The sequence below is a fragment of the Amycolatopsis sp. genome, assembly GCF_025464955.1.
Classification (GTDB): Bacteria; Actinomycetota; Actinomycetes; order Mycobacteriales; family Pseudonocardiaceae; genus Amycolatopsis.
Map to the genome: position 1 here is coordinate 1 of NZ_JAODNM010000118.1, position 83,220 is coordinate 83,220.

Sequence of the window (83,220 nt, forward strand, 5' to 3'; positions counted from 1 at the left end):
CCGGTTCCAACCGGCCGCAACACTCACGAGCCACCCCCGCAGCCGGAGTTACGGACGATAGCCAGGCATCGGGAACCCGGTCAGGAGTTCCCGGATCTCGGCCGCGATCGTCTCGATGGCGGGCTCGTCGCCGGCAGCGGACGCCGTGACGCTCCGGTCGATCCACTCCGCGATCTGTGGCTGGTGCTCAGGCTTCAGGCCACGGGTCGTGATGGCCGACGTCCCGAGCCGGATGCCGGACGGGTCGAACGGCTTACGCGGGTCGAACGGCACGGTGTTGTAGTTGAGCTCGATCCCGGCCCGGTCCAGCGCCTGCGCGGCGGGCTTGCCCGCGACGTGCTTGTTCGTCAGGTCGACGAGCAGCAGGTGGTTGTCCGTGCCGCCGGAGACCAGGTCGAAGCCGCGCTCGGTGAGCGCCTCCGCCAGCGCCTTCGCGTTGGCGACGATCGCGTGCGCGTAGTCGCGGAACTCCGGCTTCGCCGCCTCACCCAGCGCCACCGCGATCGCCGCGGTCGTGTGGTTGTGCGGGCCGCCCTGCAAACCGGGGAACACCGCCTTGTCGATCGCCTTCGCGTGGTCGGCGTCGGTCATGATCATCGCGCCGCGCGGGCCCCGCAACGTCTTGTGCGTGGTCGTGGTGATGACCTGCGCGTGCCCCACCGGCGACGGGTGCGCCCCGCCGGCGACGAGCCCGGCGATGTGCGCGATGTCGGCTACGAGCACGGCGTCGACCTCGCGGGCGATCTCGGCGAACGCCGGGAAGTCGATGGTCCGCGGGATCGCGGTGCCACCGGCGAAGATCAGCTTCGGGCGGTGCTCCAGCGCGAGCTCACGTACCTGGTCGAGGTCGACCCGGCCGGTGTCCTTGCGGACGCCGTAGCGGACGGGCGTGAACCACTTGCCGGTGGCGGACACGCTCCAGCCGTGCGTCAGGTGCCCGCCGTCCGGCAGCGCCATGCCGAGGATGGTGTCACCGGGCTTGGCGAACGCGAGGTACACCGCGAGGTTCGCCGGGGACCCGGAGTACGGCTGGACGTTGGCGTGGTCGACGCCGAACACGGCTTTCGCGCGCTCGATCGCGAGGGTCTCGATCTGGTCGATGAGCTGCTGGCCCTCGTAGTACCGCTTGCCGGCGTAGCCCTCGGAGTACTTGTTGGTCAGCACCGTGCCGGTGGCTTCCAAAACGGCCTGCGACACGTAGTTCTCCGACGCGATGAGCCGGATCTTGTCGTGCTGGCGCTGGGCTTCGGCCTCGACGAGCCCGGCGATCTCCGGGTCCGCGCCGGTGAGGGCGGAGAGGGCTGGCTGATGCGTCATGGGCGTGCTCCTGCTCACGAGTGGCCATCACCCAGGCGCGCGGTGCGGACCTCGTCGTCGCTTCCCGGTGGTGCTCCACCTCGATGGCGCCAGTCGCTGCTGCGCCGTCGATGTTAGTGGACGCGCGTCACTCCGCGATCAACTCGACGCCGTCCGCGTGCCGACGCGCGAGCCGGCGGTACACCTCCGCGTTGTGGTCGACCCACAGCCGCGCCGTATCCGTGAGCGGCACGTGCTTCTTGGCGGGGCTGCCCATCGCGGTCATCTCCGGCGGCACGACCGAACCCGGCGTCACCGTCGCGCCGGCCGCGACGAGCGCACGGGCGCCGATCTGCGCCTTGTCGAGCACGATGGCCCCGTTGCCGATGAGGGCCTGCTCACCGATCGTGCAGTCGTGCACCAGGCACAGGTGCCCGACGGTGACGTTCTTGCCGATCTCGCACACGCCGTCGTTGACGTGGATCACGCTGTTGTCCTGGATGTTGGCGCCTTCGCCGATGACGATCCGGCCGAAGTCGGCGCGAATGACCACCCCGTACCAGATCGAGGCGTCCTTCTCGACGACGACGTCGCCGATCAGGGTCGCGGTGGGGGCGATCCAGGCGTCCGGGTGCACGGTCGGGCTGACGCCCTCGAACGAAAACATCGGCATGCCTGCACTCTAAGCGGGCGCTTGGCAGGTCGCCTCGCTACCCGTAGTTGGCGAAACAGAGAGCTTCCATGTCGGCCTGCAGCGCAATGAACGGCCGCGGCCGGACGCGCTGCTGGATGATCGAGCCGAGCAGGTACGAAACGAGCGCCCTGGCCCTGGCGCGCGGGTCGTCGACGTCGAGCGGCGCGAGCAGTTCGGTGAGCAGCTCGGTCATCGAGCTCAACATCGCGTCGATGGCCTGCGGATGCTGGGCGCGGCCCGCCGCGATCCAGTACTCGAACCACATGAACGCCGCGTTGGGCCGGTCGCCGAACGCGCTGAACGTGTCGAGGTAGGACTCGAGGACGGCGAACAGCTTGTCGCCATGGTCCTCGTGGCCGGCCGCGACGTCCCGGAGGTTGGCCACGAACGAGTTGACGTGGGCCGCCATGGCCCGATCGATGAGGACATCGATGTCGGCGAAGTAGTAATGAATAGCACTCTTTGTCAGCGGCCCGGCGTCGGCGATCGCCCGAACGGTGCAGCCCGCCAGACCGTCGCGGGCGAGCACGATTCGCGCCGCGTCGACGATTTGCTCCTGTTTTTGCAGCTGGTTGGGCGAAAGCTGCTCACTACGACCTGGTGCGACACCCACGGCGACAACACTCCTCGTTGACTGGGACGCTCACCCTACAGATTGGGCCGGTAGTCCCAAGTGCTGGGTCGTAAAAATCGAAGTAGCAGCGAGAGGCCGTACAGCGGACAATGCCGGAATGGTGACGACGTCGAAGAACGGGCTGGGACCTGAAGCCCGCCGTCAGCTCGAAGCAGAGCTGGCCAAACTCAAGCAACGCCGCGAGGAGGCCAACCCGCGCCCCGGCGAGTCCGGCCGCGGTGGCGACGCCGCCGACCAGGCAGACCTCCTGGAGCGGGCCGAGACGGCGTCCTGGCTGGATCGCCGCATCGCCGAGGTCGTGGCGATGCTCGAACACGGTGTGCCGTCCAACTCCTCCGTGCTACCGGACGGGACGACCGTCACGATCCGCTTCGCCGACGGCGACGAGGACACCCTGCACGTGGTCGCCGTCCCCGGTGACGACGCGGACAACTCGGTGCTGACGTCCGACAGCCCGCTCGGGCTCGCGCTGGTGGGCGCGAAGGCGGGCGACGAGATCAGCTACCGCACGCCTGGTGGCAAGACCACCGCGACCGTCGTAGCGCTCTCTCCGCCAAGTTAAGAGGCCGAGTCACGCCGGCCGAAGGCTCCTGGGCCGGCGTGGAAGAGCCCGATGAGGAGCAGTCCGAACGCGAGGGAAACGAAGAAGGGGACGGGATGGGTGGCGTCGTGCCCCCAGCGCAGCAACAGCGCCGCGAGCACGAGACCCACCCACCCGGAGACAAGGTTCGTCAGCGGGCCGTTGCCGAGCGCGTTGGGATACCGCTGTTTGGTGATCCCCCGCAGGAAATGCGGCAGCGCGTTGCCACCGACGACCCCGCCGAGGAAACCGAGCACGATTGCCTGCCACATAGCGGAAACTCCCTACGCCTGGTAGCCGAGAAGCGGCAGTAGCACCGCGTCGACCAGGTGCTGTGCGAAGGCGTCGTCAAGGGACTCACCGGTGACGAGCAACCGGGAAAACAACATCGCCGAGCTGATCTCGGCGATGAGCGCCGCGTCGGGGTTCGCCGGCCGCTCGCCGCGGTCCGCGGCCCTCGCGAGCACAGTCCCGAAGGCGCCGCGCTTGTCCTGGATCATGTGGCCGCGCACGGTGCCGGCGAGTTCGGCGTCGTCGCGCATGGCGATCATCAACCCGAGCAGGAGCGCCGCATCCTGCCCGGCCAGGGTCGCCCGCATCGTGGACAGGACTCCGAGCAGGTCGCCGCGCAGGCTCCCGGTGTCAGCCGGGTCCACCAGGGGCTCCCGGAGTGCCGCTTGACGGCCGTGACGACGAGTTCGGCCTTGCCCGGCCACCGGCGGTAGATGGTCGCCTTGCTGGCGTGGGCTCGGGCGGCGACGCCGTCCATGGTCATCTGGTCGTAGCCGACCTCGGCCAGCAGTTCGAGCACGGCGAGGAGGATGGCGTCTTCCCGCTGCTCGCCTCGTGTGACCACCGGCGCCCCCATTCTGAACGGTACGGTTTCGTACACTAGCGCCGCGAAGTCTGCCGCCGCAAGAGGCTTACGAAGTCAGCAGGCGACGGCGGCGGGCAGGCGTCCCGCGGCGTATGCACCGGGCGTGACGTGCATCATCGATCGGAACTCGGCGGTCATGTGCGACTGGTCGTAGTAACCGGCGTCCCCCGCCAGCTGCGCCAGCGTCCCGGTGCCGGAAAGCACGGTCCGCACCCTGGTGATGCGCGCGAACTGCTTCGGCGAGACGCCGACACTGGTCGTGAAGACATCGCGAAGGTGCCGCTCACTGACACCCAGACGCCGAGCCACATCCCGCACTCGCTCGGCCGGCTGTCCGACGCCGGCAGCGAGTCCGCTGACGGCGTGCCGCGTGAGGGCCGTATCACGCGGCTGATGTGCCGAAAGCCGTTGCAGCAGCGCGGTTTCCAGCCGCTGAACGACTTCGGCCGGGTCATTGTCCGCGAGTTCGGCGTCGAGTCGGCCACCACTGCGGCCCCACAACTCGCGGAGCGAAACAGGCCTATCGCTCAGGAGGTCCGCGTCCACGCCCAGTACCGGCCGCGCGCAGCCCGGCCGAACCCGGAACCGGACGCAGACCGGCAGGTCCTTGCCCTCGAAGTACGCGGCCTGAGTACGCGGGCCCAGCACCTGCACCTCGCCGTACCCACGCCACACGAGCGTCACCGCCGGCTCCGGCAGGTGCACCAGGATCCGACTCTGCTCAACGGCGTCGACACGGACGTCGCTGATCCAGGGGCGCAGGGCGGCCGGCACGGTGTACACCACTCCACAATAACCCGCTGGATAACCCGTCGGACGTGCCGTTTTTTCCTATCAGCCGGACGTTCCCGGTGGCAGTGTGCCAACCATGATCTTGGTGAGCGGTGCCACGGGCACCATCGGCAGCGAAGTGACCCGGCTGCTTTCCGGCCGCGCGGAAGCCGTGCGGGTGATGACACGAAACCCTTACACCGCAACGTTTCCCGACGGAATCGAGATTGTGCGCGGCGACTTCGACGAGTCGGATTCGCTGCGTGCGTCAGCGGAAGGCGTCACGACCGTCTTCCTTCTCACCGCACCCGGCGACTGGGTTCCGAGGCACGACAAGGCAATGCTCGACGCGGCGGTCGCGGCGGGAGTGACCAAAGTGGTCAAGCTGTCGGCGATCGGGGCGGACACGACCAAAGGCAGTTGGCACCTACCCGGCGAAGAAGCACTACAGGCCGGCGGTTTGGCGTGGACGATCCTGCGGCCGGCCGGGTTCATGTCGAACGCACTGGGCTGGGCGCAGGCGATCCGGGCGGGGCAACCGGTCGCGAACCGGACCGGCACTGGGGCGCAGAGCCCGATCGACCCTCGCGATGTCGCGGAAGTCGCCGTCAAAGCGCTGCTCTCAGCCGAGCACGACGGCCGGATCTACACGCTGACCGGCCCGGAGTGCCTCAGCGTGCCGGACCAGGTCGCCCAACTCGCTGACGCACTCGGACACGCCGTCGAGACCATCGATATCGACATCGAAGAAGCCCGGCACCAGATGCTCGACGCCGGCATCCATCCGTCCGTGGTCGCCGTCGCCGTCGCCGGACAGGAGTACGTCCGAGCCGGTCACGCAGCCGTTCTCACCGGCGATGCCGAACGCGTCCTGAACCGTCCACCGCGCACGTTCCGTGACTGGGCCCACGACCATTTCGCCGCGTTCCGGAGTTGAAACCCTTACTCAGCAACAGGTCCAGCTGATTCCGTTCAGTAGCACAAGGCGCGGTTGCGGCTACTTGGACGGCTGCCCCTATCCTTTGCTCATGGATGGTGCGAGCTGGGCTGCATGGGCGGCCGCGGCCGTCGCCTCCGGTGCTGCCGTGGTGGCGGTGATCCACGCGAGGTCGTCGGCACGTCAAGCCACGGCGGCCGAACAGCAGGTGTCCATCATGCGAAGTCAGTACGCAACCGAGCGCCGCGACCGCGCCGAAGACCTCCGACGCACCGAAGAATCCCTTGCCGTCGAACGAAAAGAACGCCGCGCGGAGGATTCCCGGAACGCCGCGACCATGCTGATGGAACCGGTGGCACGCCTCGACGAGATCGTGAAGTGGCTGCCCCGGTACGGCGGCGGCACGTTCGTCGACGCGTCGGGCAACGTGTCCGAGGTCGGCAAGGCGCGCGTCCGCGAATGCCAGGAGGCGCTGAGTTTCGCGCACCGCAGCATGAACACGACCCTGCTCGGCGTGAAGGACAGGGAACTGACGTCGAGATACCGCAAGCTCGTCCTGCTCGCGGACCAGGCACTGAACGCCCCGCTCGAACCCGCCGCGTCCAGCCGCGCCACGACGGACGTGACGAACTACCTGCGCTACGTCAGGCTGTCTCTGCGGCGGTTCATCGACGGCGAACCCCTGCCGCCCGAGGAGAAGCCGCCCCAGCTCACCCGCAAGGGCCGGTCGGCCTGGTCGCCGACCCACACCCCGATGGCCGAACTGGACGTCTAGCCGCTCACTCGTTCCACGTCCGACTCCCGCCCGAGCATCCGGAACACCTCGGCGTCCTCCCGCGCGAAACAGCCCGCGCACGTTCGCGGACCTCGGTGCTCGGTCCACAATCCTGGTCTCTCCCACGTCAGGACGAAGCGGATGCCGGTGCGGGACCACTTGCTGAACCGGATTCCGGTTCGGGACCACCCGGTGAACCGGTCAGCCTCCGTCCCTGCCCAAGTTCGGCCGCGACAATGAACGAGGCATGGCGAGTTTTGCCATCCAAGACCAGGTCTCCAATGGTTACTATGTGAAGCAACCCACTAGATGAACCGGGATACGAACCTCGACCCCTGATCGTGGCCGCTAATTTATACAATTGCCGACTATACAAGCCCGCAATTCGCCGCCGCCGATGCAGCGCAACCAGAACCATCGTGACTATCGACAACAAGATGATCACCGAGGCAGCGCTGCCGAATACCCAAATCATCGGATCAAGAGCCGTCACATTTCCCACCTCTTCGCTTTCGATCTCTCGTTACCTGGCCCGGACCTCCTGATGATGGACAGCGCAACCGCATACTCCTCAGCCAGTCTGCGCAGACCAGTCAAGATGAATCCACCCCAAACCAAGAGCAACAGCACAAGCGCGGCCGCAAGATAAACAATCAGCGGCGAGGTCTTGACCTCGCCTTTCACAGTAGACGCAATAAGCGCGGCCAACACTGTCACGGCAGCCGTGGCTGCACCCTTTGCGAGCGCAAGAAGACGCTCGCGCTCCCAGCCGAATAGCTTCTCGACGGCACCTTCAGGGTTCACGGAACCGATCGTATCCAGGATCGCTCCGAGCGAAACAGAAGGAATCAGAAGCGAACGAAGACGAGCGAGTAGCCGATCGAGCTTATGTTGCGAAGGTACTCCCATTCGCATCCGCCTCGTTCCGACAACAGTTGTGACGTCACCGGAGCGTCGACGTCTGCGCGCAGAACGCTACAAGGCGAGAGAGCCCCGCGAAGCCGGACAGCAGATCGATGCAGAACCGTCGTCGGCCGGTTACCTCGAACATCTCAGTATTCGAAATAGCCAGTCCCGAACTGGCCCATAAAACGGATAGGAGACATAGTTTGTCAATTGCTTGCGACTCGCCCCGGCAAATTCCGCAAGTTCGCGGGCTACCCAGCTTGTCAGCCGTGGCACGAGTCCGGGGTGCTCGCCGGGCGTCGACCTCCGCGAGTAGCTCCTCGGCTGCCTTGGCCGCGTCCGGCCCGGCGGGCACGCCTGGTCGACGTGCTACCACTTCTCCGCCGCCAGCCGACACCCGCGTAGACCTTCACCCGAAGGGACCCACTTGGACGCGGGACGACCCCGGATTGGCTACACGCGTAGCTACGAAAAAAGGTCAGGGCCCATCCGCGACGTGCGGATGGGCCCTGACCTGGGAGCCGCCTAGGGGAATCGAACCCCTGACCTATTCATTACGAGTGAATCGCTCTAGCCGTCTGAGCTAAGGCGGCGTGAGCAGGGCGCTACCGGGGTAGCTCCGTTTGCTCGGCTCCAAGTGTAGGGCATGCCCTCCGCGTCACCTTCCCGGCCCACCGTCGTTAGGCTGCTATGACGTCGGTCTCAGTGGTTGACCGGCACTTTCTTCCTTGGAGGACTCGGCACATGCGCGGAAGCCTGTCCCGCACCATGGCCGTCCCGGTGACGGCGGCCATTCTGCTGCTGTCGGCTGGGCCGGCTCTGGCTCAGACGACGATCCCGACCACGCCGATCCCCCAGCCTGCCAACCCGGGGCAGGCGCCGATCTCCTCGCCGTCGCAGCCTCAGCCGCTCGGGCACGCCGTGGGCGACGCCGGTTCCGCGCTCGGTGTCGTGCGGCTGCTGCCGCAGGCGGTGCCGACCAGCGCGATCCTGCCGGGCGTCAGCGACACGATTCCCAAGCAGTCGGTGCTGGAGGCCGGCATGGGGCTGTCGAGCGCCCAGGCCAACTCCGAGGCGTACCTGGCGTACGAGAAGTCGATCGCGCAGTCCTCGCCGTTCGGCCTGTCGATCGCGGGCAACGCGCCGCAGACGCCCGGCAGCCTGGTGCAGACGGCGTTGCCGGACAACCCGCAGCCGATCACCGGCGGCCTCAACTTCCCGTCGAACCCGCTGCTGAACGTCGGCCTGCTCAACGGCAGCGCCCACGCGCGCTGGAGCGAAACGCTCGGCCCCTGCGTCGGCACGATCGCGGACTCCAGCACCTCCGTGGCGAGCCTTTCGCTGCTGAACGTGATCCCGTCGCTCGGCAGCCTCCCGCTGAACGGCCTCAACCTGCCCACCGGCACCTCGCTGGAGAAGGGCATGAGCCCGACGGACCCGCTGAGCGCACTCGGCGGGCTGCTCTCCGGTGGTGGACAGGCCAACGCCAACGGCATGGGGTCGCTGGTCAGCCTGCCGAACACGCTGTCCTCCCGCTCGGTCGTCAAGCTCGTCGACATCCCCGGCTCGAAGAACAAGGCCGTCGAGTCCACCTCGACGCTGCAGGCCGCCGGCATCAACATCCTCAAGGACACCCCGCTCGGCCTGACGATCAACGTCGCCAGCCAGCCGACGCTGAAGGTCACCTCCACCGGCGACAAGGCGACGTCGAAGGTCGAGTACACCGCGCCGGTGCTGCAGATCATGCGCGGCAGCGACATCCTCTACACCCTCGATGCCAGTAATCCGACCAAGGACATCCCGATCGGCCTGCCGCTGCAGGGCCTGCTCGGCGCGCTCGGCAAGGGCGGCGACGCGCTCAAGAACGTGCCGGTCGTCGGCGGCCTGGCCGAACTCGCGAGCGGCGCTTTGGCTCCGGTCACGGACGCGGCCAAGGGCTTCGTGCTGGACCTCGGTGTGCTGCGGCTGAGCATCGCCGGGCTCGACCAGAACGCGACGGCGATGACCACGCCGTTCAAGGGTTACCAACTCGGCGCGTCGGCCCGTCTGTTCGATCTGCAGCTCCTGCCGACCGTGGGTCTCAAGAACATCCTGCCTGCCGAGGTCGCTAAGAACCTGCCGTCGTCGCTGGCGCAGATCTCGCTCGGCGAGCAGATCGCCCGTGCGTACGCCCCAGCCGGCGGTGTCCAGTGCGGCACCACCGCGGTCACCCCGCCGGTGAACGCGCCGCCCCCGGGCGCGCCGAAGAACCTGGCGTACACCAGCGGCGCCTACGACGCCGTGCCGATGTTCTGGACCGGCACCGGCCTGCTGCTGGTGGGTGTGGTCCTCGTCGCCGCGATGCCGGGACGTCGTCGCAAGACGGCGAAGGCCGCGGCTCCCTTGAAGCCATCTCCCCGCCCCCGGAACTAGCGCCCCCGGCGGTCTCCTCAGGGCCACCCTTGTGGCGTTAGAAGCCACAAGGGTGGCCCTGAGGGGTCTCTGGGCGTGCGGCTCAGCCTTGGCGGAGCGTGGTCACCATGGCTTCGACAGCGATCCTGGGCTTGACGTTGACGTCGATGGACTGACGGCACGCGAGGACGGCCTCAAGCCGGCGCAGCGTCGAATCCGCGGTCCATTCGGTTGCGGCCTGCGCGCTCTCCGCCGCGTGGTCGGGATGGGTCAGCGAGGCACCGGAACGGCTCGCGGTGACCAGCACGTCCCGATAGAAGCCGGCCAGGTCGATCAGGGCGAGGTCGAGCGTGTCGCGCTGGGTTCGGGTCGCGCGTGACTTCTGACGCTTCTCCAGCGCCTTCACCGCGGCTTCCGCGGACCGTTTGGCACCGGCGACGCCCTTGCCGACGCCGTCGCCGCCCATCGCTGTCCGCAGCTCGCTGCGCTCGTCCTCGTCGCGTGACTTGCTTTCCGTGCTGGCATCGGCTTCGGAGTTGCTGATCAGCTGATCGGCACAGGTGAAGACGTCCGAAGCGCGCCGGAGCCCGAGCGGGATCCTCAACACCGTTTCGCGGCGCTGCCGTGCGCCCTCGTCGGTCGCCAGGCGCCGAGCGCGGCCGATGTGCCCGCCGCAGACCGACGCGGCCCAGTGGGCCAGATCAGGAGCGACGCCGTCCCGGTCGGCGAGGACACGGGCGATGGCCTCCGCGGGCGGGGTCCTCAGGGTGACCAGCCGGCAGCGCGACCGGATCGTCACGGACACGTCCTCCGGATGGTCCGAAGGCGCGCACAGCATGAAAACCGTGCGCTCCGGCGGCTCCTCGACAGCCTTGAGCAGCGCGTTGGACGCGCCCTCGGTCAGCCTGTCGGCGTCCTCGATGATCACGACCTGCCAGTGCCCGCTGGTCGGGCGGCGCGCGGCGGCCTGCACCAGCGCGCGCATCTCGGCCACCGAGATCGACAATCCTTCCGGGACAACAAGTTTGACGTCGGCGTGCGTACCCGCCATCACCGTGTGGCACCCGGGGCAGCCCCCGCAGCCAGTGCCGGTGCTGCACTGCAGCGCCGCGGCGAACGTCCGCGCGGCCACCGAACGACCCGAACCCGGCGGGCCGGTGAGCAGCCACGCGTGGGTCATCGCACCGGCGGCGACGGGCTTCCCCTCCACGATGCTCCCCGCCGCGGCCGCGGCCGCCTGCAGGATCGCGAGGGCGGGCTCCTGGCCCACCAGTTGAGTCCAGACTCCGATCGGCGGGGCCTGGGTCGCCTGGGTCACTATGCCTCCAGAGTCGCTTCGACGGGCACGAGACCACGCCGCCTACCGACGAGCACCGCGCGCAACGCGGTCTGCACCCGATCGCCGATCTCTTCCTCGCTGCCGTCGGCGTCGACCACGACGTAGCGGTCCGGGTCCGCCGCGGCCATCTCGGCGAGCAGGTGCTGCACCCGCCACTGGTCGTGCGAATCAGCGCTCTTCTCGGGACGCGGGGACCCGGGATCGGAGTCGAGTAGGACGGTGATGTCCGGGCGCAGCCGCCCGGTGGCCCAGTCCGCGAGCCCCTCGAACTCGTCCGCGTCCAGTCCGGCGACCGCCGACAGGTGAGCGAGCGGCGAGTCGACAAAGCGTTCCATCACCACGACAGACCCGGCATCGAGCGCCGGCTGTACGTCGCGCTCGACGATGTCCGCCCGCACCGCGGCGGCGACCAGCGCTTGCGCTCTGGCGCCGGTCAACGACGCGCCGACCAACAGCGACTGCAGCCGTTTCTCGTCGAGCGCGGGATCCGCGGCGAGGACGACCGGCCTCGGCCCGGTCTGGAGCCACTCCGCGAGACGGGCCGCCTGGCTCGCCGTGTTGATCGCCGTGGTGCCCTCGACCGCGATGAGCAGCCCGTTCACCCGGCGCGGACGGCGGCTGATCGCGTTGCGCAGGTCGGACAGGATCGGCTCGGTCCGGCGCGAGTCCATCTGCCGGTAGGCGAGCAGGCCGACGAGCAGCGCGAGCACCCCGCCGCCGAGCATGACCGGACGGGTGCCGTCGATGGTCAGCGCGTTGCCCCAGACGCTGACGGTCCGCTTCTGCACCAGGCCGATCAACAGCGGCACGACCGCCAGCGAACCGCCGAGGATCACCTTGAGCAGGGACTGGTAGATCGCGTTGATCCGGCCGCGGATCGAATCCTCGACCTGCGAACCGATGATCGTGACCCCGGTCAGGAACGCCACCCCGGCACTGGCGCCGACGACGGCGACCGCGATGAGCGACACGGCGAGATGGGGCGACAGCGCGACGATGATCAGAGCCAACCCGGCGAGCACGATCGCGACACCGAACAGGCGGTCGTGCGGCAGGCGGCGGGCGAGCCTCGGCGCGCCGATCATGCCCGAGGCCAGCCCGAGGAAGACGGCGACGAGCAACAGGCCGAACGCCGAGTCACCGGCAAGCAGGCTCGACGAATACGGCTTGGCCGAACCGATGACCGCGCCACCTGCGGCGAACGCGCCCGCCATCCCGATCAGCAGCCCCCGGATGAGCGGCGTACTTCGGATGTACTTCGCCGCGTCGCGCGTCATCGCGACGAAACCGGTGGCGTCGACGTCGGCGCGCTTCGGCGTGTCCTTCTTCTTCTCGTTCGGTTTCTCGATCGCGTGCACTTCGCGGTGCGACAGCTCGGGAATCCGGGTCGCGATCAGCAGCGCGCTGGTCAGATACAGCAGGCCGTTGATGATGACGATGATCTTCGCGAGCTGCAGCGGGTCGAACGGGGACCCCGCGGACAGGCGCAACGTCGAGTCGATGCCGGTGATGAGCGAATACCCGCCGGCCCCGGTGATCACCGCGAGGCCGTAGGTCATCACCAGGCCGAGCTGGTTGGCCGTCTCCACCTGGTCCGGGCGGCGCAGCAGGTTCGGGACCGCGGCGTCCTTGGACGGGATCCACATCGTCGACGCGACACCGACCAGGAAGTTTCCGACGAACAACCACAGCGGGGTGCCGACGAACGCGATCGACAGCAGGAAGCCGCACCGCAGCAGGTCGCAGACGACCATCACCTTGCGCCGGTCGAAACGGTCGGCCAGCAGGCCACCGAGCGGCGCGAACAGCAACCCGGGCAGCAGGTTGGTCAGCACCACGGCACTGAACGCGAAGTTCTGGGCGGTGTAGTTCTGGGTCAGCTTGGTGACCAGGCCGGTCACGCCGAGCAGTGCCAGCCAGTCCGCCGTGCTGCACAGGTAGGTGACGCCCCAGAGCCGGCGGAACGGCTTGATCGCCAGCACCCGACGGGCCCGGTAGATCGTGGACGTCTCGGAACGCGACGGCTTCTTGCTGTCGGCATCAGGGACCGACTGCACGTCCTCGCTGATACGCCCACCTCACTAGGTTCACCGCGGCGCCGGAGGAACCCCGCCCAGTGCGCACGCGAGTCCCCCGACCGTGCGCCCAGCGTATCCCCAGAGAACTCGCGGCCGTCCCACCGGCCCGTTCGTCCGCGGTTCGGCGTTCGACCCGGTGCTCGAGCGGGTGTTCAGCTCAGTGGAACAGCCCTGCGATCCCGCCGAAGAGACTGATGAGCATCTCGATCGCCACCACGGCGAAAACGAGCATGAGCACCACCGCGAGGATCACGCCGATGGAGGACTGCGACGGCCTGCGGCCGCGGACCGTGCCCGGCATCCGCCGGGGCATCACTTCTTCCTCGGCCTCATGAACGTCTTCTACATCCTCGTACTCCGCCTCGGCCGGCGGCGCGAAGCGCGGCTTCGACCGACGCAGCAGCTGAGGCGGCCTGCTCGGCCAGTTCCGCTGCTGCGGCAGCATGCCGAGCGGCTGCTCGCTCGTAGTCAGGCTGCCCGACGCGCTCAGCGGCGCGACGGGCTGGATGGGCACGGCAGGCCGGAAGTCACGACCGTCCTCGAGCAGCGCGGCGTTCACCATCTTCCGCACCGCATCGGCGTCCGGCTGGACCGGACCGGCGATGTGGGCATGATCGAAGCCCTGGTTCGTCCCGTACAACGGCCGTGGCTCCGCGGCCGCGATCAGGCCGGACATCGGGTCCGAGAACGAATCCCGCGACTGCGGAGCGAACGTTCCGTCACCGTCGAAAAAAGGAGTCTCACCGGTCGCGCCCATCGTGACCACCTCACTACGGATTGGATTCGCCTTCTCCAGGGTAGTGGCGGAACGAAAATGCGCATCCACCCATCGGGCACACGTGCCTGTCATCACAGTTTCTTAACGGTGACTCAGCGTTGGCGGTGTGCGGGCCGAGATGACCGGGTGGGTCGGTGGTGACAACGCTGTGGATGAAGCCTGCTGCACCGCCTACCTGCGTTAACCGGGCTGCCGGTGAGGGTCTTGAGGACTATGACATCCGGCTCCGGCAACGCGACCGACGCCTCGCGATCGGTGCCCAGGGGCGCCGGGGAAAGCTTGGGCGGCTTCACGCTGGCGGGTGACGTCAGCGGGGGTTCGTGAGTGTTCCGGCCGCTTACTGTGCCCTGCGGGACACCCGCACCCGGGCGTGCGGGAACACTCACGAGACGTGTGGCTCGGCAGGCGGGTCAGGCGTGGTTTTTTACCGCTCGGACGATCCATTGCTCGGCGGTGCGGCGGGTGGCGGGGCCCCAGCCGATCATCCACCGGCCGTCTTCGTCGAGGGAGGCGCTGAACTGGTAGCGGCCGAGGTCGTTGTCCACCAGCCCGAACGCGCCGTGCGGGTACTCAGTGAGGATCGAGTCGCGGACGGTCAGGTCGACCAGGACGGTGCCCAGGCGCGGGCGCGCGGCGAGTTCGCGGATGGTGGCCAGGTCGGCGGCGGAGGATTCCGGGATGAGGCCGGACTCGTCGGCGTGGATCTCCAAGAACTCGCCGGGGCCGGGTTTGCGCTCCGGCAGCCCGTCGAACACCCAGCCGGGCAGCGAGCTGAGGAAACCGGACCGCAGCCGTGCCTGGGTATCGAGCGTGTTGAGGACGGTCGTGTACTCCTCGTCGCCGAAGAACCGGACCTCCCACGGCTTCGGCCGGGTGGGGAACACACCGGTGACCGCGCCGCGGATGAACCCGCCGCGCAGCGCCCGGTAGAGCCCGACAGCCTCCGGGGTGACAGCGCCCTCGGACACCAGGCCGATGGCCGCCATACCGCTGACGAACTTGACGTACTGCTCGGCCTCGTCGGCGACGGACAGTCCGACGGACCCTCCCTCGGACTCACCGCCCCCGGCAGGCTCGTTCTCCAGTACCGCCGGCAGCTTGAACTCGGGATCGAAGAACTCCATTACCGAAGGGCGATCGCGCACCACTGCCGTGATGGGCGCGATCACCTCGTCGATGACATCGAAGACGGCTGCTGAGTTGCTCACGTACCTATTGAACACCCTGGGACCGACATTTTCTCGAACACCCGTTCGATCGGGTTACCCCGTGTCGCGGTATCGTTACTTGGCCTTGCTCGCGGTAACCTTGCCGACCCCGGTCTTCGCCGGGGTCTTCTTGGCCGCTGTCGCCTTGGCGGCCGTGGTCTTGGCGGTCACGGTCTTGGTGGTCGTCTTGGCCGGGGCCTTGCGCCTGGCGGGCGCCTTCTTCGGCGCCGGCCCCTTGGCCCGCTTCTCCGCGATCAGTTCGGCGGCGCGTTCGGTCGTCAGCTCTTCGATGCTGTCGTCCTTGCGCAAGGTCGCGTTGAACTCGCCATCGGTGACGTACGCGCCGAAGCGGCCGTCCTTGACCACCATCGGCTTGCCCGACACCGGGTCCGGACCGAGCTCCTTGAGCGGCGGCTTCGCCGAGGCCTGACGGCCACGCTGCTTCGGCTCCGAGTAGATCTTCAGCGACTCTTCGAGGGTGATCTCGAACAGCTGGTCCTCGGTCGTCAGCGAACGCGAATCGGTGCCCTTCTTCAGGTACGGCCCGTAGCGGCCGTTCTGCGCGGTGATCTCGTCACCGGACTCCGGGTCCTTGCCGACCACGCGCGGCAGCGAAAGCAGCTTCAGCGCGTCGTCCAGGTTCATCGTCTCGATCGCCATGGACTTGAACAGCGAACCCGTGCGCGGCTTCGGCTGCTTGGCCTTCGCGGCCTTCTTCTGCGCGGCCGTCGCGTTCTCCGGCAGCGGCTCGCCCTCGGGCAGCAGCTCGGTGACGTACGGCCCGAAGCGGCCTTCCTTGGCGACGATCTCGTGCCCGCTGACCGGGTCCGTGCCCAGGACACGACCCTCCTGCGGCGTCGCGAACAGCTTCTCGGCGAGCTCGAGGCTCAGCTCGTCCGGCGGCAGGTCCTCGGGCAGGTTGGCACGCTGCGAAGCCCCGTCGACCTCACGCTCGAGGTACGGCCCGTAACGCCCGACCCGCACGACCACCTTGTGGCCTTCGGAGTCGTTGAACAGCGGCAGCGAGTTGATCTCGCGGGCGTCGATGTCCTCGACACTGCCCTCGACGAGCTTCTTCAGGCCGCCGAGCCGGCCGATCGAGCCGTCTACGCCCATCTCGCCGCCGAAGTAGAACTTCCCCAGCCAAGCCGTGCGCTGCTCGTCGCCGTTGGCGATCCGGTCCAGCTCGTCTTCCATCCCGGCGGTGAACCCGTAGTCCACCAGCCGCTCGAAATGCCGTTCGAGCAGGCCGATCACGGAGAACGCGACCCAGGACGGGACCAGCGCGGAGCCCTTCTTCCACACGTAGCCGCGGTCCTGGATGGTGTTGATGATCGAGGCGTACGTCGACGGGCGGCCGATGCCCAGCTCTTCGAGCTTGCTGACCAGGCTCGGCTCGGTGTAGCGCGCCGGCGGGGACGTGGTGTGGCCGTCCGGGCTCAGCTCGGTCGCGGTCAGGTCCTGGCCCTTGACCAGCACCGGGAGGCGGCTCTGCTTGTCATCCGCCTCGCCGCCGGCCTCGGTGTCCACGGCCTCGACGTACGCCTTGAGGAACCCGGCGAAGGTGATCGTGCGGCCGGACGAAGCGAACGTGCACTCCTCGCCGCTGGTGGCGCTGCCGGTGATGCGCACCGACATCGTGGTGCCCTTGGCGTCGTTCATCTGGGACGCGATCGTGCGCTGCCAGATCATCTCGTAGAGGCGGAAGTCGTCGGTGGACAGCTCCGAGGCCACCTGGCCCGGCGTGCGGAAGACCTCGCCGGCGGGCCGGATCGCCTCATGGGCTTCCTGCGCGTTCTTGACCTTCCGGGTGTACTGCCTCGGCTTCTCGGAGACGTACTCCTTGCCGTACAGCTGCGTCGCCTGGCTGCGTGCCGCCGAGATCGCCGTATCCGACAGGGTCGTCGAGTCGGTACGCATATAGGTGATGTAACCGTTTTCGTAGAGCTTCTGCGCGATCCGCATCGTGCGCTCGGAGGTGAACCGCATCTTGCGGCCCGCTTCCTGCTGCAGGGTCGAGGTCATGAACGGCGCGTACGGCTTACGGGTGTACGGCTTCTCCTCGACGCTGGTGACCTTGAAGTCACGCTGGTTGAGACCCTGGACCAGGCGGTTCGCGTCGGCCTCGGCGAGGATGCGGACCTCGGCGGACGCGGCCTTGAGCTGCCCGTCCGGCCCGAAGTCGCGGCCACTGGCCAGCCGGGCGCCGTCGACGGTGACCAGCCGGGCGGGGAATGTCGGCGGAGCGGCCTCGGAACCGGCATCCATCGTCGCTGAGATGTCCCAGTACGAGGCGGAGGTGAAGCGCATGCGCTCCCGCTCCCGCTCGACGACGATGCGTGTCGCGACCGACTGGACCCGGCCTGCCGACAGCTTCGGCATGACCTTCTTCCACAGGACCGGCGAGACCTCGTAGCCGTACAGCCGGTCGAGGATGCGCCTGGTCTCCTGGGCGTCGACCAGGTCGACGTCGAGCTCGCGGGTGTCCGCGGCGGCGGCCAGGATGGCCTGCTCGGTGACCTCGTGGAAGACCATCCGGCGGACCGGGATCTTCGGCTTGAGCGTCTCCAGCAGATGCCACGCGATGGCTTCGCCCTCGCGGTCGGGGTCCGTCGCGAGGTAGAGCTCGTCGACGTCCTTCATCAGCGCTTTCAGCTCCGCGACCTTGGACTTCTTGTCCGGGGTCACGATGTAGAGCGCCTTGAAGCCGTTGTCGACGTCCACGCCGAGCCTGGCCCAGGCCTCGCCCTTGTACTGCGCCGGCACGTCGGCCGCGCCGCGCGGGAGGTCGCGGATATGCCCCACCGATGACTCGACGACATAGTTACTGCCGAGATAGGGCGCGATCTTACGGGCCTTGGTGGGCGACTCGACGATCACCAGACGCCGGATGTTGGCCCCGTTTGATCCGGTGTCGCTCTTCTTCGTCCGTGCCGATCCAGCCACGCTGTCCCGCTCTCCGCTCATTCCTTCGCCGCCTCGCGGCACCTCTTCGACCAGTCAGTGTGCACTCCGAGAGCGGCAGACCGACGCATAGGTGGCGCAACACGCCCTATCCCGTGTGTGAAGCGCATCGCCGCTGACCTCGAAGATGTTTCCTTTCCAGAGCTAGCACGTGATGTCCGACACGTACCAGCCAGGGGGTGGAGGGTAGTCGAGCGCTTACCCTCCGTTCGACGGTGGTGGGGGTCACAGGTGACCGGTTGACTGTTCGGACCTTCATCTCGAAAGGACCCCACCATGACGAGACGCCTGCTCGGCACCCTCTTCGCCGGTCTGACGGTGACGCTGGCCCTCGGGACCGCACCGACCGCCTTCGCGGCGACTGCGGCACCCACAGTAACCAGCTTCGCCGGCACAGTAGCCCTTTCCGACTGCTCCGGGTCGGTGGTGAAGCTCGCGGGCGGCGCCGACACCGACCCCGCGCTCGTCCTGTCCAACGGCCACTGCCTCGAGTCGGGCTTCCCCGCCGCGGGCCAGGTCATCGTGAACAAGCCGTCGACCCGCACGTTCAGCCTTCTCTCCCCGAACGGCAAGTCGTCGCTGGGCACGCTGAGGGCGAACAAAATCGCTTACGCCACGATGACCAACACCGACGTCTCGCTCTATCAGCTGACCACGACCTACGCGAAGATCAAGCAGACCTACGGGATCTCGCCACTGGAGATCTCGCCGGACCACCCGGCTGCCGGGCACCACATCGACGTCGTGTCCGGGTACTGGAGGAAGGTGTACTCGTGCTCGATCGACGGGTTCGTCTACCAGCTACACGAGGGTGACTGGACCTGGAAGGACTCGATCCGCTACACGCCGGAGTGCCAGACCATCGGGGGCACGTCCGGCTCGCCGATCGTGGACACCGCCAGCGGCAAGCTCGTCGGCATCAACAACACCGGCAACGAGGACGGCGCGAGCTGCACCCTCAACAACCCGTGTGAGGTCGCGCAGGACGGCACCGTGACCGTGCACCAGGGAACGAACTACGGCGAAGAGACCTATCTCTTCTACGGCTGCCTCAAGCCCGGCAACGTAGTCGACCTGACCAACCCGGCGTGCGCACTGCCCAAGCCCGCCGCCTGACCGGCTCGGGGGACCTTTCGGCGCGCCGGAAGGTTCCCCGGGTCAGGGCACCTCGGCGAGCTGGCCGCAGGTCGGGGCCAGCCTGCTCGCGGCGCTCAGCTCGGGCACGGAGTCGAGGCCGGACAGGAACTTGATCTTCGAGATGCGGTCGAGCTGAGCGCCGGCGCCGGCCAGCGCCTGCTTGATCTTGGCGGGATCCGACGACGGCTCGTCGACCTGCTTCTTGGCTGCCGCCGCGCTGTCGCGGATGCCGGTGAACTCCGCGACGGCGTCGCTACGCACCTTGTCCCCGCCGGCCAGCGGGGACGGGCCCAGCCCACGGAGGCCGGCGAGGGTGTTGTCCAGCCCGCTGATCACCGCGGCGAGCAGCGCACCCGACGTCCGGGTGGCGCGCTGCGGGGTACTCGGATCGATCGCCGGCATCGTCGACAGCGATCTGACCAGCTCGGAGACCGAGCCGCAGTAGCCTTCGACCCAGCTCACGGCCTGGTTTTCCGGCGCGACGCCAGCGGCTTCCGGCTGCTGGCCGCCCGTGGGCACCGCGCTGGGCTGTCCACAGCCGGCCAGGGTCAGTGACAGGCAGAGCCCGGTCACTGTCGCGGCTAGAACGGTCGCCGGCCGCACACGCGTACACCTCCCGAAAAAATGTCACCTTCGTTACTCACTGACGGTACGCATCCTGTTGCAATTTGCAAGTCGCCTAGCGGAGGCGGGATTCCGGCCCGGAGCTCAGCCGGCGAGCTGCTTGCAGTTCGCGGCCTGCCCGGCGGCGGAGGCCAGCTCAGGGGACGCCGGCAGGTCGTTCGTGGAGCTGCCCAGCGCGTTCACCCCGGCGAGGACGGCGTCCATGTTCTTGCCGCCCTCGAGCAACGTCTGCTGGGTGGCGGCCGGCGCCACGTCAAGCTTCCGACGTGCGTCCGCGATGCGGTCCCGGACCGGCGCCAGCGAATCCACCAGGTCCTTTTTGGCCGTTTCACCGGCCGGGATCGGGGAGGGCGCGAGCTTGGTCAAGTTCGTGTACGCGGAGTTCACAAAGTTCGCGAGCTGCGCGAAGTTGTCGTCGAGGACCTTCTTCGTCGCGGGCAGATCGCCGGCTGTCACCGGCGGGTCGCTCAGCGCCGGCGGCTTGGTGAGCCCGGTCACCGCACCGCAGAAACCGTTCATCCAGGCCACCGCGTCGGCTCCGACCGGCACGGGTTTCGCCGCGGAGGAGGTCGACGGCGAAGACGGCGGCGCGGCGGCCGCGGGCTTGCTGTCGCCACAGCCGGCGAGAACGACCACCAGGCCGATTCCCGCGGCGGCGGTGATACCGCGCTTCAAGAACACTCCCCGAACATACGTGACGTCGATCAGGCGGGCAGTTTCTTGCAGTTCGGCGCCGCCTTGTAGGCCGCTTCCAGTTCGGGTGACGTGGTGAGCGAGTTCATCGGCGCGGACATGCTGTCCATGCTGGTGCCGAGCCCCTCCATCGCCTTCACCGCGTCCAGCAGCGCCTGCGGGTCGTTGCTCGAGGAAGCGAGCTTCGCGTTGGCGTCCTTCATCGTTTGAAGGGCGGGGGTGAAGGCCGTCACCAAGGCCTTCTTCGCCGTGTCCCCGTCGGGGGTCGGCGCGGGCGGCAGGCTGTTCAGCGTGTCGACGGCGTTCTGGAAGGCGCCCACGGCCTTGGTCAGGTAGTTGATGAGAGCCTTCTTGGTGCTCGCGACGTCGGTACCGGACATGGTCGGCACCGCCGTGCTCAGTGAGACGAGCGGGACGAACGCGCCACAGAACTGGTCCATCCACCCTTCCGCGGACGACGTCGAGCCACTCGAGCCGCTCGAAGACGGAGCTCCCGCCGACGAAACCGGCGCACCGGCGGCACCAGGGGCGGGCGAGGCCGTACCGGCCACCTTGTCGCCGCATCCAGCCAAAAGCAGCGCCACACCGACGCCCGCCGCGACGAGACTGAGACCGCGTTTCATGGTGACTCCCCAAAGTGCACTGTCCGAAAGAAGAGAAGCCGAACAATACTCGGCTACTGCCAGAACCGGGCCCGTTACGCGAAATACGCGACAGGCCCGATTCCGGCCGTACAGATGGGTCAGGCCGGCGGCAGTTTCTTGCAGTTGGGCGCGGTCGTGACCGACGGCGCCAGCTCGGGCGCGGCCTTGACCTCGGCCAGCGGGTCGGAAAGCTTGTCCAGCGCTGAGCCGATGTTCTGGAAGTCGGTCCCGGCGGTCTGCAGCGACGCTGCGCTGGCCGGAGTTGCATCGAGCTTGGCGATGGTCGACTTGAGCCCGGCGTCGGCCGGGGTCAACGCCGCAAGCAGGTCGGTCTTGGCCTTGTCACCAGCTGCGACGGGTGCCGCGGGCAGCTTGCCGAGCTTGTCGATCGAGTCGGCGAAGGCGGCCTCGAACTTCGTGTAGTAGGCGTCGATCTCCTTCTTCGCACCTTCGAAGTCACCCGGGTTGGCGGCCGAGGGCTGGGGAGTCTGCTGCAGGGCCGCGATCCCGACGAGCGAACCGCAATACTGGTCCACCCAACCGGCGGCACCGGACGGCTCCGACGCCGCGGCCGAGGTGGCCGGAGCGGCCGGCGAACCCGACGGAGCGGCCGGAGTGGTCTTGCTGCCGCCACAGCCGGTCAAGACGACTGCCAGGCCGAGTCCCGCCGCGATGAAGCTGAGGCTGCGCCTCATAGTGACTCCTATTTTCTGCTTCCCAAAGAAACCCCAGTGTGAAAAAAGCGTCAAGCGAGACGAAGGGTACTTCAGCGCGAAAACGACCTCGGGCCCACCACGCGAATGCGCGACGGGCCCGAGGCCTTGCTAGTCAGACGTTGTTTGTTGAGCCGTTGCCTAGACGCTGGCGACTTCCGAAGGAGTGTCCGTCAGGACCGTGCCTCGCCGCTTCGAGATCACGACGGCCGCGACGATGATCGCGAGCGCCACGAGCGAGATGATGATCCGGATCGGAGCCGAAGCGTCGGCACCGATCGAGAACTGCACGACGGCCGGGGCGATCAGCACCGAGACCAGGTTCATCACCTTGATCAGCGGGTTGATCGACGGGCCCGCGGTGTCCTTGAACGGGTCACCGACGGTGTCACCGATGATGGTGGCCTCGTGCGCCGACGAGCCCTTGCCACCGTGGTTGCCGTCCTCGACGATCTTCTTCGCGTTGTCCCACGCACCACCGGAGTTGGCGAGGAAGACCGCCATCAGGGTGCCGGTCGCGATGGCGCCTGCCAGGTAGCCGGCGAGCGCGCCGGTGCCCAGGCCGAAACCGACGGCGATCGGGGCGAACACCGCGAGCAGACCGGGGGTGGTCAGCTCCCGGAGGGAGTCACGCGTGACGATGTCGACAACCTTGCCGTACTCCGGCCGCGTGGTGCCTTCCATGATGCCCGGGATGTCCCGGAACTGACGGCGAACCTCGCGGACGACGGCGCCCGCTGCCCGGGACACGGCGTTGACCGCGAGACCGGAGAACATGAACACCACGGCCGCGCCGACGATGACGCCGACCAGGGTGTTCGGGCTGACGACGGTGTTGACGAACGACTTGACGCCGTCCACGGTCGAGCCGACGCCGGCCACGGCCTTGCTGATCGCGTCCGAGTAGGAGCCGAACAGCGCCGTCGCGGCGAGCACGGCGGTCGCGATCGCGATGCCCTTGGTGATGGCCTTGGTGGTGTTGCCCACCGCGTCCAGCTCGGTCAGGATCTGCGCGGCGGCCTCGTCGACGTCACCGGACATCTCGGCGATGCCCTGCGCGTTGTCGGAGACCGGGCCGAACGTGTCCATCGCGACGATGACGCCGACGGTGGTCAGCAGGCCGGTACCGGCCATGGCCACCGCGAACAGCGCCACGCCGCCACCGAGCAGGTACGCGCCGAACACGGCCGCGGCGATGACCAGCGCGGTGTACACAGCGGACTCGAAACCGACCGAGATACCGGCCAGGATGACTGTCGCGCCACCGGTTTCCGAGGTCGCGGCGACATCCTTGACCGGCTTGTTCTCGGTGCCGGTGTAGTAACCGGTGAGCTTCAGGATGAGGCCGGCCAGCACGATGCCGATGATCACCGAGATCGTCGCGATGAGCGCCGGGTTGCCGCTCTGCGACTGCTCGGCGGTGCCGAGGTCGGCGAAGCCGTCGAACGACTTCGGCAGGTACACGAACGCGGCGATCGTGGAGAGCACCGCGGAGATGACCGCCGAGATGTAGAACGATCGGTTGATCGTGACCAGGCCGCTTTCGCCGACCTTCGCCTTGGTGATGTAGACCCCGATCACCGCGGTGATCACGCCGATGGCCGGCACGATCAGCGGGAAGATCAGGCCGTGCACACCGAAGGCCGTGCTGCCCAGGATCAGGGCCGCGACGAGCATGACGGCGTAGGACTCGAAGAGGTCCGCCGCCATCCCTGCGCAGTCACCGACGTTGTCGCCGACGTTGTCGGCGATGGTCGCGGCGTTGCGCGGGTCGTCCTCGGGAATGCCCTGCTCGACCTTGCCGACCAGGTCGGCGCCGACGTCGGCGGCCTTGGTGAAGATACCGCCGCCGACACGCATGAACATCGCGATCAGGGCGGCACCGAAGCCGAAGCCTTCCAGCACCTTCGGGGCGTGTCCCGTGTAGACCAGGACGACGATCGCGGCACCGAACAGGCCGAGGCCGACGGTGAACATGCCGACCGCGCCACCGGTGCGGAACGCGATCCGCATGGCCGTTTCCCGGCCGCCGGGCTGGGTGGACGCGGCCGCGACCCGAAGGTTCGCCCGCGTGGCCAGCCACATGCCGGTGTAGCCGATCAGGAAGGAGAACCCGGCGCCGACCAGGAAGAACAGGGAGCGCCCGATGCGCTCACTCCAGTCGTCGGCGGGTAGGGCGAACAGCAACACGAACACGATTCCGCCGAATACGACGAGGGTGTTGCGCTGCCGGATGAGGTAGGCAGCCGCACCTTCCTGCACTGCTTTGGCGATGTCCTGCATCTTGGACGTGCCCTGGCCCGCGGCCAGCACTTCCTTGAGCAGGACATAGCCAACAACCAGTGCGGCAAGGGCGACCACGGCGATCACACCCACGATGGTGTAATCACCTCCGGAGAGCTCGAGGCCCTCCGCGAGGAACTGCCGGGACATTCGTCCTCCAGGAGACGTCGCCTTTAGCCACGCGCAAGCAGGCCGAGGATCCGGCTCGCCGACGCTGGCATGGGATCTACACCACAGGTGGTGTGTGTTTGCCGGAGTGTATTGGTACTGCTCCGGAGGCTGGCAAGGCGTCCCGATAGAGATACGTTCGGTGATGTTGTGACCCTGCTCACTGAACCGATTTTTCCAGGCCTGACACGGTCTTCACGCACCTCGGCGCGGCTGGCGCGCGGGACTGTCGGTGCCCTGTGCTTAAGTCGGGTGGTGGACGGCGCCGCGGACGGGACCAGGGGGCAGCGCCTCTTGCGACGGGTCACCGCGGGCATCCCCGCCGAGGACAGTCCGATCACCCATGTAGCCCAGTTGCCGGCGCGGTCCGCCGAGTTCGGCGAGTGGCCACGATGGGCGGAGCCTTCGGTCGTGCGGGCCCTGCAAGCCGGTGGCGCGCCGCGTCCGTGGGCCCATCAGGTCGAGGCCGCGTCACTCGCGTTCGAGGGCAAGCACGTGGTGCTCTCGACCGGTACCGCGTCCGGGAAGTCTCTCGCCTACCAGCTGCCGATCCTGACGAACCTGATGACCGACGAGCGCGCGTGCGCGCTGTACCTGTCCCCCACGAAGGCACTCGGGGCGGACCAGTTGCGGTCCGTGTCCTCTTTGGAGCTGCCCGGCACCCGCCCGGCCTCGTTCGACGGTGATACGCCGATGGCCGAGCGCGACTGGGTCCGGGCGCACGCGCGCTGGGTTTTCACCAATCCGGACATGCTCCATCGCGGCATCCTGGCCGGGCACGCCCGGTGGTCCAGGTTCTTCCGCCGGTTGTCCTATGTGGTCGTCGACGAGTGCCACAGCTACCGCGGGGTGTTCGGCTCCCACGTGGCGCTACTCCTCCGCCGGTTGCGCCGGATGGCGGAGCACTACGGTTCGTCACCGGTGTTCGTGCTGGCGTCGGCGACAACGTCGAACCCCGCCGAGTTCGCGACGGTCCTGTCCGGCGTGGACTGCACGGCCGTCACCGAAGACGCCTCGCCCCGTGGCGCGCGCACGGTCGCTCTGTGGGAACCGCCGCTGCTCAAGGAACTGGCCGGGGAGAACGGCGCGCCCGTTCGCCGGTCCGCGGGCGCCGAGGCTTCGCGGATCCTCGCCGAGCTGGTCGTCGAGGGCGCGCGGACGCTGGTGTTCGTCCGCTCCCGGCGGGGTGCCGAGCTGACCGCGCTCGCTGCCGGCCGCCTCTTGTCCGAAGTGGACAGTTCGCTGCCCCGGCTGGTCGCCGCCTACCGGTCCGGATACTTGCCAGAAGAGCGCCGGGCGCTGGAATCGGCTCTCCTGGAAGGCCGTTTGCTGGGCGTGGCAACAACAAACGCGCTCGAGCTCGGCGTCGACATCGCGGGGCTGGATGCGGTCGTGGTCGCCGGTTACCCCGGCACGCTGGCGTCGTTCTGGCAGCAGGCCGGTCGGGCAGGCCGAGCCGGTGACGCGGCGCTCGTGGTGTTCGTCGCCCGCGACGATCCACTGGACACCTATCTGGTGCACCACCCGGCGGCGATCCTGGACAAACCGGTCGAAGCCGCGGTGCTCGATCCGGCCAATCCTTATGTGCTCGGGCCGCAGCTCGCGTGCGCCGCCGCCGAGCTACCGCTGAGGAACGACGAGCTGCCCACTTTCGGCGGGGAGGCGGCACGTGCCGTGCTGGACTCACTGGTGGCGGACAACGTGCTGCGCCGACGGCCGAGCGGGTGGTACTGGACGGCCAGGGATCGCCCGCAGCACGACGTCGACATCCGAGGCTCGGGCGGCGAGCAGATCGCCGTGGTCGAAGCCGATTCCGGGCGAATGCTGGGCACGGTGGACCCGGGCTCGGCGAGCTTCGCGGTCCATCCCGGCGCGGTCTACCTCCACCGCGGCGAGTCCTATGTGGTCGACGCGCTGGACTTCGAGGCCGGGCTCGCACTGGTGCACGCGGAAGACCCCGACTGGAACACCATGCCCCGCGAAGTCGTGGACATCACCGTGCTGAACACGTTACAGCGCAACGACTACGGCGGAGTGAGCGTCTGTCTCGGTGAAGTGGCCGTCACCTCGCAGGTGGTGGGCTACCTGCGCCGCCGCCACTCGGGGCAGGTGCTCGACCACGTGGCGCTCGACCTGCCGGAACAGGCCCTGCGCACCAGGGCTGTCTGGTACACGATCAGTGCTGACCTGCTGGGGACCGGGGAAGGTGTTGGCAGGGCACCGGGGAGCGCCGGATTGATTCCGGCGCGTGTCCCCGGTGCCCTGCATGCCGCCGAGCACGCGGCGATCGGCCTGCTACCGCTTTTTGCCACGTGCGACCGATGGGATATCGGCGGCGTGTCCACCGCGTGGCACGAAGACACCGGGGAGGCGACGGTGTTCGTGCACGATGGCCATCCCGGGGGTGCGGGATTTGCCGACCGCGGGTTCGCCGCGGTATTCCCATGGTTGCGCGCAACGCGGGAGGCGATCGTCTCCTGCGAGTGCCCGACGGGTTGCCCGTCCTGCGTCCAGTCGCCGAAATGCGGGAACGGCAACGATCCGCTGGACAAGGCGGGGGCAGTGGCCGTGTTGGAAACCGTGCTCGGGGCTTTGCGTCAGCACGGAGTCCACCATGGCCACCTTGATGATTGAGGACTAAGCAGCCGAGGATTCGACCAGCAGCGAGGCCCGCTCTCCGGCGAGTGCGCGGACGAGCACCTCGTGGACAGCGGCGGCCTCGGGCAGCTGCCAGCCCCAGACCTCCGGCTTGACCCGCCAGTGCACGACCCCGTGCTGGAACGGGGTGGGCGGCAAGGGGATCCAGCTGTCGGTGCCGTGCCACTGGATCGAGGCGTCGGCGGCGAGCTCCGCGGGGATCCGGTCGCCGACCGTGGTGAGGAACAGCCAGCGGCCGTTGGGCAGCGCCACGATCGGCGCCGGGTGGCCGGTGGCCCGCAGCAGCTTGGCCGCGCGGCGGCCCAGGTCGTCGTCGACCTCGATGGCATCGAGCACGGTGCCGGTGGCGACGAGCAGGCTGCGGGTCTTGCCGGTGAACCAGGTCGCGACCTCGTGCGGGTTTGTCCCGATCAGCTCACGCCAGTTCTCCTGGGTGGGCACCGGGCTGCGCCAGGACAGCTCGTCGTCCTCGCCGCGCACCGGGGCCGGGTAGGTACCCGGCAGCACCGGCCAGCCGCGCCAGGCGAGACCGATGGCCTCTGCCCGCAGCTCGATGCGGAAGGCGCCTCGCCAGCTATCCGGCCAATTCGCGTCCAACATGGTTTTCCTTGCCTCCTGCACAACGACCACGACCGCCAGCTGCTGCTGGCCACCACTGCTTGTTCAACTGCTGTTGTGTGTCAGCCACCAACTGCTTCCCGTGGCGTACATCTCAATAAACGGCAAGTTGCACTCTGCCGATAGACCTAGGTCGACAACCGGTAGTTAAAGACCGGTGAACGCGCAGTAGCGCACCCGCGCGACCGAACCCGGCCAACCGATCGTCCGGCGAGAGCGACCAATTCCTGGCCGCTCGTCGCTGACCGGGCCTTACCCCACACTTTCGTCAGTGCGCGCAGGGTTAATGACGTATCTTGGCCTGCACCAGGGCAAAGACCGGCTACCGTTCGGCGCTCGTGAGCGACCGTTGCTCGTGGATCTTGGTTCTGACCGGGCGTCGAGCAGGTCACGATGAACGGTCGAGACGATCACTGGCGCGGATGAACAGCGGGGCCGGCCCTCGCCCGAGCACCCACCGAGCCGAAGTTCAGCGGTACGCCCGGGGCCGACGCACTCACCTCGACCAGGGCATCGTCGGCGTCCAGCCGGCAGCCGACCAGCCGCGTCGCCATTCGTTCGGCGACCAGCCGGGCAAGATCGCAAGCCGGCCCGGAGCCGCGGTGGGCGACTCCGGCCGCCGCCAGTGCGGCCAGATCGGCGGCTCCCTCTGCCCGGTGGCGGGCGATCGCGGCCGAGCCGAGCCAGAACGCGAACGCCACGACGCAGAGCAGTGCCGTAACAGCGATCGCGGTCCAGATGGTCGCCGCGCCGCGCTCCTGGTCCGCCCGTGTCTCGGCCGGTGTCTCGGCCGGTGTCTCAGCCCGTGTCATGACCGGCTCCCACTCCCGGTTCGAGGACTGCGAAGGCCTCGCCCCGCAGGTGCACCCCCGGCAACAGACCACCCGCCGGCTCGGCGAGTACCTCGACCTCAAGGGTGTCGCCGACGGCGTGCACCGCGAGCCTGGCGCCGCCCGGCGCGAGATTGTGCACGGCGTCCTCCGCAAGCTGCCGTTGGCCGCGAGAAAGCAGCCGGGCGGCTTCACGAGCGGCGTCGGTGCAGCCCAGCTGGCCGAACAGCGCGGCCACCCCGGCCAGCAGGACGGCGAACACCGCGACCAGCGCGCAGAGCGAGATGGCGGCCTCGACCGTCACCGCTCCGCGCTCACCGGCCGGCCCGGACATCAGGACTTCACCGAGAGCGCGTGCTCGACCAGGCCGGTCAACGTGCTGACCACCGAGTCACCGGTCAGGACGGTGTAGAGCACAAAAGCGAAGGCCGCGGCCGCGATGGTGCCGATGGCGTACTCGACCGTACTCATTCCTGCGTCGCTCATTCCTGCGTCGCCCGTCCAGTCGTCCGGTCTTCGAGGTGTGGTTGTCTGCATTTCGGGTCCTTTCGGTGGAGATCTGAGTTGTCAGGTCAAGATCGAGAGGCGGCCGGCGAACCCGAGGACCACCGGAACGACCCCCAGACAGAAAAATGCGGGCAGGAAACACAGGCCCAGTGGCGCGGTGATCAGGACGCCTGCCCGTTGCGCCTTCGCCTCGGCCTGGTCGTCCACCGTCGCGCGCAGCCGTGCCGACAGGTCGGCGGCCACCGCGGCCAGCGCGGTGCCCGAGCGGGCCGTCCTGGTCGCGGCCCTGGCGAGTTCGCCGACCTCGGCACAGGCACGGACCGGAGCCCACGCGTCGGCGGGTTCGGCGCCGAAAGCGAGCAGGTCGGCCGTCGAGCGCAGCGCCGCGCCAACTCGGGCAGGGGCACCACCGGCCACCGCACGGACAGCGGCCTGAACGGGTAGCCCCGCTCGCAGGCAGGACGCCAGGAGATCAAGGCTCGCGGCAAGCCTCAGTGCGGCCGTTGCCGGGTTTTCACGATCAGGCTTCCGAGCTGCCTTTCGCGGCCTTCGGGCGACCGCCCGCGGGCGAAGCCGGTCGAGACGTGAAGCGGACCCGATGGGGACGATCAGCAAGGCCAGCGCCAGCACGGCTATCCCGGCGGCGGTCACCATGGCGTCACCTGCGCGGTCAATCTCGCGCTCCACGCCATGCCGGCGCAGATCAGCCCGGATCCCGCCAGGAGAAGTACGTTCCCGGGCGACGTGGTGACCAGGATCCGCAGCGGACCCGCTCCCATGGCCTCGCCGAGCGCGATCCCGACGAACGGCAGCAGGACAAGGATCGACGCGCTGGCCCTCGGTCCCGCCATGCCCGCGCGGGTTCGGTTCACGAAGCGGGCGGCGGCGTCGAGATCGCGGCGGACCGCGTCGAGTACGTCCGCCATCGGCAGACCGTGCTGGCCGGCGAGTGTCCACGCCGTCGTGAGCCGAGCGAGTGCGCCGGAACCGGTCACCACACCGAGCCCTGCTGAGGCGGCTGCGGCGCGTAGGGCTTTCGCAGCCTTCGGCGCAGCCTCGGCAGCTGCGGCGTCCGCTGCCGCCGAGGGGTGCGCTCCGGCCCGCAATTCGGCGACCATCGTCCGGAGAGCCTCAGCCATCGCCTCGGCTTCGGACACCCGCAGCGCGGCGCGGCGGCGGTCGCGCCACCGGCGCCAAGCCGGCCAAACCACTAAAGCGGCAGCGAGAGTGGAAACGGGTTCGAACACGAGTCCAGCGACCACGACAGCTACCACAGCCGAACCGACAAACAGCCGACGTGCTCGCGGCGTGAGGCGGCGCGCCGGAGCGGAACGATCACCGCGCAGTTCCGCCAGCCTGACTCCCGGCCGACGCACCGGCAGACAGCACAGGCCCGAACCGCAGAGCAGCAAGACCTGGGTCACCACGGCGCCGGCTCCTCGAACGCATCGACGAACAGCTCGACACCCCGGGCTTTGAACAACGACGTCAGCAAGGCCTTCCGCGACGTCCAATGCCCGGCGCGCCACACCGTCGCCACCGCAGTGCCCGCGGTACCGCGATGGACGACTCCGATCTCATCGAGCCGCCGCAGCCCGCCCGGCCCCCGGCGCATGTGGAGCACGATCTGCACGGCCGCAGCGAACTGGCTCTGCAGGGCACCGCGCGGCAGGCCGCCGAGCGACGCTAGCGCTTCCAATCTCGCCGGCACCTCCGCCGGTGAATTGGCATGCAGCGTGCAAGCGCCGCCGTCGTGACCGGTGTTGAGCGCGTTCAACAGTTCGCAGACTTCCCGTCCCCTGACTTCGCCGACGACGAGTCTGTCCGGGCGCATCCGCAATGCCTGCCGCACCAACTCGCGCAAAGTGACCTCGCCGGCACCCTCCACATTGGGCGGACGCGCGATCAGCCGGACGAACTGCGGGTGCGAAGGCTGCAGCTCGCCCGCGTCCTCGACGCACACGATCCGCTCGGCGGGCGAGACCTCGCCCAGCATCGCCGCCAACAGCGTGCTTTTACCCGCACCCGTCGAGCCGGTGATCAAGAACGCCAGCCTGGCCGTGATCACGGCGCGCAGCAACGCTTCCCCTTCGGCATCGAAGGTGCCGAGCCGGCGCAGCGCGGACAAATCATGCGTGGCCGGGCGCAATATCCGCAGCGAAAGGCAGGTTCCGTCCGCGGCAACCGGTGGGAGTACGGCGTGCAGCCGAATCCGCGCGTGCGGACCGGAGCCCGGCAACCACCCGTCGACATAGGGCTGAGCGTCGTCAAGCCTTCGCCCGGCCACTTGGGCGAGCCGTTGGGCAAGACGCCGCACGGCTTCCTCGTCGGTGAAGGCGAGCTCGGTCCGGCGCAGCCCGTCCCGGCCGTCGACCCAGACCTCGCCGGGGCCGGTGACGAGTACATCCGTGGTCGCCGGATCGGCGAGCAGCGGTTCGAGCAGGCCCACTCCGACGAACTCGTCGCGCAAGGTACGCAGGATCTCGAGCATGTCGTCGTGGCTGATCGCACTGCCCGCCTCGGCTCGCACGGCAGCCGCCACGGCGGCGGTGTCCGGGGTGCTTCCGGAGCCTGCCAGGCGCAAGCGCACCCGGTCGACCAGTTCCGTGTTCATATCAGCGCCCCCGGGGTGCGGGCGGCGGCGAGCACCGCGGTGGCCGCGCGCCCCAGCGGGCCGTGTGGCCGCGGCTGGAACGCACCACGCTCCACCGCCCGGTCCAGCCCGCGTTCGGCAGTCATCTGTGCTATCAGTGCCGCGCCGACGGCCTCGGCCACCTGCTCGGGTTCCAGCCCGTCGGGCGCGGGGCCGCGAGCGACCAAAGCCACCCGCCGCGCCCGGTCCCGGACACGCTCGAGGACACGTTTCGCCGCGGCACACGCACGGATCTCCGTCGGCACCACGAGCACGACCAGATCGGCACGCTCGATCGCGACCCCGGCGCCGTCACCGAGATGGCGGGACAGATCGCAGACGACGGTCCCGCCCGCGCGACGGCCGGCCTCGATCACCGCGGCGACTGCGTCACCGGTGGGGCCGGGACCCTCGCGATCGCAGGAAATGAACGACAGGCGCCCGCTGCCATGGCGCCGCTGCGGCAACGCCTCGTGCAAGGCGGACAAGGAAACCCGGCCGGAGTTGACCTTCAGCGCCGGCCATCTGACCCCGCTGTCGAGCTCGGCACCGAGCAGCAGGTCGATCCCGCCGCCGAGCGGGTCGCAGTCGACCAGCAGGCCGTTTCCGCCCTCACGGGAAACGGCCAGCCCGATCGCCGCGGCAAGCACCGAAGCTCCGGCACCGCCCCGGCCGCCGAGGACGGACACCACGCGCCCGCCTGGAGAACTCGGCCCCTCAGCGACATCGGCCAGCGCCGCGATGAGCGCGGCTTCCTCATCCGGCAGGGAAACCAGCCGCTCGACCCCGGCGGTGAACGCGTGCCGCCAGACTTCGGGGGCAGGAGTTCCCTTGCATACCAACAAAACTCCTGGCCTTCGCGGGAATGGGTACTCGCCGCGCGCCGCTTCCTCGTCGAGGATCACCAAGGGCGCCGCGGCCCATTTCGGCCTGGCCGCGAGCAGATCCGGCGCCCTTTCGGTGGCACAACCGACGGCGGCGGCCAGCCGAAGCACCTCGTCGAGCACGGCTTCGTCATTGACGACGACGAGCAGACGTTCGGCCGGCGCGGCGTCTACCGGCAATCGATTTCCGGTCAAGCGATGGTCAAGCAAGGTATGCCCCCGATTCTCCAACCGGGTGCCGACCCGGTTTCCGACGTGATTCCACAATCACGCCCGCCAACCGACCGCACAACACCCAGTTCGCCGAACTGTGGATAACCGGGGTCCTGTGGACAACCACCGCGAATGAAACGTTCGAACCACGGAACTGTCGTACCCCTCAGGCACAATCCGCGCGCGCGAGTCGGCAGGCGAATATCGGGGCGTATCGGAAAGAATGCGAAAAACGCCAGGTGGGAAAAGGGACGACCCCCGCCAGGGGGGAGGGGCGGGGGTCGTCAGGTGTTCAGTCCCGGGGGGTCGGACTGAACATGTCCGGTGAATCACCGGACCGGTTCACTCTAACTCTGACTCCCCGCCCTGACGCCATGCCGCCGTACCCACAATTCGATAACGACACCAGCAGTCGGAAGGCCGTGGCTGTGATGGATTTTCCGCCGGACGACGCCCTTTGTGGCGGTTCAACGGCACGGCGGACCTACCGCTACCGCCAGGTCTCCTATTCTGGACAGGTGGCCCAACCGAACAACACGCCTTCGCCCGCACCCGCCAGCCCCGCCGACTCCGACGGCGGACGCGGTGTCGCGGCCTTTTTCGACCTGGACAAGACGATCATCGCCTCCTCGAGCGCGCTCGCGTTCAGCAGGCCGCTCCTGCGCGAGGGGCTGATAAACCGGCGCGCGGCACTGAGAAGTGCCTACGCGCAGTTGGTGTTCTCCCTGGCCGGGGCCGACGCCGACAAGACCGAACGGATGCGTGCGGAGGTTTCCGCGCTGTGCGCCGGCTGGGACGTCGCCCAGGTTTCGGCGATCGTGGCCGAGACCCTGCACGACGTGGTCGACCCGCTGGTCTACGTCGAGGCCACCGAACTCATCGCGCGACACCGGGCCGACGGGCACGACGTGATCGTGCTGTCGGCGACCGGCGCGGAGGTGGTGGCGCCGGTCGCGGAGATGCTCGGCGCCACGCGCAGCGTGGCGACCAGGATGGAGATCATCGACGGCCGATACTCCGGCCAGGTGGACTTCTACTGCTACGGCGAGAACAAGGCCGTGGCCGCGAAGCAGCTCGCCGCGACCTACGGATACGACCTCGACGCCTGCCACGCCTACACCGATTCGAGCACCGACATCCCCCTGCTGGAGGTCGTCGGGCACCCCCACGCGGTCAACCCGGACAAGGCCCTGCGCCGCCACGCGGCCGAGCACGGCTGGCCGGTGCTGAAGTTCGACAACCCCGTCTCGCTCCGCAACCGCCTCCCGACGCCGTCGGCGGGCATCATGGCGATGGGCTTCGGGGTCGGCGCGGTCGCCGCCGCCGGGGCGACCTGGTACGGCCTTTCCCGACGAAAGCGGGATCAGGGCTGAAATCCCGAAGTTCGTTGACAGGGTTAGAAATTTTACGTCGCTGAGCGTGTCCGCGTCACTAGATCGAGCCTCTGTACCGGTGCACCCGTCCGCGCTCTTGCTGTGACCGCCATCACGGCGTAGAAAGGGGTTGCGGACATTCGGTCGGCCAGGGAGAAGGTAGAAGAGAAGCCTTCTCCACCCCGCCAAGTCTCCGTGCGCGGACTCCGGGCACCCACGCGCAGCGCGCCGCGGGAGGCTCGTCGTCTAGGGACTGCGTCGCGGGACGCCGCACGCCGAGTCCATGAAGGTACGACCAGAGTTGCACGCTTGGTCACCCGAGATGTTCGCGCTTGCAGGTGGCGCCCGTAAGCTTCGGCCGGCGGGCGCCACCAGCATGTCCGGGGCTTTCCGGTGAAAAATTCCCAGCCCCCAGTAGACCGAACGGTCGTTGACCAGCCCAGGTTCGGTGAGTAGCTTCCCGATACCGGCTCTTTCGGGTGAGAAGATTTCCGAACTGCCGGTGGTGCTGCGGTGTGGTTTTCTCACCGCGCAAGAAACTGGGAGGCTGGGGATGTCAATCCGTGCTGGGTCCACATACAGAACCGCGATCGCCGTGTCACTGGCCGGCCTGCTCGCCGTCACCGGTGCCGGGTCGGCGTCCGCGGTGAACACCCCGAAGCCCCTCGACGCCGCCGCCCAGGCCACCAGCGAGGCGATGGGCGTCCTCCATGGTCTCAGCCTCTCCGAAAAGGTCGGCCAACTGTTCGTCACCTGGGTCAACGGCAAGTCCGCCGACGAAGTGAACCCCAAGAACCAGAGCGACTTCGGCGTCGACACCCCCGCGCAGGTGATCGCGAAATACCACCTCGGCGGGGTCATCTACTTCAACAACGACTCGCGCGACAACTTTGACGATCCAGTACAGGTAGCCAAGCTGTCCAACGGGTTACAGACCGCAGCCGTGTCCAGCGGCGCGCACATCCCGCTGCAGATCGGTACCGACCAGGAGGGTGGCACGGTCACCCGGATGGGTGCACCCGCCACGGAGTTCCCGAACTCGATGGCCATCGCCGCCGGCCGGGATACGACCGCCGCGAACGCCGCCGCCACGATCCTCGGCCACGAGATCCGCGCGGTCGGCATCAACCAGGACTTCGCGCCCGACTCCGACGTCAACTCGAACCCGGCCAACCCGGTCATCGGGGTCCGCTCGTTTGCCGGGCAGCCCGGCCTCGCGAGCCAGTTCGTGACCGCGGAAGTCAAGGGCTACCAGGATTCCGGCCGGCCGGCGCAGACCGTGTCGGCCACCGCGAAGCACTTCCCCGGCCACGGTGACGCCGCCACCGACAGCCACACCGGGCTCCCCCGCATCGACCGCACCGAGGCCCAGTGGCGGGCCATCGACGTCCCGCCGTTCAAGGCCGCGATCGCCGCCGGGATCGACTCGATCATGAGCGCGCACATCCAGTTCCCGAGCCTCGACCCCTCACTCGAGCCGGCGACGCTGTCGAAGCCGATCATCACCGGCAAGCTGCGCGGTGAGCTCGGCTACCAGGGCGTGGTCATCACGGACTCCCTCGAGATGCAGGGCGTCCGGGAGCTGCACCCCGACGCCGACATCCCGGTGCTCGCGCTGCTGGCGGGCGTCGACCAGCTGCTCATGCCGGTCCACCTCGACGTCGCGATCGACTCGGTCATCGCCGCGGTGAACTCGGGGAAACTGACCGAGCAGCGCATCGACCAGAGCGTGCTGCGGATCCTCAAGCTGAAACTCAAACGAGGCATCCTCACGCATCCGTTCGTCGACACGAACGCCGTCGCGAAGACCGTGGGCATCCCCGCTCACCTCGCCCGGTCGCAGGCGATCGCGGACAGGTCCATCACCGCGCTACGCAACGACGGCGGTGTCCTGCCGCTCAAGCAGAAGCCGGTGACGGCGCTCGTCACGGGCTGGGGCGTGAGTACGACGGCAACGTTGGCGGACGATCTCACCGCTCATGGCACGAAGGCGACGGCCCTGCAGACCGGTCAGACACCGACGGCCACGCAGATCCAGCAGGCCGTTTCGGCGGCGAAGAACGCGGACGTCGTCGTCGTGCTGACGAACAACGTCGGCGCGTTCCCGCTGCAGCTGAACCTGCTCAAGGCGTTGAACGACACCGGAAAACCGGTGATCGCGGTGGCCGCGCAGATCCCCTACGACGCCGGTTACGACAACCCCGTGCAGACCTGGCTCGCGACCTACGGCTACATCAGGCCGACGCTCCAAGCGCTCACGAAGGTCATCCTCGGCGAGGCGAAACCCCAGGGAAAGTTGCCCGTTGACGTCCCCTCGGGCACCGACGTCACCACCGCCAAGTACCCCTTCGGATACGGGCTGAGCTGGTAAGGGCCGGAAAATGCCACTCAACAGACGCCGGTTCATCACGGCGAGCGCGCTGGCGACTCCCATCCTCGCGGCAGGTTCCTCGATCGCCGCCGAAGCGGCCCCAGAGCAGCGCGGGCCGGTCGTCACCGGCGCCGACACCCTCGCCGCGCAAGGCTGGCGCGCGCTCGCCGGACGCAAGGTCGGCGTCCTGTCCAACCCGACGGGCGTCCTCGCGAACCTCGACCACATCGTCGACTCGATGGTCGCCGCCGGGGTCCGCCCGGTCGCGGCCTTCGGCCCCGAGCATGGCTTCCGCGGCAGCGCGCAGGCCGGCGGTTCCGAGGGCGACTACACCGACCCGCGCACCGGCATCCCGGTGTACGACGCCTACGGGATCACCGCGTCGAAACTCGCCACGCTGTTCACCAAGGCCGGCGTCGACACCGTGGTCTTCGACATCGCCGACGTCGGCGCGCGCTACTACACCTACATCTGGTCGCTCTACACCGCGATGGTGGCCGCGGCGAAGGTCGGCGCGGCGTTCATCGTGCTCGACCGGCCGAACCCGGTGGGCGGCAAGGCTTTCGGGCCGCTGCTGCAGGCCGGGTTCACCTCCGGTATCGGCGCGAAACCGATCGTGCAGCAACACGGTATGTCCGTCGGTGAGCTCGCGCGGTTCTTCGACGGCGAGTTCCTGCCGGGCGAAGGCGTGAAGCTCGCCGAACTCCAGGTGGTGCGGACGCGCGGCTGGCGGCGTGACGAGTTCTTCGCGCAGACGGGCCTGAACTGGACGCTGCCGAGCCCGAACATGCCGACCGCCGACTCGGCATTGGTCTACCCCGGGACCGGGATGTTCGAAGGCACGCTGTTCGCCGAAGGCCGCGGCACCACCCGGCCGTTCGAGATCGTCGGCGCCCCCGGCGTGGACTGGCGCTGGCGTGAGGCGCTCGACGCGGCCGGGCTGCCCGGCGCGCGGTTCCGCGAGCTCTACTTCGTGCCGACGTTCAACAAGTTCGTCAACCAGACGTGCGGCGGCGTGCAGCTGACGGTCACCGCGCCCGCCGAGTTCGACGCCATCAAGACGGCGGTCACGATGTTCGTGACCGCGAAGAAGCTGTACCCGGCCGCGTTCGGCTGGCGCCCCGACAACTACATCGACCTGCTCTCCGGATCCGATCGGCTGCGCAAGCTGGTCGACGCCGGCGCGGGCGTCGACGAGATCGTCGGCTCCTGGCGAGCCGAGCTGGACCAGTTCGACCGGACACGTCGTCGCTATCTGCTCTACCGGTGAGGGGACGCGGGAAATGCGTGCTAAGAAGCTGCTAGTCGCGGCGCTGGTCGCGGCCACCACCTTGACCACCGCTGGAGCGAGCGCGATGGCCAGTCCGGACCGACCCGCACCCCTGCCCGCCACCGGCCGGTTCGACCAGCCGCGGACAGGGTTCGCCCCGAGCGGCACCGTGCTGCGCCAGGGCAAGCCGTCCGACGTCGGGCTGGACCCGGCACCGATCACCGCGGCCGAGCAGGCACTGAAGAACTGGACGACCACCGGCGGCGCGAACGGCCACCCGCTGTTCCCCGGTGCCGTCGGGCTGTACGCGCACGACGGCGTGGTCGTCGACAAATACGCCGTCGGGGACGCGCTCAAGTACTCCGACGCTGCCGGTGACGAGCTGCCCGCGGATCAGCAGCTCCCGATGCGGACCGACACGATCTTCGACATGGCCTCGATCTCGAAGCTGTTCACCTCGATCACGGTGATGCAGCTGGTGGAGGAGGGCAAGGTGGACATCACCGCGCCGGTGGTGCGTTACCTGCCGGAGTTCGGCGTCAACGGCAAGAGCGCGGTCACCATCGAGCAGCTGATGACCCACACCTCCGGCTTCGCGCCCGACCCGGTCCCGTCGCTGTGGGCCGGCTACCCGGACATCCCGTCGCGGCGCGAGGCCGTGCTCGACAGCCCGCTGCAGAACGCGCCCGGCACGACGTACCGCTACTCCGACCTCAACATGCTCACCCTCGGCATCCTCGTCGAGACGCTGACCGGCAAGACGCTGGACACGGTCGTGCGCGAGCGGATCACCGAGCCGCTGGGCATGAAGGACACGAGCTACAACCCGCCGGCGTCGAAGCTCCAGAGGATCGCCGCGGAAGAGTACGAGTCGAGCCCGCCGCGCGGGCTGGTGTGGGGCTCGGTGCACGACGAGAACGCGTGGTCGCTCGGCGGGGTCGCCGGGCACGCCGGGGTGTTCTCGACCGTCGACGACCTGGCCGTGCTCGCCCAGACGATCCTCAACGGCGGTGCCTACCGCGGCCACCGGATCCTGCGGCCGGGCACCGTGCGGCAGATGCTGACCGACTACAACCAGGCCTTCCCGACCGACAACCACGGGCTCGGCTTCGAGCTCGACCAGACCTGGTACATGGGCGCGCTGGCGTCGCCGGTCAGCGCCGGCCACACCGGGTTCACCGGCACCACACTGGTGATCGACCCCGAGTCGCGGTCGATCGCGATCCTGCTGACCAACCACGTCCACCCGATCCGCACCTGGGGCTCGGTCAACCCGGCCCGCGAGCTCTGGGCGACGGCGTTGGCCCGCTCGATGGCGGTGAAGCCCGCGGCGGGCCGCCAGGACTGGTTCAGCGACATCGGCAACTCCGGCACCGCCACCTTGACGACCAAACCGCTCGACACCCGTAACGGCCCACTGAACGTGTCTTACGACGCTTTCGTCGACGCGGCGGAGGGCGATTCGCTCACACTCGAGTCGAGTACGGACGGTGTGACGTGGCAGGCAGTACCAGTGAGTGCCTCAGGTCCGGGCGCGCCGGCCGGTACCGTGTCCGCTTTGTCCGGGCATGGCCATCGCTCGTGGTGGCGGGTCACGGGGGCTGTGGGTTACTCACCCCAACCTGTAACACTCCGCTGGCGTTACAACACCGACAAGAATTACACCGGCCGTGGGGTTTCGGTCGACGGGATTAAAGTCACACACCGGGGCGGGATCGTGCTAGACGGTGAGCTTCCGGGTATCTCACTCGATGCAGTCGGCTGGCAGTTGAGCTCTCGGTAACCGAGGCGACGCACTAGGCGACATCTGCACCCGTCAGCACGCGGATCGATTGCGTTCGCAGCGACAGTAAGTTGCCAAGTCGTTAACTAGAGGACGTTAACAACCCCGACCTGGTTAGCGACTTTCTTGACAACGATTAATCGCAAATCGAATCCGCAGAGACACGGATGGGTTGCGATCTCACTGAAGGGGTTGGGTAGCCTTGTCCCAAATGCCAACGGTTAGTAACTTTCCGACGGTGAGTGATGCCGAATCCGTCACGATGACGGCACCGTCCGACGCCATGATGCTGACTTCAGCGGAGCGTGACGCGGACGCGAGCCCGCTCGTCCGGATCCGCTCGCTCCTGCCCGGCCTGGCCCGCGCGGAACAGCGCGTGGCGAAGGTCGTGCTCGACGCGCCCGGCTCCGTCGCGCGCCGCAGCATCACCGAAGTAGCACTCGCCGCGAACACCAGCGAGACCACGGTGACGCGCTTCTGCAAGGCCGTCGGCGTCGGGGGGTACCCGCAGCTGCGCATCGCGCTGGCCGCGGACACCGCCCGCTCCGAGATGCGGTCGAGCCACAACCTCGGCGGCGAAATCGGTCCGGACGACGACCTCGCCGCGATCATCGGCAAGGTCAGCTACGCCGACGCCCGCGCGGTCGAGGAGACAGCCGAGCAGCTCGACGTGCCGACGCTGCAGCAGGTCATCGAGGCCGTCGCGACGGCAGGCCGGGTCGACGTCTACGGCGTCGGCGCCAGCGCCTTCGTGGCCGCGGACCTGCAGCAGAAGCTGCACCGCATCGGCCGGATCAGCTTCGCCTGGTCGGACACGCACATCATGCTGACCTCGGCGGCGGTACTGAGCCCGGGCGACGTCGCGGTCGGGGTCTCGCACACCGGCGCGACCACGGATACCGTCGAGGCGCTCCGCGTCGCGCGTGAACACGGCGCGGTGACCATCGCCGTGACCAACTTCCCGCGTTCGCCGATCACCGAGGTCGCCGACTTCGTGCTGACCACGGCGGCTCGCGAGACGACGTTCCGTTCGGGTGCGACAGCCAGCCGCATCGCCCAGTTGACCGTCATCGACTGCCTGTTCATCGGGGTGGCCCAGCGGCACATGGACGCTTCGGTCAACGCGCTGGACGCGACGAGGGATGCGGTCGGTTCGCACCGGCTCGGTGTCAGACCGGACGGCCGGCGCCGTCCCCGGGAAACCGGCAAATGACCGAATCCGAAAAAGTGAGGCGCATGATGACCGTCCCACGCCAGGTGGTGAACGTCGATTCGCCCACCGAGCAGCGCAACCCCCGGACCACCGACATCGATCTCATGCCGACCATCGGCATCCTGGGCATGATCAACGCCGAGGACCGCCGGGTGCCGGACGCGGTCAACGCCGTGCTGCCGCAGGTGGCGCGCGCGGTCGACTACGCCGTGGAAACGCTGCGCGCGGGACACCGCGTGCACTACGTGGGGGCCGGCACGTCCGGCAGGCTCGCGACGCTCGACGCGGCCGAACTGGTGCCGACGTTCAACGTGCCGAGCGACTGGTTCGTCGCGCACCACGCCGGTGGTGAGCGGGCGCTGCGCCAAGCCGTGGAAAACGCCGAGGACGACGCCTCGGCCGGAGCCGCGGAGATGCTCGACTCGGTCGAGTCCGGTGACTTCGTGCTGGGCTTGACCGCGTCGGGCCGGACTCCGTTCGTCCTCGGTGCGCTGGCCGCGGCCAGCCGCCGGGGCGCCCGGACGGGGCTCGTGTCCGGCAACCCGTCGGCCGCGAAGCCGGTGGGGGTGGACGTGCTCATCGCCGTCGACACCGGCCCGGAGGCGATCGCCGGGTCGACCAGGATGAAGGCCGGGACGGCGCAGAAGATCATCCTGACCGCGTTTTCCACGGCGACGATGATCCGGCTCGGCCGGACCTACTCCAACCTGATGGTCAGCATGCGCGCCACGAACGCGAAGCTGCGCGGACGAACCGTCCGGATCCTGCGCGAGGCAACGGGGATGAGCGCGCAGGACTGCTCCGAGGCACTGACCGAAGCGGACGGCGAGTTGAAGGTCGCCTTGGTGCACCTGCTGTCCGGGGTGGACGCCGACGCCGCGGCGCGGACACTGGCGGCCACCGACGGGCACGTCCGCAAAGCCCTCGACATGCTGCGGGTCAAAGCAAGCTGACGACCCGACGGACTCGTGAGTGTTCCGGCCGGTTAGAACGAGCCGGAACGCTCACGAGTCCTGGACGCTCGACAGCCGCTAGCTGACGGCATCCGAGATGCCTTTGGCTTCCCGTGCGCCGGTTTCCACCGCTTCACAACTGAAGAGCAGCCAGGTGCGGACGCCGTCGGGAGTGCCGGTGGCGAAGCCCTCGGCCGCGGCCGCGTACTGCCGGACGCGCCGGAAGAACGCGACCTCGGGCACGGTCAGTGCCTTGGGATCGAGCCCGGTCGCGATCATGGTCAGCCGGGCGGCGGCCCTGGCCACCACGCCGTCCGCGCTGCCGAAAGGCCGCAGCGCAAGCAATTCTCCGTGCACGACGGCTGTGAGCAACGGACCGGGCACCGACGTCGCACCCGTCACCAACTGCGCGAGCAGCTCGAGCCGGGGGCCGACGCCTTCGTCGTTCTTGGGCCTGCCAAGCACATCGGGATCCGACACCAGATCCGCGGCGGCGAGCAGGTGTATCCGCGCCAGCGCCTGAAGTGGCGCGCGCCGCCAGGTCGGCAGCAGTGATTCCAGTGCCTCGGCCACCCGCAGGGCGCCCGAGAGAATCGGGTCTGTCACGGACGCGTCGGCCGGGATTTCCGCGTCGCCGCCGTCGATGGCTGCCGAAGCCCTGGCCGCCCGTACAGACGCCTCCGCAGCTGTCGCGGAGCCGCCTCGCAGGTTCGCCGGGAGCCGATGCACCGCGAAGACGCTGTCCTGCGCGGATTTCACCGCTGCCGCAACACCTTCGAGGTCGAGCAGGGGCGCGAGCGGATCAGTCATATCGCCGCCTCAGCGGGAGAAAGTACTTCGGCGGTCACGCGTCCAGCACCTGTCCCGAACGCTTCACCAGCGGCGGCTCGGTCGACCACGGGAAGTTGATCCAGCGGTCGGTCTTACGCCAGACGTACTCGCATTTCACCGTCGAGTGCGGCTTCTCGTAGATCACCGCGCTGCGGACTTCGGCGACCTGGTTCAAGCAGAAGTCCCGCACCAGCTTCAGCGTGGCGCCGGTGTCGGCGACGTCGTCGGCGATCAGCACGGTCGCGCCGGTGAGATCGACGGCGTTCGGCACCGGCGGCAGCATCACCGGAAGTTCGAGGCGCTCGTCGACGCCGGTGTAGAACTCGACGTTCATCACGTGCAGGTTCTTGACGTCGAGGGAGTAGCCCAACGCGCCCGCGACAAACAGGCCGCCACGCGCGATCGACAGGATCAGGTCGGGCTCGAACCCGTCGTCGGCCACCGCTCGCGCGAGCTCCCTGCTGGCCGAACCGAACAACTCCCAGGTGAGCTCTTCCCGCTCTTCGGCCATGTTCATGGTGGGAGCATAAAGAACGGCAAAGTGGACTGCTGAAATGCTTCAGAATTGGCTCTACTGAACGTCCACTGCTCGACCTACGGTGGACCAGTGACCGACGAATGGAACCAGCAGCCACCCCTGCGCGGCGAGCACGTCCACCTCGAAGCACTGACGGCCGAGCACGCCGAAGGGCTGCTCAAGGCCGGTGACGATCCCGCCATCTGGACGTGGCTCAGCACACGTCAGCCTGCTGACCTCGACGGGATGCGTGCGTTCGTCGCGAAGGCGCTGTCCGACCCGGCGCGGCTCTGCTGGGTCCAGCTCGACGCGCACACCGGCGAGGTCGCCGGCACGACGTCTTACTACCAGTGGGACGCCGAGCACCGGATCGTGTCGATCGGCCACACCTGGATCGGCAAGCCGTGGCAGCGAACGGCGTTGAACACCGAGGCCAAGCTCCTGCTGCTCCGCAGGGCCTTCGGGACGCTGAACGCCGGCCGCGTCGCCTGGGAAACCGACATCAAGAACGAGCGGTCGCAGCGCGCGATCGGACGGCTCGGGGCGAAGCGAGAGGGCGTCCTGCGGGCTCATCGAATCCGGCCGGACGGCTCGGTGCGCGACACCGTCGTCTACTCCGTAACGGCCGCCGAATGGCCCTCGGTGGAGCGGGGACTCGCGGCCAGGCTCGCCTGACCGGGGCGGGAAACGGTGACCGCTCGCCTGGGCACTTCGGTCGGGGAGTACTAACGTCGTGCACACGGGCGTCAGCCGCGCATCCGCATCTTTCCCAGGAGGCCTTGCACCATGACCGAGCAGTCCCCAGGTCTGGACAACCTGCTCAACGAAGTCCGCACGTTCCCGCCGAGCACGGACTTCGCCGCGCAGGCGAACGCGAAGCCGGAGCTCTACGACGAGGCAGACGCCGACCGTGAGCAGTTCTGGGCGAAGCAGGCCGAGCGGCTGGACTGGGACACCCCGTGGACCCAGGTGCTGGACTGGACCGACGCCCCGTTCGCGAAGTGGTTCGTCGGCGGCAAGCTCAACGTCGCGTACAACTGCGTCGACAGGCACGTCGACAGCGGTCACGGCGACCAGGTCGCGATCCACTGGGTCGGCGAGCCGGGCGATACGCGCGACATCACTTACGCTCAGCTCAAGGACGAGGTCTCGAAGACCGCCAACGCACTGCTGTCACTGGGCGCGAAGGCCGGTGACGTGGTGGCCATCCAGCTGCAGATGATCCCCGAGGCCATCTTCGCGATGCTGGCGTGCGCTCGGCTGGGCGTTCTGCACAACGTCGTGTTCGGCGGTTTCTCCCCGCACGCGCTGCGCGCCCGGGTCGACGATGCCGCCGCGAAGATCATCATCACCTCGGACGGGCAGTACCGCCGCGGCAAGGCCGCGCCGATGAAGGCCAACGTCGACGAGGCGCTCGAGGGCGCGGAGACGGTCGAAAAGGTCATCGTGGTGCGGCGCACCGGCAGCGACCTCGAAGGCGAAGTGTCCTGGACCGAGGGCCGCGACCTCTGGTGGCACGAGCTGGTCGGCGGGCAGTCCGCGGAGCACACCCCCGAGGCGTTCGACGCCGAGCACCCGCTGTTCATCCTCTACACCTCCGGAACGACCGGGAAGCCGAAGGGCATTCTGCACACCTCGGGCGGGTACCTGACGCAGGCGGCGTACACCCACCACAACGTGTTCGACCACAAGGCGGGCGAGGACGTCTACTGGTGCACCGCCGACGTCGGCTGGATCACCGGGCACTCCTACATCGTCTACGGCCCGCTGGCGAACCGCGCCACCCAGGTCGTCTACGAGGGCACGCCGAACACCCCGCACGAGGGCCGGCACTGGGAGATCATCCAGAAGTACAAGGTCTCCATCTACTACACCGCGCCGACGCTGATCCGCACGTTCATGAAGTGGGGCGCGGAGATCCCGGAGAAGTACGACCTCACCTCGCTGCGCGTGCTCGGCAGTGTCGGCGAGCCGATCAACCCCGAGGCGTGGATCTGGTATCGCGAGCACATCGGCGCGGGCAAGGCCCCGATCGTCGACACCTGGTGGCAGACCGAGACCGGCGCGATCATGATCTCGCCGCTGCCGGGCGTCACGTCCACGAAACCGGGTTCGGCGCAGCGCGCGCTGCCGGGCATCTCGGCGAAGGTCGTCGGCGACGACGCGAAGGAGGTCGGCAACGGCGGCGGCGGGCTCCTCGTGCTCGACAAGCCGTGGCCGTCGATGCTGCGCGGGATCTGGGGCGACAACGACCGCTACCGCGAGACGTACTGGTCGCGTTTCGCCGACCAGGGCTTCTACTTCGCCGGTGACGGCGCGAAGTACGACGCCGACGGCGACATCTGGCTGCTCGGCCGCGTCGACGACGTGATGAACGTGTCCGGTCACCGGATCTCGACCACCGAGGTCGAGTCCGCGCTGGTGTCCCACCCGACCGTCGCCGAGGCCGCCGTCGTCGGCGCGGCCGACGCGACGACCGGGCAGGGCATCGTGGCGTTCGTGATCCTGCGCGGCAACGCCGGCGCGAGCGCGAGCGGCGAAGAAGCCGTGCAGGCACTGCGCAACCACGTCGCGAAGGAGATCGGCCCGATCGCGAAACCGCGGCAGATCCTGATCGTGCAGGAGTTGCCGAAGACGCGCTCCGGCAAGATCATGCGACGCCTGCTGCGCGATGTCGCGGAGAACCGCCAAGTCGGCGACGTCACCACCCTCGCCGACTCGTCCGTGATGGACCTCATCTCCGCCGGCCTCAACTCAGGCAAGTCCGAGGACTAGTAACCCGCACGACATGACCAGACCGTTACTGTCACTTTCGGCAGTAGCGGTCCGTTCCTGCCTGTTCCCCACCTAAGCCCACCCCGAGATGCGACAGTCGAACGCATGTTCTACGCTGTCGGCCGGGAGTACACACTCGACCCGCCAAGGGAGACGCACCGACGATGACCGTGGATGCCCTGATCGAAGACAAGACGACGGCGCCCGAGGCCACCACCGACTCGGCACCGCAGTCCAGCAACACCCCCGCCGCGTCCGCCACCGAGCAGCCGGCAACCTCGTCCGACGCCCCGGAGTCAGCTCCGGCCGACGACGAGCCCAAGGCCAAGCGCGGCCGCCCGAAGGGTGGCGCCACGGCACGCAAGACCCGGACGGTCGAGCTGACCCTCACGGTCACCGGCACCGCCGACGGCAACTGGCAGGCCGAGCTCAAGCACGGCAGCAAGTGGGTCGCGCAGGGTCTGGAGATCCCCGCCGCCGCGGTGTCCCGCGCGGCCAAGGAGCTCCACGTGGACCTGTCCGGTCCGATCGATGAGGTGATCAACGCGGCCCGCGAGGTGCAGGCCGCCAAGGTCGCCCAGCTCGAAGCCGAGCTCGAGCAGGCCAAGCTGGCCCTCGCGGAGCTCGACGACTGACGTTTCACCATGCGGCTGAGGGGGATGTCGGCCAAGAACTGCATCCCCCTCGGCAATGGTGCCCGCCGGCACCCACCAGGCAGTAGAGTCCACGTATACAACGTGTATGCACTGGAGGGGTGGGCGTGGCCGGGCGCGACAAGGTCTACGAGTACCTCAAGAACGTCGTGCTGACCGATCCCGAACTCCAGGGCGGTTTCATCAGCGAGCAGGACATCGCCGACAGGGTCGGTGTGTCCCGCACCCCGGTCCGCGAAGCCTTGCTCATGCTGGCGGGCGAGGAACTCGTCCAGCTGGTGCCGAAGCGTGGCGCGTACATCGCGACGCTGTCCGGCAAGGAACTTCGCGAGCTGATCGAACTCCGAGGTGTCCTCGAACGGTTCGCCGCCGAGAAGTCGCTGAGCGGCGCAGTGGTCCCGCTGGCCGAGATGCGCGACACCCTCGCCAAGCAGGCCGCGCTCGACGAACCCCATCAGGGCAAGCAGTTCATCGACCTCGACGCGGATTTCCACCGTCTGCTGATCCGGGCGAGTGACAACGCGATGCTCATCAAGACCTACGAGGCGCTGCGCGCGAGGCAGGTTCGCGCCGGCCTGGTCGCCCTGTTCGCCATCCCCCACCGGCAGGCCGCGGTGATCGCCGAGCACCAGGCCATCGTCGACGCACTGGAGAGCGGAGACCTCCCGGCAACCCTCACCGCGATCGACGATCACCTGCAGACGACGTTGCGCCTTCAGTTGACGAGCTGAGCCGGGTATCCACGTCGGCGAACTCGCTCTCGTCAGGATCCTTGCTCAGCAGCACGCCGACGAGACTCACCACCGCGGTCACCGCGAGGTACAGCGCGATCGCCACCCAGCTGCCGAAACCGGCCAGCAGCGCGGTGAACAGCAGCGGCGCCAAGGCCCCGCCGATCACCCCCGCCAGCGTGTACGCCAGTGAGCTGCCGGTGTAGCGCAGCCGCGGCGAGAACTGCTCGGTCACCAGCGCCGCCTGCGGGCCGTACATCACCGAGTGGATCGCCAGCGCGATCACGATCCCGATCACCAGCACGGCGAACGACCCGCCGCTGATCAGCGGGAAGAAAACGAACGGCCAGATTCCGGCGGCGATCGTGCCGACCAGGTAAAGCTTGCGCCGGTTGACCCGGTCGGACAGCGCGCCGGCCGCCGGGATCAACACCAGCTGGACAGCCGAGCCGATCATCACCGCGGCGAGCCCTTGACCTCGGGTCATGTGCACGTGCGTGGTGATGTAGGTCAGCACGAAGACGGTGAACAGCGCATACAGCACGTCCGGGCACACGCGCACCAGCACGGCGGCCACCAGCGCGCGGCGTTCGTCGCGGAACACCTCGGAGATCGGCGCGCTCGGCTGCTCACCGCGTTCGGCGATGCGCTTGAAGACCGGCGTCTCCTCCAGCCTCAGCCGGATCCACAGCCCGAACCCGACCAATGCCCCGGACAGCAGGAACGCCACCCTCCAGCCCCAGGAGTTGAACTGCGCGTCGGTCAGGGTCAGCGCGAGGCCGGCGAGCACGCCGTTGGCCAGCAGGTTTCCGGCGGGCGGGCCGATCTGGGCGGCAGACGCCCAGAAGCCGCGCTTGCGGGGATCACCGAACTCGCTGGACAGCAGCACCGCGCCGCCCCACTCGCCGCCGATGCCGACACCCTGCGCGAAGCGCAGCGCGATGAGCAGCACCGCGGCGAATCCGCCGACGGCGGCGTGGGTCGGCAGTGCGCCGATCAGGAAGGTCGAGATCCCGGTCAGCACGAGCGTCGTCACCAGGACTCGCTTGCGGCCGAGCCGGTCACCAAGCCTGCCGAAGATGAACCCGCCGAGGGGTCTGGCCAGGTAGCCGACCGCATAAGTCGAGAACGCGGCCAACGTGCTGGCCAGCTGGTCGCTGGAGGGAAAGAAGAGCTGGCCGAAGATCGTCGCGGCCGCTACCGAATAGGCGGCGAAGTCGTACCACTCCAGGGCGGTGCCGGAGAGGCTCGCCAGGAACGCCCGGCGCAGCGACCGCCGGTCGAGGTCGTCCGTCTGAGCTGTCATGCACGTATACTGGTTGTATACAAGGTGCATGCGCAAGCCCTGGCTTGTGAAAAGTGCGTTACCAGCGGAAATGGAGACAAGGTATGTCGGACAACCCGCGTCTGCGGTTCACCCTCCCGGACGGCTCCGAGGTCACGACCGAGGTCCACACCGTCCTCAACGCCGGGTACGCGGGCCGAAGCCAGGCTGACGTCGCCGCGCACGTCGCGGAGCTCGCCGAGCTGGGCGTGCCCGCGCCGAGCACGACGCCTGCGCTCTATCCGGTGTCCCCGTACCTCGCGAGCCAGACCGACGAGGTCGCCGCGCAGCACACCAGGACGTCCGGCGAGGCGGAGTGGGCGCTCGTGATCACCGGACCCGAGCCCTCGGACGTCCTGCTCACCGCCGCCTGCGACCACACCGACCGCGAACTGGAAGCCCACGGCGTCGCGTGGAGCAAGAACGCCGCCCCGGACGTGCTGGCCCGGCGCGCCTGGCGGCTGGTCGACGTCGAAGACCGCCTCGACGACCTGACGCTGACCGCGTGGGTCGGCGAAACCCTGATCCAGCAAGGAACTTTGGCCGAGCTGCTGACCCCGGGCTACTGGCTGGACGTGCTGCGCGAGCGCGGCCTGTACGCGGCAGGCACGGTGTTGATCTCGGGAACGATTCCCATGCGCGCGGGTGTCGACCAGTTCGCCGAGTCGTGGCGGGTCGAGCTCGCGGACCCGTCCACCGGGGACGTGATCGGCCTGGGCTACCGGGTACGGCTGCTGCCGACACCGATCGGGTGAGATCTAGGCTGAGTCGGTGACTTCGACGGATGTGTCCCATGAGCCCCACGAAAACGTCGGCGGCAGGCTGAACTGGCTGCGTGCGGGCGTTCTCGGGGCGAACGACGGGATCGTTTCGGTCGCCGGGATCGTGGTCGGCGTGGCCGGCGCGACGACGGACAACACCGCGATCCTGACCGCCGGGATCGCCGGGCTGGTCGCGGGCGCGCTGTCCATGGCCGGCGGCGAGTACGTCTCGGTGAGCACCCAGCGCGACACCGAACAGGCGTTGATCCGGCAGGAAAAGCACGAGCTGAAGACCATGCCGGAGGAAGAGGAACGCGAACTCGCGGAAATCTACGAGGAAAAGGGGCTCTCGCCCGAACTGGCAGCCCAGGTCGCCAGGGAACTGACCGAAAAGGACGCCCTGCAGGCCCACGCCGACGCAGAACTGCGGATCGACCCGGACAACCTGACCAGCCCCTGGCAGGCGGCCTGGGCGTCGCTGATCTCGTTCTCCGTCGGCGCGGTGCTGCCGCTACTGGCGATCGCGCTGCCGCCGGTGTCCTGGCGGGTCTGGGCCTGCGCCATGGCTGTCGCCGTCGGCCTCGCGCTGACCGGGCTGGTCAGCGCGAGGCTCGGCGACGCTGACGTCCGGCGCGCGGTCATCCGCAACGTGGGCGTCGGCGCGCTGACCATGGTCGTGACGTACTTCGTCGGCGTCCTGTTCGGCACGACCGTCGGCTAGGACTTCCTCCCGCTAACGCACTCCTGCCATCAGCTTCCGGATGAGCGGGCTGAGTGCGGCGAGCACGATCGCGATCACGATCGCCACTGAACCGATGATGCCGAAGTACGGGACCTCGTTGGCGGGGTCGTAGTGCTTCGCGAGCGAACCGGACAACGCCGTGCCGAGCGAGATCGCCAGGAAGTTCACCGCCACCATCTGCGTGCGGAACACCTTCGGCGCGAGTTTTGTCGCGAGCGACAGTCCGACCGGCGAGATGCACAGTTCGGCGATGGTGAAGACGAACAGCACCCCGGCGAGCGCGAGCAGCGGACTGTCGTGCGCGCCGCCGTTGGCCGTGGGCAGGAAGAGCAGGAACGCGATGCCCATCAGCCCGGTGCCCAGTGCGAACTTGATCGGGGTCGACGGCTGCCGCGGGCCGAGTTTCGTCCACAGCAGCGCCAGGATCGGCGCGAACACGATGAGGAACACCGGGTTGATCGACTGCACCCACGACACCGGGAACTGCCAGCCGAACAGGCTCCGGTCGAGCCGCTGGTCGGAGTAGACCGTCACCACGGTGAACTGCTGCTGGTACAGCGCCCAGAACGCGGCGCTCGCGATGAACATCGGGATGAACGAGAACACCCGGCTGCGCTCGATCTTGGTGATCTTCTTGCTGGTCAGGATCACCGCGAAGTAGATGATCGCGGCGACGACGACCACCCACACCGTCACGTCGGACAGGTTCGCGGCCGTGATCACCCCGGTCACCACGAGCAGTACGATCGCGACCACGATCGCCACCCCGAGCCCGATGAACCGAAGGCGCTTCGAGGCGGGCAGTGGGTTGATCACTTCACTCGCCTTCGCGCCGAGGTTCTTGCGCCCCAACGTGTATTGCACGAGACCGAGCGCCATCCCGATCGCGGCGAGGCCGAAGCCGAGGTGGAAGTTGACCTTCTGCTGTGCCAGCCCGGTCAGCAGCGGCCCGGCGAAACCACCGAGGTTGATGCCCATGTAGAAGATGGTGAACCCGGCGTCCCGGCGTTCGTCCTGTTCGGCGTACAGCGTTCCGACGACGGCCGTGGCGTTCCCCTTGAGCCCGCCGCTACCGAGCGAGATGCACGCCAGGCCGACGCCGATGCCGACGTAGCCCGGCAACAACGCGAGACTGATGTGCCCGATCATGATCACGACGGCGCTGTAGAACAGGGTGCGTTCCGAGCCGAGCAGGCGGTCGGCGATCCACGCGCCCACGATCGTCGAGAGATAGACGAGGCCGCCGTACGCGCCGACGATGCTGACGGCGGTGGCCTTCGGCATGTCGAGGCCGCCCTGGGCGCTCGCGTAGTACAGATAGAGCGGCAGGATGCCGAGCATTCCGTAGAACGAGAACCGTTCCCACATCTCGACACCGAAGAGGTTGGCCAGCGCTCGTGGGTGGCCGAAGAACCCCTTGTCACGCTTGACCTCGGTAGAGGTACTCACAAATCCCGTCCTAGCCCGCTAGACAACGTTGTCGTTTCGCATAGTAGAAGTCGAGCCGGGTGGAAGATAACCACCCTTGGCGGGTAAAACGGATAGAATTCTCACAAGGTGCGCCGGGAAGCCTGGTCGGCAACAGTGGCAATCGCTGCCAACTGCTGTTCAGCCGACCCCGTGGAGTTGCCCGTGACCGAAGCCCGCCGCCCGGCAAAGGCCGTCGCCGAATTCGCCCGCTACCTGCGCACCGAGACCACCGGCGGGATAATCCTGCTTGTGGCCACGGCCCTCGCGCTGATCTGGGCGAACTCCCCGCTCGGTGACATCTACCAGACGGTCCGCGACTTCCAGGTCGGCCCGCACCTGCTGCACCTGAACCTCTCGCTCGGCGACTGGGCCAAGGACGGCCTGCTCGCGATCTTCTTCTTCGTGGCCGGACTGGAGCTCAAACGCGAACTGGTCGTCGGCGAGCTGTCGGAACCCAAACGGGCGGCGCTGCCGGTGATCGCCGCGATCGGCGGCATGGTGGTGCCCGCGGTCGTGGCGCTCGGCGTCGGCTGGGGAAGTCCCGGCATCGACCGCGCGTGGGCCATCCCGGTCGCGACCGACATCGCGTTCGCGCTCGGTGTGCTCGCGCTGACCGCGTCCAACCTGCCCAGCAGCGCTCGGGTGTTCCTCCTGTCGCTGGCCGTGGTGGACGACCTCGGCGCGATCCTCGTCATCGCGATCCTGTTCACCGCCTCGTTCGACCTCGTCGCGGCCGGCGTGGCCGTGCTCGCGCTGCTGCTTTACGCCTGGCTGCAACACCGTCGGGTGCGAACGCCGTGGATCTACGTCCCGTTGGCGCTGATCACGTGGGTCGCGGTGCACTCGGCGGGCATCCACGCGACGATCGCCGGGGTCGCGCTCGGCCTGCTGACCCGCGTCCGCCCGGATGCCGGCGAGGAGCACGCGCCGGCGATCCGGCTGGAACACCGGCTGCAGCCATGGTCCGCGGCCGTCGCGGTGCCGCTGTTCGCGTTGTTCGCCGCGGGGATCAAGATCAGCGGCGGCTCGCTCGGCGAGGTGTTCACCACCGCGCTGCCGCTGGCGGTGATGATCGGGCTGATCGGCGGCAAGGTGATCGGCATCTTCGGCGCGTCCGCGCTGGCCGTGTGGCTGAAGATCGCCGAGCGGCCGCGCGGGATGAGCTGGCGCGACGTCGGCGCGTTGTCGCTGCTCGGCGGGGTCGGGTTCACCGTCAGCCTGCTGATCGCCGATCTCGCGCTGACCGGTGAAGCCAGCGAGCTGGCCAAAACCGCGGTGTTGATCGCCTCGGGGGTCGCGTCGCTCGGGGCGGCCGCCGTCCTGGTGCACCGAAACCGCGTCCACGCCCGCCTTGACGATTGATCAACGCGGCTTTCAGCGAGTCCGGCGCGCCGGGTAAAGGCGCACGTGGCACGATGGCCCGGTGAGCAGCCCCAAGCACCAACGCAACGACCCCGGCGGCGTGGGGGCCGTGCCCTACATCCCACTGTCCCCGGATGACGGCACGGCGGCCGGCGAACAGTCGATCGGCAAACTGGTCGGCGACGCCACCCAGCACCTCTCGACGCTCGTTCGCGCCGAGGTCGAGCTGGCGAAGTCCGAGGTGGTCGCCGAGGCCAAGAAGGCAACCAAGGGCGCGGTCTACTTCATCGTCGCGGCCGTGATCGCCCTGTACAGCTCGTTCTTCTTCTTTTTCGCGCTCGGTTACGTCCTCTACATCTGGCTTTCGCTCGCGGCCGCGTTCGGCATCGTGTTCGGCCTGATGCTCATCAGCGCGGCCGTGTTCGGGCTGCTCGGCTGGCGCAAGGTGAAGAAACTCAAGGCGCCGCAGCGGACGATCGACAGCTTCAAGGACACCGCCGCCGCCCTCAAACCGGGCAAGCACACCGAGGACGAACTGCCCTCGGTCGGCGCCTGAGCAGCCAGACCGTCACTGTGCGGGCGTCGCCGGATCCGTCCATCGTGCGGATCGACGGTCCCTGGACCCATCGCGACGTGTCCGCGAACGGCATCCGCCTGCACGTCGCCGAGCTCGGCAGCGGGCCGATGGTGTTGCTGCTGCACGGCTTCGGCGAGTTCTGGTGGACGTGGCACCACCAGCTGGAGGCACTCGCCGACGCGGGCTATCGTGCTGTCGCCGTCGATCTGCGCGGCTACGGCGATTCCGACAAGCCGCCGCGCGGGTACGACGCCTGGACGCTCGCCGGTGACGTCGCGGGGCTGATCCGCTCGCTCGGCGCGCGCAAGGCGCACCTCGTCGGGCATGCCTGGGGCGGGATGCTGGCGCTGACGGCCGCGGCGCTGCACCTTCGCGTCGTCGAGTCCGTCACCGTCATCGGTTCGGCGCATCCGCTCGCACTGCGCTCCTCGATCTCGCACACCGCGTTGAGGCGCAAAAGGACCAACCAAGCCCGCGCGATGGCGCATCTGTTCCGCTTCCAGGTCCCGATGGCACCCGAACGCTGGCTGGTCAAGGACGACGCCGCCGCCGTCGGCGCCCTGTTCCGCGACTGGTCCGGTCCACAGTGGACGAAGACCGCGGACTTCGACGCCGCGATGACGAACTTCCGGCAGGCGATGCTCGTGGCGGGCGTACCGCACAGCGCGCTCGAGTACTACCGCTGGGCGTTCCGCGCGCAGTTCCGTGGCGAAGGCAAGCGGTTCACCGACGCCGTCGGCACGAGGGTGTCCGCGCCGGTCCTTCAGCTGCACGGCAGCGCGGACCCGTGTGTGCTCCCGGAGACCGCCACGGCGTCCGCGCCGTGGCTCGGTCCGCACTCGCCACTGACCACTTGGGACGGCGTCGGCCACTTCCCGCACCTGGAAGCCCCGGCCGCCACCAACGACGCCCTCCTGACTTTCCTCACCAAACCCTAACTCTCAAGCCCGCGGGCGCGAGGTATCGCAACTCGACGGCGACTTGCGGTGCCCAAGTACTTAGCGACCGCAAGTCGACGGCGAGTTGCGAGTCCAGATTCTCGCACTCAACGCATCGGGTGAGCCTGGAAGAAGGACCACATCGTCTTGTTCGCGTCGATCGCGTTCGACTGCGGGCCGAGGATCGTGACCAGGGCCGGCGGCAGAGTGGGACCGCCCGGCCATTCGTGACCCTCACCCGTGACGGTACTTTCGTACTCCTCATCAGCTACCCAGACCCGCGTGCAATTCGTTGAGTACGGCGGCACCCTGTTGGGGGTCCTGGAGCATCCACCCATGCCCGAGCCCGGCCAGCACCGCTTCCTTCGCCCCGAACCGCACGGCCGACCGGTGTGCCAGGACGGGCCCGCCGACATAGGGGTCCTCGGTCGCGCTGATGACGAGCCCCGGACGTCGTTCAGCCAGCTCCAGCTCGACTCCCCAGTCGCCGACGGCGGGTTGCAGCGCCGAGCGGTACAGCGCCAGAATGCAGGTGGCCATCTCCGGGCCGCCGGCCTTGGCCGAAGCCTCCGCCGCCTCGGCGGTCATCCCGAGCGCGATGGACCCCGCGATCTGCTCTTCGAGGGGCGCGCCGAACATCGCGTCGACCGTGGCTTCACCCGCACCCGGTGTCTGCCAGAGCTGGGCGAGGTCGTGCCACACGTAGTTCGGATCGGGACCGCCGGCTACGTCGCTGCACCAGGAACGGATGAGATCGGGCCGCAGGGCCACGACACGCTGCACGTGGTTGCCGCCCCAGTCGTGCCCGACCAGGTCGATCGGGCCCTCGCTTTAGGCGGCGCAGGAGCCGGTGCTGACTTCGGCGCTCTGTGCCCTGGCCGTGTTGGCCTCCGAACGAATCTGGTCCGCCGTCAGGGTGAAGCCGGTGTCCGGGTCCTCGACGGCCGCGCCGAACACCAGGCCGATCACCTGCCCGGACGGATCGATCATCGGGCCGCCGGAGTTCCCGCTGTGGATCTGCGCGCGCACGGTGAAGACGTCGCGCTGCACGGTGTTCGCTTCGTAGATGTCCGGCCCGCGCAACGTGATCCGGCTGCGGACACGGGCCGGAGTCGCCTTGTACGGACCGTCGAGCGGGTAACCGAGGACGATCGAACTGTCGCCTGACTGCGCCGCCTGGGCGGCAAGCTGCAACGGTGGCGCTTGGAGCCGAGGCACGGCAAGCACCGCGATATCGACCTCGGGGTTGAAGTACACAACCCGAGCCGCGTACCTGCCCTCGGTAGTCTCGACGGCGACGACGTCGGTACCGGCGACGACGTGGGCGTTGGTCATCACCCGCTGCGGAGCGACGACGAACCCACTGCCCTCCAACGCGCGCGAGCACGAAGTCGCGTTACCGCGGATCTTCACCACGCTGGGATGCACCTGGCCGACGATCTGGCTGTTCTGCAACGCGACGTCAGGCGGCCCGGTGTCGGCGGACGGCGCCTTCTCGAACGGCTGCACGATCGACGGAAACCCGGATTCGTCGAGCAGCTTCCGCAGCTGGCTGGGAAAGCCCTGCGCGGCCGCGGGCATCGCGTCGTTGACGCCGCCGAGCACGACCGAACTGTTGATCGCCTTGGCCAGCCCCGGCAAGCCGGACACCGTCGTCAGCGGGGTCGCGATGAGCCACGCGACGACGAACACCACGGCGGACTGCACGATCGCACCGAGGGTCTTGTCCACTCCGGACAGTTTGTCCGGGTTGATCTTCTGCCGGAGCTTGCGTCCGGACCAGACACCGAGCGTCTCCCCGAGCGCGACCAGGAACACCACGGTGGCCACCGCGAACGCGACCTTCATCGCGGGATTGCTGAACAGACCGACGATCAGCGGGGCGAGCTTGATCCCCAGCACCGCACCGAGCACCACGCCGATCAGCGACGGCAGCGCGATGATGACTCCCTGGTACGCACCGGAAACGGCCGCCAGCACCGCCAGCAGGAGGACCAGTACATCGACCCAGTTCAAGGTGTCCTACTCCCGGTGGGTTTCGTCGCCGACCGTTTTCACGATCCGGGCTTCGTGTTCGGCCAACGCTACGTCAAGGTCCCGGACGTCGCCCGTGTCCCAGTCCCGTTCCCAGCCGCCTAGGGTAAGCAGCACCGACAGCAGGCCGGCGGTGAAGCCCCAGACGAACAGGCCGTCGACCTCGAAGACCGGCCCTTTCCAGCCCCTGCCCGCTTTCTGCACCTGGTAGCGGTTGGCTGGGTCGACCAGATCGGCGATCGCGACCCTGGCCACCGACGCCGTCTCGCCGAAATCGACAGCACGGACGGGCGAGGGTTTTTCCCAGTGCGCGAGCACCGGCGTCACGGCGAAACTCGACACCGGCACGAACAACTCCGGCAGTACCGCGACCGGACGCACCCCGGCCGGGTCGACGCCGGTCTCCTCCTCTGCCTCACGCAACGCCGTGCCGACCGGGCCGCCGTCGCCGTCTTCGGCGCCACCGCCAGGAAAGGCGACCTGGCCGGCGTGCGAACCGAGCGTGTCGGCGCGCCGCAGCAGGAGAACATCCGGCCCGCTTTCGGCGTCACGCTCGCCGAACAGCACGAGCACGGAGGCCGGCCGAGTGAAGCTGCCTTCAGGCGCGCTGAAGCGTGTGAACGAGCGAGAGTCGAGTTCGGCGCTGACCTCGACCAGCGGCCGCAACCAGCCGGGAACCGAGTCGGCGTCGACGAGAGGGCCTACTTCACCCATGAAGGCCAACCTCCACTGCCGTGCGCACCTGGTCAGTGTTGTCGAAGACCCGTGGGTTCGAGATGAACCGCACCTGCCCGTCCGCGGTCACCAGGTACGACGCGGGCAGCGTGGGCGGCACCTTGAGCGCGGTGCGGACCGGCCCGGTGTTGTCCACGCCGTCGAAAATCGACGGCAGGTGCACCCCGAGCGACGTCAGCAGGCTCAGCCCGTCCGCCGCCGAACTCGCCACCTGCACCTCCAAGACACCCACCGCGCCCGGTTGCGCGGCGTAAGCGGCCAGCACCGGGAGTTCGGTCTTGCACGGTACGCACCAGGTGGCCCAGACGTTCACCAGCGTCGGCCGACCGGCCAGCGCCGTGCCGACGTCGACCGTCGAACCGTCGCCGAGGCACGGGACCGAGACGCCGCTCAGCTGCTTGACCTCGCCTGTCCCGCGTGGACACGCGGCGAGCGCGGCCTTCGCCCTGGCCTGGCCGAGGTCCGCGGTGATCTTGACCGACTTGTCCCCGCCCCGCGGCAGGAACGCGACGATCGCCGCCAGCACCAGGACGGCGACGGCGACGGCCCATTTGGTGACTGTGGTCAAGGCTTGGTCACCATGGCGAGCAGGTGGTCTCGTTCCTCGCCCTTCACCAGCTTCGCCGCTTCCTCGAACCCGGTCGGGCCGGTGCCGAACGACGGGCAGTCCTTCGCGAGCGGACATGCTCCGCACGCGGGCTTCTTGGCATGGCAGACCCGGCGTCCATGGAAGATCACCCGGTGTGACAGCAGCGTCCATTCCTTGCGGGGGATCAGCTCGCCGATCGCGTGCTCGACCTTCACCGGGTCCTCGAGCTCGGTCCAGCCCCAGCGGCGAACGAGCCTGCCGAAATGCGTGTCTACCGTGATCCCCGGCACACCGAAGGCGTCTCCGAGGACCACGTTTGCGGTCTTTCGGCCCACTCCTGGCAGCTTCACGAGCTCCTTGAGCTTGCCGGGAACTTCGCCCTCGTAGTCCTCGACGAGCTTGGCTCCGAGACCCATCAGCGAGTTCGCCTTGGCGCGGTAGAACCCCGTCCGCCGGATGAGTTCCTCCAGCTCAGCGCGGTCGGCGCCGGCGTAGTCGGCGGCCGTGCGGTAACGCTTGAACAGCGCCGGCGTGGCCAGGTTGACGCCCTTGTCGGTGCTCTGCGCGGACAGCACGACAGCCACGAGCAATTCGAGCGGAGTCGTGAAGTCCAGCTCGCAGTGCGCGCCCGGATACATCTCGTCGAGGCAACGTTTCATTCGGCGAGCGCGTCTCACCAAGGCAAGGCGGCTTTCTTCCACGTTCTTCCGCCCGGCCGGTGATCGGCGAGCGTCACCCTTCAGGGGGGCATTACCGGCTGCAGAAGGCACCCCGATAGCCTACGGGCGCCATCGGACGAGCCAGTGGGAGCACCCGCGGGTCGACGGCCGACACGCCACAAGCACGACCCTGGCGCAAAGATCGAGCCGCCATGAGCGAGGATCTGGAGTCAATGACAGTCTGGTTTGTGATCCTGGTACCGCTGGTGATCATGTTCTTCGCCCTGTTCATGGAGCGCGTCGAACGTCGCTTGCGGCACGTCGCGGTGCAGGAAAACGAAGTCGAAGAGTTTCTCGAGCAGGCCCAGCCCAACGAGGTCAAAGCGCTCTACGGGCACGGGATCGGCCGAGCGCTCGAGCTGTTCCGGCTCCGCCGGCTCGGCGGTCGAGCGGCCAAGCTACGGACGCGACGCGTACGGGGCTAGGCTCCACTGTCGAGTGAGATCGTTTTCGGTGGCAGCGCCCCTACCGGCGCGCCAACGGGCGGTCTCACCAGCACGACCTACACTGCACGAAGTGATCGGCGACACGCGGTCCCCTCCCTTGAGGATCGTGGTCGTCTCTCGATGAGGAGGCACCGAGGTGGACGAAACCCTGGCACGCGCGGGCATCTTCCAGGGTGTGGAGCCGGCAGCCGCCGAGGCGCTCGCACAGACCTTGGAGTCCGTTGATTTCCCCCGCGGCCACGTCATCTTCAACGAAGGCGAACCCGGCGACAAGCTGTACATCATCCAGTCGGGCAAGGTGAAGATCGGGCGCAAGTCGCCCGACGGCCGCGAAAACCTGCTGGGCATCTTCGGACCGTCGGACATGTTCGGCGAACTGTCCATTTTCGACCCCGGCCCCCGCACGTCGAGCGCGACGACGGTGACCGAGGTCCGCGCGGTGACGATGGACCGCCCGGCACTGCGGCAGTGGATCTCGACCAGGCCGGAGATCGCGGAGCAGCTGCTACGCGTCGTCGCCCGGCGCCTGCGCCGGACGAACAACATGGTCGCCGAGCTGATCTTCACCGACGTCCCGGGCCGTGTCGCCCGCGCGCTGCTCCAGCTCGCGCAGCGGTTCGGCAGCCAGGAAGCCGGCCTCCTCCGGGTCACCCACGACCTGACGCAGGAAGAGATCGCCCAGTACGTCGGCGCGTCGCGCGAGACCGTCAACAAGGCGCTCGCCGACTTCGCCCACCGCGGCTGGCTCCGGCTCGAGGGCAAGAGCGTGCTCATCCTCGACCCGGAACGCCTCGCCCGCCGGGCCCGGTAGTCAAGCTTTCACCTGGCCGTGAAGGTCACCTTTACAGCGTAAATCGCCGTGAAGGTGACCTTCACGGCTTTTGACGTACCCCGGACATGACGAAAGGCCGGGCGCCACCCCCGACGTGGCGCACCGGCCTTTCGCTGCGCGTGGACCATCCCCCGACGATCCGCGCTCCCCACCCTCCGGACCTAAGGCCCCGACCCGTAACCGGAGGGAGTTGAGGATGTGTAACTGTCTTCAACCGTGAACGGCTTGAACCCATATTTCAAGGCCCTTCACTCTCAAGGACGCCACCCGCGACGATTCGTTGCGGCGAAACCGTCGAATTCAGCGGAGCGTTACGCAACCGAGATGCAGCTCACCGAACCCGCTGGTCAGGGTGACGCACATGACCGCCAAATAACTGGTACTCCCGTACCAAATATTGCATACTGGTACACGTGTCCCAGTCCAAGCTGAAGAACGCCGAAACCCGAACGACCCTCGCCGACTACCGAGCCGCGCTGACCGCGCCCGGATCGCGCCGCCCTGCCGTCGCGTCCTTGCTCGCTCGGCTGCCGATCGCAATGATCGGGATCTCCGCGCTGCTCTACGTCCAGCGCGAGACGGGTTCGTTCGCTACGGCCGGGCTGGTTTCCGCCGCTTTGCTGATCGGCGTCTCGATCGGGGCGGTCATCCAGGGCAGGCTGATCGACCGCTTCGGGCCTACCCGGCCGCTGCTGGTGACCGCGGTCCTGTACCTGCTCACGACGTTGACCTTGGTGTTCGCGATCGAAGCACGATTGTCGACGACGACGCTTGTCCTGTTCGCCGGGCTCACCGGCTTCACCGAGCCCATGGTCGGTTCGGCGTCGCGCGCGCTGTGGTCGCGGCTGCTCCCGGCCGGTCCGGCGCGCAACGCGGCCTTCTCCTACGAAGCCATCAGCATGGAGGTCTTCTTCATCCTCGGCCCGGGCTTCGCGGGCCTGCTCGTGGCCGCTCCCTGGGCCGGTACGGGCATGGTGATCGGTACCGCGTGCCTGATCACCGGGTCCGTGTCGTTCGCGCTGAGCCCGACCGTGCGGGCCTGGGGGCCGGCGCCCGCTGCCAAACGGCCACTGCTGGGCGCGCTCGCCGGCTCGGGCATGCGGACGCTGGCGCTGGCCGTGCTGGGCTTCGGCATGGTGATCGGTTTCGTCGAGGTCGCCGTGCCGGCGTCGGCCACCGAAGCGGGATCTCCCACCGTCGGCGGGTTGCTGCTGTCGGCGTGGTCGATCAGCTCGGTCGGGTTCGGCGTGGCGTACAGCCTGCGCCCGTGGCCGACACCGCTCGGCAAGCGGCTGCCGATGCTGCTCGCGGCGTTCGGCGCGCTGGTGGCCCTGCTGGCGCTGCCGTCGACGCTGTGGGCGCTGGCGCTGTGCATGCTCGCGGCCGGAGCGATGATCACCCCGCAGTCGACCACGCACTCCACCACTATCGAGGTCGTCGCGCCGAAGGGCACGGCCGCCGAGGCGTTCGGCTGGGTCGTCACCGCGGTGACGCTGGGTCTGGCCATCGGCCAGGCGATCAGCGGCTTCCTGGTGGAACACGGCGGCCCGTCCGTCGCGTTCCTCGCCGCCGGCCTCGTCGGCATGGCGGTGGCGGGCCTGGTCTGGCTGCTGCGCGACACCGTGCGGCCTGTCGCCGAACCTGCACTGGCACCGGCTCTCGTCGGCGTCGGGCGCTAAACGACCACCAGACACCCTCACCAGCGAGGCTTCGGGTCCTGGTCGAGCCGGTCGTCGAGGGGTGGTCGCGATGGTCACCGCCGCCTTCGTCGTCGGAGTGGTCGTCGAATCGCAAGTCGACGGTGCGATCGCCGTCCGATCGGCACGTAAACAGCGGCTGGACGAGCCGGATCCACTGCACCTGCACGCGATACTCGACGAAGCGGCCATCAGTCGCCAGGTCGGCGGGCACGCAGTCATGCTGGAGCAGCTGAATCATCTACTCGCAATGAGCAAACGCTCGACGATCACCGTGCAGGTGACGCCCTTCGCCGCAGGCGCGTATGGACTCTCCGCAGGAGCCTCGCTACTCAGGTGGCCAGAACAACGACTGCGTCGAGCTCGCGCTCGGAACGCGGACTCGCTTGAGGGACACCAAAAACCGGACGTGAAGGCCACCTTCACAACGAATTACGCAATGAAGGTGGCCTTCACGTCCAGTCAGAGCCTCAGGACTTGAGCAGCTCAGGTGCTTCGGCGCGGACGGCGGCTTCGATCTGGGCGAAGCTGGGGTTGACCAGGGCGGTCGAGCCGATGATCACCGTGGGGACGACCTCGTTGCCATCGGCGACGGCACGCACGCGCGCGGCGGCGTCGGGGTCCTCCCAGATGTTGATCTCCTTCACCGGGAGCCCGCTGGCCATCAGCGGACGCCGCAGGGCGCTGCAGAAACCACATCCGGGTCGCCAGTAGAACTCGATTTCCTGGGCACTCACGCGCCGGCCTCCGATCGTAGGTACTCGAGCTGGGCTTGCACGCTCCACTCCGCGGGCAGCCACAGCGACTGGTCCACGTCGGCGTACACGAGCTCGACGACCTGACGCGCTGTCGCATCGGCGCCGAGCTCACTCAGTGCCGAACGCACCTGGTCGAGCCGCTGTTCCCGATGCGCGAGGTAGTCACGCGCGGCGGCTGCCAGATCAAGCAGTTCCAGGCCGTGGCCGGGAAGCCCGAGGGTGCCCGCGGGCAGCTCGATCAGCGCGCGCAGCGTGCGCAGGTACGCGCCGAGGTCGGACAGCACGGTCGTGCCGTGCCCGAGCACCGTATCTCCGGTCAGGACCGTGTCGCCGATGCGCAGCGACACGGAGTCGTCGGTGTGCCCGGGGGTGTGCAGGACCTCGATCTCCAGCCCTGCGGCGGAAATCACGTCCCCGCCGGCGATGGGTTCGGCGCCGATGCAGAGCGCGGGATCGAACGCCCGCACCGGGGCGCCGACCCGCCCGGCGAACCACGGCGCACCTTCGGCGTGGTCGCCATGATGGTGGGTGAGCACGATCAGCTCGACCGGCCCGGTGGCAGCGAGCAGGGTCAGATGCTCGATGTCCTCGTAACCAGGGTCGACGACGACGGACGACGTGGCGCCCGGCGCGCGCAGGACCCAGCTGTTGGTGCCCTCGAGCGTCATCGCGGATGGATTGTTCTCCAGCAGCACGGAGGCGATCGGCGAGACTTCACGAAGCACGCCGTAGGCGGGTGCGGTCACTGCGGCTCCAGAACGACTCGGACCTGGTCACCTTCGCGGACGAGCGTCGGCATGATCTTCTGTATCGACCTCTCGGCGGCGAGGATATCGCCGGCCGAGGTGAACTCGGCGAGTTCGGTCAGGGTGATCCACGTCGGCGGCATCAACGTGCGACGCCCTTCCTTCGAGTCCAGCAGGGCGTCTTCGGCGCGCTGCCAGCCCGAGCTGTCCGCCTCGGACGTCTTGCCGTCGGCCTCCTGGCCTTGCGGCAGCGTCGCGACGAAGAACCGGGTGTCGTAGCGCCGCGGCTCCGGCGTCGGCGTGAGCCAGTTCGCCCACGGGCGCAACAGATCCGACCGCAGGGTCAGCTTCGCCTCGGACAGGAACCCGGCCAGCGAGACTTCTCTCGACACCAGCGCCTGCCGGACGTCGGCGTACTGCGCGGTGTCCGCCAGCACGTCGGAGTCGGTCCCCGCAAGGAGGACGCCCGACTCCTCGAACGTCTCGCGCACGGCCGCGCACACAAGTGCCCGCGCGAGCGACTCGTCGCAGTCGAACCATTCCGCCCACTGACTCGGCGGCGGACCGGCCCAGCTCACCGACGCGTCGGCGTCGCGCTTGTCGACCCCACCGCCGGGGAACACGGTCATCCCGCCGGCGAACGGCATCCCGGACACACGATGCTGCAGGAACACCTCGACGCCGTCGGCGGTATCCCTCAGCAGCATCACCGTCGCGGCGTCCCTCGGCGTCACCGGCGGACCGGTCGACTCGGGCCGCAGCGGGATGTCGAACCTCATACTCTCCGGTAACTCAGCCACACCCGAAACATACTCGGCTTGCTCAGCCGGAGAACCCGTCCGACCAGCCTCGCTGCTCCGGGCCTCGGGAAGCGCCGTTGAGCCGGATCTTGGCCGCCTCGGCACGCTCACGCTCGGCGAGCTCGGCGTGGAGCTCGCGCAGCAGCGCGCGGTCCCGCTCGCTCAGGTTCGGATCATCGAGGTCCAGGGCGGGCAACTCGACGACCTCATGCATGCTCGGCTTGCCTTCGGCGATCGCGCGGCCCTTTTCGGGGTCCTCCGCCAGCGCCTGCCGCAGCTGCGCGACCTCGGCGGGCGAGAGGTCCGCCGTCCGTTCCGCGCGGGATTCCACCCGCGGTGAGTCGGGCTGGACGATCGGCACCACCGGGACGATCGGCGTGGGCGGCGGCACCGGGCGCAGGCCGTGCCTGCTCGGGGCGTCCGGGTCGGCGGAGAACGCCACGGTGTCCTTCGACGGCGAGGACGACGCCGGATCGCCCTTGAACGGCTTGAACGCCTGCGCGATCGCGGCCGGCGGTGGTGGAGTGCTGCTCGGCGCGCTGCCCGTCACCCAGACGGGGCTCGCCGCCGCAGCCGCGTCACGGTGGTATTCGGACTGGCTGACGCCGGGCCCGCTGACCTCGACGACCGACCGGATACCGGCCCGCCGCAACGCGGTGTCCACGCGGAAGGCGACCGCCGGCGGGTTGCCCTCGGGGCCGATCTCGATCAGCACGACTCGCTGCGGGAGCGCCCCGGGCACGCTGCCGGCCGGGGTGTTGCGCCACACCGCGTGCACCGACCGCACGTCCGGCAGTACGTGCAGGGTGCGGTCGAGCGCGACGGCGATGCCGTCCTCGGGGTCGTTCTCGCCGGTGAAGCGGTGGCGGTGGATCGTCTCGTGCTCGTCGACCAGCAGCTCGTTCGCAAGCGTGGCGTCGGACCGGCTCATCTCGAGGACCAGCGCGAGTTCGCGCTGCTCGGCCGAGCGGACCGGGATCCGGCCGGCGATCAGCGTGCCGGTGGTCAGCTCGACGGCCTCGTCGATGTGCGCACGAGCGATCAGCTCCCGCGCCTCGGTCAACGCGCTGTCATCGATGCGGCCCGCCAGCGCCAGCAGCAGGTTGTGCAGCCGCAGTGGCACCGAAAACCCGTCGATGGGCGGCCCTTCGTTGACCTCCACCATGCTTTGCTCCCTCCAAGCTCGCTGGAGGAGCGAGCGCTAAGCGGCTACCAGTCGATGTCCGGCGTCAACAGCGCCGACACACACCAGCTCGGAACTCGCGAGCGCCGAGCGGTGGTAATCGGTCAACTCGAAGCGCGGGGGCAGGACCTCGACACTGGGCTCTTCGTCACCCAGCACGCGAAGTACGCGTTGCAGCTCACCGGTCAGCCTCGGCAGTGAAGACAACGCCGTGACCACCAGTACCCGCTTGACCCCACCCTCACCAGCGGCGTCGCTGTTGCCAGAGACACCGTGCCGCCAGCTTTGCCGCACTTCACCAACGTCCGGTCGTCCACGCAACGCTGCGTGAAGCAAGACGGACACTGAATCGACGGAGTTAACCCATTCGGGCGTACTCCCCGTGAATGTGTACCTGGTCTCGGTGACATCGTCTACCCCGAGAGTGGAACTGACCTGATGCCAATCGGCGCCGTGCGGGATCAGCCCCGCCACGAGCAGGCGATACTCGGATTGGTCCAGATCGATCCTGTGCTTAAGCAAAGACCTCGGGAGCGTCCTGGCGAGTGTGCCCATCGCGCCTTCGCCCAGCCAGTCGCGGAACCGCCACAGCAGCTGGTCCGGCAGCCGTCCCGCCAGGCGGAGCAGCAGCTCGTGGGAAGACTGTTCGATATCCGGGTCCATCAGGCCACCTCGACGATGATCTCGATCTCGACCGGAGCGCCGATCGGCAACTCCGCGACGCCCACCGCCGACCTGGCGTGCACGCCCTGCTCTCCGAAAACCTCCCCGAACAGCTCCGACGCGCCGTTGACGACCGCCGGCTGGCCGGTGAAGCCGTCCGCCGAGGCGACGAATCCCACCACCTTCACGATCCGGGTGACGTTGTCGATACCGACCAAGGCGTGCACCGCGGCGAGCGCGTTGAGCGCCGAAGTACGGGCGAACGCCTGCGCCTCCTCGGGACTGATCTCGGCGCCGACCTTACCGGTGGCCGCAAGCTTGCCGTCCACGAACGGCAGTTGGCCGGAGGTGTAGACAAACGAGCCGCTGCGCACGGCCGGCACGTAGGCGGCCAGCGGCGCGGCCACGCCGGGAAGTTCGATGCCGAGTTCGGCGAGGCGAGCGCTCCAGGTCATGGTGATCGATCAGCCCTTCGGTCGCTTGAGATAGGCGACGTGCTGCTCACCCGACGGGTTCGGCAGCACGGTGACCAGCTCCCAGCCGTCCTCGCCCCACTGGTCGAGGATCTGCTTGGTCGCATGGATCAGCAGGGGAACGGTGGAGTACTCCCATTTGGTGGCGCTCATAGCGCGAGCGTAGCCAAGGCGGCAACCTCGCCGGCGGCAAGCCAGGAATATTGCGCAGAGTGACGGCCACTGACCCAGAGTCCACCCTGATGTGTCCTAGGCAGGACGCTGAAACTGCAGGAATCTCAAGGGTGACATCTTCTTGACTCCCTGGAGCTCCACTTGCGTCGCCGTAAAGTCGGCTTTATCGCTGCATCCGTCCTACTAGCCGGCTTGCTCGCCCCCGCGACCGCGGCGGCGCTGCCCGGGGTCAACGACTGGTCGTGTCTCCCGAGCGCCGCACATCCGGATCCCGTGGTGCTCGTCCACGGCACCGACGACAACAAGGACACCACCTGGGCCGTGCTCGGCCCGCAGCTCAGCCAACGCGGTTACTGCACATTTTCGTTGACCTACGGCGTTTTGCCGAACGCGCCGGTGGTCGGCACCGTGGTCGGTGGGCTGATGCCGATCGAGTACAGCGCCAGTGAACTGCAGTCCTTTGTGGATAACGTGCTGGCCGCCACCGGAGCGGCCAAAGTGGACATAGTCGGCTACTCGCAGGGCACGATGGTGCCGACGTACTACGCGAAGAAGCTCGACGGCGGCGGCAAGATCAACCGGTACGTCAGCCTCGCTCCGGTGTGGAACGGCACGAACCTCGACGGACTGGCCGACTTCTACGCGATCCTGCGCGCGCTCCGGCTCGGCTCGCTGACGAGTCTGATGACGAACTGCCTGGCGTGCCCCGAACTGCTGACCGGGTCGGACTTCCTGAGCGAGATGCACGAAGGCGGGATCTTCCTGCCGCAGATCACCTACACCAACATCGTGACCCGCTACGACCACAACATCGTGCCTTACACCAGCGGGCTGGGCACTGGGCCGAACGTGACCAATGTGGTCCTGCAGGACACCTGCCCGAGCGACCACATCACGCATATCGGCCTGGCCGCCGATCCGAACGCGATCGGGCAGGTCTTCAACGCGCTCGACCCGCGCCATGCGTTCGCGGTGCCCTGTGTCGCGGTCGACGGGACTGCGCCAAGCCAGTGAACCACTGGCCCACCCGGCGGTCGTGTGGTTCACTTCACACCTACTCGTGAGTAGTTAAGGAGTCGGGCATGCGGACAATGAAGTCCCTGGTCTCAATCGTGCTGGCCGCGGCGTTGACGTTGCTGGTCGCGCCCGGCGCACAGGCGGCGACGCTGCCGGTGCCCTACAACCTGGCGCCGGGCGTGACGCAACAGCTCCTCGCCGCGGACAGCCCGCCACCGGGCGCGAACAACTGGTCGTGCCGGCCGAGTTCGGGGCATCCCGAACCGGTGATCCTCACCCACGGCCTCGGCGCGAACCAGACGGTGAACTGGCAGACGTACAGCCCGCTGCTCGCGAACAACGGTTACTGCGTCTTCACGCTGACCTACGGTGCGCCCGCGACCGGAGTCCCGATCTACCAGCCCGCAGGGCTCGCGCCGATGGAACAGAGCGCGGCACAGCTCTCGGCCTTTGTGGACAAGGTGCTCGCCGCCACCGGCGCGGCCAAAGTGGACATCCTCGGACACTCCGAGGGCACGCTGATGCCGAGCTACTACGTGAAGTTCCTCGGCGGCGCGTCCAAAGTGGACAAGTACGTCAGCCTGACGCCGCTGTGGGACGGCACCACCCTGCTCGGCCTGTCCAACCTCTATCAGTTCGTCAGCGGGCTGGGCCTGCGGCCTGTCGTCGACGGCGTGCTCAACCCCGTCTGCGGTTCCTGCGCGGAGTTCCTGCACGGTTCGGACTTCCTGGGCAAACTGCACAGCGGCAACGGGATCTTCCAGCCCGGCGTGACGTACACCAACATCGTCACCCGCTACGACGAGCTCGTCTCGCCTTACACGAGTGGGCTGGGCACCGGCCCCAACGTGACCAACATCGTCCTGCAGGACACCTGCGGCCTGGACTTCGCGGAGCACCTCGGCCTCGCCGCGGACCGCAACGCGGCCGGCCACGTGCTCAACGCCCTCGACCCGGCACACGCCAAGCCCGTGCCCTGCTCCCCCGCCACTCCGCTGGGGAGCTAGTCACCGGCGGCACTGCGACGTGTCGTGAAGGCCACCTTCACGGCGTAAGGCGCACTCAACTAGGCCTTCACGGCCCTGCGCCGACGCTAACGTTGAGGGGTGGAGACCTGGCGAATCATCGCGACGGTGCTGCTGGCCGCGGCAGGGGTGCCGCTCGTGCTGATCGTGATGGCCAAGACCCGCGACCATCGGAACAACTCGGGCACGGTCGCGATCGCCGGGGCGGTGACGCTGACCATCCTGATCCTGCTGGGTGTGGTGATGCTCACCGTGCTCCCCACGATGGTGACCTGGGGGATCGTTGTGGTGGTGGTCGCAGCGGTCAGCGTCATACTGCTGGCCAGCTGAGGACTGAATTAGGGTGAACAGGTGACAACTCCCCCCGGCGGCTGGACCGACGAACTCGCGCGTGCCCGGCTGCACTTCGTCAGCGGCAAGGGAGGCGTCGGCAAGACGACCTTGGCCGCGTCGCTCGGACTCGCGCTGGCCACCGGCGGGCGCCGGGTGCTGCTGATCGAGGTCGAAGGGCGGCAGGGGGTGGCGCAGCTGTTCGACACCGAGCCGCTGCCCTACGCCGAGCAGCGCATCGCGTCCGCGCCGGGCGGCGGGGAGCTGCGCGCGCTGCACATCGACGTCGAAGCCGCCTTGCTCGAGTACTTCGAGATGTTCTACAACCTGGGCTTCGCCGGGCGGACACTGCGGCGCATGGGCGCCATCGAGTTCGCCACGACCCTCGCGCCCGGGCTCCGGGACGTGCTGCTCACCGGCAAGATCAAGGAGTGCGTCGGGCGGACCGAGTCCGACGGCAGGCACACCTATGACGCCGTCGTCGTCGACTCCCCGCCCACCGGCCGCGTCGTGAAGTTCCTCGACGTCACCAAGGCGTTGACCGACCTCGCCAAGACCGGCCCGATCCGCGGCCAGGCCGACGGCGTGGTCCGGCTCCTGCATTCCGGCGAAACCGCGGTACACCTGGTGACCCTGCTGGAGGAGATGCCCGTGCGGGAGACCGTCGAGGCGGTCGCCGAGCTGGACGGCGCCGATCTGCGGCCCGGCGCGGTGCTGGTCAACCGCGTCCGCCCGCCGCGGCTGCCGGCGCGCTCGGTCACCGCCGCCGCGGACGGCCGTGTCGACGCCTCGCGGGTGCGCGACGGGCTCGCGTCGGCCGGACTGAAGCTGAGCGCCGACGTGCTGGACGCGCTTGTCGAGGAGACCGTCGAGCACGCGATTCGCGTCGCGGCCGAACAGCGCGCACGTGAGCAACTCGCCGAAGCGGACCTGCCGACGCTCGAGCTGCCCGATCTCACCGACGGCGTCGATGTCGCGGCGCTGTACGACCTGGCCGAGGCCCTGATCGCCCAGGGAGTGCGCTGACATGCCCGAGGAAACCGACGTCCTACTCGACATCGACGCCCTGATCGACGACCCGAAGAGCCGCGTGATCGTCTGCTGCGGTTCCGGCGGGGTCGGCAAGACGACCACGGCGGCGGCGCTCGCGCTGCGGGCGGCGGAGCGCGGCAGGCAGACCGTCGTGCTCACCATCGACCCGGCTCGGCGGCTCGCCCAGGCACTCGGGCTGAAGGAGCTCGGCAACCACCCGAGGCAGGTGGTCGTCGAGGGTTTCGAGCCCAAGGGCGAGCTCTGGGCGATGATGCTGGACATGCGGCGCACCTTCGACGACATGGTGCGCAAGCACGCCGGGCCGGAACGGTCCGAGGCGCTGCTGTCGAATCCCTTCTACCAGACCATTTCCACGTCGTTCTCCGGTACGCAGGAGTACATGGCGATGGAGAAGCTCGGCCAGCTCGCGGCGACGGACGACTGGGACCTGATCATCGTCGACACCCCGCCGAGCCGGTCCGCGCTGGACTTCCTCGACGCGCCGACGCGGCTTTCCAGCGCGCTCGACGGCCGGATGATCCGCCTGCTCACCGGGCCGGCGAAGGCGGGCGGCTGGGGCCTGCGCAAGGTGGTCACGACCGGGTTCTCGATCTTCGCGAAGGCCGTGTCGACGATCATCGGCGGCCAGCTGCTGGCCGACGCGTCGGCGTTCATGCAGGCCTTCGACAGCATGTTCGGCGGGTTCCGCGAGCGGGCACGCAAGACGTCGGAGCTGCTGCGGTCGAAGGGGACGTCGTTCCTGGTGATCGCCGCGCCCGAGCCGGACGCGCTGCGCGAGGCGAGCTACTTCGTGGAGCGGCTGTCGGAGGAGTCCATGCCGCTGGCCGGGTTGGTCGCGAACCGGACCCATCCGGTGCTGGCGAAGCTCTCCGGCACGAAAGCCACCGCCGCGGCCGACGCGCTGGAGCACGGCGAAAAGGCGCTGCCGCTGGCTGTGGCCGTGCTCCGGCTGCACGCCGACAGGGTGACCCTGGAGGCGCGCGAGACGCGGCTGCTCGCCCGCTTCACCAAAGCCCATCCCGAGGTCCCGGTGGTGCGGGTCCCGGCGCTGCCCAGCGACGTCCACGACGTCGAAGGCCTTCGTGACATCGGCGAGCGGCTCGCTGGCTCGTGAGTGTTCCGGCCGGTTCCGGTGTCCTGCGGGACACCCGCACCCGGGCAGGCCGGAACACTCACGAGTCAGCTGACGCCTACGAAGCGCTCCTTCGCCGAATCGAGGAGTTCACGCCAGTTGTCGACGTCCGGACGCCGACGCAGCAACGCCCGCCGCTCACGTTCGGTCATCCCTCCCCAGATGCCGAAGCTGATCCGGCTATCCAAGGCCTCGGCCAGGCATTCCGCCCGTACCGGACACCCCATACAGACGTTCTTCGCCTTGTTCTGCTCGGCACCGCGGACGAACAGGCCGTCCGGGTCGGTGTCGCGACACAAGGCGTTGATCCGCCAGCTCGACTGGTTGGTTTCCATGCCCCCAGCTCCCCTCCTGACTGGTGTTCGACACACCTGCCGGGTGAAGAAAGCGATCTTGCCGCCCCTACCCCCTGCGAGCGCGTCTCCCGTAGCTCACGTCGGTCGACCGACACCTCCCCGGCGCCGGCTGCCTCAGGACGACCAGGCGGGCTCTCGCCCACTCCACTCGTCCGCTGGCTTTTCTTCGTGAGACGTTGACGGACTGTAGGGGCCCTCGGTTCCCCCCGCCAGTACCAGAATGCCTTCCACTACGGAACGTCACCACATGGGGGCTGTTTTGTGACCGAAATCGGCGTTCGGGGCGCGCACGTCACGGCGGTCATACCCGTTCCGCGTACCCTGGCCGCGTGCGCAAAACGGACGGTCTGCTGAAGCTCATTGGCCTGTGTGTGCTCGCGGGGGTGCTCGTCGCCGGGGTGCTTTTCCCCATCGCGGGTGCTGCCGGGGTCCTGTCGAACCAGGCGAGCGAGACGGTCGACAAGACCTCGTCCGACCTCGCCCAGGTCCCGCCGCCGCTGGTCACGAACATCACCGACTCCTCCGGCGCGACGATCGCGACGCTGTACGACCAGTACCGGCTGCCGGTCGCGACCAGCCAGATCAACGACGCGATGCGATGGGCGCTGGTCTCGACCGAGGACAAGCGGTTCTATGTCCACCACGGCGTCGACTGGCAGGGCACCCTGCGCGCGGCGGTCAGCAACGGCACCGGCGGCGACACCCAGGGCGCCTCGACGCTGACCCAGCAGTACGTGAAGAACTACTTGATCAACGTCGTGTATCGCAACGACAAGGCCGGGCAGGCCCAGGCACGGGAGCAGTCGGTCTCGCGGAAGCTCAAGGAAGCACGCATCGCGATCCAGCTGGAGACCAAGCTCTCGAAGGCGCAGATCCTCACCGGGTACCTCAACATCGTCGAGTTCGCCGGGTCGATCTACGGCATCGGCGCCGCCGCCCAGGCGTACTTCGACACCACGCCGGAGAAGCTGACCGTCCCGCAGGCGGCGCTGCTCGCCGGCCTGGTCAACAACCCGATCACCTTCGACCCGTGGAAGCACCCGGACGCGGCCACCAAGCGCCGGAACCTGGTGCTCGACCGCATGGTCGACAACCAGAAGCTCGCCGCCGCCGACGCGGCCAAGTTCAAATCCCAGCCGCTCGGCGTCGTCCCCGACGGCCCGAAGAAGCCCAGCGCCAACTGCACCGGTGCCGCTCCCGAGGCCGGCTTCTTCTGCCAGTACGTCGAGGAATACCTGCAGAACGCGGGTTTCAGCCTCGACGATCTGATCACCGGCGGTTACACGATCAAGACCACCATGGACGGGAACATTTCCCGGACCATTCGCGCGTCGATCCTGAAGAACGTCCCGCAGGTTCCGCCCAACGCACCAGGAATCTCGCAAGCGTTCTCGGTGGTCCAACCCGGCGACAAGAGTCATAACGTGGTCGCCATGGTGTCGAACCGTGCCTTCGGTAACGATATTTCGAAGGGCGAGTTCAACCACAACCTGATATCCGAGCCCGCGAACGCCTTCGGCGGGGGGTCGTCGTTCAAGATCTTCACCAGCGCGGCGGCGTTGGAGAACGGCAAAGTCGGGCTGAACACGCAGATGTCCAATCCGCAGGTAGCGACCTTCCCCATACCCAACGCGACCAAACGCGATCTTCCCTACACGCTGAACAACGACAACAAGCCGAACGAAGATCCCATCACCCTGGCCCGAGCACTCGCTATTTCACCCAACACGGCGTTCGTCGGCCTGGAACTGCAAACGGGCATGCCCCAGGTGCTGGACATGGCCTACCGGCTCGGTCTGCGCAATACCTTGCAGTCCAACGCTGTCGGCACCGCGCCAAGCCCGAAAAACGTGCCGACAGGATCGCAGGACACAAAGGCCTACTCGCTCCCCCAAAGCGAGTACTACCAAAGCAAACCATCGTTCACGCTCGGCGTGAGCGCGGTCAGTCCGCTGGAAATGAGCAACGTCTCCGCCACTATCAAGAGCGGCGGCGTCTGGTGCCCGCCCAACCCGATCGGCTCGATCACCGACCGGGACGGCAAGCCGGTTTCGTTCCCGACCGAACCGTGCGAGCAGGTGATCTCGCAGTCCGTCGCGAACACACTACTGGCCGGGTTGAGCCAGGACACGGTGAACGGTACTTCGGCGGCGGCGGCACACGCGGCCGGTTGGACACGCCCCGACTACGGGAAAACCGGGACCACCAACGCCAACAAGTCGGTGGCGTTCGTCGGCGGTGTGAACGACTACGCGGTGACGTCGATGGTGTTCGCGGACGGCAGCATCCGGCCTGAAGGTATCTGCAAGACGTACCCGATCCGAAGCTCCGATGCCTGCACCGTGAGCGGTGGTTTCGGTGGCCCCATCGCCGGTCCCGCCTACTTCGATGCGTTCAACCAGATCCTGGCCGGCCAGCCCGACCAGCCCCTGCCCGGCCCGGACCCCGCGTTCCTCGACATCGGCGACCACGGCCCGATCGTCCCGTTCACCATCGGCAAAAAGTCGGACGACGCCACGAACGTCCTCAAGGCGGCGGGCTACAACGTGACGACACAGAACCTCAAGAGCAAGACCGGGGTCGGACAGGTGCTCGGGCAAACACCGCAGGGCCTGGTCGCTCCGGGCGCGACGATTACGCTCTACGTCAGCGCCGGCGGCATTTCCTAACAAAACCGACCTGGGGGGACGATGATTACCATGGCTCGTGAGCAACACCGGTAACCCCAGCCGTCGAGCAGTCAGGACTGTCTCCTGGCTGCTCGGCGGCGCCATTCTGATCGGCCTCCTGATATTCTTCTGGGACACTTATGGGTTGCCCAGCACCAATGATCGTGTCCTCCAGCAGGCAACAGCCGACGCGCAACGGCAGGCACAGAGCGCCGCTGACAGCCTCCCTCTTGCGTCACAAGACGGAACACTGACCGACGACGAGATCAAGCAGACGATGACTCAGTCGGCTGTTGGAACCAATAGCATTCACCGTGGCAGCTCGAGCATCGTCATGAAAACGCAGATATACGTCAACCGATCGGGAGCATTCGGCTCTATCGGGGTATCGCCCTGCTATGAAGGAGGTGGAACGATCGTTCTCGAGCAGTTCCGCGCCAACGACTTCAGTTTGGCCGAGTTCGTCTCCGAAGTAGCGCGCAACTCCGGCAACTGCTTTGGCTAAACTCGGACCTATGACGCCGCAGCCGATTGATCCCGCACTCGTCTCCACGTTCGCTCCTCAAGGGACACTCCGGGCGTCGATCAACCTCGGCAACCCGATCCTGGCGAACCGGGGCGCGAGCGGTAATCCGGTTGGGGTGTCGATCGATCTCGCGCACGAGTTCGCGCGGCGGCTCGGCGTCGAGATCGAACTCGTGGTGTTCGAAAAGGCCGCGGCGTCGGTTGATGCGGTGAAGGGTGAGCAGGCTGACATCGGCTTCTTCGCCATCGATCCGGCACGCAGCGAGGGGCTGTTGTTCACCGCGCCTTATGTGCTCATCGAAGGCAGCTACCTCGTGCCCGAGTCGTCGGGTCTGACTGACAACGCACAGATCGACGCCGCCGGCCGACGCATCTCAGTCGGGTCGGGCAGCGCCTACGACCTGTTCCTCACGCGCGAAACCAGCCATGCCGAGATCGTCCACTTGCAAGGCGCCAAAGCCGCACTCGCAGCCCTGCGCGCGGGCGACGTCGAAGTGGCAGCCGGTATCCGCCAAGTACTCGAAGACGAAGCTCAGCGGGCGCCCGGTTTGCGTGTGCTACCGGGACGTTTCATGGTGATCCAGCAGGCCATGGGCACACCTTCCAGCCGAGGAGCCGAGGCGCAGGCATTGCTTGCCTCGTTCGTCGAGGAGATGAAGGCCACCGGCTTCGTCGCCGATTCGCTGAAGCGCCACCACATCAACGGCGGAACCGTCGCCCCTGCCGCCTGATATCCGGCGCACACTGTCAACCGTCACAAATCAATCACGATCAGCCGAATCTGGATAGACGTAGTGAGTATCAGATCCCTTTTCGAAGAGTCGCCAACTTTCCACCACGCCGGAACACGCTGGAAATATTTCAAACCTGACCGCTTCAGAGAATGTCGACCGCTCCGAGAAGGATTCGATCCCCCCGCACTACACGAAATGGACATTGCACGTGCAGGCGGTAAAAAACCTCGTTTCTTCTCAGGCCGACTTCTACCATGTTCACGGTCCTCCCGAGATCAGTCACCCGGCAACCCTCAAGTGCAGCCACGGCTCTCGAAAGCTCAGCGAGAGTAGCCCTGGCCGCGCCGCACACGCCGTCCGTCGAAGCATTGCGCAAATGGTTGCGCGACGCCGTCGAAACCTTGTCGGCGAGCGCCGTCCCGGCCGAGCCAGGGCCGGGCGGATCCTGCGGCTGTCTTCCGCCGCTTGCACCGCGGCGTCAACACGCTGGCGGACTGGTTCGAGGCAGGGACTGGGCCAGGAGAATGCCAATCACCCGCAAGCGGGAGGACGCACGTATCCTGAACCTTGTGAGCACGCTGAGTAACAAGAACACCGCAGGGGCCCTCGCGAAACGCCTCGCCGTGGGGACGATGGTCCTCGGCGCGGCGACGCTGGGTTATGCCGCCGGGATCGAGCGACGGCACTGGACGCTGCGGACCGCGGAGGTGCCGGTGCTGGCGCCGGGGTCGCGCCCGATCCGGATTCTGCACATCTCCGACCTCCACATGCTGCCCAGCCACCAGTCGAAGCAGCGGTGGGTCGCGGCCCTCGACAAGCTCGACCCGCACCTGGTCGTCAACACCGGGGACAACCTGTCGCACCACCAGGCCGTGCCGTCCGTACTCCGCGCGCTCGGGCCGCTGCTCGACAGGCCGGGCATGTTCATCTTCGGCAGCAACGACTACTACGCGCCGAAGCCGAAGAACCCCGCGCGCTACCTGATGCCGAGGGGCCGGAAAAAGCGCATCCACGGCGTCCAGCTGCCTTGGCGCGACCTGCGTGCCGCGTTCGTCGAACACGGCTGGGTCGACCTGACCCACGTCCGCCGGACGATGAAGGTCGCCGGGCAGCAGGTGTTCGCCGCCGGCGTCGACGACCCGCACCTGCGCCGCGACCGGTACGACGACATCTCCGGCCCAGCCGACAGCGCCGCGGTGCTGCGGCTCGGCCTCAGTCACTCACCGGAACCGCGGGTGCTCGACGCGTTCGCGACAGACGGTTACGACCTGGTGCTCGCCGGCCACACCCACGGCGGCCAGCTGCGACTGCCCGGCTATGGCGCGCTCGTCACCAACTGCGAGCTCGACCGCTCGCGCGCCCGCGGCGTCTCCCGCTGGGGCGCCCGGATGTGGCTCAACGTGTCCGCCGGCCTGGGCACCTCGCCGTACGCCCCCGTGCGGTTCGCCTGCCCGCCCGAAGCGAGCCTGTTGACGCTGGTCGCACGCGATCAGTAGGCCCCAGTACGCCCGCCAAACGGGATCAGCTAGACTTCCTTTCGGCCCAAAAAGCAGTAACGCAGTACATCGGGGTGTGGCGCAGCTTGGTAGCGTGCCTCGTTCGGGTCGAGGAGGTCGTGGGTTCGAATCCCGCCACCCCGACGGTAGATCTGGGAGATCCTTGCTCGCGGAAGACGCGAGCGAGGATCTTCCTTTTTATTTTCCGGGGTCGAACCCCGGGCCCCGCCGGGGGGCGAGCCCCCTGGACCCCCGGTGGTTGCGTTGACTGGGTTGCTTACCGGGTCGCGAGGATTTCGGTCCAGTGCTGGGCGAAGTCGCCGTCGCGGCCGCGCGCCCACGCCCAAGCAGATCTGGCCGCGCTGGCGAGCTGCTCACGGTCGGCACCCGGCTCCTGCAAAGCCGCGATGAGCCGCACTTCGACGTACTCGGCGAGCTGGCGGTACGTCATGTCCGGCCGGTGCCGGGTCCGCATCCTGGCCACCTGGAAACCCGCCTGCTCGACGTTCTCCGCCAGCCGCCGCCCGGCGAACGGGTCCCCGCCCGAGCGCTTGCGCAGCAGGAAGTGCCCGCGCAGCGCGGCCTCCACATTGCCCGTCCGCGGCCGCAGCTTCGCCCGGCTCCAGTCCGAAGTGGACAATGCGATCGAGCCGCCGGGGCGCACCACGCGGCGCAGTTCGGCCAGCGCGTCGGCGGGCCGCGCCAGATGCTCGAACAGCGCGTGGGAGAAGGCGACGTCCACACTCGAGTCCGGCAACGGCAGGTGGTACACGGACGCGGCCAGGAAGTCCACAGTAGACAGATGCTGGGCGGCGGCGCGCGCGAGCGCGATCTGCCCCGGCTCGGTGTCGACGCCGAGCACCCAGGCGGCCGGCCTCAGCCCGACGGTGATCGAGCCGGGTCCGCAGCCGACGTCGAGGACGCGGGAGTCCGTGGTCAACAGGGGCAGGACGAACTCAGCACGGTCCGGGGCACTGCGCCCGGCCATCATCGAAATCGCGTCCCGCGCATAGCCCGGCGCATAACCCTCTAGCACCCCGCACACAGTACGGGCTGAACCTGGCAGGATCGAGGGGTGAATACAGCGCCTGGCACCCAGTATCCGCCCGCGGTGGTCCCGGACCGCCTCTTCGACGACGCCGAAGCCGAGTCGCGATGGCGCGCCCGTTTCCACGCCAAACGCCTGTCCGTGCCGGACTGGGCGATCGACGCACCGGACGTCAACCTCTACGTGTCCAACGCCAGCGGGGTCTGGGAGGTCTACGCCTGGAACCGGGCGACCGACGAGCACCGCCAGGTGACCGACCGCCCCAACGGCACCATGCACGCCTTCCCCTCGCCAGACGGCGCGTGGATCTGGTGGTTCAACGACACCGACGGCGACGAGTTCGGCTCGTGGGTCCGCGAGCCGTTCGCCGGGGGCGCCGCCGCCGAGCGGGCCGTGCCGGACGTCCACGACGGCTACCCGGCCGGGCTCGAGGTCGGCGAGAACCTCGTCGTGGTGGGTGTGTCCACCGACGACGGCAGCCAGCTCTTCGCCCATGCCGACGGCAAGACGTCGCTCTTCTACTCCCACGAGGACGACGCCGGCATCGCGTCGATGTCCCGAGACGGACGGCTCGTGACCATCTCGCATTCCGAGCACGGCGACTCGCGCCACCCGGCGTTGCGGATCCTCGCGACGGGCGACTTCTCCACCGTTGCCGAGAAGTGGGACGGCGAAGGCAAGGGACTCAGCGCTCTCGAGTTCTCCCCCATCGCGGGCGACGCGCGGATGCTGGTGGTGCACGAGCGCCGCGGCCGCGAGGAGCTGATGATCTGGGACGTCGAGGCCGACACCGAGGCCGAGATCGAGCTCGACCTGCCGGGCGAGGTCGCCGCGAGCTGGTACCCGACGGCCGACGCGCTGCTCGTCGCGCATTTCCACCAGGGCCGCAGCTCGCTGTTCCGGTACGACATCGCCACCGGCGCTCTGTCCTCTTTGGATACTCCGCCGGGGCGGATCGGCGGCGCCGGCGTCCGCCCGGACGGCTCCGTCGAATACTCGTGGTCCAGCGCCGCGCAGCCGACGGCCGTGCGCGTCCGGACGCCCGACGGCACCGACAGCGTGCTGCTCGAACCGCCGGGTGAGCGCGCGCCTGAGTCCGCGCCGATCACCGACACGTTCGTCGAGGGGATCGGCGGGCAGATCCACGCGCTGGTTTCCCGGCCGACGGACGCGCCGGATGGCCCGCTGCCGACGGTCTTCTCGCTGCACGGCGGGCCGCACTCAGCCGACGAGGACCGCTTCTCGGCATACCGCGCGACCTGGCTGGACGCCGGTTTCGCGGTCGTCGAGGTGAACTACCGCGGCTCGACCGGGTACGGCTCCGCGTGGCGGGACGCCATCGAGGGACGGCCCGGCCTGACCGAGCTGGAAGACGTCGCGGCCGTGTACGACTGGGCCGTCGAAAGCGGGCTCACCGACCCCACCAAGTGCGTGGTGAACGGCGCTTCGTGGGGCGGCTACCTGTCGCTGCTCGCCATCGGAACCCAGCCGACGCGGTGGGCCGGAAGCGTCGCCAGCGTCCCGGTGGCCGACTACGTCGCCGCGTACGAGGACGAGATGGAGCAGCTGCGGTCCTTCGACCGCGCGTTGTTCGGCGGCGCGCCGGACACGGTCGGCGCGGTGTACAGGGAGTGCTCGCCGATCACCTACGTCGAGGCCGTCGCGGCGCCCGTCCTCGTCCTGGCCGGCGACAACGACCCGCGGTGCCCGATCCGGCAGATCGAGAACTACCTCGACCGGCTCGCCAAGCGCGACCTGCCGTACGAGTTCTACCGCTACGACGCCGGGCACGGCTCGCTGGTCACCACCGAGACGATCAAGCAGACCCTGATCGAGGTCCACTTCGCCCTGCGGGCCGTCGGTTTGCGCTGATCAGAGAGTTGTCCACAGCAGTTTGTCCACAGGTCTGTGAACCTGTGGACAACTGCTGTGGCGGCGTTCAGTCGCGGTCGGAGACGAGGATCCCGCCGATGCCCCAGTGCTCGCCGGGGGTCTCGGTGATGACCACCCGGACGTTCTCGGTCTTGCTGCCGCAGGTGCGGACGAACGCGTCGGTCAGTTCGCGGACGAGGTCACGCTTCTGGTCCTGGGTGCGGCCGGGAAGCATGTTCACGTTGATGATCGGCACGGTGTCTCCTCGTTCGCGGGGTCCCGCCGGAAACCTACATCCCGCGCTTGACGCCCTGGAGTGCCTCGACAGCGGACTCCGGGCCGTCGAACGTGACGTTGGCGCCCGCCGCGCGGCCGAACGCGTACATCAGCAGGTCCATCGGCTCACCGGTGACCGTGACGGGGTTCTCGCCGGCCTTGGCGACGGCCTCGCGGCCGTCGGGGGTGCGCAGGGTGACCCCGACGGGTGTCTTGCGGAAGTTCAGTTTGGCCGACTGCTTGACGTTCTTCCACGTCGCCGCGTCACGGACGGGCTCGGCGGGGCGCGGCTTCCAGTCGGGCTGCGCGCGGCGGACGTCCTCGTGATGGACGAGGAACTCCGCGGTGTTGGTGAGCTCGTCGAGCTTGCCGATCGACGTCGGCCAGAACTTGCTCGGGCCGGCGCGGAACAGCTTCACCAGCTCGTCGTACGGCCGGGCCGCGTAGCTGTCCTGCACGCGCTGGGTATGCCCCGCGAACGCCGGGATCATGATGCCGGGCGACGCGTCGGCGCGGTGCTCGCGAATGATCAGGTGCGCGGCGAGGTCCCGCGTCGTCCAGCCTTCGCAGAGGGTCGCGGCATCCGGCCCGAGTTCGGTGAAAAGATCGGCCAGCGCTGTGCGCTCGTCCTTGGCAACACTCATTCTCCGGAGATTACTCGCAGGTAGCGCACGGTGCCTTTTTCAGGTGGGAAACAGCACTCGAAGGAAGAAACCCTGAGCCGCGCACGCTATAAATACGTGTGAGCCACCTTTTCGAACCGCTGAAGCTGCGCGACCTCACCCTGTCGAACCGGGTCTGGGTCTCGCCGATGTGTCAGTACTCCGCCACCGACGGACTGCCCGACGACTGGCATCTGGTCCATCTCGGCCAGTTCGCCGCGGGCGGTGCCGGGCTGGTGCTGACCGAGTCCAGCGCCGTGACCCCGGACGGGCGCATCAGCCGGCAGGACGTCGGGATCTGGAACAGCGACCAGGTCGCCGCGTGGCGCCGCATCACCGACTTCATCCACGCTCGCGGCGCGGCGGCGGGTATGCAGCTCAACCACGCCGGGCGTAAGGCGTCGACGATCCGGCCATGGGACGGCAACGGCAGTGTCCCCGCGAGCGAGGGCGGCTGGCAGTCCGTCGGCGCCGACGCGCAGGCGTTCGGGGTCTACGACTCGGCGCGTCCGCTCACCGAGTCCGAGGTCGCCGCGATCCCCGCGCTGTTCGCCGCCGGTGCCCGCCGCGCGCTGGACGCCGGGTTCGACCTCGTCGAGCTGCACTTCGCCCACGGCTACCTGGTCCACCAGTTCTACTCGCCGCTGTCCAACTCCCGGACCGACGGCTACGGCGGCGACTTCGACGGGCGTGTGCGGCTGGCGCTGGAGATCGCCGAGGCCGTCCGCGCGGAGGTCGGCGAGAACGTTCCCGTCTTCGCGCGCATCTCGGCCAGCGACTGGACCGAGGGCGGCTGGACGATCGACGACTCGGTCCGCCTGGCGCGGCTGCTGGGTGAGCGCAGTGTCGACCTGATCGACACGTCGTCCGGCGGCAACACCCCGAAGGCGGAGATCCCACTCGGACCGGGTTACCAGGTGCCGTTCGCCCGGCGGATCCGTGCCGACGTCGGCATCCCGACCGGCGCCGTCGGCATGATCACCGACGCCGAGCAGGCCGAGGAGATCGTCGCTTCAGGCGCGGCTGACGCCGTCTTCCTGGCGCGGGCACTCCTCCGCGACCCGCACTGGCCGCTGCGCGCCGCCAACACCCTCGGCGCCGACGTCGCCTGGCCCGACCAGTACGCCCGCGCGAAGTCCTAGTGGTGAAACGCTGTGCTCAGGGCGGGGTCATGCGAGGGCGCGGGCTGGGCTGCTAGTTCCGGCAGGATGCGGCTCAGGTCGCCGAGCAGCAGGTCCGCGAGGTCGTGGGTGAAGCCGTTGCGGACCACGATCCGCAGCACGGCGAGGTCGGTCCGGTTCTCCGGGAACGTGTACGCTGGCACCAGCCAGCCGCGCTCCCGCAGCCGCCTGGAGATGTCGAAGACGTCGTACGCGGTCACCTCGGGTTTGGTGGTGAACGCGAACACCGGCAGCTCGTCGCCGCGGGTCAGCAGCCGGAACGGGCCGAGCTCGCCGATCCGGTCCGCGAGCTCTGTCGCGACGTCGCGAGACGCCTGCTGGACGGCGCGGAAGCCTTCGCGCCCGAGCCGGACGAACGTGTAGTACTGCGCGGCGACCTCGGCGCCCGGCCGCGAGAAGTTCAGCGCGAAGGTCGGCATGTCGCCGCCGAGGTAGTTCACGTTGAACACCAGCTCGGCGGGCAGCGCGGCCTTGTTGCGCCACACCACCCAGCCGACACCCGGGTACACCAGGCCGTATTTGTGCCCGGACGTGTTGATGGACGCGACGCGCGGCAGCCGGAAGTCCCACTCCAGGTCCGAGTCGAGGAACGGCGCGATCATCGCGCCCGACGCGCCGTCGACGTGCACCGGGATGTCCCAGCCGCGCTCGGTCTGAAGCTGGTCGAGTGCGGCGGCGATCTCCGCGACGGGCTCGTAGCTACCGTCGAAAGTGGACCCGAGGATCGCGACGACCCCGATGGTGTTCTCGTCGCAGCGCGAGATCGCGCCCTCGGCGGTCAAGTGGAACTGGTCGCCGTCCATCGGCACCAGCCGCGGCTCGACCTCCCAGTACTCGCAGAACTTCTCCCAGCAGACCTGGACGTTCGCGCCCATTACCAGGTTCGGCTTGCCGCTGCGGCCGAGCTTCGACCAGCGGCGCTTGAACGCCATCCCGGCGAGCATGCAGGCTTCGGACGAACCAGTGGTCGAGCAGCCGATGATGTCCGTCGGCTCCGGGGCGTTCCATAGGTCGGCGAGGATATTGACGCAGCGGCGCTCGAGCTCGGCCGTCTGCGGATACTCGTCCTTGTCGATCATGTTCTTGTCGACGCAGTCGGCCATCAACTCACGGGCCTGCGGCTCCATGTACGTCGTCACGAACGTGGCGAGGTTGAGCTTCGCGTTGCCGTCGAGCATCAGCTCGTCGCGGACCAGCTGGAGCGCGGTGTCCGGGGGCAGCGGGTTGTCCATGAGACTGTCATGGGGCAGCGTCAGCTCCGCCGCCAGTGCCGGGTTTGCCCCGGTATACAACGGATTCGTCCCACCGCGACGCGTTTCGGAACTCGGCTTTCCCTTGTGCAGCACCATGCCCGCGACCCTACTGACTCGTGAGCGTTGCGGCCGGTTCTAACCGGCTGTCCCAGCCCAGGACATCGTGAACAGTTTATGTCTCAGAACATCGTGAACACTTGCCCGGCCAGCCTGCATGGTCACCGGTCCGAACCCGGTGACCATGCACCATGGCCAGAACAGGGTTT

The 83,220-nt window shown here is 68.3% G+C and carries 83 protein-coding genes, 2 tRNA genes and 1 pseudogene; 38 read left to right on the plus strand and 48 right to left on the minus strand.

What is annotated here, in order from left to right; translation table 11 throughout:
* Window positions 1–48: 48 nt before the first annotated feature.
* The 3 genes from glyA to JWQ81_RS28790 form a co-directional block, all read right to left on the minus strand.
* On the minus strand, window positions 49–1,317 hold the full coding sequence (gene glyA / locus JWQ81_RS28780) for a serine hydroxymethyltransferase (RefSeq protein WP_297546435.1): 1,269 nt from the start codon (window positions 1,315–1,317) through the stop codon (window positions 49–51).
* A gap of 127 nt (window positions 1,318–1,444) precedes the next feature.
* Window positions 1,445–1,969, minus strand: a complete 525-nt coding sequence (locus JWQ81_RS28785) for a gamma carbonic anhydrase family protein (protein ID WP_297546437.1) — start codon at window positions 1,967–1,969, stop codon at window positions 1,445–1,447.
* A gap of 37 nt (window positions 1,970–2,006) precedes the next feature.
* A complete protein-coding gene (locus tag JWQ81_RS28790) occupies window positions 2,007–2,603 on the minus strand; it encodes a TetR family transcriptional regulator (RefSeq protein ID WP_297546440.1) in 597 nt (198 codons plus the stop codon).
* A gap of 118 nt (window positions 2,604–2,721) precedes the next feature.
* On the opposite strand from JWQ81_RS28790, the gene JWQ81_RS28795 reads away from it, so the two are divergent.
* Complete coding sequence (locus JWQ81_RS28795) at window positions 2,722–3,186, plus strand: GreA/GreB family elongation factor (protein ID WP_297546442.1); 465 nt, start codon at window positions 2,722–2,724, stop codon at window positions 3,184–3,186.
* Here the strand turns inward: JWQ81_RS28795 and JWQ81_RS28800 are convergent.
* From JWQ81_RS28800 to JWQ81_RS28815, 4 genes are all read right to left on the minus strand, one after another.
* Window positions 3,183–3,476, minus strand: a complete 294-nt coding sequence (locus JWQ81_RS28800) for a hypothetical protein (RefSeq protein WP_297546444.1) — start codon at window positions 3,474–3,476, stop codon at window positions 3,183–3,185. The two genes, JWQ81_RS28795 and JWQ81_RS28800, sit on opposite strands and share 4 nt — an antisense overlap.
* 12 nt (window positions 3,477–3,488) lie before the next feature.
* Entirely contained in the window at window positions 3,489–3,860 is a 372-nt protein-coding gene (locus JWQ81_RS28805) for a TetR-like C-terminal domain-containing protein (protein ID WP_297546445.1), read from the minus strand.
* Entirely contained in the window at window positions 3,755–4,060 is a 306-nt protein-coding gene (locus tag JWQ81_RS28810) for a helix-turn-helix domain-containing protein (RefSeq protein WP_297546447.1), read from the minus strand. The genes JWQ81_RS28805 and JWQ81_RS28810 overlap by 106 nt, the downstream gene beginning before the upstream one ends.
* A gap of 75 nt (window positions 4,061–4,135) precedes the next feature.
* Window positions 4,136–4,864 carry an AraC family transcriptional regulator gene (locus tag JWQ81_RS28815; protein ID WP_297546449.1) on the minus strand — a complete coding sequence of 243 codons (729 nt, stop codon included), beginning with the start codon at window positions 4,862–4,864 and terminating at the stop codon, window positions 4,136–4,138.
* 85 nt (window positions 4,865–4,949) lie between these two features.
* On the opposite strand from JWQ81_RS28815, the gene JWQ81_RS28820 reads away from it, so the two are divergent.
* Window positions 4,950–5,789 (plus strand): NAD(P)H-binding protein, encoded by an 840-nt coding sequence (locus tag JWQ81_RS28820; RefSeq protein WP_297546451.1) that lies wholly within the window; start codon window positions 4,950–4,952, stop codon window positions 5,787–5,789.
* Window positions 5,790–5,880: 91 nt separating this feature from the next.
* Window positions 5,881–6,564, plus strand: coding sequence for a hypothetical protein (locus JWQ81_RS28825; protein WP_297546453.1), 684 nt, complete (start codon window positions 5,881–5,883; stop codon window positions 6,562–6,564).
* Between the two features lie 489 nt (window positions 6,565–7,053).
* Here JWQ81_RS28825 and JWQ81_RS28830 read toward each other — a convergent pair whose 3' ends face one another.
* On the minus strand, window positions 7,054–7,368 hold the full coding sequence (locus tag JWQ81_RS28830; RefSeq protein ID WP_297546455.1) for a hypothetical protein: 315 nt from the start codon (window positions 7,366–7,368) through the stop codon (window positions 7,054–7,056).
* Window positions 7,369–7,989: 621 nt separating this feature from the next.
* Window positions 7,990–8,063, minus strand: a tRNA-Thr gene (locus JWQ81_RS28835).
* Window positions 8,064–8,214: 151 nt separating this feature from the next.
* Between JWQ81_RS28835 and JWQ81_RS28840 the strand changes: the two genes are divergently transcribed.
* On the plus strand, window positions 8,215–9,882 hold the full coding sequence (locus JWQ81_RS28840) for a hypothetical protein (protein ID WP_297546457.1): 1,668 nt from the start codon (window positions 8,215–8,217) through the stop codon (window positions 9,880–9,882).
* An 82-nt stretch (window positions 9,883–9,964) separates the two neighbouring features.
* Here JWQ81_RS28840 and JWQ81_RS28845 read toward each other — a convergent pair whose 3' ends face one another.
* The 5 genes from JWQ81_RS28845 to topA all read right to left on the minus strand — a co-directional run bounded on the left by JWQ81_RS28845 (window position 9,965) and on the right by topA (window position 18,231).
* Window positions 9,965–11,179, minus strand: coding sequence for a DNA polymerase III subunit delta' (locus tag JWQ81_RS28845; RefSeq protein WP_297546458.1), 1,215 nt, complete (start codon window positions 11,177–11,179; stop codon window positions 9,965–9,967).
* Entirely contained in the window at window positions 11,179–13,257 is a 2,079-nt protein-coding gene (locus JWQ81_RS28850; RefSeq protein WP_297546460.1) for an MFS transporter, read from the minus strand. The genes JWQ81_RS28845 and JWQ81_RS28850 overlap by 1 nt, the downstream gene beginning before the upstream one ends.
* Window positions 13,258–13,435: 178 nt before the next feature.
* On the minus strand, window positions 13,436–14,035 hold the full coding sequence (locus JWQ81_RS28855) for a hypothetical protein (protein ID WP_297546462.1): 600 nt from the start codon (window positions 14,033–14,035) through the stop codon (window positions 13,436–13,438).
* A 431-nt stretch (window positions 14,036–14,466) separates the two neighbouring features.
* A complete protein-coding gene (locus JWQ81_RS28860) occupies window positions 14,467–15,264 on the minus strand; it encodes an ESX secretion-associated protein EspG (RefSeq protein ID WP_297546463.1) in 798 nt (265 codons plus the stop codon).
* A gap of 75 nt (window positions 15,265–15,339) precedes the next feature.
* Entirely contained in the window at window positions 15,340–18,231 is a 2,892-nt protein-coding gene (gene topA / locus JWQ81_RS28865) for a type I DNA topoisomerase (protein ID WP_297546465.1), read from the minus strand.
* A 273-nt stretch (window positions 18,232–18,504) separates the two neighbouring features.
* Between topA and JWQ81_RS28870 the strand changes: the two genes are divergently transcribed.
* Complete coding sequence (locus JWQ81_RS28870) at window positions 18,505–19,344, plus strand: serine protease (protein ID WP_297546467.1); 840 nt, start codon at window positions 18,505–18,507, stop codon at window positions 19,342–19,344.
* A 42-nt stretch (window positions 19,345–19,386) separates the two neighbouring features.
* On the opposite strand, the gene JWQ81_RS28875 is transcribed toward JWQ81_RS28870, so the two are convergent.
* The 5 genes from JWQ81_RS28875 to JWQ81_RS28895 form a co-directional block, all read right to left on the minus strand.
* A complete protein-coding gene (locus JWQ81_RS28875; protein ID WP_297546469.1) occupies window positions 19,387–19,968 on the minus strand; it encodes a hypothetical protein in 582 nt (193 codons plus the stop codon).
* A 105-nt stretch (window positions 19,969–20,073) separates the two neighbouring features.
* The gene (locus JWQ81_RS28880) at window positions 20,074–20,664 is read right to left on the minus strand and encodes a hypothetical protein (RefSeq protein WP_297546470.1); all 591 of its coding nucleotides are present in this window, start codon (window positions 20,662–20,664) and stop codon (window positions 20,074–20,076) included.
* Between the two features lie 29 nt (window positions 20,665–20,693).
* Window positions 20,694–21,305, minus strand: coding sequence for a hypothetical protein (locus JWQ81_RS28885; protein ID WP_297546472.1), 612 nt, complete (start codon window positions 21,303–21,305; stop codon window positions 20,694–20,696).
* Between the two features lie 119 nt (window positions 21,306–21,424).
* Complete coding sequence (locus JWQ81_RS28890; RefSeq protein ID WP_297546474.1) at window positions 21,425–22,021, minus strand: hypothetical protein; 597 nt, start codon at window positions 22,019–22,021, stop codon at window positions 21,425–21,427.
* Between the two features lie 159 nt (window positions 22,022–22,180).
* Window positions 22,181–24,472, minus strand: a complete 2,292-nt coding sequence (locus JWQ81_RS28895) for a sodium-translocating pyrophosphatase (RefSeq protein ID WP_297546476.1) — start codon at window positions 24,470–24,472, stop codon at window positions 22,181–22,183.
* A gap of 273 nt (window positions 24,473–24,745) precedes the next feature.
* Between JWQ81_RS28895 and JWQ81_RS28900 the strand changes: the two genes are divergently transcribed.
* Window positions 24,746–27,124 (plus strand): DEAD/DEAH box helicase, encoded by a 2,379-nt coding sequence (locus tag JWQ81_RS28900; RefSeq protein ID WP_297546478.1) that lies wholly within the window; start codon window positions 24,746–24,748, stop codon window positions 27,122–27,124.
* Window positions 27,125–27,127: 3 nt separating this feature from the next.
* On the opposite strand, the gene JWQ81_RS28905 is transcribed toward JWQ81_RS28900, so the two are convergent.
* The 8 genes from JWQ81_RS28905 to ssd form a co-directional block, all read right to left on the minus strand.
* On the minus strand, window positions 27,128–27,748 hold the full coding sequence (locus JWQ81_RS28905) for a DNA primase (RefSeq protein WP_297546480.1): 621 nt from the start codon (window positions 27,746–27,748) through the stop codon (window positions 27,128–27,130).
* 428 nt (window positions 27,749–28,176) lie between these two features.
* Window positions 28,177–28,578, minus strand: a complete 402-nt coding sequence (locus JWQ81_RS28910; protein ID WP_297546482.1) for an Rv3654c family TadE-like protein — start codon at window positions 28,576–28,578, stop codon at window positions 28,177–28,179.
* Window positions 28,565–28,930, minus strand: a complete 366-nt coding sequence (locus JWQ81_RS28915) for a TadE family type IV pilus minor pilin (protein WP_297546483.1) — start codon at window positions 28,928–28,930, stop codon at window positions 28,565–28,567. Before JWQ81_RS28915 ends, JWQ81_RS28910 begins: the two co-directional genes overlap by 14 nt.
* Entirely contained in the window at window positions 28,930–29,082 is a 153-nt protein-coding gene (locus tag JWQ81_RS28920; RefSeq protein ID WP_297546594.1) for a DUF4244 domain-containing protein, read from the minus strand. Before JWQ81_RS28920 ends, JWQ81_RS28915 begins: the two co-directional genes overlap by 1 nt.
* 81 nt (window positions 29,083–29,163) lie before the next feature.
* On the minus strand, window positions 29,164–29,757 hold the full coding sequence (locus tag JWQ81_RS28925) for a type II secretion system F family protein (RefSeq protein ID WP_297546485.1): 594 nt from the start codon (window positions 29,755–29,757) through the stop codon (window positions 29,164–29,166).
* Window positions 29,751–30,530, minus strand: coding sequence for a type II secretion system F family protein (locus JWQ81_RS28930; RefSeq protein WP_297546487.1), 780 nt, complete (start codon window positions 30,528–30,530; stop codon window positions 29,751–29,753). Before JWQ81_RS28930 ends, JWQ81_RS28925 begins: the two co-directional genes overlap by 7 nt.
* The gene (locus tag JWQ81_RS28935; RefSeq protein WP_297546489.1) at window positions 30,524–31,717 is read right to left on the minus strand and encodes a TadA family conjugal transfer-associated ATPase; all 1,194 of its coding nucleotides are present in this window, start codon (window positions 31,715–31,717) and stop codon (window positions 30,524–30,526) included. Before JWQ81_RS28935 ends, JWQ81_RS28930 begins: the two co-directional genes overlap by 7 nt.
* Window positions 31,714–32,799, minus strand: coding sequence for a septum site-determining protein Ssd (gene ssd, locus JWQ81_RS28940; RefSeq protein WP_297546491.1), 1,086 nt, complete (start codon window positions 32,797–32,799; stop codon window positions 31,714–31,716). Before ssd ends, JWQ81_RS28935 begins: the two co-directional genes overlap by 4 nt.
* Window positions 32,800–33,350: 551 nt before the next feature.
* Here ssd and JWQ81_RS28945 point away from each other — a divergent pair.
* From JWQ81_RS28945 to JWQ81_RS28970, 6 genes are all read left to right on the plus strand, one after another.
* Complete coding sequence (locus JWQ81_RS28945; RefSeq protein ID WP_297546493.1) at window positions 33,351–34,205, plus strand: HAD family phosphatase; 855 nt, start codon at window positions 33,351–33,353, stop codon at window positions 34,203–34,205.
* Between the two features lie 553 nt (window positions 34,206–34,758).
* Window positions 34,759–36,576: a glycoside hydrolase family 3 protein gene (locus tag JWQ81_RS28950; protein ID WP_297546495.1), complete on the plus strand. Its 1,818-nt coding sequence runs from the start codon at window positions 34,759–34,761 to the stop codon at window positions 36,574–36,576.
* A 10-nt stretch (window positions 36,577–36,586) separates the two neighbouring features.
* A complete protein-coding gene (locus JWQ81_RS28955) occupies window positions 36,587–37,846 on the plus strand; it encodes a DUF1343 domain-containing protein (protein ID WP_297546497.1) in 1,260 nt (419 codons plus the stop codon).
* A 13-nt stretch (window positions 37,847–37,859) separates the two neighbouring features.
* Window positions 37,860–39,629, plus strand: coding sequence for a serine hydrolase (locus JWQ81_RS28960; RefSeq protein ID WP_297546498.1), 1,770 nt, complete (start codon window positions 37,860–37,862; stop codon window positions 39,627–39,629).
* 286 nt (window positions 39,630–39,915) lie between these two features.
* Window positions 39,916–40,842, plus strand: coding sequence for a MurR/RpiR family transcriptional regulator (locus tag JWQ81_RS28965; protein WP_366942345.1), 927 nt, complete (start codon window positions 39,916–39,918; stop codon window positions 40,840–40,842).
* A gap of 23 nt (window positions 40,843–40,865) precedes the next feature.
* On the plus strand, window positions 40,866–41,795 hold the full coding sequence (locus JWQ81_RS28970; protein WP_297546500.1) for an N-acetylmuramic acid 6-phosphate etherase: 930 nt from the start codon (window positions 40,866–40,868) through the stop codon (window positions 41,793–41,795).
* A 78-nt stretch (window positions 41,796–41,873) separates the two neighbouring features.
* On the opposite strand, the gene JWQ81_RS28975 is transcribed toward JWQ81_RS28970, so the two are convergent.
* A complete protein-coding gene (locus JWQ81_RS28975) occupies window positions 41,874–42,605 on the minus strand; it encodes an oxidoreductase (RefSeq protein WP_297546502.1) in 732 nt (243 codons plus the stop codon).
* A gap of 34 nt (window positions 42,606–42,639) precedes the next feature.
* Window positions 42,640–43,137, minus strand: coding sequence for a phosphoribosyltransferase (locus tag JWQ81_RS28980; protein ID WP_366942346.1), 498 nt, complete (start codon window positions 43,135–43,137; stop codon window positions 42,640–42,642).
* A gap of 96 nt (window positions 43,138–43,233) precedes the next feature.
* Between JWQ81_RS28980 and JWQ81_RS28985 the strand changes: the two genes are divergently transcribed.
* From JWQ81_RS28985 to JWQ81_RS29000, 4 genes are all read left to right on the plus strand, one after another.
* Window positions 43,234–43,818 (plus strand): GNAT family protein, encoded by a 585-nt coding sequence (locus JWQ81_RS28985; protein WP_297546506.1) that lies wholly within the window; start codon window positions 43,234–43,236, stop codon window positions 43,816–43,818.
* 111 nt (window positions 43,819–43,929) lie between these two features.
* On the plus strand, window positions 43,930–45,918 hold the full coding sequence (gene acs, locus JWQ81_RS28990) for an acetate--CoA ligase (protein WP_297546508.1): 1,989 nt from the start codon (window positions 43,930–43,932) through the stop codon (window positions 45,916–45,918).
* Window positions 45,919–46,082: 164 nt separating this feature from the next.
* On the plus strand, window positions 46,083–46,553 hold the full coding sequence (locus tag JWQ81_RS28995; protein ID WP_297546509.1) for a DUF6319 family protein: 471 nt from the start codon (window positions 46,083–46,085) through the stop codon (window positions 46,551–46,553).
* 125 nt (window positions 46,554–46,678) lie between these two features.
* Complete coding sequence (locus tag JWQ81_RS29000) at window positions 46,679–47,302, plus strand: GntR family transcriptional regulator (protein WP_297546511.1); 624 nt, start codon at window positions 46,679–46,681, stop codon at window positions 47,300–47,302.
* Here JWQ81_RS29000 and JWQ81_RS29005 read toward each other — a convergent pair.
* Window positions 47,247–48,608 (minus strand): MFS transporter, encoded by a 1,362-nt coding sequence (locus tag JWQ81_RS29005; RefSeq protein ID WP_297546513.1) that lies wholly within the window; start codon window positions 48,606–48,608, stop codon window positions 47,247–47,249. The two genes, JWQ81_RS29000 and JWQ81_RS29005, sit on opposite strands and share 56 nt — an antisense overlap.
* Window positions 48,609–48,691: 83 nt before the next feature.
* Between JWQ81_RS29005 and JWQ81_RS29010 the strand changes: the two genes are divergently transcribed.
* Window positions 48,692–49,381: a DUF2848 domain-containing protein gene (locus JWQ81_RS29010; protein WP_297546515.1), complete on the plus strand. Its 690-nt coding sequence runs from the start codon at window positions 48,692–48,694 to the stop codon at window positions 49,379–49,381.
* A 16-nt stretch (window positions 49,382–49,397) separates the two neighbouring features.
* On the plus strand, window positions 49,398–50,108 hold the full coding sequence (locus JWQ81_RS29015; protein WP_297546517.1) for a VIT family protein: 711 nt from the start codon (window positions 49,398–49,400) through the stop codon (window positions 50,106–50,108).
* A 12-nt stretch (window positions 50,109–50,120) separates the two neighbouring features.
* On the opposite strand, the gene JWQ81_RS29020 is transcribed toward JWQ81_RS29015, so the two are convergent.
* Window positions 50,121–51,578: a peptide MFS transporter gene (locus JWQ81_RS29020; protein WP_297546519.1), complete on the minus strand. Its 1,458-nt coding sequence runs from the start codon at window positions 51,576–51,578 to the stop codon at window positions 50,121–50,123.
* Window positions 51,579–51,761: 183 nt separating this feature from the next.
* Here JWQ81_RS29020 and nhaA point away from each other — a divergent pair, with 183 nt between their 5' ends.
* The 3 genes from nhaA (at window position 51,762) to JWQ81_RS29035 (ending at window position 54,476) form a co-directional block, all read left to right on the plus strand.
* The gene (gene nhaA, locus JWQ81_RS29025) at window positions 51,762–52,961 is read left to right on the plus strand and encodes a Na+/H+ antiporter NhaA (RefSeq protein ID WP_297546521.1); all 1,200 of its coding nucleotides are present in this window, start codon (window positions 51,762–51,764) and stop codon (window positions 52,959–52,961) included.
* A 61-nt stretch (window positions 52,962–53,022) separates the two neighbouring features.
* The gene (locus JWQ81_RS29030; RefSeq protein ID WP_297546523.1) at window positions 53,023–53,517 is read left to right on the plus strand and encodes a phage holin family protein; all 495 of its coding nucleotides are present in this window, start codon (window positions 53,023–53,025) and stop codon (window positions 53,515–53,517) included.
* Window positions 53,518–53,534: 17 nt separating this feature from the next.
* Window positions 53,535–54,476, plus strand: a complete 942-nt coding sequence (locus JWQ81_RS29035; RefSeq protein WP_297546525.1) for an alpha/beta hydrolase — start codon at window positions 53,535–53,537, stop codon at window positions 54,474–54,476.
* 264 nt (window positions 54,477–54,740) lie between these two features.
* Here JWQ81_RS29035 and JWQ81_RS29040 read toward each other — a convergent pair whose 3' ends face one another.
* From JWQ81_RS29040 to nth, 5 genes are read right to left on the minus strand one after another with little or no spacing between them, the layout of a single operon-like run.
* Entirely contained in the window at window positions 54,741–55,295 is a 555-nt protein-coding gene (locus JWQ81_RS29040; protein WP_366942347.1) for an alpha/beta hydrolase, read from the minus strand.
* Between the two features lie 12 nt (window positions 55,296–55,307).
* Window positions 55,308–56,492, minus strand: a complete 1,185-nt coding sequence (locus tag JWQ81_RS29045; RefSeq protein ID WP_297546528.1) for a MarP family serine protease — start codon at window positions 56,490–56,492, stop codon at window positions 55,308–55,310.
* Between the two features lie 6 nt (window positions 56,493–56,498).
* Window positions 56,499–57,224 (minus strand): CoA pyrophosphatase, encoded by a 726-nt coding sequence (locus JWQ81_RS29050; RefSeq protein ID WP_297546530.1) that lies wholly within the window; start codon window positions 57,222–57,224, stop codon window positions 56,499–56,501.
* Complete coding sequence (locus JWQ81_RS29055; protein ID WP_297546532.1) at window positions 57,217–57,813, minus strand: TlpA disulfide reductase family protein; 597 nt, start codon at window positions 57,811–57,813, stop codon at window positions 57,217–57,219. The genes JWQ81_RS29050 and JWQ81_RS29055 overlap by 8 nt, the downstream gene beginning before the upstream one ends.
* Window positions 57,810–58,493 carry an endonuclease III gene (nth, locus tag JWQ81_RS29060; protein ID WP_297546534.1) on the minus strand — a complete coding sequence of 228 codons (684 nt, stop codon included), beginning with the start codon at window positions 58,491–58,493 and terminating at the stop codon, window positions 57,810–57,812. The genes JWQ81_RS29055 and nth overlap by 4 nt, the downstream gene beginning before the upstream one ends.
* Window positions 58,494–58,726: 233 nt before the next feature.
* Here nth and JWQ81_RS29065 point away from each other — a divergent pair, with 233 nt between their 5' ends.
* From JWQ81_RS29065 to JWQ81_RS45115, 5 genes and pseudogenes are all read left to right on the plus strand, one after another.
* A complete protein-coding gene (locus tag JWQ81_RS29065; protein ID WP_297546536.1) occupies window positions 58,727–58,978 on the plus strand; it encodes a hypothetical protein in 252 nt (83 codons plus the stop codon).
* Between the two features lie 157 nt (window positions 58,979–59,135).
* Window positions 59,136–59,810 (plus strand): Crp/Fnr family transcriptional regulator, encoded by a 675-nt coding sequence (locus tag JWQ81_RS29070; protein ID WP_297546539.1) that lies wholly within the window; start codon window positions 59,136–59,138, stop codon window positions 59,808–59,810.
* 434 nt (window positions 59,811–60,244) lie between these two features.
* Window positions 60,245–61,510 carry an MFS transporter gene (locus tag JWQ81_RS29075; protein ID WP_297546541.1) on the plus strand — a complete coding sequence of 422 codons (1,266 nt, stop codon included), beginning with the start codon at window positions 60,245–60,247 and terminating at the stop codon, window positions 61,508–61,510.
* A gap of 70 nt (window positions 61,511–61,580) precedes the next feature.
* Window positions 61,581–61,868: pseudogene (locus tag JWQ81_RS29080) on the plus strand (Scr1 family TA system antitoxin-like transcriptional regulator); the annotation flags it as partial.
* Window positions 61,834–61,941 carry a DUF397 domain-containing protein gene (locus JWQ81_RS45115; protein ID WP_366942348.1) on the plus strand — a complete coding sequence of 36 codons (108 nt, stop codon included), beginning with the start codon at window positions 61,834–61,836 and terminating at the stop codon, window positions 61,939–61,941. The pseudogene JWQ81_RS29080 and the gene JWQ81_RS45115, both read left to right, overlap by 35 nt.
* Before the next feature lie 57 nt (window positions 61,942–61,998).
* Here the strand turns inward: JWQ81_RS45115 and JWQ81_RS29085 are convergent, their stop codons facing one another.
* From JWQ81_RS29085 to JWQ81_RS29115, 7 genes are read right to left on the minus strand one after another with little or no spacing between them, the layout of a single operon-like run.
* Window positions 61,999–62,265: a glutaredoxin domain-containing protein gene (locus tag JWQ81_RS29085; protein WP_297546545.1), complete on the minus strand. Its 267-nt coding sequence runs from the start codon at window positions 62,263–62,265 to the stop codon at window positions 61,999–62,001.
* Entirely contained in the window at window positions 62,262–63,032 is a 771-nt protein-coding gene (locus JWQ81_RS29090) for an MBL fold metallo-hydrolase (protein WP_297546547.1), read from the minus strand. Before JWQ81_RS29090 ends, JWQ81_RS29085 begins: the two co-directional genes overlap by 4 nt.
* Entirely contained in the window at window positions 63,029–63,811 is a 783-nt protein-coding gene (locus tag JWQ81_RS29095) for an NUDIX domain-containing protein (RefSeq protein WP_297546549.1), read from the minus strand. Before JWQ81_RS29095 ends, JWQ81_RS29090 begins: the two co-directional genes overlap by 4 nt.
* A 43-nt stretch (window positions 63,812–63,854) precedes the next feature.
* Window positions 63,855–64,997 (minus strand): hypothetical protein, encoded by a 1,143-nt coding sequence (locus JWQ81_RS29100; protein WP_297546551.1) that lies wholly within the window; start codon window positions 64,995–64,997, stop codon window positions 63,855–63,857.
* A 36-nt stretch (window positions 64,998–65,033) separates the two neighbouring features.
* A complete protein-coding gene (locus JWQ81_RS29105) occupies window positions 65,034–65,678 on the minus strand; it encodes a hypothetical protein (protein WP_297546553.1) in 645 nt (214 codons plus the stop codon).
* Complete coding sequence (locus tag JWQ81_RS29110) at window positions 65,678–66,133, minus strand: RidA family protein (protein WP_297546555.1); 456 nt, start codon at window positions 66,131–66,133, stop codon at window positions 65,678–65,680. The genes JWQ81_RS29105 and JWQ81_RS29110 overlap by 1 nt, the downstream gene beginning before the upstream one ends.
* A 9-nt stretch (window positions 66,134–66,142) precedes the next feature.
* Window positions 66,143–66,304 (minus strand): DUF4177 domain-containing protein, encoded by a 162-nt coding sequence (locus JWQ81_RS29115; protein WP_297546566.1) that lies wholly within the window; start codon window positions 66,302–66,304, stop codon window positions 66,143–66,145.
* A gap of 213 nt (window positions 66,305–66,517) precedes the next feature.
* Between JWQ81_RS29115 and JWQ81_RS29120 the strand changes: the two genes are divergently transcribed.
* From JWQ81_RS29120 to JWQ81_RS29140, 5 genes are all read left to right on the plus strand, one after another.
* A complete protein-coding gene (locus JWQ81_RS29120) occupies window positions 66,518–67,339 on the plus strand; it encodes an alpha/beta fold hydrolase (RefSeq protein ID WP_297546568.1) in 822 nt (273 codons plus the stop codon).
* Window positions 67,340–67,407: 68 nt separating this feature from the next.
* Complete coding sequence (locus JWQ81_RS29125) at window positions 67,408–68,349, plus strand: alpha/beta fold hydrolase (protein ID WP_297546570.1); 942 nt, start codon at window positions 67,408–67,410, stop codon at window positions 68,347–68,349.
* 99 nt (window positions 68,350–68,448) lie between these two features.
* Window positions 68,449–68,697 carry a hypothetical protein gene (locus tag JWQ81_RS29130; RefSeq protein ID WP_297546572.1) on the plus strand — a complete coding sequence of 83 codons (249 nt, stop codon included), beginning with the start codon at window positions 68,449–68,451 and terminating at the stop codon, window positions 68,695–68,697.
* A 21-nt stretch (window positions 68,698–68,718) separates the two neighbouring features.
* Complete coding sequence (locus JWQ81_RS29135) at window positions 68,719–69,723, plus strand: ArsA-related P-loop ATPase (protein ID WP_297546574.1); 1,005 nt, start codon at window positions 68,719–68,721, stop codon at window positions 69,721–69,723.
* A 1-nt stretch (window position 69,724) separates the two neighbouring features.
* Window positions 69,725–70,864: an ArsA family ATPase gene (locus JWQ81_RS29140; protein ID WP_297546576.1), complete on the plus strand. Its 1,140-nt coding sequence runs from the start codon at window positions 69,725–69,727 to the stop codon at window positions 70,862–70,864.
* Window positions 70,865–70,929: 65 nt separating this feature from the next.
* Here JWQ81_RS29140 and JWQ81_RS29145 read toward each other — a convergent pair whose 3' ends face one another.
* Window positions 70,930–71,217: a WhiB family transcriptional regulator gene (locus tag JWQ81_RS29145; protein WP_297546578.1), complete on the minus strand. Its 288-nt coding sequence runs from the start codon at window positions 71,215–71,217 to the stop codon at window positions 70,930–70,932.
* Window positions 71,218–71,567: 350 nt separating this feature from the next.
* On the opposite strand from JWQ81_RS29145, the gene JWQ81_RS29150 reads away from it, so the two are divergent.
* From JWQ81_RS29150 to JWQ81_RS29170, 5 genes are all read left to right on the plus strand, one after another.
* Entirely contained in the window at window positions 71,568–73,907 is a 2,340-nt protein-coding gene (locus JWQ81_RS29150) for a transglycosylase domain-containing protein (protein ID WP_297546580.1), read from the plus strand.
* Window positions 73,908–73,944: 37 nt separating this feature from the next.
* Entirely contained in the window at window positions 73,945–74,412 is a 468-nt protein-coding gene (locus JWQ81_RS29155) for a hypothetical protein (RefSeq protein ID WP_297546582.1), read from the plus strand.
* Between the two features lie 10 nt (window positions 74,413–74,422).
* Window positions 74,423–75,163, plus strand: coding sequence for a transporter substrate-binding domain-containing protein (locus tag JWQ81_RS29160; protein WP_297546583.1), 741 nt, complete (start codon window positions 74,423–74,425; stop codon window positions 75,161–75,163).
* Window positions 75,164–75,798: 635 nt separating this feature from the next.
* Window positions 75,799–76,662, plus strand: coding sequence for a metallophosphoesterase (locus JWQ81_RS29165; RefSeq protein ID WP_297546598.1), 864 nt, complete (start codon window positions 75,799–75,801; stop codon window positions 76,660–76,662).
* A 70-nt stretch (window positions 76,663–76,732) separates the two neighbouring features.
* Window positions 76,733–76,806 (plus strand) — tRNA-Pro (locus tag JWQ81_RS29170).
* A 133-nt stretch (window positions 76,807–76,939) separates the two neighbouring features.
* Here the strand turns inward: JWQ81_RS29170 and JWQ81_RS29175 are convergent.
* Window positions 76,940–77,698, minus strand: a complete 759-nt coding sequence (locus JWQ81_RS29175; RefSeq protein ID WP_297546585.1) for a methyltransferase domain-containing protein — start codon at window positions 77,696–77,698, stop codon at window positions 76,940–76,942.
* Window positions 77,699–77,737: 39 nt separating this feature from the next.
* Here JWQ81_RS29175 and JWQ81_RS29180 point away from each other — a divergent pair, with 39 nt between their 5' ends.
* Window positions 77,738–79,582: a prolyl oligopeptidase family serine peptidase gene (locus tag JWQ81_RS29180; RefSeq protein ID WP_297546586.1), complete on the plus strand. Its 1,845-nt coding sequence runs from the start codon at window positions 77,738–77,740 to the stop codon at window positions 79,580–79,582.
* A gap of 67 nt (window positions 79,583–79,649) precedes the next feature.
* Here JWQ81_RS29180 and JWQ81_RS29185 read toward each other — a convergent pair whose 3' ends face one another.
* Window positions 79,650–79,910 (minus strand): 2-hydroxymuconate tautomerase, encoded by a 261-nt coding sequence (locus JWQ81_RS29185; RefSeq protein WP_297546599.1) that lies wholly within the window; start codon window positions 79,908–79,910, stop codon window positions 79,650–79,652.
* A complete protein-coding gene (locus JWQ81_RS29190) occupies window positions 79,873–80,502 on the minus strand; it encodes a TIGR03085 family metal-binding protein (RefSeq protein ID WP_297546588.1) in 630 nt (209 codons plus the stop codon). The genes JWQ81_RS29185 and JWQ81_RS29190 overlap by 38 nt, the downstream gene beginning before the upstream one ends.
* 98 nt (window positions 80,503–80,600) lie before the next feature.
* Here JWQ81_RS29190 and JWQ81_RS29195 point away from each other — a divergent pair, with 98 nt between their 5' ends.
* Complete coding sequence (locus JWQ81_RS29195; RefSeq protein ID WP_297546590.1) at window positions 80,601–81,662, plus strand: NADH:flavin oxidoreductase/NADH oxidase; 1,062 nt, start codon at window positions 80,601–80,603, stop codon at window positions 81,660–81,662.
* Here JWQ81_RS29195 and JWQ81_RS29200 read toward each other — a convergent pair.
* The gene (locus JWQ81_RS29200) at window positions 81,659–83,050 is read right to left on the minus strand and encodes a glutamate decarboxylase (RefSeq protein ID WP_297546592.1); all 1,392 of its coding nucleotides are present in this window, start codon (window positions 83,048–83,050) and stop codon (window positions 81,659–81,661) included. The two genes, JWQ81_RS29195 and JWQ81_RS29200, sit on opposite strands and share 4 nt — an antisense overlap.
* Between the last annotated feature and the right edge of the window lie 170 nt (window positions 83,051–83,220).

Bases quoted from the DNA above. Each gene is read 5' to 3' on its own strand.
- JWQ81_RS29105 (WP_297546553.1), bottom strand. From the start codon at position 65,678: ATGGACCCGGATATCGAACAGTCTTCCCACGAGCTGCTGCTCCGCCTG.
- JWQ81_RS28910 (WP_297546482.1), bottom strand. From the start codon at position 28,578: ATGACACGGGCTGAGACACCGGCCGAGACACCGGCCGAGACACGGGCG.
- JWQ81_RS28820 (WP_297546451.1), top strand. From the start codon at position 4,950: ATGATCTTGGTGAGCGGTGCCACGGGCACCATCGGCAGCGAAGTGACC.
- JWQ81_RS28955 (WP_297546497.1), top strand. From the start codon at position 36,587: ATGCCACTCAACAGACGCCGGTTCATCACGGCGAGCGCGCTGGCGACT.
- JWQ81_RS29140 (WP_297546576.1), top strand. From the start codon at position 69,725: ATGCCCGAGGAAACCGACGTCCTACTCGACATCGACGCCCTGATCGAC.
- JWQ81_RS28855 (WP_297546462.1), bottom strand. From the start codon at position 14,035: ATGGGCGCGACCGGTGAGACTCCTTTTTTCGACGGTGACGGAACGTTC.
- JWQ81_RS29160 (WP_297546583.1), top strand. From the start codon at position 74,423: ATGACGCCGCAGCCGATTGATCCCGCACTCGTCTCCACGTTCGCTCCT.
- nth (WP_297546534.1), bottom strand. From the start codon at position 58,493: ATGAAACGTTGCCTCGACGAGATGTATCCGGGCGCGCACTGCGAGCTG.
- JWQ81_RS29115 (WP_297546566.1), bottom strand. From the start codon at position 66,304: ATGAGCGCCACCAAATGGGAGTACTCCACCGTTCCCCTGCTGATCCAT.
- JWQ81_RS28785 (WP_297546437.1), bottom strand. From the start codon at position 1,969: ATGCCGATGTTTTCGTTCGAGGGCGTCAGCCCGACCGTGCACCCGGAC.
- JWQ81_RS29165 (WP_297546598.1), top strand. From the start codon at position 75,799: ATGGTCCTCGGCGCGGCGACGCTGGGTTATGCCGCCGGGATCGAGCGA.
- JWQ81_RS28825 (WP_297546453.1), top strand. From the start codon at position 5,881: ATGGATGGTGCGAGCTGGGCTGCATGGGCGGCCGCGGCCGTCGCCTCC.
- JWQ81_RS28870 (WP_297546467.1), top strand. From the start codon at position 18,505: ATGACGAGACGCCTGCTCGGCACCCTCTTCGCCGGTCTGACGGTGACG.
- JWQ81_RS29110 (WP_297546555.1), bottom strand. From the start codon at position 66,133: ATGACCTGGAGCGCTCGCCTCGCCGAACTCGGCATCGAACTTCCCGGC.
- JWQ81_RS28895 (WP_297546476.1), bottom strand. From the start codon at position 24,472: ATGTCCCGGCAGTTCCTCGCGGAGGGCCTCGAGCTCTCCGGAGGTGAT.
- JWQ81_RS28905 (WP_297546480.1), bottom strand. From the start codon at position 27,748: ATGTTGGACGCGAATTGGCCGGATAGCTGGCGAGGCGCCTTCCGCATC.
- JWQ81_RS28970 (WP_297546500.1), top strand. From the start codon at position 40,866: ATGATGACCGTCCCACGCCAGGTGGTGAACGTCGATTCGCCCACCGAG.
- JWQ81_RS28840 (WP_297546457.1), top strand. From the start codon at position 8,215: ATGCGCGGAAGCCTGTCCCGCACCATGGCCGTCCCGGTGACGGCGGCC.
- JWQ81_RS29200 (WP_297546592.1), bottom strand. From the start codon at position 83,050: ATGGTGCTGCACAAGGGAAAGCCGAGTTCCGAAACGCGTCGCGGTGGG.
- JWQ81_RS28925 (WP_297546485.1), bottom strand. From the start codon at position 29,757: ATGGTGACCGCCGCCGGGATAGCCGTGCTGGCGCTGGCCTTGCTGATC.
- acs (WP_297546508.1), top strand. From the start codon at position 43,930: ATGACCGAGCAGTCCCCAGGTCTGGACAACCTGCTCAACGAAGTCCGC.
- JWQ81_RS29005 (WP_297546513.1), bottom strand. From the start codon at position 48,608: ATGACAGCTCAGACGGACGACCTCGACCGGCGGTCGCTGCGCCGGGCG.
- JWQ81_RS29190 (WP_297546588.1), bottom strand. From the start codon at position 80,502: ATGAGTGTTGCCAAGGACGAGCGCACAGCGCTGGCCGATCTTTTCACC.
- JWQ81_RS28915 (WP_297546483.1), bottom strand. From the start codon at position 28,930: ATGTCCGGGCCGGCCGGTGAGCGCGGAGCGGTGACGGTCGAGGCCGCC.
- JWQ81_RS28935 (WP_297546489.1), bottom strand. From the start codon at position 31,717: ATGAACACGGAACTGGTCGACCGGGTGCGCTTGCGCCTGGCAGGCTCC.
- JWQ81_RS28920 (WP_297546594.1), bottom strand. From the start codon at position 29,082: ATGAGCGACGCAGGAATGAGTACGGTCGAGTACGCCATCGGCACCATC.
- JWQ81_RS28795 (WP_297546442.1), top strand. From the start codon at position 2,722: ATGGTGACGACGTCGAAGAACGGGCTGGGACCTGAAGCCCGCCGTCAG.
- JWQ81_RS45115 (WP_366942348.1), top strand. From the start codon at position 61,834: ATGGACTCTCCGCAGGAGCCTCGCTACTCAGGTGGCCAGAACAACGAC.
- glyA (WP_297546435.1), bottom strand. From the start codon at position 1,317: ATGACGCATCAGCCAGCCCTCTCCGCCCTCACCGGCGCGGACCCGGAG.
- JWQ81_RS28950 (WP_297546495.1), top strand. From the start codon at position 34,759: ATGTCAATCCGTGCTGGGTCCACATACAGAACCGCGATCGCCGTGTCA.
- JWQ81_RS28965 (WP_366942345.1), top strand. From the start codon at position 39,916: ATGCTGACTTCAGCGGAGCGTGACGCGGACGCGAGCCCGCTCGTCCGG.
- JWQ81_RS28995 (WP_297546509.1), top strand. From the start codon at position 46,083: ATGACCGTGGATGCCCTGATCGAAGACAAGACGACGGCGCCCGAGGCC.
- JWQ81_RS28885 (WP_297546472.1), bottom strand. From the start codon at position 21,305: ATGAAACGCGGTCTCAGTCTCGTCGCGGCGGGCGTCGGTGTGGCGCTG.
- JWQ81_RS28980 (WP_366942346.1), bottom strand. From the start codon at position 43,137: ATGGCCGAAGAGCGGGAAGAGCTCACCTGGGAGTTGTTCGGTTCGGCC.
- JWQ81_RS29145 (WP_297546578.1), bottom strand. From the start codon at position 71,217: ATGGAAACCAACCAGTCGAGCTGGCGGATCAACGCCTTGTGTCGCGAC.
- JWQ81_RS29100 (WP_297546551.1), bottom strand. From the start codon at position 64,997: ATGGTGGAGGTCAACGAAGGGCCGCCCATCGACGGGTTTTCGGTGCCA.
- JWQ81_RS29010 (WP_297546515.1), top strand. From the start codon at position 48,692: ATGTCGGACAACCCGCGTCTGCGGTTCACCCTCCCGGACGGCTCCGAG.
- JWQ81_RS29125 (WP_297546570.1), top strand. From the start codon at position 67,408: ATGCGGACAATGAAGTCCCTGGTCTCAATCGTGCTGGCCGCGGCGTTG.
- topA (WP_297546465.1), bottom strand. From the start codon at position 18,231: ATGAGCGGAGAGCGGGACAGCGTGGCTGGATCGGCACGGACGAAGAAG.
- JWQ81_RS28960 (WP_297546498.1), top strand. From the start codon at position 37,860: ATGCGTGCTAAGAAGCTGCTAGTCGCGGCGCTGGTCGCGGCCACCACC.
- JWQ81_RS29095 (WP_297546549.1), bottom strand. From the start codon at position 63,811: ATGAGGTTCGACATCCCGCTGCGGCCCGAGTCGACCGGTCCGCCGGTG.
- JWQ81_RS29065 (WP_297546536.1), top strand. From the start codon at position 58,727: ATGACAGTCTGGTTTGTGATCCTGGTACCGCTGGTGATCATGTTCTTC.
- JWQ81_RS29050 (WP_297546530.1), bottom strand. From the start codon at position 57,224: ATGGGTGAAGTAGGCCCTCTCGTCGACGCCGACTCGGTTCCCGGCTGG.
- JWQ81_RS28800 (WP_297546444.1), bottom strand. From the start codon at position 3,476: ATGTGGCAGGCAATCGTGCTCGGTTTCCTCGGCGGGGTCGTCGGTGGC.
- JWQ81_RS28975 (WP_297546502.1), bottom strand. From the start codon at position 42,605: ATGACTGATCCGCTCGCGCCCCTGCTCGACCTCGAAGGTGTTGCGGCA.
- JWQ81_RS28890 (WP_297546474.1), bottom strand. From the start codon at position 22,021: ATGAGGCGCAGCCTCAGCTTCATCGCGGCGGGACTCGGCCTGGCAGTC.